The sequence below is a fragment of the Limnovirga soli genome (assembly GCF_013106755.1).
Taxonomy (GTDB): Bacteria; Bacteroidota; Bacteroidia; order Chitinophagales; family Chitinophagaceae; genus Limnovirga; species Limnovirga soli.
Genome location: NZ_WHPF01000001.1, coordinates 57,672 through 173,014, shown reverse-complemented (window position 1 = coordinate 173,014; position 115,343 = coordinate 57,672). Strand labels below are relative to the sequence as shown.

The window sequence follows — 115,343 nt, the reverse complement described above, 5'->3', positions numbered from 1 at the left end:
CTTTGGCTTCCTGCATATCGTTTACAATAACAGTAGGCGTATAGGAAGAGGCATGCGAGAAAGTAGCCCTTGTTTCTTCATGTTTTGGTTTGCCATGTACTATAATGCTATAGCCTTTTTGGGCAATTTGTTCGCTACGGTTCCATACTTTTTCTACAAAGGGGCAGGTGGTATTGTATTTGGCGGTGGCAATGCCCTTGCTGTTAAGCATGGCTTCAATTTCAAGGGTGGTGCCAAAAGCGGGAATAATTACCACATCATCGCCGGTAATGCTTTCAAATGGAATTACCTGTTTACCATAGGTATCTTGCAAAAATTGCACTCCACGGGCAATAAGATCGGCATTTACCTGTGGGTTATGTATCATTTCGCTTAACAGAAAAATGCGTTTGCCTGGGTTCTCGTCAATGGTATTAAAGGCAATTTCTATGGCATTTTCTACACCATAGCAAAAACCAAAATGGCGGGCCAGGTAAATATGCAGGGGGCCAAGATCTAGCAGGGTAGGGCTATAATCTTTTTTTAGTTTATCCTGTTGTTTGCGTTTATTTTTTATAGCGCTAATAAGGTTACTACGATATATATTGGGCACATTAAACTGCTTCATAACACTCAAATATTATTCAATCTGTATAATAACGGTTGCGAAGGTAAGAAAGTTGGGTAAGTAAGAATTTACTCAGGTGTTTATAAGGGAATTACAAGTGTAGCAGTTTTTGAAGATAGCCCTACCGTAGCAATTGCTCCACTATTAAACTGTAAAAAATCGGTTTCAATTCCATCGCTAAATATTACTCCATTGGCAGGCATCTGGGATTCTATCACAAGCTTGTTGCTATTATTTAAAAAACCCGCATTTATTGATATTTGTGATCTTTTGCTTTTAAAGGGCTCTCTTACAGCAAATAATAATTCATTTTCCTTCAAATCCGGCTGTTTAATTTTCTGCTTTTTATCGAAAATGCCGGCAATGCCATATGCCATATTAAATACAGAGCTTAGCCAGCCAGTACTTCCTGCTTTAGTAGAAATAATAATACCACTCGATGAATGTTCTTCTGTTTGCTTTTTAAATGTGATGCTGTACCTTGACGAAACATGGGTTGCCGAACCTATAAAAAGATCGTTAAATGCAAGCAACGTTTGTCCGTCTTGAAGTTTGACTTCTGCAAAAGCAACAGTTTTATATTTAAAATCTTTATTTATTACGCTTTGAACAGCAGCTTCAAAATTGTTTATATTATATGGTAGAAGTACCCCGTCATATCTTTTTTCATCTGGATTTACGGCTATTATTGGAATGCCATTAGCATATTTAGCAGTATTGGCTACAAGCCCATCTTGACCTATTACTATCACCACATTTTTCTCGGAGAAAATATATGACGGTATGAAATGTCTTTCAACCGTCTTGTGTTTTATAATTTTAGAAAGTTTAGTTTGCAAGTTTTGTAAGGCAAGGTGAAATGTCTCATGCTCTTCAAAATAATCATGATAATTTCCTCCAGACCGTTCAATATAAAACTTTGCCTGAGCCTTTGTATTAAAGCGTTCAATCAGAGATTCAAGCCTTGTTTTATTTTTTACAATAATGGCATATTCAATATTCATTTCTTGCTCTCTTTCTTATCATTTAATAAGGAATCCAAAAGTTCCGGGCTAATGTTTAGGTTGCCAATTTTATGTGCATTTTCTGACAGTTCTCTAAAAGCCAATGCAATATTGAATTTTGGATCTTGATTATTTTGTAAAGCGGTTAGGGTTTTCCAATCTAATTCTTTGTATGGTTTCAATGTTGTTTCTAAAACATATCCTTGTGTATCGGCTTCATTCTTATCGTTCTCATTTTTTTGCTCCATTAAAATTTTTCTTTGTTTCTCTATAGCAATATTCGTTTCAAGCTGCATTTCTTTTAGTTTTCTGTCGTTTTCCGCTTTTTGTACATCAGATTCCATTTTCTTCTCTGCAATTTGTTTTTGTTTTTCTTCAATTGCTATTTCGGTATTTAATTCTGATTCTTTTATTTTTCGCTCTTGTTCAACCGCAAAATTTCTCCGTTCATATATTGCCTGGTCTGCCTCTTGTTGTAATTTTTCTCTTGTTTCAGTTTCTAAAGCTCTTGACATTTCCGGTGTGGCTGTAATGGCCAGAATGTTTGAGCCCAAAATATCAATACCCAAAAGGTTAATTGCCTGAGAAGCTTTTAACCCTTCAGAAATTCTTTCTTCAATGGCTTTTGCAGATCGAATAGCATCTTTTAGTTTAATGTTATGTACATATGAAGAAATAGCAGTTTGCGCTTCGTTAATAATACGCTGATTTAATTTTTCAATATCGTTTTTCTTGTATTGTCCATTGTCTGCAACCGTAAAATCTAAAATATCAGCTAGCGTTTTAGGGTTGTTTATTTTATAACTTATTTGCCCTTGTATACTTACAGTTTGGTAGTCGTTCGTAGATTCGTTAAAAATAAATGGCAAATCGTTACTGCCCATTGGTATGGCTACAATAGAACTGTTAGGTGTAAAGTAGAAAAAAGACAGCCCCCTTCCTTCTCTTTTTATATTCCCATTTTTAAAGTGCAAAACATAGGTCATCGAATCGAACTTGATGTGTTTTATTCCAAACATGGTTTAGTGTTTATATAAGAAGTTAATGAATTGAAAATATGAAAAAGCCTGCAATTTGTATCCAATTAATGAGCTTATTTTAGTGTGACTCTAATTACATTAAATGCTGCTGTTGGTTATGCGGTACAAGAGTGCGACGCAAGTAAAGCTGCTTATTGTTTGCTGCCGGGTACATAAATAACCTGCTGTTAAACAGTTGCCTGTTTTGCAATAATAAAAGCAATCAGGTCGTCTAATACAATGCCGGCACGGGTACAGGCATCGGCAATATCTTCACGGGATACATTGGCGGCAAAAGTTTTTTCTTTCAACCTTTTTTTTACGCCTTTTACATCCATCGCTTCATAACGGTTGGGGCGCATAAGCGCATAAGCATGAATTAAACCGCTTAATTCATCAAAAGCATAGAGCATTTTATCCATCCGGGTTACAGGTTCTACGCCAAAGTATACATGTCCATGCGATGCAATGGCCCGTATAATTTCGGGGTCTATATTACGGCTTTCCAGTTCTTCAATAATTTTTCGGCAATGCTCGGTGGGCCATTGGTCCCAGTCGGCATCGTGTAATAAACCTGCCATTTCCCAGCGCCATTGGGCGGCATCATCCAGCATTTCGTGTTCGGCAGCCCAGCAGCGCATTAAATGGCCTACCTGTAACATGTGAAGCTGTAGTTTTGGGTTTAAAACCCAGCTATTAAATAATTGCATGGCTGCATCGCGGGTTAATACGTTGCCGGCATTGGCAGCATTGCCAAAACTTGTTCTGCCTAACTGTAAAGACATATTGAAATTTATTTTTAAAGAGGCATGAAATTAAACAATGCATCAAATATAAACTTGCCGGATGCAAAATTTAAAGACAGAATTATTGGCCGGGCAAATGGAGGGCTATTAGGCTTTACTTGCGTCGCACTCTTGTGCGACAGTAATTCTTTTCGGCATTCGGGTAAAGGCAATTATTGATTATTGTAAAAATGTTAATCAGGAAATTTTTCACCGGTAAGTTTTTGAATAATCCCTTCCAGTAATTCTTTTACTTTATCATTTTGGTTATCTTTTATTTGTACAATTAATTGTATACATTCCTGAATTTTTGTGTTAATCTGTTTTTTATCAGCAGCATCCAGGCATTTTGCTTTTTTGGCTGCTTTAAATTTAATTAGGGCATCATCCATTTTTTTACCAATTTCTGCAGCAGCATGATCGGTTGCAGGGCCACTGGTGGTAGCTCCGGTTATATCGGCCTTAATGGCATCCAGAATAGCTAGTAAATCTATAATTTTTGACCTGCAGTTAGCATCAAGAATAGAGGAAAGCAGTAAGCCGGCTAAAATGGCAATTATGGCTACCACTACCAGTATTTCAATCAGGGTAAAATACAGGTATTGCTTCCTTTTGCGTTGCCATTGTTGCCATATGGTTGAGCTTGCGAGCATATATAAATGTATTCATTTTGCGAATTACGCTCAATTAAATTAGGGTTTGTTTGCCACAAAAAGTCGAATTCCGATTCTAGGCCCTCAACTTATTGGGACAAACTGGGTATACAAAAACTGCCTTTTACGGTAAAGCCTGACCGATAAAATTTCTTATAACGAAACACCGGCAAGCGGGCCAATACATTGGTGCTCGCAGCTAAATAGTACCTTTGCCAAAATTTTTGTAATGAGCCGTAAAGGAAAAGTGATGGTGGCAATGAGTGGCGGAATAGACAGCACCGTGGTAGCCCTGATGTTGCATCATGAAGGATATGAAGTGGTAGGCATAACTATGAAAACCTGGGATTATGCCACTAGCGGCGGCGGACATAAAGAAACCGGTTGCTGTAATATTGATAGTTTTAATGATGCCCGGCAGGCGGCAGTGCATCATGGGTTCCCCCATTTTATACTGGATATTCGCGAAGAATTTGGCGATTTTGTAGTAGAAAATTTTGTGGAAGAGTATATGGCCGGCCGCACACCCAACCCCTGTGTTATGTGTAATACACATATTAAATGGCGTGCTTTGCTAAAAAGGGCCAATGCCCTGGATTGCGATTTTATTGCTACCGGGCATTATGCCAATGTATACCAGGCGGCCAATGGCAGGTATGTAATTAGCAAGGGTTTAGATGAAACCAAAGACCAAAGCTATGTGCTTTGGGGGCTAGATCAGGAATTGTTAAGCCGCACCATTATGCCATTGGGTAAATACCGTAAAACTGCCATAAGGCAAATGGCTATAGATTATGGCTACCCCGAGCTGGCAAAGAAAAGTGAGAGCTACGAAATTTGTTTTGTACCCGATAATGATTACCGTGGCTTTTTAAAACGCAGGGTGGAAGGGCTGGAAGAATCTGTTGCCGGAGGCTGGTTTGTAGATAAGGAAGGCAAAAAATTAGGCCAGCATAAGGGTTATCCTTTTTATACGGTAGGTCAGCGTAAGGGGCTGGATATCGCATTGGGTAAACCGGCGTATGTAACGGCCATTCATCCTGATACAAACACAGTAGTATTAGGAGATGAAACAGACCTGGAACAAAATGATATGACGGTTACCAGACTAAACTGGATTAAATATCCCGGCATTACCGATGGGATGGAAGTAACCACAAAAATTCGCTATAAAGACAAAGGTGCAATTAGCACGCTATACAATGATGCGAATGGCATTAGGGTAAAATTTTACGATCATGTAAAAAGTATTGCTCCAGGCCAAAGTGCTGTTTTTTATGAAGGCGATGAAGTAATAGGAGGCGGCATTATACAAAAAGGCTGGCTGCTATAATGGATATATTAGAAAAATCATGAATCCCGGTTTGTTTACCGGGATTTTTTTTGAAAAGAGATGAAGTAAAGCCAATCTCTTTAAACAATTTCATGAATGAATAGGGTGCTTTTTTGGGTGCATTATCGTAAAAAATCAGATCTATTATAAGTATGACCTCTACTTAAACAGTATTTGATTTTTCTTTTTTATAAAAACAAAAATCATTACCAGCAGAACTGCTGCCAGTGTGGCCAAAAAATACCATGCGGTGTTGTTGTTGTATAATGTTATTGCATCTGTATTTCCTATCAGCACCATATTGGCCCAAAAATAGGGCAGCGATTTTTCGTTATCTATATTAGCCATAAGAAAATCCAGCTTGGCTTTGTGAAGCGCTTCGTCCTTTTTTAAACCTGCAGCCAGGTATTTATGAAACTGCGCTGAAATGGTATAAATAGAAGTTTCTTCTGCCTGCCACAACGTAGCCGATACGGAGGGTATGCCGGCAGATGCAAAGCCCCGGGCCAAACTATAAATACCTTCTCCAGTTGCATTTTTGCCCACATTGGTTTGGCAGGCACTTAACACCACCAGACGTGTAGCGGGGTTATGTATCATTTGCAATTCAGATAAGTTAATGGTAGTATCCTGCATATACAACACAGGTTCTTTTCCTGATGTGTCGGCACTGGCATGGGAGAAAATATTTGCAACAGTATAATTACCCAGCTGCAATAAAAAATTCTTTTTACTGGCATCTGTATAGGTGTACAACAAGGTATTATTGTAATTGCCTGCAGAATTTTTTAAAGCAGTTGCAGAATTGGTAAGTGATTGCACCGCCAGTTGTTTATTAAAGTCTACAGGTGCAAAACCAATAAAATTACCTTTAGCGGTACCTGTTTTATTTTCCTTTAAAAGAAAAGTGGCTGAATAGGCATAGCTGAATATATAATCATATAACAGAAACCGGCTACCAAGGGTATCGCTGCAAAATGATTCAAAGGGTAATAAGAAGTTATCAGAGCAAATAACCACTTTTCCCTTTGGCAATTGTAGTGGCTCAAAAATGGTTTTATATAATTGGTTAGAGCGGCTGGCGAATTCACTAAAGGTATTGTTAAGTGCATTCTTATTGGCACATAAGCCCAGGTATTGGTTTACTATTTCTTTATTAAAGGTCTGTCCGTATAGCTTTGTTAAAACGGTATTTTTTGCCGTAATGGCAAGCATATAGGTTACCGTATCATTCATAAAATAATGCACAAAGCTTTGGCGGTTTAAGGCCAGCTGTTGTTGCAATGTTTGTAATGATGGCACCGCATCAGCATATTTATATTGGTAATAAGCTGGATATTTTACCTCGAGTGAATGAATAAATTTTTCGAATGCGGCATATTGTGTAAAATAGGCAGTTTGTAGCGCATTGTACCCTTTGTTTGTAACTGGCATATTAGCCATTTGCTGTTCAGCTAGTAAAATTGCCGACCTGAATTCCTGCTCCTTTTCTGCATCTTCGGCCGATAATTGTAATGAAGCATCCAGTTCATTGATATTATCATTCAATAATACCGATCTGCTTCTTTCCATAAAATAAAATGCGCTGCTGCTATTCTTACTCAGGTAGCTTGCTTCCAGGGCAAGCGTAAAAAAAGCCCGGGTGTAATCACGCCAGTAGAGTTTGCTTTTTTCACCAAATTGTTCATGCCTGGTTTGGGTAATAATTGAATCTGTAAGCATGCAGGTGCGTACACAGCAATTAATATATGCCTCGTTTTTAGTGGAAAGAAAAAGTTGTAATAATAGAGCTGCTTTACCAGTAAAAATAGTAATAGATAAATCCTTATTGCCAATATTGGCAACGCTTTTAAATAAAGGTGTTTGCAGGATACTTGTATCGATACTATTTAGACTGGAAATGGTTTTGTGATAAAATTGAATTGCTTCTGTTATTTTTTTTTGATGAAAATTTAATTCCATCAGGTTATTAAAAGCCCATAGCTTTTTGGTTAGGTTACTGTCTTTTTCAGCGTATAACAATGATTGTAAAAAGCAATTTTTTGCTTCCGTAAAATTGTGTAGTTTGTTCATGTAAAACTTACCATAATCACTATAGTCGCCGGCAATTTGGGCTATTTTCTGAGGATTGTTTGGATTAGATTTTATTCTTGCACTTAATGATTCTTTGAATATTTTTTTTGCCCCTTCCAGATCATTGTTCTTTTCATATATCATGGCTTTAATTTTTAGGGCACTTGCCAATGAATATTGGTCATTAATTTGGGTCGCAATTTTTATGCAATTCTCGGCCTCGGAGATTGCCTCCGGTATTTGATTTTGAAAATACAGGGATTGTATTTTTTGATTCAGCAAATCTAAGTATGCTGAATCAACCTTATTGGCAAGTTGCAAAGCAAGGGTACTCACCTGGTTACATTTTTGATAATCACCTGCTAAAAAGTATAAATAAGCTACGTGTGATTCGTTAAAAGCAATTTGCCAACGCATATCGGGGTATTTTTTGGCAATGGCAGATGATGAATCAAAATAAGCGATTGCTTTATCGTAACTCAACAGATCTTTATAATAGAAACCGATATTGGAATAACTCTTTGCCAGCAATTTTAGATTACTGCCTGTTTTTAACCTGGTATTTATTTCCACCGATTTTTTTGTGAATGCAATGGCGTTGGGATTATTATAATTTCCTTTGGCCTCATACAGCCCCAATTTATGGTAAAGCAAAGCCAGTGTGGTATCTGAGGAAAGAGCGTATTTTTCAGCCTTATTTTTTAACCGGTATAATTCCGTAAGAATTTCTTTAGGTTCCTGATCTGAACTGGCGGAGTTGTTTATTTCCTTATAGAGTAGGGCTGAGCTATATTTTTGTGCACGACTGATTGTACCATTTAACAAACATATCAAAATGGTAAAAAGGATGAGTATAAATTTTGTGCTTTTCATAAATGGAAAATGAATACTGAATATTTCCACAGGTGCTAAAAATGAGCAAGCACCCGTTTTAAATGGGTGCTTGAAATCAATATCAGTAATGCCCATATTTATTTGGCATTTCCTTTTCGTGTACTGCTATCTACTTTTTGTAGTTTTAATTTTGATGGTCCGCCACCAGGAGAACTGGTATCGCTTATTGCAGGTTTTATCCTTGATGGTCCTCCGCCGGGAGAACTTGTGTCGCTGGTGGTACTGGTGGTTGATTTTGTACCAGGATTAACAGGGCAACCAGTTAATACAATGGCGCCTATAACAGCTACCAGGGCAAAACCAAATTGAATAACTATCTTTTTCATCGGTAAATCATTAAATAGTTTTGTAAAGCATTAATCCCCCTGCCGGAAGTTTTTTTTTGACTATTTGCTTGGGCCGCCTTTTGGGGCACTACCATCGGTAGCGGCAGCGGCAATAACACCTGTGTCACCTTCAATTTTAGTGGTGCTTCTTAATATTTTTACCAATACACCTCCAATATAAATAAGTGTTATTAGTATGCCACCTTCAATAATGGTTTGTACTGTAACCTGTTCCATAGTTGTTTAGTTTTTATGATTGATGATACTTGAAAATAAGCATATATGTGCTTTGTTTTTATTAAAATTTTTCCAACAGCGCAGCTGCATCGCTATTACCTGCTTTTTTATCTGCTACAATGTTGCCAAGCAATTCTTTCGCTATGGCCCTGTCATCGCCTTTATTTCTTTGTATTAAACTAATGGCTTTTAAAATCGGGCCTTCATTTTTATACAATGGTAGGGCTGATAGAACATCAAAACAACTAATAGCACTATCGTAGTTCTTTAATTGCATATAGCACTGGCCTTCAAATTTTTTGGCATCGGTATTTACAATAGAATCCTTGTTGATGCTGACAAATATGGGCAGGGCTGCACTATATTCTTTGTTTTTAAATAAAGTAATGGCTGTTTGAATTTGATCGTGGCTGGCATCCATTGTATTGCCGCTGGTATATTTTTCCTGTACCTGATTGGCCAATGCCTCCAGGCTTTGGGCTGAGTTTAAAAAGGGAAATGCCACCGCTATCAACAAAGCTGCTGCTACAGCATATTTTATAAAACTATTCATCGCAATTACCGGCTTTTTTGTTACCGCAGGTATGGTTGCCTGCTTCCAGGCAGCTTGTTTTTGGGCAATTAATGCTTCCCGCAGGGCTTCCCGGGTAAGTGCATAAGCAGCTACTTCTTTGGCAAAATCGTTATCTGTAGTACAGCGTAACTCAAATACCTTTTTTTCTGTTTCATTAAGGTTATTGGTAAAATAATCCTCAATATATGCTATGGTTTCTATCATAATTGTAATTGTTTGTTTTTCAGGATGGATTGTATTGTTTGTTTTAAATAAATACTTTTTGCTTAACACCTTTCAAAAGGCAGTCGTTGTATTGCTTAAAACAAGTGGCTTACAGGTATTGCTAAAATCGTTGCATAATACTGCTCATTCTTTCCCGCATTTTTTCTAAACAGCGTAAACGGGTGGTTTTGGCCACGGCTGCACTGTTATACTGTAATTCTGCTGCAATTTCCCTGTCGCTAAGCCCATCTTCAAAAAGCAATAAAATTTCTTTGCATTTTTCTCCAATGGTTGCCAGTTGTTCTTTTACGGCTGATCTTTTTTGATCGTCAATCAATTTCTCAATCACATTTCTGGAAGCATCGGGTAATTGCCCTAATAACTCCGGAATAGTGGTGTTTTGATGTACGCTCTGTTTATTAGTCGTAGTTTTTCTAACAAGGTCAATACATTTATTAGAAAAAATTTGAAACAGATAGGTTTTAAATGCCGAACGACCGTCAAACTGGTTGTTTATTATGTTGTGAATAGCAGAAATAAGGGCATCGCTGTAGGCGCTAAAGCTGTCGTCGTAGTTAAGATTATATTTTCGGCAGCCTTCTTCAATAAAATAGCTGTATTGACCATACAATACTTTTTCCTGTACGGTTCTTTCTTTGTAGCCGGCTTTTAAGCCTGCCAATATAAATTGGTCTTGCTCGTTACTCATAAGTTGGGCCTACAAGTTAGGTAATTCAATAATTCATTGGTGGGTGCAGCAATAAGTTGTGTAATTAATTTTTGTTTTCCGTTGGCCAAATGCCTGCATATATTATTTTTAAGGTATTTATCCAAGGCGTTTTTTGGGGCAATGAACCTGTTGTAGCTGTATTGGCAAAAGTTGCGGCTATCCGTTACTACTCCGCCACACCCCCTAACCCCCTTAAAGGGGGAACCGCCAACGCACATAGTCTTCAGCGGGGTATCCACTGCTATCCGCCTGCCCTTCAGCGGTTATAACTTTTATCAGCTGTTGTATACCGGTTTTTAATAATTATTGGTATTGCTGCTGCATAGTATTACTGCAGTACAAGTGTGCGACGCAAGTAAAGCCGCCCCTTATTTTTAGATGGGCCCCAAAAAAATAATTTGCATAAAAAAAGCTACAATTAGGTTGTAGCTTTTTTGTGTGTATAACGCTTATTTGCTAAAACTTTCTTTGCCGCAGGTTAGCCATTCTAAATAAGTAGCAGCATCGGGCGTATAGCCAACGGGATGGTTAATCAATTGCTCTTTACTGTTTAGAATGGCATATAAAGGCTGGGTTACCTGATTAAAATTCTCGGCCTGAAATGTGGCCCACATATCTCCGGCCGTTTCTATTGGCTTTTGTGCACCGTCTTTGGTGGTATAGGTAAACCTTTGCTCAACAGGCAGCTTTGCCTTATCATCCACATACAACGATACGAGGATATAGTTGTTTTTGATGTATTCCAAAACGGCTGGCTGGCTCCAAACATTTTCTTCCATTTTGCGGCAGTTTACGCAGGCCCAGCCGGTAAAATCTATTAATATAGGTTTGTTTTGCTCTTTTGATAATTGCAGGGCTTTTTGATAATCATTTACCACATTGGCTTCCAGGCCCTTGCCTTTTACATTGTCTTTACCATAAATGCTATACGATAATGGCGGCGGAAAACCGCTAAGCAACTGTAAATTAGCATACTTGCCCGGCGTAACTCCCGGCAACAAATAAAGGGTAAAGCCTAGTGCTATAATGCCCGCCAATTTGCGGCCCCTGCCAATTTTCATGCCCTTATAATCGTGTGGTAAACGCAAAATGCCAAAAAGGTACAAGGTTAAACCGGCGCCGATTAATATCCATATGCCAATAAAAACTTCTCTTTTTAATAAGCCCCAGTGCATAACCAGATCGGCATTGGATAAAAATTTAAAAGCCAGTGCTAGCTCTGCAAAAGCCAATACTTTTTTTACGGTATCTAACCATCCGCCCGATTTTGGCAGCGATTTTAACCACTCAGGAAATATGGCAAATAAGGCAAATGGCAATGCCAGTGCCAAACCAAAACCTGCTAATCCGCTGGTTAGCGGCCAGGCTCCACCGCTAAGCGAGCCTACCAATAAAGAACCTAAAATGGGGCCGGTACAGGAGAATGATACTATGGCCAGCGTAAGGGCCATAAAAAAAATACCCCCTAAACTACCTAAACCACTTTTGGCATCGGCTTTGCCGGCAATACTGCTGGGCAGGCTTATTTCGAAAAAGCCAAAAAAGGAAATGGCAAAAAATATAAAAATGATAAAGAATACAATATTTAAAGTGGAATTGGTACTAATATTATTAAATATCTCCGGGTTTACATTGCCCAAAATATGAAATGGTATGCTGGCCAAAATATAAATTAGCCATATAAAAAAGCCATATAAAACGCCGTTTTTAATGGCCTGCTGCCGGTTTTGAGAACGTTTGGTAAAAAAGGAAACGGTAACAGGTATCATGGGGAATACGCAAGGCGTAAGCAAAGCAATTAGTCCGCCCAAAAAACCCAGAAAGAAAACGGAAAGCAAGCTGTTATTGCTAACAGGCGTATTGGTTGCGCCGCAATTATTTAAAGGTTTGGCAATATCGATGGTCGTAATCAGCAATTGGTTATTGGCTGTTGCTGCTGCTTTACCACCTTCCAGCGTTGCGTTGAAGTTAAATTCAGTAGTTTGAAACTCATCTTTTTTGCCCAGATTAGCGCTGACAGTGCCTTTTAATACTGCAGGTACAAACCCGTTTATGGTAATTTGCTGATCAATGGATAGGGCGCCGTTGTATACTAAAACAGATTTATTTTCCCAAATAGGGTCATTTATTTGGATGCTTTTACCTGTATATTTTGCCTGATTGCTATTGTGAATATTTTCCAAACCGTAGGTAAATACAACCGGTGTTAATCCGTCGATATTGGGATTGTCGCCATAGAGATTCCATCCTTCTGGAATGTTGGTAGTTGCGGTAAGCTGGTAGGTGCTATCGTTTATGCGTGTTGCTTGTACACTCCATTCTAATAAGTTACCAGATTGGGCAAATGAGTTAAGTACTGCTGCAAATACCAGCAATACCAGAATTAGTTTTTTCATGGTAGCAGGTATTATTGTAATGGCAGGTCAAAAGGAATTTTTTTAGGGGGCTGACATTCAGTATCGTCGCAAACCATGTATTCTATAGTGCCGCTGATATTTGTTTTTACCGGTGCTTTTAAAGTTACAGTTTGTGTAAATACCACTTTGCCATCAAAGTATTTTACATCTACGCCAAATACTTCTTCATGTTTATTTTTTAGTGTGCCGGTTTCTTTTGCCAAACCGGTAACGGTTGCCAATGGATTAGCTTTATAGGTAAATTTCGTGGGCACCGGTCCACCCTTTGGGGTGGTTTGTGAGTATAGATGCCAGGGTTTTTCTATTACAGCAGTATAGCTAAGTTCGTATACTTTGGCTGATTTTTTGGTAGCACTAAATGTCCATTTTACAGGGTCTTTAAACTGTGCCATGGCGCTGGTGGCCATTACCATTAAACAAACTATACTAATAATTTTTTTCATTGTTGCTATAGTTTTTGCCTTTTATGTGCTGCTGCACTGGTTATACAGTACAAGAGTGCGACGCAACCGGGCTACAGGTTTGTTTTACAGCCGGGCTCATAAAAAGTTCATTTATCTAAGTACGGTAATAAGTGCTGTTTACTTACCGGCAAAATGTTAATTCATTCCAAATAAGCGAAAAACCTCTACGCCATCCAGGTTGCCTAAATTGGGTGTGGTGGCTCTTTCGGGGTGTGGCATCATACCAAACACGGTTCTTTCTTTATTGCAAATACCGGCAATATTTCTTATTGCGCCATTGGGATTTGCTGATAAATCCAAATTGCCAAATTCATCTGTATACCTGAAAATAATTTGGTTATTGGCTTCCAGTTCGTTTAATACTTTATCATCGGCATAATACCTTCCATCGCCATGGGCAATAGGTATTTTTAGTGCTTTGGGCAAGCTGTCATTTTTAATATATACATTTTTGCAAACAAATTGCTGGTTACCATTTGGCAATAAAGTGCCAGGTAGCAGGCCACTTTCGCACAATACCTGAAAACCATTACAAACACCCAATACCTTGCCGCCTTTATTAGCAAATGCAATTACGCTTTGCATCATGGGGCTAAAGCGGGCAATGGCGCCGCAGCGCAGGTAATCTCCAAAAGAAAAACCACCGGGCAGTACAATATAGTCATCAGTAGTAAACATACTCAGGTCTTCATCTTTGTGCCAAAGCATAATTACTTCTTTGTTTAAATCGTTTTGCAGTGCATCCTGCATGTCTCTGTCGCAGTTAGAACCCGGAAAAACAACTATGCCAAATTTCATGTGAGCAGTATTTTTTGTGATGCAAAGGTAGCAGCTATGCACGTAAAAAGGGGCATATGAACGTATAAACCTTGATAAATTGTGTTTTTTGTGTGTACCCGGCTATAAGATTAATAATGAAGCATCCGTTGCGTCGCACACTGCGGCGGCTGCCTATGGACCGGCAAAAACCAGTACTAGAAGAGTATAGATAGCCAGTTATTATACGAAACCAGTAGCACCAATAACCAAAAAATAATGGCCGACCATATATTTCTTTTTGGTGCAATAAAAGTATTGCCTACAAATGCAGCGGCGGGCACAGTGGCCAGCATTAGCGCATTTGGCCATGCATTTTGTATAAAAAACACTTGTACACTTAATAATAAAAACAAAATAAACAGCACACTCCAGTTTTTGCGTACCTGAATAATCATGCGGTTGCTGTTTTTTTGCCATAGGTACACACCGGCAGCAATAATAAATCCTGAAATGCTAAAAGTGGCAATGGTGCCAGCCAAATTTGCTGGCCTGATAATATTAAGTGTGAAAATGGCTGATTGCTGTACCAAAAGGTGCAGGTTATTGTTTAAAAATAGGCCTGCGGCTAAAAAATACAATGGGGTAAATACCCCAAAAATCACAATCAGCCATTCATTTAATCTAAATGGCCTGAAAATGGCCACAGCAAATATTACCACCAGCACCATAACACAAGATGGATAGTATAATAATACAGTACTGCCGGTGATTAAGCCAATATTAAATAATAATGTTTTGGGTTGTTGAGTGGTGTATAGTTTTATAAGCCGGTACAATAACCAAATAATCATACTATTAATCACCAGGGCTGCGGTTATATTATTCCAGGCGGGTAATAATGCAGTAAGCACTACATAGGCCAGTGCAGTGGTAAAAGACTGCCTGTTAAACATCCGCACATCGTTTAATGCATAGTTTAAACGTAATGCCTGAATAATGATGATGATATTATATATAAATGGCACCACACCGGATGGCAGGCTTTGTAATGGTTGCAGTACATAATAAATTAGGCCATCAGTAGGATGTATATCTATAATTGCGGGGTGCTGCCAAAAAAATGCCCGTATAACTGTACTAACAATTACAAGCCCAAAAACGGCCGAAGTAGATTTTTCTTTAAAAAAGGAGACCACGTGTGTTGCTGTTAAAATTCAATTTTTGCAAAGCAAACGTAATTTCTGTATTGGCAGGGAATAATTATTTCCCGGGCACCAATTTGTTTGGCATAGCGGGGCATAAACTCATATTCTTTGCTCAGGTTTCTTAAAGTGGGGCTACGTTCTACTTTGCCATCGGCGGTAAGCACCTGTTCGTTTAACAGCTGGGTTCTTTTTTCCAGTTGGTTAAAAAGAAAATGGATATCGCCACCTGTATTCATGGTACCATAGCCAATAAAATTATCAGAGAAATCGTCGTATTGTGATTTGTGAATAATGGTGTTCCATTGCATGGTGCTGGTAGAATCGAATGACATGATAGAAATATTATCAGCATAATACCTGTTTACCTGATTATTATTGCCCCATCGGCCCCATGGATAGTAGTAACTGTTGAGGGGCGAACTCCAGTAATAGTCTGACATGGAATAGTAGGGAGAACCGTACATATAATCCCAGCGATTGTTATAAATACCCCTTGAGGAAGTATATACCGATTCTGAAACTATTACAAACCCGCCATCTTTTCTAATCAATATTTTTTGTAGATAGTAGTTGTTATAGGCGGTTTTATTGTTGCCGTCTCCACGTGCTTCATTGCGCATTTCCTCAGAGAAAATATTTTGTACGGTACTTATGGCTCTGCCACTAACTTTATCCCATTCCATACAATACAGCCCTTCAATATTGCCTCTTTTTGTGGTGGAAAAAAATGAGGTAAGCAGATAGCGCTTGTTAATATTATCTGCTTTTAATCTTACATCATCCAGATAAATTTTTGATACATCGATATTAATAAAGGCAACTGTATCGGCTGTTGGGGCCTTGGTTACCAGATCAAGCGAGGTAATATTATCGTTTTGCGAGGTGCCGGATGGTCTTGCAAATACCAATCCGCCTTCGTTGTCAAGGGTAAATTCATTTAAGAAATCGCTTCTGTCGGGCATTAGAATAGTTATCCTTGATTTGTGTATTAGCGATAAATCGGATGAAAATAGCGATGTAGTTAATACATTATTGTCCTGATTACGGTTATTAACTTTTAATACCATTATTTTTTTCTTATCGTCGCTATTAATTATGGTATACAGTTTATTGCTGGCAAAATAATTAATAGCAGTTGTATCTAATTCTACGGGTTCGCCGGATAGTTTTCCATTGCCATCAATTTTGGCAGCCATGCAATACACAATATTTCTGCGTTGGTATTGATAAAACAGGTAAAAGAAATCTTTATATGCCAGTACATCGGTATTTATCACTTTATCAGGGAAAAAGTCAAGATTTACCCTGTTGAGTTGCTTCATATCATTATCAAAAACGGTTATAGTGTTTTCGTTTCTGTTGTTTTTAAATACCAGATAGTTGGCGCCTACTTTACCAATGATGTCAAAGTTAAGAGACCGCTGGTCATCACGGTCGGGCTCGGAATAGGTGATTCTTTGTGCATTGGCTGCAACAAATAAAAAATGGCAAAAGAAACATATGGATAGTAGTCGCATTAACATATCTTACTCTATTTATTCTGGTCTAAAATAACAAACGATTAATTCAGTGCAATGTTTTTCTGGTTACGTTTTTAGCTTCAATTTATGAAACTGTTTGTATTGGGTATGAATATTGCCCAAAAAAGTTAAACAGTTGAAGGGTGCGACGCAACGATGTTTCATGCATAATCAGCAGCCGGAAACATAATGTAAATCTACTATCAAATGTTAGTAAAATTATACTTGGTGAAAATAATAAACTGTTAAGCAAAAAAACATGAATAGTGTGATATTGATTTTAACTATAACAAAAATTTTCATTATACATTTGTTCTTTATTCAGCATTTGAAATAAAATAAGTTCTCTTCATGCATATTAATAAGGTTACTAGGGCTGGTTTAATTATTGCTCTTGGTATTATCTACGGCGATATTGGTACGTCTCCGCTTTACGTATTTGATGAAATTATTAAGGATAAAACTGTAGATGAATTACTCATTATTGGCAGTTTATCCTGTATCATCTGGACACTTACCCTGCAAACAACATTGAAATATGTTATCCTTACTTTAAAGGCAGATAACAGGGGTGAGGGCGGCATATTCTCTTTATATACTTTGGTAAGGCGGCAAAAAAGGTGGCTGGTTATTCCTGCCATGATTGGAGGTGCCGCATTATTGGCCGATGGTATGATTACACCACCAATTTCTGTTACGGCTGCCATAGAAGGTTTGAGGCAAATGCCTGTACTACATAGCATTACACAAAACGATATCATCATAATAGTATTATGTATTTTATTGGTATTGTTTTTTTTACAGCAATTTGGTACGGCATTAATAGGTAAGTTTTTTGGCCCTATTATGTTTATCTGGTTTGCTATGCTGGCTGTACTTGGGGCGGTACATTTATCGGACGATCTGCTTATTTTCAGGGCATTAAGCCCACATTATGCTATTGAATTATTAACCAAATACCCGGCTGGTTTTTGGATTTTGGGCGCCGTGTTTCTGTGTACAACAGGGGCCGAAGCATTGTATTCTGATTTGGGGCATTGTGGCCGTGGCAATATCAGGGTATCATGGATTTTTGTAAAATTCTGTTTAATTCTAAACTATTTAGGCCAGGGTGCATTTTTATTGTCGCATTTTCAAGGTCAGGTTTTTGATACAGACACCTCTAAAGTATTGTTTAGCCTTATGCCCGATTGGTTTAGATTATTTGGAATTATTATAGCCACCTGCGCCGCTATTATTGCCAGTCAGGCCTTATTATCCGGCTCGTTTACGCTTATTGCAGAAGCTATGCGACTAAACCTATGGCCAAAAATGAAAATTAATTACCCTACAGAAGCCAGGGGGCAATTATATGTTGGTGGCATTAACCTACTTTTATTTTTGGGATGTTGTGGTATAGTTTTATATTTTAAAGATTCTACCAGTATGGCTGCTGCTTATGGTTTAGCCATTACCATGTGTATGATTAGTACATCCATACTATTTGCCAATTACCTTATTAGTAAACGCACACAACCTTTTTGGATATACCTCTATTTGCTAACTTATTTTACAATTGAGGTATCTTTTTTAATTGCCAATCTTGACAAATTCCCACATGGGGGCTTTGTTACTTTAATTGTGGGTGGTGCTTTATTTGCTATTATGTACATATGGTACCGCAGCCGTAAAATTAAAAACCGCTATGTGGAGTTTGTGCGGATGGAACATTATATACCCATGATTCAGGAGTTAAGTAACGATAAATCTGTTACCAAATATTCTACCCATCTGGTGTATATGACAAGTGCCAATAACCCAAAAGAAATTGAGCATAAGATTATTTATTCCATACTAAATAAAAAGCCAAAACGGGCTGATATTTATTGGTTTGTGCATGTAGATACAGTAGATGATCCTTATACCTGCGAGTATGTGGTAGACCATATTATACCCAACGATATTATCCGCGTAGAGTTCAGGCTTGGCTTTAGGGTACAGCAAAAAGTAAACCTTATGTTCCGTAAAGTGGTAGAAGACCTGGTAAATAACCGCGAGGTAAATATTACCAGCCGTTACGAAAGTTTGGAACGTAACAATGTGGTGGGCGATTTTCAGTTTATTGTAATGGAAAAATACCTGTCTAACGATAACGAATTACCCTTCTTTGAAAAAGTGGTAATGAACCTGCATTTCTGGATAAAAGAAATAAGCCTTAGCGAAGAGCGCGGTTTTGGTTTAGACCCCAGTTTTGTTACGGTAGAAAAATTCCCATTAATTGTTTCTCCAACACCGGCTATTCCCTTACGTAGGTTATTTCCAGAACCAGTAGAAGAGGATGATTAATGCAACAAATAAACTTACAGCAGTTACAGGAATTACTCAACAGCCACCAGCCGCCGCAGTTAATTGATGTGCGTGAGCCATTCGAGCACGAAGCATATAATATTGGCGGCACCTTAATTCCGCTGGCCGATATTATTAAAAGCGCCGCAGTAATTCCAACTGATAAGCCGGTGGTAATTTATTGCCGCAAAGGCATTCGCAGCCAAATAGCCATTCAGCGTCTCGAAGCTAAATTTGGGTATAATAATTTAATTAACCTGCAGGGCGGTGTAGAAAAATAAAGCATGGTGTTGGCCCGGCAGCAATGCAATGCTCAGGCTATTGTTGTAAAAGGAGGGTTTATTATTCCTACTTTTATAAGGGTGGCGTTTTAAAATAAATACGCTTAATAGCAAATACAAAATACATATTATTGAGCAGGCAATAGATCAAATATGAAGCTTTACTTGCCACGCTCGGTTCAGGGTTTCTCCTTTGTATCAGCAAATGCAGTTGTTCATTGGCACATATTCAGAGTATAATTCTAATTGCAAAAACCATAGATTATATTTCATTTGGAAGACAGCCTGGCTAGATTTATTTTTGTTGCAAAGGAAATGGTGTCTTCCTATTAAACCGTCTTCCACAAACAAAGACTAATGACGCCTGCAAACAGTAATAGTGTATTACCCAATCAATTATTTGCAGGATGAAAAAATCGAAATTTTATATTGAACATTTGTATATAGCCAAAGAGCTGTTGCATTGGGTATTGCTCATTTTCCCTGTTGCGGTGGTTGTTGGTTTACTCGTTGCATTTTTTCTTTGGTTATTAGATATGGTTACTGCTGCCCGCTGGCAACATCTTTGGATCATATTTTTATTACCCATTGCAGGGATATTTATTACCTGGTTATACAACCGCTTTAGTAAAAATGCGGCGGCGGGCAATAACCTTATTATAGATGAAATTCACAAGCCCGGTGGCGGAGTACCCGCCAGCATGACACCGCTTATTTTATTCACCACCATCATTACACATTTATTCGGCGGGTCTGCAGGCCGCGAAGGTACTGCCGTACAAATGGGCGGCAGTATTGCCGCACAGTTTGCCCGCTGGTTTAAACTGCACCACGATCGTAAGCGTATATTGCTTATGTGCGGTATGTCTGCAGGCTTCGGGGCTGTTTTTGGAACTCCTGTTGCAGGTGCTATTTTTGCCCTCGAAGTACTTACCATTGGCCGCATTAAATACGATGCCCTTATTCCCTGTTTACTGGCGGGTATGATTGCAGATATTACCTGCACTTCCTGCGGAATTCACCATACACAGTATACTATTGCCTTTACGGATGATGCGCCCAATCTGTTTCCCTATATTCAATTTGATATGGTGTTATTGGGTAAAGTAATAGTAGCAGGTATTTTGTTTGGATTAACCAGTTACCTGTTTACGCAATTATCGCATTTTATTAAGCAAACCAGTAATCGCTTTATCACCAGCAAATGGTTAATACCGGTAGTAGGTGCTGTATTAATTATAGCCATTAGTTATTTGCTGGGCAGTTTTGATTATTTGGGTTTGGGTGTAACCAATCCCAATCCAGGTGGTATAAGTATTGTTGCTGCTTTTAATGCTGGTGGAGCTACTTATACCAGTTGGTTTTGGAAATTGTTGTTAACGGCTATTACATTAGGAATGGGTTTTAAAGGTGGGGAAGTTACACCACTGTTTTTTATAGGCGCCACGCTGGGCAATACACTTGCAGTAATAAGCGGAGCTCCCATTGATTTGTTTGCCGGATTGGGTTTTATTGCGGTATTTGCCGGAGCCACTAATACGCCATTGGCCTGCACCATAATGGGCGTTGAGTTATTTGGCGGCACCAATATCATTTATTTTGCGGTAGCATGTTTTTTGGCCTATTATTTTAGCGGTCATACAGGTATTTATGGCTCGCAAGGGATTGCTGTATCTAAATTCCATACCTCGCACCACAACGAAACGCTTGCCGAAGTAAAAGAAAAACATAGGGCTATTCAACAAGGAAATTAATTATCATCCACTCAAACTTTTTGGCTGTATTGCTGCATAGTATATCTAACCGTACAAGAGTGCGACGCAAGTATGTATAATAGTAGTACTTCAGCCGGGTATATAACGCTAGAAAAAATACACCGGCCAGTCAATGGCCTAAAATGATACCCGGCACTTTTCGGGTGCTGGGCTTAAATAAATAAAACCATATGTAAATATTTTATGAGCCCGGCCAATACACCTGGCGCAGCTTTACTTGCGTCGCACACTTGTACTGTAGAATAATTGTGCAACTAAAACTATAGTAAAGTGTAGAGAATTTACTCATTGCTCAACATTCACCACTCACCCCTCACCACTCACTAATTAATAAACACTTCATCTGTAAAAAACCAGGCCTTATCGCCCTTACCCGGGTGCCATACCGGAAGTTTGGGCACAGACTGAACTTTTAACTTTATGTATTGTAAAGTGGCAGGCGTAAAGTTAATATCGTAGCCCTGCAAATAGCCGGGTGCAGACATCGTTGGTTGTTTTGGTGTTAACCGCCCCAATAATTTTAAACTGCCTTCCGTGTTGCCGCCCCAAACTTCTATACTAAGTGGCGGGAAAATATAACCACCAATATCAACCAGCGAACTGATAGTAATATTCTGTACCTGTACCGGTTTTTGAAAATGTAATAAGGTGTTCATTAAAGTGCCATGGTAGCCCAGCCATTTGCCATTTCTGAAATTATTATCGCTCTTAATATGGTCAATAATGGTTTTGGCGCCATCTCCTTTATACGAATCGTCTGCTGGTGTAACTAAAGTGGCAACGTCTGGGGTAAACGTATTTTTATAAAAATAAGCTTGTGTAACATCACTGCTAATCCAGCCTGGTTTAAAGGCTTTTGCTTTTAATATTCCATTTTGTTTTAAATACATTCCCTGCTTGTAAATGGGCGATTGCAGGCTGTCAGGGTCTTTCCCATCTAATGTATAGCGAATGGTTGTACCGTTTACATAATGTTTTAACTGTAAGGGTAATGAGTCCAGAATAACGGTTTCCTCATTTTGTAAAATGGGGGCATTCAATTTCATAATAACTGTATCGCCATTAAAACCAGTTTCAAAATGAATGGAACTATTGGCTTTAGCAATCAGTTTAAGGGCGTCATCTGTAATGCCCGTATTCCATAGAAATATTTTCTTCAACGATGCAGAAGTGGCCAGCACCTGCACATCTTTCGCATTAACTTTTGTACCTGCCAGTGAAAGCTCTTTTAACTTGGGTAGTTTACTTAATACAGCCAAATTCTTACCTGTTATAGGGGTAAAACTAATATTCAATTCCCTTAAATTGGCAAACTGACTTAACAGCGTAATATCATCATCCTGTACAGGCATTTTAGATAGATTGATATATACTATCTGTTCTTTTAATTCCTGCAATTCCTGTAAAGCTTTTTGGTTGTAAAAACCGCTATTATAAAAATCTACTGTGAGGGCAGGAGATCCTTCAGCAATAGGCGTTATTACGCGGTTATTATTGGTTAAGCCGGCAATGGTTTTATCACTGGCTGCAGCAAAATCATATACTTCAGCCACATCTGATGTAAACATGGTTGCAGCAATATTGCGCAGGCTATCATTGGCAGGTAATGTGGCCACTTTTGTAGTAAAACTGGCGCCTGATTGTATCCACAAATTCAATATCATTATTTCTTCATCGGTAAGTTGCGGTTTGCCTTTGGGTGGCATATGCTTTTCTTCTTCCAATGGCAGGTGTACCCGTTTTAGCAACAAACTAAGTGAAGGGTTACTGGTATTCCATAAAGCACCATCTTTACCGCCTTTTAGTAATTGGGCAGTGGTTTCCATCAATAATTCACCCTTGGCTTTTTTACTATTATGGCAGCCTACACATTTTTCTTTTAAAATAGGTTCAACCATATTGGTAAAAACAACGGCATCATCAAATGCCACCTGTTGTGCTTGTTGTTTTGGCAATACGGGAGCCAGCAAATAGTCTTCGCCCCGGGTAATGGCAGAGCCCAATTCGCCTGTTATAATTAAAGTAATACACACTGTAATAGCCAAAACAAGGGTAATTGCTTTGGAATGGGTAATGCGGTTACGCAGTAAATACCAGGCAAAGCTAACAAAAGCCAGTCCGCTGCCGGTCCATTTATGCCAGGCCAATGCATCTGCATCATAACCGCTTTCCTTAGATAGTAATACACCCATTAAAGCTGTAATAGCTGCGCTTGCTGCGGCTGCTAACAACAATAATTCACCTGTGCTTTTTGCCAGTTGTACATCTTCCAATTTGTTGTATATCCATATTTGCCATATTACATAAAGCAAAAGCAATACAATGGGAAAATGTATAATAAGTGGGTGCATACGCCCCAATACCTGTACCCATGCTGGTACTGCAATACTGTTATAAAATAAAAGCAGAAACAATAGCAGACAGTTAAAGCATAAAGCAGTATTGTATAAAATGGTTTTCCAGCGTTGCATGGTTTTAGTATACTTTAAGTTCATCAATAAATGTCCAGGCATGCTCCCCTTTGGCTGGGTGCCAGTCCGGAATTTTTTTAAGTGTGGTAATAAGTACCATTAGTTTTTGTGTACTTATTTTTTTGGAGAAACGCAAACTGGTAAAGACACAGTTGCTGCCTTTACCCGGTAAATTGGTAAATGGATACACCGTTTTTTTTAGCGCATACTCTTGCAATTTGTTGTTGAAAGCAAAAATCGAAATTTTGGTGGGTAAAAATATCCAGCTGCCTTCATCCTGTAAAAAGTTTAAGGCTACCTCGTGTATGGTTTGCTTGCTATCAAGATCTATATAAAACTGAATAGTATCGTTGGTATAACCCAGCCAATTGGTGTTAAGTTGGGCAAAACCACCTTTATTATCTGTAAGGCTGTTAAGTCCATTGGCTTTGTATTTTGCATCGGGTAAAGTGCCGGTAACAGCAGGTATTGCCAATCCCTTATTATAAAAACTGGTAACTAGCACATCCGAGGGTAAAAACTCGCTTCCAAACACGATGGCTTTAATGGTGCTGCTTTGCCCTTTAACCACAATTGGTTGGGTGTAAACAGCATCTTTTTCGGTAGGCGTTTTGCCATTGGTAGTAAAATGGATGGTGGTGCCTGGTTGTTCAAATTTTAAACTAACCATGGCGGTATCCGTAAAAAATACCGATTTATATTGTATAACGGGCATTGCATAATGCAGCTTGTATTGTGCAGTTGCCTGCAACAGCATTATCCAGCAAAAAAAGCCTACCAGCAATACTTTCATTATATAACCGGTTCTAATTTATAGGGGTATACCTGGCCAGAATTCCATTGTGCTACATACAGGTTGCCTTCATCATCAATGCATACATCATGCGGGTAATCAAATGCTTTTACGGTTTGATACATTTCCTGCAATTGATTTTCTTTATAAATTGGCTCGCTGCCTGCCAGGTTAGATACTACTTTAAAATCCTTATCCAGTATAGTAACAAAACCTGATTGTTTCCACAGGTTGGCATTGCTTTGTAATACTGCTGCATACAGGTAATCGCCATGTATAACCGGCCGGCATACCCAGGCACCGGGCATAGGTATGGTACTTATATATTTGCCATCCAGCGTAAAACGTTTAAAAGCATTTTGCTGGCGTGAGGTTACAATTAAAGTAGGCTGCTTTGGATTTCTATAATCCATACAAACACCATGTGCGTTTAGCAGGTGCTCATCTTTGTCGCCACGGCCACCAAAATAACCCAGGTAATTGCCTTTGTAATCGTAGCGAATAATAAAATCTTTGCCATAACCATCAGCTACATAAATATCACCATTGGCGGCAATAGCCGTTTCGGTGGGTATAAACTCTTCCTGTTTACTGTATTGCCCTGTTTCTTTAGGATAATTCAGCGTTAGTAACACCCTGCCATCCAGTGTGGTTTTAATTACCTGGTTGCGACTGTTATCGCAAATAAACAACACTTCAGTGCCGTTCTCGTTAAACAGGGTAAGTCCATGGCCGCCGGGGTATTCATGTCCCCAACTGTCCAATAATTTCCCCTTTCTGTCGTAAATAATAATATTGTTATGCGTTTCGTTGGTAAGCAAAAAAATGCGGCCCTTACTGTCCTGTATCATTTCATGACAATCTTTTACAGGATAATGGGTAAAATCAAGTTTACCCCAGTCTTTGTTTAATTTATAACGTTTGTTATTGTGGCCCAAAATGGCATCTTCGGCCATGCCAAAAGAAGATAATGTTGGTGCCATAGCCAATGCACCTGCGGCCAATGCGCTGTGTTTAATAAAGTTTCTGCGTTGCAATGCGGTAGAGTTTAAGTTTGGAAATTACTATTTATTCTGCTGATTAGCGTTAAACTGTATGGGTTATTTTTGTTCAATGCTTGCAGTAAACTACCATTTTTTGGGCCGGGCAGCACAACCGGCATGGGCTATACTTGCGTCGCACTCTTGTGCGTCCCGATACTGCATGCAGCTTACAATAAAATGGCTGGTAAAACAAGCCTTGCGGTTAATGATTGGCTAATGCTTTCCATTATTATTTTTCCCACTTAATGCCGCCACCTAATTCCGCCGTACAAGTGAGTGACACAAGTAAAGCTGCATAGCATTCCGCCGCCGGCACACATCAATGTATTTTTTTCGCTTTGTGCAAATGGGCATGCTATGTTTTACTGTGCTAAACACTAACTTACAGCCCAATTGCAATATGAAAGAAATAAGGGCAATAATAGAGGCATACAATAGTGCTATTCCGGGTGTGAAAGCTGCATTAGCAACGGTGGTTAGGGTAGAAGGTTCTTCTTATCGCAGAACCGGTGCCCGTATGCTGGTATGGGAGGATGGTAATTTCCTGGGCGGTATTAGCGGTGGCTGCCTGGAAGGTGATGCATTGCGGCGGGCACAAAAAGCCATTGCCATGCATAAACCCTCAGTTATTACCTACGATACTACCCAGGAAGATGCCTCTCAAATTGGTGTGGGACTTGGGTGTAATGGTATTATTGATGTGCTGTTTACGCCACTGCATAAGGAAGACGCCAATAACCCAATTGTGCTTTTGGCAAGTGTAGTAAATACCAGAACACCGCGGTGTATGGTTACCATTATGGCAACCACAACCGATGAACAAACCTACCTTGGTGAAGCATGGTTGTTTACTGATGATGCGGCATTTAAACAGATATTTCCATTTGCAACTGTTGTGGATGAATTGATTACCACCATTCATTTGGCGGTTGACAAGAAACAATCGCTGGTGTACACTGCCACCGGGCAAAATGCCGCACTTAAAATTTTTATTGAAATTATTGAGCCGGTAGTACAACTTTTTATTTTTGGGGCACAATACGATGTGTTACCACTGGTACAATGTGCAGCTGCGCTAGGCTGGCAGGCTACCGTTGTGGCCAATCCGGCTAAAATAGGTAAGGCTGTATTTGGTGCCGCTACCGCAGTATTGCATCCTGATGGCATTAATCATTTGCCTATTGATGGGTATAGTGCTATGGTATTAATGGCACATGATTATAAAACCGATTTGCGCCATTTGCGGTTTGCATTAACCACAAAGGCAAATTATATTGGATTGCTGGGCCCCAAAAAACGGAGCAATAAAATGTTTGATGAACTGGGTGCAACTATGGTGGTAACAGAAAATGATTATCAACGCATTTATGCACCCGCCGGATTAGATATAGGCGCCAATAACCCTGAGGAAATTGCTTTATCCATTATTGCAGAAATTCGCAGTTGTTTTGCAGGACGAAAAGGGATGTCGCTTAAATTAAGAGAAGGTTCAATTTATAGTAATTAAAAATTTACCATTGCTTACCGATAACCACGGCAGAAAAATAAATTATGTACGGCTGGCAGTTACAGACCGCTGTAATTTGCGCTGCTTTTATTGCATGCCCGAGCATGGTTTGGAATGGCTGGAACGTACAGCACTCTTGTCGTACGAGGAAATGTTGCGACTGTGCACTGTTCTCGTAAATATGGGTATCGAGAAAATTCGTATCACCGGTGGCGAACCTTTTGTGCGCAAGGATATTATGCAATTTCTGGAGGCTTTGTCTGCCATAAAAGGATTACAGCAAATAACTATTACCACTAATGGCGTATTAACAGCACCCTTTGTGCCACAGTTAAAACCCATGGGTATTCATTCGGTAAATCTAAGTCTGGATACCCTGGACAGAGAACGTTTTTTTGCCATCACCCGCCGCGATGAATTACCCAATGTATTAAAAACATTAGACGCATTATTGCAGCACCAGATACCTGTAAAATTAAATGCAGTAGTAATGGATGGCAGAAATACGCAGGACATTCTGCCTTTGGTGCAACTAACTAAATCCCTGCCCGTTGCTGTGCGTTTTATTGAGGAAATGCCCTTTAACGGAGGCGATAGCCATTATACCCAATTGCAATGGGATCATCTACGCATACTACATACCATACAACAAGCACATCCCGGTATAGAAAAATTGCCCGATCCACCATATTCAACGGCTTATAATTATCAAATATCGGGGCATGTGGGTACGGTAGGCATCATTGCTGCTTATACGCGATCTTTTTGTGGTACCTGCAACCGTATTAGAATAACCCCGCAGGGTGTATTAAAAACCTGTTTGTACGATGATGGTGTGCTCAATATCCGGGATTTGTTGCGCACACATCAATCCAATGATGCATTGCAGCAAGCCTTATTGCATGCCATAAATCACCGTGCAAAAGATGGCTGGCAGGCAGAAAAACTAAGAAAAGAAAAAGGACCTGTTCATGAATCTATGGCCACTATTGGTGGTTAATGCAATGTGTAGCCAGGCAGTAGTAGGCTAATATTGCTTTACTTGCGTCGCACTCTTGTACGGTTAGTCCATGCATCAGCAACTGAAATTGGTATTTACAACACACCCGGTGTTTCAATAGAAAATTCTTACACATACAAATAAAATATTGCGCATAACTTATGATACAGGTAGCAACAGCAGAACAAATCATACAATCCCAGGTAAGCCTTTTACCTGTTGAAACTGTATATTTTGAGCAGGCGTTGGGCCGCGTACTGGCAGAAGATATACTTGCTGATAGAGATATGCCGCCCTATAACCGGGTAACCATGGACGGTATTGCTATTTCCTTTAAGGCATATAGTGAAGGATTGCGTGCTTTCAATATAGTAACTACACAAGCTGCCGGCGATACGCCCATCACCAACATGCATCCTACAGATTGTGTGGAAATAATGACGGGTGCTGCTTTACCTGCCTGTGCAGATACCATTGTACGGTATGAGGATATTGACATAAACAATGGTATGGCTAACATTAAGCAGGATGCAGTTATTAAGCCGGGTCAAAACATTCATTACAAGGGTAAAGATAAAATGGCCGGGCAAATTGTTGCGACTGCCAATCAGTTGGTAACACCTGCGGTTATTAGCCTGGCGGCATCTGTTGGCAAATCTGCTCTGTTGGTAAGGCAAGTGCCAAAAGTAGTTATTATTTCCTCCGGCGATGAACTGGTTGGCGTTGAAACAGTGCCGGATACTTTTCAAATACGCACCTCCAATAGTTATACCATTAAAGCCATATTGCAACAATTCCATTTGGTGGCAGATATTGTGCATATACCAGATGATGCAGCCATTACAAAAAGCCAGATTGCCCGCTGTCTGGCAACTTATGATGTACTATTATTAACCGGTGGTATATCTATGGGTAAGTTTGATTTTATACCACAGGCATTGAAGGATTGTGGGGTAGAAAAGTTATTTCATAAAGTACAACAAAGGCCTGGCAAACCTTTTTGGTTTGGCAGGCACCCAAAGGGCAATTTGGTATTTGCTTTTCCCGGCAACCCGGTGTCAACATTTATGTGTGTATACCGTTATTTTTTGCCCTGGTTGCAGGCTTGTTTGGGAATAATCACCAAATCAGTATATGCGCAACTCAATAATGATTATAGTTTTACACCTGCCTTGCAATATTTCTTGCAGGTAAGGCTTAGTATTTCTGCCAGCGGCCAGCTATTGGCTGATCCTGTTACGGGTAATGGATCTGGTGATTTTGCCAATTTGCTGGATACAAATGCATTTATGGAACTTCCATTAGAACGGGATAATTTTACCAAAGGAGAACTATTTAGAGTATGGCCTTTTAATGCCATTTTAGGTTAAAATAATTAGGCAACTTTAATTTGCCGATACCTGACAGAACGCACAAGTGTGCGACGCAAATGGGTGTCATGCCTGTACAACAGTTTGGTCAAAAAATTAGAAAGTCAAAAAAAATGTATTAAAAAGCATGAGTGATTTTACGCATATTAATAAGGATGGAAAAGTAACCATGGTTGATGTAGGCGATAAAGCCATTACCAAAAGAAAGGCAGTTGCAAGGACAATTGTTGTTTTACCCCAACCCGTATTGGCGCAGTTAGCAAATGGAGATATTCAAACGAAGAAAGGTGGGGTATTTCAAACAGCAATTATTGCAGGTATTATGGCAGCCAAGAAAACCAGCGAGCTAATACCGCTTTGCCATCCGTTAAGCCTGGATAGCTGCAATATTACCATACTTTTAAATGAAAAACAACAACTGGAAATTGACTGTACTGCAACTATTACCGGTAAAACAGGTGTAGAGATGGAAGCCTTAACCGGCGCCAGTATTGCCGCACTTACTGTGTATGATATGTGTAAAGCACTTAGTCAGGATATTGTGATAAAAGAAACCCGATTAATGCAAAAAACCGGAGGCAAAACTGATGTTGGAAAAGCATGATAAACATAGTAAAATTGCCAAACCCGTTTTGGGTAATTTTGGCCGCCATGAGTGGGCCATACTGGGAACTAATTGCACCAATGTTCAGCAATTGGCCGATAAATTGATTGCGCATTTTTCGCCAATTTACCATTGCGCATATATTGATAGCTCGCATGCTCCAATTAGTTTTGAAGGAGTTATGCCACAGCTAAGTTTTACTGATCATATTCAGTACCGGGAAATACAGTATCAGCAGCCTTTTGATGCTTTTCAATTGCATCAGGTATTTAATGATATAGATATGGTTTTGGTAAATGGCAATCATCATACTGCTGCGCAACAGATTGTAGTGATTGACGCATCAAAAGAAACTTCTTTGCAAAAAAGGTTGTCGCAGTTAACCAATGTGCAATTATTTATTATAAAGGATGCAGCTGAAATATACGACTGGCTGAATGCATCTATACCGGCTATTGATCAAATTCCTGTGCTGCAATGGGAGGATACAGAAGGCATTCTTGCATGTATGCATAAACAAATGCAAGAACGGAAAGCCCCATTATATGGATTGGTGTTGGCTGGCGGTAAAAGTCAGCGTATGGGAACCGATAAGGGAGCTATAGAATGGCATGGCAAGGCCCAGCGTTATTTTATGACCGATATGCTTCAGTCGGTTTGTGAAAAAGTATTTATCTCCTGCAGGGAAGATCAGATCGAATTAATAGAAAACAACTATACTGCACTGGAAGATACGTTTACCAATCTGGGTCCTTACGGTGCAATTTTGTCGGCATTCAGGCAACAGCCGGATGCTGCCTGGCTGGTGGTTGCTTGTGATCTTCCTTTGCTGGAATCTGCTACAATAGATGCATTAATTGCCCAAAGAAATGTAGCAGCGTTGGCTACCACTTTTGAAAGCCCTTTTGATGGATTGCCGGAACCATTAATTACTATCTGGGAGCCCAAAGCTTATCCTGTTTTATTGTCTTTTCTGGCCCAGGGTTATTCTTGTCCGCGTAAAGTGCTGCGCAATAATCAGGTGCATATGATAAAAGCAAATTCACCTGAACAATTAATGAATGTAAATACAGTGGAAGAAATGGAAAAGGCGCAGCAATTAATACAATCAAAAAATAGTATTGGATGATACCGCAGGAAAATGCCCATTTAAGGTATGCCTGCCAATTGGTATTGCCAGGTTTTAATGTGGAGGCGCAACAAAAATTGGCCAACGCAAAAGTGTTGTTGGTGGGAGCAGGCGGACTAGGTTGCCCGGCAGCACAATACCTTGTAGCGGCGGGTATTGGAAGCATTACCATTGTTGATGACGATGTTATCAGTGCCGGAAACCTGCACCGGCAGATACTATATGCACAGCATGAAATAGGCAGATTTAAAGCAACCATCGCGGCAGAAAAATTACAACTGCAAAATCCATTTATTACCATAAATGCCGTAATAGAAAGGGTGGGGGCGGATAATGTAATGGAGCTGGTTCGCCATTGTGATATTGTGGTAGACGGCACCGATAATTTTGATACACGTTACCTGTTAAATGATGCCTGCTATTTATTAAAAAAGCCATTGGTTTACGGTGCCATTTACCAGTACGAAGGTCAGGTAGCTGTTTGGAATATCGCCACTACCGATGGTAAAAGAACGCCGCATTACAGGGATGTATTTCCTTCAGTTGACGCTACCATGGTGCCCAATTGTGCAGAAGGTGGTGTATTGCCTACAATTGCCGGAATTATTGGTTGTATGCAGGCCAACGAAGTAATAAAATATATCACCGGCATTGGCGAAATATTGGCCGCCAAACTATTAATGCTGGATGTACAAACCCTGCAAAGCCGTATTATTCAATTGCAGCCAGCATCGCATACGGTTGTAGAGGCTTTGCCTAAACCAATTATAGCACCTGAAATTAGTATTTCAACCTATAAGGCCAATATAGCGCAGTATTTTCTGGTAGACATCAGAACGTCGGCAGAGCGTGCCTTTGCCCATATGGGCGGTGTGCATTTGCCTATGGAAAATCTAAAAGACAACCCCCAACTATTAGACCAGGAAAAACCCGTGTTACTTTATTGTGCATCGGGTAAGCGCAGTTATGAGTTGGTAAAAATACTGCAACAGGTAACAGATACGCCGCTGTATTCCTTAAAAGGCGGCATGAAAGCCTGGCTGGAAGCCTAAACTGACCTACAATAAAATCAGGAAAATGATTGGCCCGGCATAAGGTAAAGAATGGGGCACCGCTTGCGTCGCACTCTTGTACGCCAACATAAAATGCAGCTATGAAGAATGAGATTTTAGCTATTAGTGTAAATGAAAATCAATCTGCAACAAAATCCTGTTTTAAAATTATTGTTAGCTACTAAGGATGTGCCGCCACCCAAACAGCTCCATCAGCAAAAAATTCTTTTTTCCAAATGGGTACGGTTTTTTTCAGGGTGTCTATCACATATCGGCAGGCTTCAAAAGCTGCAGATCGGTGTGCAGCTGCTACAGCAATAATTACCGGTATCTCACCTACAGCTAAAATGCCTGTTCTGTGATGGATGGAAATTTTTTCTACCGGCCATTGTTCCATTGCCTGCATGGCAATTTTTTCCATTTCTGCAATAGCCATGGGCAGGTATGCTTCAAATTCCAGTTTTTCAACCTGCTTGCCTTTTGTGGCATTGCGTACTGTACCAATAAATACATCAATGCCACCACAGGTGGGTGATTGTACCCAGGCCAGACAGTTAGCTAGTTCCAGCGGAGCAGATAAAATTTCTATGTTAATATTTGGATGCATGGTTTTATCCTCCGCTAACCGGTGGTATCAGGGCAATTTCATCAGTTGAAAGAATTGTTTGTGTATCGCTAGCATAATTATTGTTCACAGCAATCATATAAGAGGCCAGTTCTTTTAATGGTGGATAGTTGTGTTCCAATTGTTGTTTTAGTGCATGGATATTTGCAGGTTCATTCAAGGTGATGTTTACCCTGATGCCTCCCAAAATATCTTTTGCAATACCAAATGCTAAAATTGTTATTTCCATACATTTTTTTTAACCCAATCCAGCGGTCTGGTCGTTTCTAACAGGGTAATAATTCAAAATAATGTTTCAGAAATGCTATTTTGTTATAAGTCTTAATGCTATAACACCCAGTTCTTTCCAATTGTCTTTTGTTTTCAATAATTATCTGGTAAACCAATATTTGCCGATAAATTTTTTGCCAGTAGCAGTAATATGGCCAGGTAAAATACCCCTGGCTGCTAATGCAATAATTTTATGAAATGGGTACAAGTTAAGATTTCTTTTTTCTTTAAAAATAAGAGGGAGGATATTATTGTTATTTTTAAACATTGCTCATGGTAATTTACAATACAATATGGTAACTGCAATAGTATTGGCTGCGGGAAATTCTTTGCGCATGGGTACGCAAAACAAATTGTTATTACCATTTGCAGGCACCACTGTTATCGCCGCAGTTGTTGAGCAAATTGTAAAAGCCGGATTGCAGGAACTGATTGTGGTTACAGGAAATGAACCTGATTTGGTACACCAGGCCCTTATACATTTGCCGGTTAAGCTGGTACATAATGCCGGATACGGTACTGGTATGACGGGTTCTATACAAACAGGCATTCAAAGTGCCAAAGGCAATGGGTACATGATTTGTTTAGGCGATATGGTTTTAATCACGGCACAACAATATGAATCATTAAATACTACTTTTGAGAAGGCTTATCATCGGGATAAAACCTGTATTTGCCTGCCAAGATTTAATGGTGTAAAAGGAAATCCCGTTATTTTCTCATCTGCATATAAAAACGCTATTCTGCAACATGATGACCCGGAAGGATGCAAAGCCATCATTCAAGCCAATAACCCACATATTGTTTGGGTAGAAATGGATGATGATGCGGTGCTTAGAGATATGGATTACCCCGAAGACTATGCCGCATTAATCAATTTGTAAAGGCTGTTATATGCTGCCATGCATATCAATTGCACAAGAGTGCGACGCAACGGATGCCCGATGAATGTGTTATTGCCTGGCTAATAGATTGCATTCGTTTTTATACCCATTCAAAGCCTTCTTTCTTTATAGGCAAGGTTCTTGGCCTGCTGCCTGCTGCTGCCAGTGCATTACATAAAGCTGGTGCTACGGTAGGCAAGCCAACTTCTCCGATGCCGCCCGGATCTTCCTGACTTTCTACATAATGTATTTCCAGTGGGGGCATTTCGTTAAAGTGCATGATTTTATAATTAAAAAAGCTATCTTCTACCACCCGGTTATTTTCTACATTTATTTCGCTCATCAGGGCTTGCGACAGCGCAAATACAGTACCGCCTTCCATCTGGTTTTTTAAACCATCGGGGTTTATTACAATGCCGCAATCTACCGCCGCCACAATGCGTACAATCCTGAATTTTTTAGGGGCAATTAATTCAATTTCAATGGCATGGGCACCATAGGCTTTTGCAAATGTGAAATGATGGCCGGCAATACCCATAAAGTGGTTTGGTTTACGGGGCTCGCTCCATCCAATTTTTTCGGCAGCCAGCTTTAGCACATTGGCAATACGGTTGGGGTCCTGCCTGAATTTAGTAATTTCTGTTTCGTAGGCAGGCCTGTTTTCTAAAAGGGATAAACGAAATGCCAATGGTTCTTTTTGCTGTGCTGTAGCTATTTCATCTATCAGGCACTCTACGGGTAAAGTGTTTACACAAATTTCAACTGCACGTACCCAGCCTCTTTGTAAATTAAAATCAACATGCGAATAGCCGGTGTGTACATTGGGAACATCGTACCATAAATCAGATGAAGCACCGCCCAACATTTCAGGTACATTTTTGGCTTCGGGGCCATCTGTCATTATAGCAATGGAAGTAGCTACATGGTGGTGTTGCCAGGCCTGAAGTTTGCCATCTGCGTCCCATGCAGCTTGCATACGATGCAGATTAGCCGGACGGTAAGTATCGTTGCGTATATCATCCGTTCTGTCCCAAATTAATTTAACGGGTTTGTCAATTTGTTTGGCAATACGGGCAGCTTCTAATGCATAATCAAAATGCAGTCTGCGGCCAAAGCCACCACCCATTAGGGTAAGATTGGTTTTTACTTTTTCTTTTTTAATACCTAAATCTTCGGCAATGGTATTGGTGGCCCAATCTGGTAATTGTAAGCCGCCCCATAATTCGCAACTATCTTTTGTTACAGCTGCAATAAAGTTCATGGGCTCCATAGTGCCATGTGCTAAAAAAGGGGCTGTATAGGTAACATCAATTTTATTAGTAGCTGCTTTTTGGGCAGCAGGGGCATTGCCTTTTTTAAATACTTCATAAGTAGGTTTGCCGGTAGATTTTGCTGCAAACCGGGTAAAAAGAGCTTCGGTAGAGTCGGTGTTTTCAGTGCCTTCATCCCATTCTACTTTTAATACTTTGCGGGCTTGCAGGGCACTCCAGATATTGTTGGCAATTACCGCTACGCCGGCATGTAAATGCATGGGTGCGGCAGACGATGCAACGGTTACGCATTGTATAAAACCTCCCACTTGTTTACAGGCACTGTCATCAAATTTTACCAGTTTACCTTTTAATACAGGGCATCTTTCTATTACAGCATATACCATGCCCGGTACCTTAACATCAATACCATATATTGCTTTGCCGGTAAGAATATCTTTGATATTGGATTTTTTGGTGGCCTTTCCAATTAAGGTATAATTCTTTGGCGATTTAAGTGTTACATCCTTTGGAACTGCCAGTTTAGCCGCATCGCAAACAAGCTCGCTATAAGCAATGGTTTCTTTGCTGTTGCTATTGGTAACCATGCTTGCTTCAGTTGCGCAGGCGGTAGCTGTTGTTTTCCATTTTGCAGCGGCGGCATTTACCAACATTGCTTTTGCGGTGGCACCGGCTTTGCGTAGCTTTTCATAATCCAATAAAACACTTTGGCTGCCACCGGTATCATGATCGCCGGGTTGCATAGTGCCATAAGCTGCAATTTCAACGGCAATATTTTTCCAGTCGGCATCCAGTTCTTCGGCCACAATCATGGGGATAGAGGTGTTTACACCCTGTCCAATTTCCTGGCGGGCAACATACACGGTTATTTTGCCGGTATTATCAATTTTTAATATCGGATGTGGCTGAAAGCTACAGGTGGCAACGGCCTCAGGCTCTTTGCAGGCGGTGGGTAACAACATACCCAATATTAGGCTACCACCGGCAGCAGATGATATCTTTATAAAATTTCTACGGTCGAATCTTGTTTTCATTGTATTGCGTTTACAGGTGGCAGTGGTGGTATTACTTGTTTACTTCTTCTATAACGGAATGTATAGCTTCCCTTATACGGGTGTAGGTGCCACAACGGCAAAGGTTGCCGGCCATCATTTCGTTTATTTGTTCCTCGGTGGGTTGTTTATATTTCTTAAGTAAACCGGCAACATTCATTATTTGCCCGGCCTGACAATACCCACATTGTGGCACACTTACTTTTTCCCAGGCCTGTTGAATGGGGTGTGTACCATCTTCACTTAAGCCTTCAATGGTGGTAATTTTTGCACTGCCACAATTTTGTACCTGTAACTGACAAGAGCGAACAGGCACATCATCTACCAAAACAGTACAGGCGCCGCAGCTGGCTACGCCACAACCATATTTTGTGCCGGTTAAATCCAGCAAATCACGCAGTACCCACAATAGGGGCATTTCTGCATCTGCATTGGCGGTAAATTCTTTATTGTTAACAGTAAGTTTGTATTGTGGCATAGCAGGTTTACAATTTTTGATTGTGTAAAATACAAAATGTTTTAATACTTAACCCGCACTTGTTTAAGCAATACTATAAAATGTGGTTTTAAGGTTGTTGACCCTGCTGTTGAAGGTTAATGCAGCTTTACTTGCGTCGCACGCTTGTGCTGTAGCCAGGAATGCAGCAGGTTGTAATAGGTGTTTGCTATTGTAATATTTGTCTTTATTTTTTGCGTTAGGGATTGCAGCGGAAAGCCCGCAGCGCAGCGAGGACTTGCAGCGTAAAGCCCGGCCCGCAGGGCAGCGCCCCAATTGTTTTTTAGTTTTTGTACAGCAATGCCGCAAACATAGTATCAGCATGTTGGGTATAGCCGCTAAATACCTGTTGCTGAATTAACTGCAGGCCATATTGCTGCATGATATATGTTACCATGGCTTCGTTCTCCTGCTCAAAAACCGAGCAGGTAATATATAACAAATAACCCTTTACAGCCAGCTTGGGAACGATGTGCTGTACAATATTTTTTTGCAACTGGCTATAGTAATTAATGCGGTCTTCAGTAAAATAATAAAGTTGCTCTGGTGTGCGGCTCCAGGTGCCACTGCCCGAGCAGGGTGCATCGCAAATAATAAAAGGAAAAGAATGTTTTTGAATAAGGGTTAGCGGCTGTGTAAGGTCGGCCACAAAAGCAGTGTAGTGGTTTATGGCGGCTTGTTTAAACCGCGCTTTTAAATTATTAATAATAGCAGGGCGAAGATCGGAAGCCATTAGATCTATATTACCCAAAATATCTTTTGCCAATATAGATTTACCGCCGCTGGCCGCACAACAATCCCACACTTTCATTGGGTGGCTTGCCTTAGGTTGTGCATCTGCCACCATTTGCATAAGGCTGCCTATTTGTTGTGAGTTAAGGTCTTGCACTACAGCCTCTTTATTAAGGTTAATAATATTTTGCAGTTGGGTGGTATTGGATAGGGCAAAACAATTTTGTAGTAATGGGGTATATGGAATATTGTTTTGTGCCAGTTTTTCTGCCACAATTGCCTTGTATCCCGGCCGGCAGCGGATAAACAAATAAGGTTGTACCAGGTGAGATAAAGCAAAACTATTGGCATCTATGGTTTTGCTGAGTTGCGGTTTCCAGGGGAAAATATTTTCTGGCCTAAACGTAGTATATAACTCCTGTATAAACTGCATTTTTTTTGTGGGATCGGTATGCCAGTGTTCCAACCATTCTTCATTATATAATGGCTGCCATTCGCCCGGTGTTTCATTGCAGATGAACAGGGCAATTTGTAATTTTTCGGGAAGGCTGGTATTGGGTAAGCTATGTCCGGTGCGGTAATAGCTGTAGCAAAGATGGCTGATATATTTCCTGTCTTTAGAACCAAATTTTTTATGTTGCGCAAAATGTGCTTTTAAAAAATGTTGTAAAGGCTGTGTGCCGGTATAGGCTTGTATACAGGTTGCTGCAGAATTTATATAAGAATGCCAACGGCTCATGGTAAATGTTTCGCCGCAAATATCTGTTATTTAGCGGCAATCAAAACTACAACCTGAAGAAAGCATTGTTCCGGATATAAAAGAAAAATTGATTTGGCCATTCTTGCGCAGAAAAAAGATAAATTGCTAAGAAATATATAATCATGAATCCGCAATTCGCCGCTTTTGCAGCTCAAATGAAAAGTCCGCTAAAATTCAGGTTGTTTATGTTGAGTAAACTGCCCTCTGCTTTTTTTGCCGGTTTACGGGTGCATGATTTAACGCCACAGCAATCGGTGATACAGGTGCGGGAAAAATGGTTTAATAAAAACCCATTTCGCTCCATGTATTTTGCCATTTTATCTATGGCCGCCGAAGTGTGTACAGGGGCCTTATGCTGGGGCGCCATTTATAAAACAAACCCTGCCATAAGCATGCTGCTTGTTAAAATGGATGGCGAGTTTTATAAAAAAGCCAATGGTATCATTTTATTTACCTGTACTGATGGTAACGCCATACAAGATGCCGTTGCAACCGCATTGGCAACCAACGAAGGTGTGGTGGTAAACTGCCATGCTACCGGCACCAATCAGGCCGGCGAAATAGTGGCCGCCTTTAATTTTACCTGGAGCTTTAAAACACGCATAAAATAATAGCAAGGCTGCAGGTATTTTGCAATTATGTACCCGGCAATTGTTTACTAATGATGCTTTACTTGCGTCGCACACTTGTACTGCAGGATTACTGTGCAGCACCCGAATACACAACTACCTACATTAAACTAAAATCAGTTGTCGGCATTGGCGGCAATATGCAATGCAAATGCAGCCAGTGCAAGGTCTTTCAGCAGATTGATTAAAGAAATTTGCCGGTACTCATCACTACTGCCATTTAAATAATTGGGCAGGTGAATTGTAACCACAAAAATAAACAGCAATAATGCCAGCAGATAACCTGCCAGCCTTACCTGTTTGTTGGTAATAAAGGCAATGGCCGCCAGTATAAATGCGGCGCCTGGAATATATACCCATATATTTCCCGGAGGTAAAAAACCCGGTAAATAGGCAATAAGATTTTGCGGGTACATAAAATGATACAGACCAAAAATGAACATGACAATGGCCAGCAAAGAAATGGCAATGCGGGAAATGGTTTTTTGTTTCATGATGGCAAGTTTTATCCTTTTAAATTAAACATTTTTTATATAACTGCCGCATTTTATTTTTGGTGTGCTCATTGGTTTTATTTGGCAATTCAACTATTTAGTAAGTAATAGATGTTGTTTACAATCAACTGATTTTTTAAAGCTACCACAAAGGGTGAACCCAGAACCGAGCGTGGCAAGTAAAGCATCATTAGTAAACAATTGCCGGTAACATAAACTGCATTTATCAAATTGAGTTTAATGAGGTAGGCTAAAGATTTTTTTGGAATAAAATAACGATTGACTAAGGCTGTTTGCAAGTACCTTTAGGCATACTATAAATAAATTTTATGAAGATTGCTTTTCATGGTGCTGCACAATGTGTAACGGGATCGAAACACTTGCTAACAATGGCCAATGGTAAACAAATATTGTTGGATTGTGGCCTTTTTCAGGGCATGGGTAAACAAACTGATGAGCTGAATGCCAGTCTTGGTTTTGATGCCGCAGAAGTAGATTATTTATTATTGTCACATGCGCATATTGATCATTCGGGATTGATTCCAAAATTGGTTAAAGAAGGTTTTAGGGGCAAAATATTTTGTACGCCGGCCACAAAGGATTTGGCAGCCATTTTGCTGGAAGACTCAGCCGAAATACAAAGAGATGATACACGTTATATTAATAAAAAAAGGGCCAGGATGGGCTTGCCACCTTATACGCCTTTGTATACACCAGATGATGTAGTGCTGGCCCTGCCTTTGTTTGAGGAAGTGGCTTACGGCCATTGGTTTACTATTGAACCTGGTATTGAAGTAATGTATACCGATGCAGGGCATATTATTGGCAGTGCAGCAGTGCATTTACGCGTAAAAGAAAACGGAAAAACAAATCAAATAAGTTTTAGTGGCGATGTGGGCAGGTATGGAGATGTGATTTTGCGTTCTCCGGATGTTTTTCCGCAGGCTGATTATATTATTATTGAAAGTACTTATGGTAATAAACTGCATGATAAGGTAGTAGATACTGCCGACCAGTTATTTCAATGGATACAAAAAACTTGTATGCATAAAAAGGGTAAATTAATTATCCCTGCTTTTAGTGTAGGCCGCACGCAGGAGTTGCTCTATTTTATAAATCTGCTGAGTAATCAAAATAAGCTGGGTAATATTAGGGTATATGTGGATAGTCCGCTAAGTAAAGAAGCCACTGATGTAATAAGAAGCCACCCTGAAAACTTTAATGCCGGTATTAGAAAATTATTGAAAACAGATAATGATCCTTTTGATTTTAAGGAACTCACTTTTACCAAAACAGTAGAAGAAAGTAAGGCGTTGAATGAGATGACCCAACCTTGCATTATCATTTCTGCCAGTGGTATGGCTGATGCGGGCCGTATAAAGCATCATATCATGAATAATATTCTGGATGAGAATAATACCATTTTGATGGTGGGCTATTGTGAACCATACTCATTAGGAGGCAGACTTACCAGCGGCGCAAAGGAGGTAAGGATTTTTGGAGAAGCCTTTGAAGTTAAGGCCGAAGTAGGTGTGATGCATAGTATGAGTGCGCATGGTGATTATGATGATTTATGCCAGTTTTTGGCTTGCCAGAATTTGGCAGCGATTAAACAATTATTTGTGGTGCATGGAGAATATGAGGTGCAGCTTGCATTTCAGGAAAGGCTTTTACGTAAAGGAATAAAGGATGTTATTGTGCCTGCATTGCATGAGGAGATTGGTTTGAATGACTGGTAAAGCGTTAGTGAATAGAATGTATACTGTTTATGTGTTATTTTAAATTACACTAAAGTACATATGCAAATAATAGTTTATTCAATCATTTGATAATCAACAATTGCTAAGCATAAAACGGAATAAGGAGTTTTCAAAATTAAAAGAAATTTAAAATATTGTAGTTCTGGTTAAAATGCCTTTAATGCGTTGGAATAACATAAAGCGAAAGATATATTGCAGGTTATTCAGTATCCCAAATGAAAAACCTTACCGCATCTGCGCTGTTATTCCTGTTTTGTATACAGGCCGTTGCTCAAACGGCTTCATCTGCTGATACCAGTGGTACATGGCAGAGTTATGGATCGTTATTGGATAAGGCCAAATACCCCGAAATAAAAGGAAGGCTGTTTAATTATAACTGGAGGGACCTTGAAACATCTCCCAATGTTTGGAATTGGGTACAATTTGACAATGATCTTAATGCATGGGCTGCCGATAGTTTGCCTGTTATTCTATTAATATATACAAAAGAAGATGCGCCGGATTGGTTGTATAAAAATGGCGTACCAAAAGTAACAGAAAAAGATGAGCAGGGTAATAGCATAGGTTACTCTCCTTATTATGCAGATACTGACTATAAGAGATTTTTTAAAAGGATGATCACCAATGTGCATCAGCACCTGGAAACTTTACCCACTGGCACACGTAAACAAGTTATTGCTATACAAGCCTGCCTGGGAAATACCGGGGATTATATTGGATATAAAGGAATCGTTGATGCCAAATATGCTTTAACCGCCGATGAGTTTTTTGAATTGTATAAAGAGTTTAGTTTATACTATTATAATGAATATGCAAATACCAGCCCTAAAATTTATCATTTAAGCAATCCCAGCAATGATGGAGCAGATGAAACTAATTGGCTAATGGCTAATTGCCCAGGTAGTTGGTTAAAAACAGGGTCAATTGGTAAAGGCTATCAGCTTAATGATGAATTATCGAAATCCCGTTGGTTGTACGATATTATGAATAAGCCACAAAATGGTGTCTATATCAAAACCAGATCTGAAATTAGTGGCCCTTCTACAATGGCGGGTACCTGGTTGAAAGCACCCTATAAAAATATGTATGCACTTATGTGTTATGATATTTATTGGGGGTTGGATATTAATAATCAAAGCGGTTCGCAAATACAGGATTCTTTACAGGATGCTGCATTGTCTTTTTTTAATAAATATGCAGGTCAAAAAGATGGTTTAAAAAGTACCAATGCTTTATGTGCTTTACGTGATGGATTGGATTGTACAGATACGGTGCGGTTTCCCATAGCTGAATTTGGAGTACTAAATCGCAAGGATAGTACCCGTTATAAAAATATTGTAAATAGGTTCACAGCTTTTGGGGCAAGGCTTGATGATGCTACCGCTGCCACGCAAGACGAACTTTCTAATCTGGCAGCAGCAGGTATTAATGATGTGGGATGGGATATTTTTCGTGGTAACTATGAACGTCATCTGCACCAGCTGTTACCTAATGAAACCAGCATTGGTTACTGGAATGTAAATGCGCCTGCAGATTCTACTGCTATGTATGGCCGTTTTGCACGTGGCTTTGATATTGCCAATGGTAAAAAGGCCCTTTATTTTGATATTGACGATTCCTCTTTCTTAAACCGTGCACCTGTTAATGCTGCTTATCCCGTTTCAATTGATATTACTTACCGGGATAGCGGGTATGGTAGTTTCAGGTTATATTATGATGCAAAGGGGGGGATTGAAAAGCCATCTATTCAGGTTACTTGTACTAATTCGGGTTCATGGAAAAAAGCATCTGTTACTTTATACGATGGTTATTTTGGCAACCGATCTGCCAATAACAGTGATTTTTATATTAAAAGTACCAATTCTAAAAACGTAATATTTAGTACCATTGAACTTAGCAGGCCTAATCCAGATAAATCTGATATTGGTTTTGCCGCAACATCTTTAAGCAATTTCGACACTTTATGTGTTAATGCCACCAGCACAAAAAATATATTATTAAAAGCTGCTTTTTTAACCGGGACCAATGTTGTTGTAGGTCCATTAAAAGGTTATGTATTTTCTTTAACTGCCAATGGATTGTTTACAGATTCTCTGATAATTAATGATTATGGGACTACCATTAACAAAACAATTTATGTACAATTTAAGCCACTTGCCCCAGGTGTTTACAATGGCACTTTAATAATTAGTGGCGGCGGTGTTAGTGCTATTAATATACCCGTGTCTGGTGTTGCTATCAATAGTATACCCCAGATAAGCGCTCTTGTTTCTAATGTAACCTGTAATGGCAAAAAGAATGGGTTTATAAACCTTACTTTAACTGGCGGAAATGCACCATTTACCTATAGTTGGACAAGCGCAGATTTTAATACTTTCAAATCATCCAGTGAGGATATTGCAGATTTAAAACCTGCCAGCTATAGTGTAGATATAGTAGCAAAAGCAGGTTGTAAAATATCTAACACATATACCATTGCCGAGCCTGCCACACTTGAAGTGGCTATTATAAAGGATAGCGATATTTTATGTAAAGGGGGTACCACCACCATTACCGTTACTGCTTCAGGCGGTGTATTGCCCTACACAGGTGTTGGTGTTTTTACAGGTAATGCGGGTACCAATAATTTTACTGTTACCGATAGTAATGGTTGTACTGCCACCAATAAAATAGTATTAACAAATGGTACCGCAGTGGCGCCTTCAAAGCCACTTGAAATATTTAGCCCTGTTGCTGATGAGGCAGGCGTTTGTGGTGGTGGTAAATTTAGTTTTTATATTGATACGGTTCCCACCGCCACTTCGTATACATGGGTACCTCCTGCAGGTGCAATTATTACACAAACCAGTACTAATGGTACTGGTATAAATATTAAAGTGCCATCTACATTTGTTGCTGCACCCATTAGCGTAACAGCAAATAATGCATGCGGCAGTAGTTTTGCTGCAATAAAGGCGGTAAACCTTATACCAGCTGCACCTGCTGCTATTTCCGGCCCTGTTACCGTTGTTAAAAATACGGTTGGTTTGGTGTATACTGTTACGCCCATAATAAGCGGACTTACTTATACCTGGACGGCTAATAATGGGGTTAAAATTACAGCTGGACAAAATACTCCCTCCATTACAGTAACCTGGGGTAATTTGGCCGGGCGTTTAACAGTAAAGGCAAGTAATTCCTGCGGATTTTCGCCCATTACTACTTTAGACATTGGTATAACAGCCGCCTTTGCCGACACAGCAACTGCTGCCAACCTTTTTGCTGCAAGTACAATCATACAAAAGCCTGCTGTATTTTATGTTGCGCCCAACCCGGTTACAGATAAAGCAATGCTTTATTTTACCGCAAATAAAATGGCCCAATATTATATAAGTATTAGCGATTTAAATGGCCGCCAACAATTAAGAACCTCTTTTATTAGCACTAAGGGCCAAAATGCTGTACCGTTAGATGTGCAACATTTTGCAAAAGGCATTTACAACATTACCTTATTCGATGAAAAAGGTAACCGCCAATCTACCCACTTGTTAAAACTATAACCTATGCGCTAAACCAAAATGCCGGTTTAGCTGCCATAAAAGTGGAACCCCGAACCGAGCGTGGCAAGAGGCGATGCTATAAAAAACTACTGACCACCTCATACTGCAATTACAACTTAACCAATTAACTGGTACAGCCCTAGTAATAGAAAATGTAGACTTAATTCTACCCTGCAAATAGCTATTTGTGTACTATAAATAAACACCTATATCTATGTTTACTTTTTTTTGTGTGCACGTACTTTGCATATTGAAAGGCTTATAGCCAACATAACCCTAAACAAAGCATAGACCCTCGTTAGCTCAACTTAAGAAACCAATTTCGGCAATGTGTTGTCGTTAACTTCTACTGTAAATGCTAACTACCGTTCATCTGTTATTTGGTTTTAAAAGCAATAAGTCTTGCAGCTAAGCACCGTAAAAAAATAGTATTTGTTTTAATTGTTTTTTAAGAGCCGGGCAAAGGCAACAGAAATGTAGCTTTTCTTGCGTCGCACTCTTGTACTTCCGGTAATGCTTATCTGCAAAAAAAGTTCTTTAAAAGCGCATTAGGGTAGAGTAATGGAAAAGCATGTTAAGCAAAAGTAGAAAGAGAAAGCCATTGACTATCAGTTTGTTGATGATTAATTATTGGTGATTTTCGGCTGTTATAATATGTTATTGCACAAGATGTATTTATAGCAATGGCATATAAACGGTTAAAGAAAATTGCATACTTAAAAAAAGATATAAACCGGTTTCAATTTCTTGTGAATAAGGTTTGCTTACTATTTTTTCCATTATTTGGAACATATTTTGCTACTTAATTACTGCAAAAAAAACGATTCGTTTTTTGTTTCAATACCCTGATTAGCAAAGATTTTTTAATTCTTATAATCCGTATGTTATGAAAAACCTAATTCGTTTTATCATGTTATTATTATGCCTCTCAGGCATAATCACAGGTCAGGCACAGGGTACTTACCCGGTTAATTTTGGAACATGGAAAGCACATGGTTTACCTGGCGGAGAAAAATATCCTGAAGTAAATGGTAATATAGATAATATCAGCTGGAGAGAAATTGAAACAGCACCCGATGTTTGGAACTGGGCTGCTTTTGATAGTGATGTTACTGCACATGCCAACGATAGTTTACCTTTTGTATTTATGGTATTTACCAAAGAAGATGCACCGGATTGGTTGTTTACCAATGGCGTACCTAAAGTAATTGAAAAAGATGCTTTGGGAAATGTTACAGGTTATGCTCCCTATTATGCCGACCCAGAATATAAATTCTATTTTAAACGCATGATTACCAAAGTAAGGCAACATATTGAAACCTTGCCTACCTATGTACGCCAAAAAATTGTAGCCATGCAGGCCTGTTTTGGTAATACCGGTGATTATATTAGTTATAAGGGCGAAGTTGCAGCTCAGTATGCATTAACCGCAAAAGATTTTTATAATTTATTTACTGAGTTTAGCATGGCTTATTACAATGAATATAAAAATACCAACCCCAAAATTGTTATTTTAAGTAATCCTCAAAATTCTGGTAGTGATCAATTCAGGTTTCTGTTGGATTCATGCCCTGGCGGCTGGATAAAAGTAGGTACCATTGGTAAAGGTTTTCAGTTAAACGATGAAAAGGCCAAAAAATCATGGTTATATGATGAACTTAATTCAATTCAGGGTACCGATTATTTGAGAAGCCGTTCAGAAATAACTGGTGGGGCCACCAGTAGTGGTTGGTGGAATAATGCACCCTGCAAAAATATGTTTGCTTTAATGTGCTACGGCATTTACTGGGGCCTTGATATGAGTAACCAGGGTGATGGAGAATTATCCAATACTTTATACGATTCATCATTTTTGTTTTTTAATAAATACAATAAATCGCCCAATGCCAAAGACCCTGCAAAAAGTGTAAATGCCATGTGTGCCCTAAAAGATGTTTTAGATGCAGCAGATGGTGTTCGTTTTCCTGCAGCTACCTATGGCTCTGTTTCCAGAACAAATACACAGCGCTACAGAAATATTGCCAATGCCTATTTGGCTTATGGCGCCAAACTGGATGATATTGCTTCAGTATCAGCTACCGAAATGGATAATTTAGCCGCTAAAGGTATTAATGATGTTGGCTGGGATTTGCTGGACGGTAATTACGACCGTTATATGCACCAGATTAAAGCCAACGAAACCAGTGTTGGTTACTGGAATGTGCAATCAGCCGATGTAAATGCCATGTATGGCAAATTTGCCCGTGCCTTTGATATACCCACCAATAAAAAAGCCCTGTACTTTGATGTAGATAATGCCTTCTTAAACTATGCACCCCTTAATGGAAAATATGCTGTAAAAATTGATGTTACTTATCTGGACGATGCAGATGGTAGCTGGCAGTTATTCTACGATTCAAAAACGGTATTTGATAAAGCATCCATCATTGTAAACGGTACCAGCACCAATAAATGGAAAACAGTTTCTGTAACTATTAATGATGCCAATTTTGGCGACCGTGGACCTAATGCATCAGACTTTAGCATAAGAAGTGTAAATAATAAAAGGGTGATTTTTGCCATAGTAGAATTATCACGCCCTGCTGCTGATTTGTCTAATGTTGGTTTATTTGTTAGTACACCTCCGGTATTCGATACCATTTGCCTGGGCAGTACGCCACAGGTAAAAGATTTTACCTTAAACGGTTCATTTTTAAATGGCACCAATGTAGTGGTTGGTCCACTGGCTGGTTATACTTTTTCTACCAGTGCAACAGGTGTATTTAATAATACCCTTACCATTTCTGGTTATGGTACCTTTTTTAATCAGCAAATTTTTATCAAATTCAATCCGGCTGCTGCCGGGGTATATACTACTATAATACCGGTTAACGGGGGCGGAGCTAATGCCTTAAGTTTCCCTGTAAAAGGCGTATGCGTAAATTCTGCACCAATTTTAAATACAGTTGTATCTAATGTAACCTGTTATAATAGTGACAATGGCAATATTAATGTAACACCTGTAGGCGGTACCGGCCCTTTTACTTATAACTGGGTAAGCTCCTTACAACCTTCTTTCAAACCTGTTACAGAAGATATAAGTCTGCTAAAACCTGCAACTTATAGCGTTACCGTAACCGCATTATATGGTTGTAAAGCTACTGCTGCCTACGAAGTAACAGAGCCTGCAGTATTAGACCTGCTTATTAGTGCAGATAGTGCCATTGTTTGTAAAAATGGTAATACTACCGTATTTGTAAATGCTACCGGTGGCAATTTACCTTATACAGGTACCGGCCATATAGCGGTATCATCTGGTTCACGCAGCTATACTGTTACCGATGCAAAAGGCTGTACCAAAACCGAAAGTTTCTTTGTATCCAATGGTAATGATAATGGCCCCGCCAAACCCGGTACCATTACTGGTGCCGATGCAGATGCAAAAGGCGTTTGCGGAACAGGTAAGTTTACCTATTCTATTATGGCTGTGGCTGGTGCTACCAGCTATACCTGGAAAGCCCCAGTAAATACAACCATCAGTAGTGCAAATGGTACCAGTGTTACCATCACTGCAGCTACTGGTTTTAAAACAGGCTCATTAACTGTTACAGCCAATAATACCTGTGGTATAAGTGCTGCAGCCTCAAAATCGCTTACTTCTGTACCTGGCAAGCCAGGCAGCATTACCGGCCCAACAAGTGTAGCAAAAAATAAAACAGGTATTGTATACACTGTAACACCGGTTGTAGCTGGCTTAAGTTATAGCTGGACAGTTAACAACGGCGCCAAAATAACTGCCGGACAAAACACTACTTCAATTACCGTTACCTGGGGTACTACTGCCGGAAAGGTTACTGTAAAAGCAAGTAATAATTGTGGTTCTTCTGGCTTAACAACAAAAGATGTTACCATAGCTGCCGCGTTTGGAGCAGCAAATGCCACTGCTTTGGCAACCGAAAGTGTGCCATCTATCACATACGATGAAACAGCATTAAATATAATGCCAAACCCGGCAAAAGATATGGCTTACCTGATGTTTAACAGCAACAATACATTTAATTATACCCTTCAGGTAGTAGACATTACCGGCCGTACCATGGTTGTAAAAACAGTCAGCGCAAACATTGGCGAAAACAGGGTGGCTATCGATGTATCCCGCTATACCAGTGGTTTGTATATGGTAACTATGCTTAATGCCGATGGCCGCCGTAAAACAATTAAGCTCATAAAACAATAAACGAATTTAATTTTTTCTCATACTATAGGTAGTACTTTAAGTTAAACAGCCTGTTGTTTTTACAGCGGGCTTTTTTGTGCCCGGCAGTAAATAAGGCATTGGGCAGCCGTTGCGTCGCACTCTTCAGGGTTTATAACCCTATTGGGCTAATGGTAATTCCCTGTGTACCTGATTATAATCACCTGCTGCTAAAATATGCAGTACTAATTTTGACCACATTTTTACAAGGCAGGTAATGTTCGCCCTGAAAAAAATGGCACAACATGTATGCGGTTTTACAGGTTTGACGCCATAAAAGTGGAACCATGAACCGAGCGTGGCAAGCGCCGATGCCATAATAACCAACTGCTTACTGCATCATTATAAGGTAAGCCGGCAGCGTGTAACAAGTGCAGTAAAAACTAAGAGAATAAAGCGTATGAAGCATTTTCCCACAGATATTACTTGTATGGAATGTAATGCCAGAGCACATTCCGTGTTTAAAAAAATTGGTATAACCGAAGTAGAGGAGATAGATAGTATAAAGTCCTGCGGGCACTATAAAAAGGGGCAGTTTATTTTTTCGGAAAGGGGCAACCCCATGGGCTTGTATTGTATAAGCAGTGGCAAGGTTAAACTGGTTACCACCGGCGAGAATGGAAAAGAACAAATTTTGCGGCTGCTAAAGGATGGCGATGTGGTGGGATACCGCTCACTGATATCTAACGACAGGTATCATTGCAGTGCTGTTGCATTGGAAGATTCTACCATTTGCTTTATACCCAAACAATCGTTTTTTAATTTGCTAAAATCCAATGCCGGCGTAGGTTTTGAGATTATGCAATTGCTGTCGGAGAATCTTAAAACTGCTGAACAGCATATTGTTTCTATGGCACAAAAAAATGTACGGGAACGTATGGCTGAAGCCTTGTTATTTTTTAAGGCATCCTATGGTTTAGACCCGGAAGATCAATCATTAAACGTGGCATTTAGCCGGGAAGAAATTGCTGATTTTGTGGGTACTTCAACCGAAACTGCTATCAGGTTATTGTCTGAGTTTAATCAGGATGAAATTATTCAATTGCAGGGTAAAAAAATAAGTATTCTCAACTGCGATAAACTTATAAGAACTGCTAATTTGGATGTGTAAATTACCACCCAGGTTAAAACATGATGTAAATCATCTTTGCATTGCTTCTATATCATATTTCCTGCTGCCCTCAACGGGTAGTTTTGTTTATTAAATACACAACCCAATGTGTTTTACAACTGATAAGTACCAAACCACCATACAACGCCTGGAAACGGAAATATACCCGGCATTACACGAAGCTTTAAACGACTTTGATATTAATGAGGCCGAACCGTTAAGCGATTTGATAAAGATGTCAATTCCATCTTTACAAAAGGAGTTTCATTCCCTGGAAACATATGAAACCAAATTAATTTTCCCTGCCATACTTGCGCTGGTAAATGATAGTAATACCGATAAACATTTTTCGCCTGATATTAGTGGTATAATTAACCTTACCCAAAGCAAGGAAGACCGGCTAAATAATTATATAAACCAAATTGCCGCTATTTTAGACGAAGCTGCTTTTACCCGTGCCGATGATGCGGATACCAACCTGATTGCAGGTAAATTACAATACCTTACTGAGTATTTTTATAACCAGTTTTTACCTGCCAAACAAGTATGGAAACACCTGCTTAGCCGTTTAGAAGCTGGCAATGGCTGTAAAAACCGTACCGATGAAGGTGCCTGTAACTGCAAGCATAATTAAACATATTTCATTACTGGTTTAACCAATTATATATGCAAAAAGAAACTGTTTTAACAACCCAAACAACCTGTTTCCACTGCGGTGATGAGTGCGGCTCAAAACCGGTACTGGCGGCAGAAAAAATATTTTGTTGCGATGGTTGTAAAATGGTGTATGAAATATTAAACCAGAACGGACTTTGTAATTATTACGATATTAGCCAAAACCCCGGTATAAACCGCAAAATAAAAGTAAGGGAAAATAAATTTTCTTTTCTGGATGATGAGGGTATTGTACAGTCGCTTATATCCTTTAAAAACGATACCCAAACACATGTTACTTTATACCTGCCCCAAATGCATTGCAGCAGTTGCCTTTGGCTGTTGGAAAACCTGCACCGCCTGGATGCTGGTATTGTTAGCAGCAAAGTAAATTTTGTAAAAAAGGAAGCTGCCATTGTTTACCAGCATAAAGAAACCAGTTTAAAAAAAGTAGCTGAATTGCTTACCAGTATTGGTTACGAGCCATATATCAGCCTGCATAATTTATCTGAAAGAAAATCTTTTGTAGATAAATCCAAGATTTATAAACTGGGCGTAGCCGGTTTTTGTTTTGCCAATATTATGATGCTCAGCTTTCCCGAATACCTGGGACTAAGCAGTAATGAACACCAATTGCAGGTAGTGTTCAGGTGGATAAGCGTTATGCTAAGTTTGCCCGTGTTTTTTTACAGTGCTACAGAATTTTACATCAGTGCCTGGAAAAGTTTAAGGCATAATTTCTTAAATATTGATGCGCCAATTGTTTTGGCTATATGGGTAACTTTTGGGCGTAGCCTGTATGAAATATTTTCAGGTACCGGCAGCGGATATTTAGATAGTATGTCGGGTATTGTATTTTTTATGCTAATAGGCCGGGTATTGCAAAACAAAACCTACGAACAGTTAAGTTTTGAGCGGGATTATACCTCCTATTTCCCTATTGCCGTAACACGAATAAATAAACAAAATGGTGAGGAATCCGTAGCATTACCGTCAATTGCCTTAAACGATACCCTACTTATTCATAACGAGGAACTCATCCCCGCCGACGGTATTATTACCCGCGGTAAGCCTTTGATTGACTATAGTTTTGTAACAGGCGAAAGTGTACCCGTGCAAAAAGAAATTGGTGAAATAGTGTATGCTGGGGGCCGTCAGGTAGGTGGTAATATGGAAATTCTGGTAATTAAAGAAGTATCACAAAGCTATCTTACCGGGCTATGGAATAAAGAGGAATTGAAAAAAGATAAACCTTACGAGGAACAATCCTTTGTACACCTGCTAAGCCGTTATTTTACTGTCATCCTTTTTATTATTGCTTTCTCTGCAGCGGTATACTGGTATTTTGCTGATGCCGGTAAAATATGGAATACAGTTACTGCCGTTTTAATTGTGGCATGCCCTTGTGCGCTATTACTTAGTAACACCTTTACCAATGGTAATGTATTGCGCATTTTAGGTCGTAATAATTTTTATTTACGCAATGCCCAAACCATTGAGGAAATGGCTACTGCCGATGTAATTGTTTTTGATAAAACCGGCACGTTAACCTATAATAATTTTCAAAAAATCGTATACGAAGGCAAATTGCTAAGTGCCCACATGCAAAAGAAAATAGGGGCTTTGGCTGCACAATCTACACACCCCTTAAGTAAGGCCATTACACAATGGGCAGGTAAGGATGCTACTATTGAAATAGCCGGGTTTATAGAAACCCCGAGCATGGGTATAGCAGCCATTGTAGACGGCACTTCCATGGCATTGGGTTCTTTAGCATTTATTGATGCAAAAGAAACTCAGGGAAATAATACTGGCACTACTGTTTTTCTTTCCTGTGAGGGCGAGTTACTGGGTAAATTTACCTTGCAAAATACCTATCGCGAAAGTGTAGAAAGCTTAATGCCTTTATTGCAAAAACACCATCAGCTGGTAGTACTAAGCGGCGATAATGAGGCCGAACGCAATAACCTGTTGCAATTGCTGGGCCCCCAAGCCACTATCTTATTTAAGCAAATGCCCGAGGATAAATTAAACTATATACAAAGCCTGCAACAAAAGGGTAAAAAAGTAATTATGATTGGCGATGGCTTAAACGATGCAGGCGCCCTAAAACAGGCCAATGCAGGTATTGCCATTACTGAGAATACCAACAATTTTACCCCCGCCAGCGATGCTATTATGGAGGCAGCCATGTTGCCCAGCCTGTATAAGTTTATTCATTTATGCCGCGCCAATAAGCAAATTGTATATGCCGCTTTTGTTATTTCTATTCTTTATAATATCGTTGGTATTTCCTTTGCTGTAATGGGCTTGTTATCCCCCATGGTAGCAGCTATTTTAATGCCTTGCAGCAGCATTAGTATTGTGTTAATCACTTTTGGTTTTACCAATATTGCAGGCTGGCGTTTAAAGCTTAAATAGATTTTATACACCTTTTATTTTTATTGCCCCGGCTGCAAATTACCAATGTTGCTTTACTTGCGTCGCACTCTTGTACGGTAGTAAGTGCTGCGGCTGTACTGTGCGTGTTGCAGTAAACAAAACATATTAAAAATTTCTTAATTTTTTGAAGCCACAAGGGAGGAACCCTGAACCGAGCGTGGCAAGTAAAGCCTCCATAAGTTGTACAGTTTGCTCCCAAAAAATACTCTATTAAATTAATGGACTACTATTTAGCCAAAACGGGTACTAAAAATGATTAAAGTCATGTTTTGCTTTGAGTATTGTCATACACCTACTTTTTACCGCAGGGTACATTTGTTATAATTATTTTAAATATGAGTGTCTTAATCATCCTGCTGATAGCCAGTATTACCGTCGCATCCATTTTTCTTTTTGCTTTTTTGTGGAGTGTAAAACATGGTCAGTTTGATGATGAAATTAGTCCGCCATACCGTATGCTTTTTGATGATATGGTACCCGTAGAAGCTACAGAAAAGATAGCCATTGCAACAACAGTAGAAAAAACAGAAACCTCCAATCAATAGACCAATCCAATATCAGCGCAGGCTGATAGTACAAATTCCAAAATTCAATTGTATGCAGTTAGACAAATTTTATTACGACAACAAAATTGTGAAGATGTTTGCTTACGCTACCATCCTTTGGGGTGTAGTGGGTATGCTGGCAGGCTTGCTTGCTTCCATCCAGATTTTTTACCCGGCAGCCAACTTCAATTTTGCGCCAACAACATTTGGCCGGCTTAGACCAGTACACACCAATGCAGTAATATTTGCCTTTGTGGGTAATGGTATTTTTATGGGTGTTTATTACTCCTTACAACGCCTGTGTAAAGCCAGGATGTTTAGTGATGTATTAAGCAAAATACATTTCTGGGGCTGGCAGGCTATAATAGTATCTGCCGCAGTTACTTTGCTGGCTGGTTTTACCACCGGTAAAGAGTACGCAGAACTGGAATGGCCAATAGATATAGCCATTACATTGATTTGGGTAGTATTTGGTATTAACATGTTTGGCACTATTATTAAGCGCCGTGAAAGCCATTTATATGTGGCTATCTGGTTCTATATTGCCACATGGATTACCGTTGCCATGCTGCATATAGTTAACTCCTTTGAATTACCGTTTTCTCTCCTTAAAAGTTATAGCTGGTATGCCGGTGTACAAGATGCACTTGTACAATGGTGGTACGGCCATAATGCAGTTGCATTTTTCTTAACTACACCTTATCTGGGTGTTATGTATTACTTTTTGCCAAAAGCAGCTAACAGGCCGGTATATAGTTACCGCTTGTCTATCATTCACTTTTGGGCTTTAATATTCCTGTATATATGGGCTGGCCCGCACCACTTATTATACACAGCTTTGCCTGATTGGGCACAAAACCTGGGTGTGGTATTTAGTGTAATGCTTATTGCACCAAGCTGGGGTGGTATGCTTAATGGCTTGTTTACCTTACGTGGCGCATGGGATAAAGTAAGGGAAGATCCTATTCTTAAATTTATGGTAGTGGCAGTAACCTGTTACGGTATGTCAACCTTCGAAGGTCCAATGCTATCACTTAAAAACGTAAATGCTATTTCGCACTTTACTGACTGGACAGTAGCACACGTACACGTAGGCGCATTGGGCTGGAATGGTTTCTTAACCTTTGGTATTCTTTACTGGATTATACCACGCATTTTTAATACTACTTTATATTCTAAAAAACTGGCCACTACCCACTTCTGGATTGGTACCATTGGTATTGTTCTGTATGTGGTTCCAATGTACTGGGCTGGTTTTACTCAGGCAATGATGTGGAAGAGCTTTACCGATGAAGGTACCCTTACCTACTCGTTCCTGGAAACAGTTACCCATATAATACCCCTGTACATTACACGTAGTGTAGGAGGTACTTTATACCTGGTGGGTGTGTTTATCATGGTATACAATATTGTAAAAACTGTTACATCTGGCAGCCTGGTAGCCAACGAAGCCGCAGAAGCTGCACCATTACCAAAAGTAATACATGCCGAAAGCGAGAAATACTGGCACCGCTGGATTGAAAGAAGACCTGTACAAATGCTTGTATTTAGTCTTATAGCAGTTGCCATTGGTGGTTTGGTAGAGCTAATACCAACTTTCCTGGTACAAAGTAATGTGCCCACTATTGCATCAGTAAAACCATATACTCCGCTTGAATTACAGGGCCGCGATATTTATATAAGAGAAGGTTGTTATAACTGTCACTCACAAATGATTCGTCCATTCCGCGATGAGGTAGCCCGCTACGGTGAATACTCCAAAGCCGGTGAATTTGTATACGATCATCCGTTCCAGTGGGGTAGTAAAAGAACCGGTCCGGATTTAGCCCGTGAAGGTGGCAAATATCCCGATAGCTGGCACTATAATCATATGCTCGATCCGCGCAGTATGAGCCCCGGATCCATTATGCCAAGCTATTCGTGGTTGCTCGATAATCAATTGGATACCGCCATTACACCTGCTAAAATAAGGGCACAGCAAACACTGGGTGTACCTTATCCAGAGGGTTATGATAAAATAGCCAATGCAGATCTGGCAGCACAGGAAAAACAAATAAAAGAAAGTCTTAAAAAGGACAAAATTGAAACCAATAGTAATGCAGAAATAGTAGCCTTAATTGCTTACCTGCAAAGAATAGGTAAAGACATAAAAGGCGAGGCGCCAACAGTGCAAAACTAAAATAAATGTGTACCGGGCAGAAGCCCATTCATTGGGCTTCGCTTGCGTCGCACTCTTGTACTGCCGGTAATACTGTGCAGCAAAAAAGAAAAAATAAACAATCAAACGCCACAGGCGAAAACAGGAGCAATACAAATGAAATTTATCAACTACATACAAAGTATCATCAATGTAGATACGTATGGCTTAATTGGCTTGTTATTGTTTTTTATCATATTTATCGGCATCTCCTTTTGGGCGCTGAAAGCAGATAAAAAATTAATGGATAAAATAAACCGTATTCCCCTGGATAACTAATACTGCAACACTCAAAATAACGATCATGAACATTCATTTATTTAAAAAAGTATATGGCAAAGGCATTAAAACAGTAGGCCTGCTAATCGCATGTTTACTGCCGTTTTTAACTTTTGCACAAAACCCCAAAAAGGTTTCAGACGTATCCAATCCTTTTGCCATGGCAATGATTGCAATAGCTGTATTTCTGCTTGTGGCCATCTATATGGTATCCAGGCTATTGGTACAACAGGCACAATCAAGGGTAACAAGATTTAAAAAACAGCAAAAAGATAATGCTGCTAAAATTGTAGCTGCAGTTGTTATTATTTGCCTGTCTTTTGCTCATACAACAGGGTTTGCCCAGGATACAGCATCCGCAGCACCTGCCGCATCAGCATTGGTGCCCATATTATCAGATACTTCTTTCTATGGCCTTGTTTCTGTAATTGCTGCCGAGTTGATTATTTTGGTAGCTATGTTAATACAGTTAAAAGCCATGATGTCTGCCGAAGAACTGGAAGAAGCTACTATTGCAGCCGCTGCTGCCGGTATACCGGTAGAAGCAGTTAAAAAAGACTCATCATGGAAAAAAGTATGGGATAAAGCCAATAGCTTTAAACCATTACAGGAAGAATCTACCATCGATCTTGGTCACGATTATGATGGTATCCGCGAACTGGATAACCGTTTGCCACCATGGTGGATTTATGGATTTTTACTTTGTATCCTTTTTGCGTGTGTTTACCTCTGGCGTACCCAGGTATCGCATTCCGCGCCAACTGGAATAGAAGAATACCAGGCCTCAGTTGCAAAAGCTGCTGTAGAAAAAGAAGCCTATCTCGCAAAATCCAAAAGCAGTGTAGATGAAAATACGGTGAAAGTATTAACCGAATCTGCTGATTTGGAAGCTGGCAAGAAAATTTTTACTGCCGTTTGTGTAGCCTGTCATTTGGCTGATGGCGGTGGTGGTGTTGGCCCCAATCTTACCGATAATTACTGGATACATGGCGGTTCTATAAAAGATGTCTTTAAAACCTTAAAATATGGCTGGCCCGAAAAAGGGATGAAGAGCTGGAAAGATGATTATTCCGCATTACAATTAGCGCAAATTGCCAGTTATGTAAAAAGTTTACAAGGTACTAAACCTGCTACACCAAAAGATCCGCAAGGCGAGTTGTATAAAGAAGAAGGTGCTGCACCTGCTGTAGATTCAACCAAAACAGTAGACAGTACAAAGATCACGGCCTCTATAAAGTAAAATTTCAAGATAATGAGTAATCATGTTGAGCATATAAACGCACCATCCACTGAGGCTTTTAGGGATAGTTTGGCTACCATCAATAAAGAGGGTAAACGTAACTGGATATATGCTCAAAAACCAAAAGGAAAGTTTTATTCAATTAGAACACTATTAAGTGTGCTATATTTTATCATATTTTTTGGGTTGCCCTTTGTAAAATTACATGGGCACCCATTATTTATGTTTAATATTCCACAGGCTAAATTTATTGTATTTGGTAAAATTTTCTGGCCGCAGGATTTGTTCATTTTCGGCCTTACCATGATTACTTTTATTTTCTTTATCATCCTGTTTACTGCAGCTTTTGGCAGGTTGTTTTGTGGATGGGCATGCCCCCAAACCAATTTTATGGAAATGATGTTCCGTAAAGTTGAATATATTATCCTGGGCGATGCCAATGCACAAAAAGCACTCAAAAATGCACCATGGAGCAGTAAGAAAATATTTAAGGTAACACTTAAACACCTGGTTTTTTATGCCCTGGCATTTGTTATTGCCAACTTCTTCCTCGCCTATATTGTTGGAATGGATGAGCTGAAAAAAATTATAACAGAACCAGTAAGTGAACATACCGCAGGCTTTTTTGCTATCCTTGCTTTTAGTGGTGTTTTTTATGCAGTATACGCCTTTTTCCGCGAGCAGGCCTGTACCGTGGTTTGCCCCTATGGCAGATTGCAAAGTGTATTACTAGATAAAAACTCCATGATAGTTGCCTACGATTATAAACGTGGCGAACCAAGGGGTAATAAAAAGAAAAATACCGAAGAACAACCGTTGGGCGATTGTATAGATTGTCATCAATGTGTACGTGTATGCCCTACGGGTATCGATATCCGCAATGGTGTACAAATGGAATGTGTAGGCTGTACCGCCTGCATTGACGCCTGCGATACTATTATGGATAAAATTGGTAAGCCACATGGTCTTATACGCTATGCATCAGAAAATTCAATAGCCAATGGGGAACCATTGCATTATACTACCCGTATGAAACTCTATACAGGTTTATGTGCAGTAGTTTTAACTATATTAAGTGTTATTCTCTATAACCAAAAAGATATTGAAGTTACCATAATGCGTACACCAGGCATGTTGTATCAGGAACATGGCAAAGACAGTGTGTCTAATTTGTACAATATTAAAATGGTAAATAAAACTTTAGATGATATACCATTGACCGTTAAATTTGAAACCCTGCCGGGGAGTATTCAAATAATTGGTAATCCCTTTGTGCTGGTACACAAAGAAGGGCAGGGCGCCGGTTCGTTTTTTGCCATTTTGCCAAATAAATTAATTCACGAAAGAAAAACCGATATTAAATTGGGCGTTTATCAGGGCGATACAAAAATTGCAGATATAACCACCAGTTTTATGGGGCCTGTGTCAGAATAATATTTTATTTATTAAAACATGTATTATGAGTTGGGGAAATAAATTACTGGTGGTGTTTATTTTGTTTGCCGTGCTAATGGGTACGCTGGTATATAAAGCCGTTACTACAGAAACAGACCTTGTTAGCGAAACCTATTATCAGGACGAACTTAAATATCAGGATAGGATAGATGCCGGCCAAAATGCCGCCAAATTAAGTGCTGTACAGGTACAACAGCAAAATGGTACAGTTACCATTACCTTACCCAGTGAAATGCAGGGTAATAAAATTGACGGACAAGCCTATTTCTATAGCCAAAGCAATCCTAGGAATGATAGGCATTTGAACCTTTCAACAGATTCGCTTACTACTGCTTTTACCAAAGATCAATTGCCAACTGGTTTGCTTACCATTAAACTTAGCTGGAAATCGGGTAGCGAAAATTATTATGTAGAAAAAATGGTTAACCTCTAACATGCCATGGCAACTATTAATATCAGGTTTGCTGCTGGGTTTAATTAGCAGTGTACATTGCGCCGGCATGTGTGGCCCTGTTGCATTGGCTTTGCCCATACAACTATTGCCAAAAAAGCAAAAATCCATTGCCATTTTTTTGTACAATATAGGCCGCATTATTACCTATAGCTTACTTGGCTTAATTGCCGGTATGGCAGGCCGTTTTATTATGGTGGGGTCCTTTCAGCAAATATTTTCTGTAGTGTTTGGTATAGGTATTTTAGTAATTATTACGGCTTCTTATGTATTTAAAAAAAGCCTGCATATAACACCACTCAATAATTTGTATAACCGCCTTCAAATGTTTATGGGCAGGCAATTAAAACAACAGGGTTTGCCCGCTATTTTTATGTTGGGTATGGCCAATGGTTTACTGCCTTGCGGTATGGTTTATATGGCGGTAACAGGTGCTTTAACCTTGGGTTCGTTAAGTGGCGGAATGTTGTATATGTTTTTGTATGGTATGGGTACACTGCCAGCTATGTTGGCTATATCCTTTCTTGGTTCAATGCTGCATGTTTCAGTGCGTAATAAATTCAATAAAATCTCCCCATATATACTGGCTTCAGTAGCCGTATTATTAATTCTTCGCGGACTTAATCTTAATATTCCCTATATAAGTCCCTATTTCTATTCTAATGGCGGCGCAACCACCATTAGCTGTCACTAAATACATTTTTTTGTTGGCCCGGCAATTCATTCATCATGCATCTTTACTTGCGTCGCACACTTGTACTGTAGAATGTAAAGCAGCAAAGGGTGATGTGCGGATGAGGAAATGTGCAAATGTGTGAATGTGCGAAGGAGAGCATGTGCGGATGTGTGAATTTGCTGATGTGAGGATGAGGGAAAGTTAAGATGTGGGAATGATTGGGCGAGAGGTTGAATTAATTATTTAAGCCTGTTTAATTCTCCGTTGAATAGAAATTCAGGTGTATAAGTGTGCGACGCAAGTAAAGCCTGATGCTTGTGTTTCTGCTTGGCTCAACCCTTTGTATTTTATTTTTGTTGCAGACTTTAATTTATTGTGACCAGGAAATTACGCTACGGTAATTATATAATGTTTGGTATTAGTGTACAGCTTAAAAACCACGCTCTTTTTTCTGCTTTCTTTTTTTAGGAATAATATACAATTTATTGGCGGCTTCAAGTAAATTGAGAAACTCAGCTTCTGCATAGTTGTTGGGGTTTACCGCCGATTTTGCTATACGAAATACATCGCTCCAGTTGTAATGTTGCCATAGGTCGGATTGCTTTAACAGGCCACCAAACATAATTACAGCACTGGCCAGTTTATAACTACTATCTAACATAGTAAATGGGCGGTAGTTGTTTATGGCTGTAAATGGCAAAAGATTATCTGCATTGCTTACAGGCGAGTGATAATGCAGTAAAAGATCTGCAATATCATTGTTGCTTGAGTTGGCAGCAATGGTATCGTTAAAGTAGCCGGTGGTTTCAATTTCAAAAACGGCCCTGAATGCATGTCCGGTGCCTATTTCGCCACCTTCCAGTTCGCGGGTGGTATCGTTTACCAATTCTTTTTTATTGTCGAAACCAATAAGCCGGTATTTGCTTACATAATCCGGATTAAAATGTACGGTAACATAGGCATTGCTGGCAATAGTATAAATGGTTTTTGTAAACTCGGTTACCAGTGTTTTTTCTGCTTCATTGATATTATCTAAATAGGCAAAATTGCCATTGCCTTTTTTGGCCAGCGCTTCCAGTTTACTGTCTTTATAGTTACCCATGCCTACACCAAGACAGGTAAGTGCAATGCCGGATTGCCGGTGCTGAATAACAAGGTCTTCCAGTTCTTTATCACTGGTGATGCCAACATTAAAATCTCCGTCGGAAGCCAGGATAATGCGGTTGTTGGCTTCTTTATGATAAATAGATTCAGCCAGTTTATAAGCTGTTTTTAAAGCCGCTTCGCCGGGTGTTTCACCGCCAGCCTCCAGTTTTTCGATAGCTGTTTTTATACTGTCTTTGTATATACCTGAAGTAGGTGGTAAATAAGTACCCACAATGCCGCCATAAATTACAATGGCAACGGTATCCTGTTGCCGAAGATTGTTTACCAGCATTTTAAAGGCTTCTTTTAGTAATGGTAACCTATTGGGCTGATCCATGGATCCGGAAACATCTATTAAAAATACCAGGTTGCTGGGTGGTATACTGTCTAATGCCAATACCGGTGCCTGTAAGTTGATAAATAATAGCCGGTTTTGTACATTCCAGGGGGCTTGTGTTAATTGGGTTTGGCAGGTAAACCTGTTATTTGTGGGTGGTGTTTGACGATTAAAATTAAAGTAGTTCAGCATTTCTTCGATGCGTACCGCATCGGCGGGTACTTTCATATCCATATGTATAAACCTGCGGATATTACTATAGGATGCCCGGTTGATATTTAGCGCAAATCCGGTTTCGGGGTATTGATCGGCTTTGGTAAAATCATTCTCAATTAATGTGGTATAGGTTTCATTGCCGTTTTGATAAAGATTGGTACGCATGTCTTCATTTGCTGGAATTAATGAAGCCAGTTTCTTTTTGGTAATGGTAGTTGCACCTGCTGTAAATTTTAGGGTAAAAGTTTGATAACTGCTGGTGTAAGCAATGGTATGCAGGGTTTCGTAGCCATCGGCTTGCAATAAAATGCTATCGCTGGTATTGTTTAATGGAATGCCAAATGTACCTGAAGTGCCTGTGAAATAAGGGATAGTACCTTTTGAGTGTACCTGTATTTTTACATTATAAATGCCATTGCCATTTGCATCTACCACTGCACCACGCAAATAATATTGCGCAGTGGCGCCTGTAGCGGCCAGTAGCAGTAAACATATGATTAACCAGTGTTTCAAAAGAAATGCAGGTTTGTTTCAAAGTTACTGCGCTGCTATGATAATTGTATATTGTATTTCCTATTGCTGCCTCAAAGGAGGAACCTTGAACCGAGCGTGGCAAGCGGTGATGCCAATATAACCTATTGTTGACCAACAAATGGCTTTACTCCGGCTGCTGCAATTGATATATGGCATTGCTGTTGCGGCCAAATCCATTATAATCCAAGCCATAACCCACCACAAATTTGTTGGGAATAGAAAAGCAACAATAATCGATATGAATGGGATATACAGTAGCTTCTGGCTTGTGTAATAAGATGGCAATTTTTAAAGAAGCCGGTTGCATATTATGCAACTGTGGTAAGAAATGGGTGAGCGTTTTACCGGTATCGATAATGTCTTCTAGGATTACGATATGGCGGTTGGTGATATCTGTATCAAGGCCAATGGCAGTAATAACCTGCCCGCTTGATTTTGTGCCTTTGTACGAAGCAAGTTTAATAAAGCATATCTCGGCCTCGATGGTAAGCTGTTTAAAAAGATCGGAGGCAAAAATAAAAGAGCCATTGAGTATAGCTATAAACAAAGGTTTTTTATCCGCATAGTCCTTATCAATTTGCAGGGCCATTTCAGTAATTTTTTCCTGTATTGTTTCTGCAGATAAATAGGGAACAAAAATTTTATCCTGTACTTGTATGGTTGCCATGCCAATAATTTTATTGTTGTAAATGGTACTTATTATTTTGAATTTTGGTTTACCAGCTTGGGATAATAATGCAGTGTGGTGGGGCGTAAATAAACTTTTTCGCCCACTGCAGGTTGTAAGCCTTTTTGCATTTTGTTATACTCGTAAAGGCTTTCTAATTGCACACCTTCTATTTGTGCAATATACTCTATGGTTTCAGCTGGTACAACAATATGCCAATCACGGGTATTGCTTTTTTTAGGTTTTTTCTCCAGAAATATGAGCTGGTCCTGATCCAGTATATCTGTTTTATCCAGACTGTTAAATTCTAATAACCTTGGGTAAGAAACCTGATAAATATTGGCCAATGCAAACAAGGAAGTGCCCGCCGAAGCATAGACAACCTTTGTTTGATTAATGCTAAAAACGCCTTGCGGATATTTACCTTTTTCATACAGTGTTATTACTTGCTGAGGTTGGGGTTCCTGCACAATGGCTGCTACGGATGGTGGGCCTGGAATGGTATCCTGATTTGTGGTGGATGTTTCTTCCATACTGGCGGTGGCCTCCTCTTCTTTGGTGCCATTTTTAATATCTTCCAGTGCCAGTAGTGTAAATTGCTGCAGGTTATAATCTTCTATTACTTTTAAAAGTTTGGAAGCATAAATAGGATTGGTAGCATAGCCTGCTTTCTTTAAACCATGTGCCCATCCTTTATAATCGGTAGGGTCAATTAAAAAAAGCGAAGCATAATTGGGGCGGTTTTTAAGAAAGTCTGAATGGTCTATAAACGATTGCTCTGCCGATGGGTATTTTCTAAAGCATTCCTGTTTTCTGTCATCGTCATAATAATAGGTTTCGCCTGTCCAATCGGATTTGCATTTTATGCCAAAATGGTTATTGGATTCAACAGATAAGGGACTTAGTCCGCTTTGCGATTCTATGATGGCTTGTGCCAGGGTAATAGAAGCGGGTACGCCTGTACGTATTTCTTCATTAATGGCCAATTGTTTATACTTTTCTATATAGGCCCTTACCGTTATTTCATATTGCGCCCGGGTGGTGAAAAACAGGCAGCAACAGCATAGCAATGTTATTAAATTCTTTTTCATTAGTTTTTCTTTTTTATCAGCAGCAGCCCATCTCTAACGGTTAATAAAACCTGCTCTGTTCTTTCATCTTTAGCCACATGAGCATTAAATGCCTGAATGGCCAATGCATTTTTTCCTTTCACGGGTTCTTCCAGCACCTGGCCATGAAACAAAACATTGTCTGCAATAATTACACCATTATTACTTAGCCGTGGCAATACCATTTCGTAATAATTAATATATCCTGTTTTGTCTGCATCAATAAATACGATATCCCAGGTAAAAGGCAATGTAGGTATAATATCTACCGCATTACCAATGTGCAAATGTATTTGTGGATGACAGGCCGATTGGGCAATATTTTTTGCACAGGTATCCGCATCTTCGGGTCTTAATTCAATGGTATGTAATTCGCCATTAGGTTGTAAACCTTTGGCCAGGCAAATAGCACTATAGCCAGTAAAGCTGCCAATTTCCAGTATGTACATGGGGCGCATCATGCCACTTATAAACTCCAACAACTTACCTTGTACATGGCCGCTAAGCATATGTGCCCGGGGATGATGACTATAAGTGCTTTCGTTGATGCCGCGCAATACTTCATCTTCGGGCGTAGTAATGGCAGCGGCATAATTTTCGGCCAAAATATTATTCAGATCCATAAGTTACCTCCGTTGCAGTATGATTGGGTGGTGTAGAAATTGCCCACAGCCCCGCAAAAGTAATAAGACCATTAATTAGCAGCAACTCTATACCAATCTGATAGCCATTAAACCATGTGGCTGCTTCCTTATTTAAAAAATAGCAAAACAGGGGTGCTGCAATGCAAATAAAAGGGATGCCTATATTTTCGCCCAGCTTTCTTTTCGTAAAAATGCCAAAACTAAACAAAGCCAGTAAAGGCCCATAGGTATAGCCTGCCACTTTTAAAATAATATCAATTATCGATTTATCATCCAGCCATTTAAAAAATAACACACATAAAAAGAACACAATTGCAAAAGTAAAATGCACCGTTAATCTTGTTTTTTTGGTTTGCTTTTCAGTAGCTGTTGCATTACGTTGCAGTCCCAGAATATCTATGCAAAAGGAGGATGTTAATGCCGTTAAAGCACCATCTGCACTGGGGAAAAGTGCAGAGATTAACCCAATAATAAATATCACCCCCACAAAGCTGGGCAAATATTGCAATGCAACGGTAGGAAACAGGTCGTCACCTTTTATGTTAATACCATTGGCGCTAACATATAAATACAAAAGCCCTCCTAAAAATAAAAACAGGAGGTTCACCAATACCAATACAGAGCAAAAGGTGATCATGTTTTTTTGAGAATCCTTCAAAGTTTTTACACTAATGTTTTTCTGCATCATTTCCTGGTCAAGCCCTGTCATGCCAATGGTGATAAAAGCGCCGCCGATTATTTGTTTTAAGAAAAATCCACTGCTGTTAATATCCGTATTTAAAAATTTGGTATACCCTTTTTCATTTAAGGCGCTAATGCTGGAGCTGATGGATAAATCCATGGTATGCATAATATAAAATACGCAAACTATCAGGCCCAGCAACATAAAGGAAGTTTGCAGGGTATCAGTAAATACAATTGTTTTTACACCGCCTTCAAACGTATATAAAAGTATCATCAGCAGTATAACAAAAGTGGTTACAGGAAAGCTGATATCTAGTTTGTCTAAAATAAAAATCTGTATCACATTTATTACCAGATAAAGCCTGGCTGTAGCGCCCAATGTTCTTGAGATAATAAAAAACAATGCACCTGTTTTATAGGCAGTAATACCAAAGCGTTGTTGCAGGTAATTGTAAATAGAAGTAAGGTGCAGGCGGTAATACAATGGCAGCAATACATACGCTACTACAAAATAACCCAAAAAATAACCAAGCACCACCTGAAAATAGCCAAAGCCGGCACTGGCCACCGTGCCCGGCACACTTACAAAAGTTACCCCGCTCATCGATGTGCCAATCATACCAAAGCTCACCAGCATCCAATTGCTGTTGCGGTTGCCAATAAAAAAGCTTTCGTTATTGCTATTGCGGCTGGTATACCAGGCCACGCCCAGCAGTAACAAAAAATAGCCGATGATAAATGAAAACAAAAATGTTGCCGACATGTATATTTTTTTACAAAGTACTTTAGTAAATATTATTCGATATTTTTTTGCCGGTTATTATTAACCAGGCAAACACCCCACAATTAAACATCCGTTGCGTCGCACACTTGTACACCTGAACAAAGCTGTGCTGTATAAAGGCAGTGTTCTAATTGTTAATCATACATCCCCACATCCGCAAAACCGCACATCCTCCCATCCGCACGTCCACCCATCCCCACATTCGCTCATCTGCACATCCGCACATCTCCACATCTCCCCATCCGAAAATCTGCTCATTCCCATTCTGCCGTACAAGAGTGCGACGCAAGATAAGCTGCTACTGGTATCCTTAGCCCGGCTAATAAATTTTTTATAACAATTGCTGTAAAAAATAATGGCAATAGGCAGCTTGCGCTTACAATAGTATAACACACAAATATCTATTTTATAATGTAAAAATGCGGCACTACCGGTAATTTTACCAATAAATTGAAGCTGTATGTATAAGTCGGTAGCTGTATTTTGCGGGTCTAATAATGGCAACGATGCCATTTATATGCAACATGCCAAAGACCTGGGTAAACTGCTGGGCCAGCACAAAATACAATTGGTGTATGGTGGCGGTAATGCAGGACTGATGGGCGCTGTGGCCAATGGTGCCTTAGAGCATCAGGGCGAAGTTATAGGCATTATACCCGAAATGCTAAAGCTGCGGGAACGCCATCATACCGGTATTACACAACTTACCGTGGTGCCCGATATGCATACCCGTAAAAAAATGATGTACGAATTAAGCGATGCCGCTATTATTTTACCAGGCGGCAATGGTACGCTTGACGAAATGTTTGAAATGGCTACCTGGAATGCACTTACCATTCACAACAAAAAAATAATCCTGCTAAATACAGCAGGATTTTATAATAACCTGTTAGCCCATATAAATGCCATGCAGGTAAATGGTTTTTTACACGACGACTGGCGAACAATGTTATCGGTATACGATACGCCGGATGCTATTTTTTATGACTGGGTTTCAGGTAAAAATTAAAACCCGTACGTATAACCGGAATGGCCCTGTTGTTATAATCGCGGTAGGGGGAGTTTTTATCCTGCATTAAATCCAAACCAATTAAAGTATAAAAGCTGCCTTGTCCAACTACCCGTTGGCTATAACCAATACCCGCAATAAAACTGGTAGATTTGTATTTGTAAGTAGAGCTTTGATCGTAGGTCATATCTTTAAGACTGATATTGCTCCAGTTACCTTCTAATTGCCCCTGCAGAAAAAGCACATTTATAGGATAAATACGTACAAATGGCCCTACGCCATAACTAAAGTTTCGCTGACGTATATTGCCATTGTAGTAGGGGTCGGCCCTTTGAGAGGCATAGTTTACATTAAAGCCAAGGCCAAGATCAAGCCAGTTGGCTACACTGTAACCTATTTCGGGGCTGGCACCCAATGCAAAAGTGTTGCTGGCAAAACCCAGGTTAATGCCGCCACCAATAAAAATATTTTCTTTTTTAAAGCCGGTATTTTCTTCATCAGCAGTATAGGTGCTGGTTGGCGCATTGCGTTGGGCCAACAGGCAGGTACATATAAAAAAGGCCAATGCAGTTAATATACTTTTCCGTTGCATATTCAAATGTTTATGCGCAAACCTACAAGATTATGCTAAGTTCAAAGCGTTGGAGTCTATAAAATATTGTTAGTATGGCCGTAAGTTAATTTATCAGGCATATTTACCCGCCAAAAACTTACCTAAACCATTTTTTATTCTGCTCGATACAATAGCTATATTTTATAAAACAATTACAGGCTTTGCAATATTTTTACACAAATGAATACTATGTTGTATAAGAATAGCCTGGTTATTTTGTTTATGTGTTGTGCCAATATTGTTACGGCACAAACCAAATTGGTGTACAATCCTTTTATTGATGTGCAACATTATACTTTTAACCTGCAGGTAAACGATGCCAATGATTCTTTGTACGGCGAGGCTGCCATTACCGTAGTATTTACGCAGGCAACAAATGCTGTGGAGTTTGATTTAATTAATGCTAATGCAAAGGGTAAGGGCATGCAGGTGCAAGCAGTTGCCGAAAATGAAATAGCCGCCCAATACACCCATCAGAACGATAAACTGTCTATTCAGCTCAATCATCCTGCAGCGGCAGGGGAGCAGCGTACCTATACCATTCAGTACAGGGGGATACCGGCAGATGGCCTGTATTTTAGTAAAAACCAATTTGGCAAGCGCACCATTTTTGGCGATAACTATGCCAACCGTGCCCGCAACTGGCTGCCCTGTGTAGATCATTTATCTGATAAAGCCAGCGTTGATTTTATTGTAACTGCACCAGAGCATTACCAGGTAATATCGAATGGTATTCAAATTGAAAAAACCAGTTTGTCTAACCACCTTGCCCTTACCCATTGGCAGGAGACCGTTAACTTGCCCACTAAAGTAATGGTAATTGGACTGGCCGATTTTGCAGTTGGTTTTGCCGGCATGGTAGATTGTATTCCCGTACAAAGCTGGGTATTTCCACAACACAAGGAAGCCGGCTTTTACGATTATGCACAGGCCACAGAAATACTGCCTTTTTTTATTCAAAATGTAGGGCCATATGCTTTTAAAAAATTAGCCAATGTAGAAGCTATCACCATTTTTGGTGGTATGGAAAATGCCAGCGCTATTTTTTACAGCGAAAAAAGTATTACCGGCAAACGTGGATATTCAGAAGAATTAATAGCACACGAAATTGCCCACCAATGGTTTGGTGATGCCGCCACCGAAGCCGATTGGCCCCATGTTTGGTTAAGCGAAGGCTTTGCCACCGAAATGGCCAATCTGTACATGGAACATAAATACGGTGCCGATTCTTTGGCCAAACGTATGCAGACCGATAGGGATGAAGTAATCGATTTTTCCAAAGACCGTTTTACACCCATTGTGGATACCAGTGAAAAGAAAGATTTTCTTGAATTGCTAAATGCCAACTCTTACCAAAAAGGAGGCTGGGTATTACATATGCTGCGCCGCAAACTGGGCGATGCCCTTTTTTGGAAAGGCATACAACAATACTATGCCACTTATAACGGCAAAAACGCCAGTACCGATGATCTGCGGAAAGTAATGGAAGCCGCTTCCGGTATGGATTTAAAAGAATTTTTTACCCAATGGTTGTACACTCCCGGCCAGCCCGTGCTGGATATTGCCTGGCACTACGATGCTGCTAAATCACAGGTGAAAATTACCATTACCCAACAGCAACAAAACCTGTTTAATTTTCCTATAGAGTTGGCAATAAAAACGGCAACAGATACACATCGCGTAAAAATTTCTGCTATCAACAAAAAGGTTACAGATATACTGGTTACTGTAGATGCAAAACCACTCAACTTCATTGTGGATCCCAATACAAATCTTTTGTACGAGGGCAAGGTAAGAGAGCAAAAATAATTCCTTACATTCATACAAGGTAAACAACAGTTGTAGGTGCCCGGCACTAATGGTACTATTGGTCACCGCTTGCGTCGCACTCTTGTACTGCAGAATAGGAATGGGCAGATGCGTAAATATGCGTATGTGCAAATGCGGGGATGAGTGAATGTGCTGATGTGCGGTTGAGCATAGGTACAGGTTTGGGATGTTGATTGGGTAACCCTGGTTTACTTCAACTTTTTTAAAGCATTATATATAAAATAAATACCAAACTATTTTAGGCCCTGTACCAAATAAAATTGCCTTATGCTCGTAAAAACCTTTGGCAGCGCAGTTTATGGCGTAGAAGCCATCACCATTACCATTGAAGTAAATGTTAGCAATGGACAAAACTATTTTATTGTTGGTCTGCCCGATAGCGCCGTAAAAGAAAGCCTGCAACGTGTAGAAAGCGCCATCAAAACCAATGAATATTATATGCCCCGTACCAAGCTGGTGGTTAACCTTGCTCCGGCAGACATTAAAAAAACCGGCTCCGCATTCGATTTACCCATTGCCATTGGCGTGCTGGGTGCCAGCGAACAAATAGAAGAACCCGAACGCCTAAGCAACTATGTTATTATGGGCGAGCTAAGTTTAGATGGCAGCATACAACCCATTAAAGGTGCATTGCCCATTGCCATACAGGCCCGCAAAGAAGGGTTTAAAGGACTAATAGTACCCAAACAAAACGAACGCGAAGCGGGTATGGTAAACAATCTGGATGTGTATGGCGTAACGCATATAAACGAGGTGGTAGCATTTTTTAAAAACGAAAACAGCCTGCAACCGGTAATTGTAAATACCAGAGAAGAATTTTTTAGCAACCAATACGAATTTGAATTTGATTTTACCGATGTTAAAGGTCAGGAAAATATAAAACGGGCCATGGAAATTGCCGCCGCTGGTGGCCATAATGCTATATTAATTGGTCCGCCGGGTGCCGGTAAAACAATGCTGGCCAAAAGGTTGCCCACCATTTTGCCGCCACTAAGTTTACTGGAAGCACTGGAAACCACTAAAATACACAGTGTAGCCGGCAAAATGCCCGAGAATAGTTCCTTAGTAAGCAAGCGGCCCTTCCGATCGCCACACCATACTATTTCTGATGTGGCCTTGGTGGGTGGAGGTGGTATACCCCAGCCCGGCGAAATTTCGCTGGCGCATAATGGGGTATTGTTTTTAGATGAATTGCCCGAGTTTAAACGTACCGTGCTGGAAGTAATGCGCCAACCCATGGAGGAGCGTAGGGTTACCATTTCAAGGGCAAAAGTGGCTATTGATTTTCCGGCAAATTTTATGTTAATCGCCAGCATGAACCCCTGACGTTGCGTTGCCTTTTCCCATTTAGCAATCGCGTACCCTATACACCTAATATGTCTAAACTAATTGCACAGCCGCAATCTGTAGGAGAGAAAATAAGGAACAGGAGACTTGAATTGAGGTTAACCCAAAAAGAGTGTGCTCAAATTTTGGGTGTTTGTGAAGATTCAATTCATCTGTGGGAAAACAATCATCATGAGCCCGATATTCAGCAGATGCCTAAAATTATTTCCTTTGTAGGATATGTACCTGTGGAATGTGATACTGACAGTTTACAGGGCAAGTTGAAAATGTTCCGGTATCAGCAAGGATTAAGTCAGGAGAAATTGGCACAATTAGTTGGGGTAAATGAGTCTACAATTTATCACTTTGAATCTGGTAAGCACACCCCATTTCCAAAGACCCTTAAGAAAATTGAAAAACTCCTGTCGGAAAATATGTAGTTGTCGAGATTTTCAAAAAAAAATTGATAGGGGGAGAAATACATAAAAAAAGGAGGCAATATCGATAAAAGATACAGCCTCCTTTTTTGGTCATAAGAACGTGATGTGATTATGTTGAATAATGCAAATCTTGTAAGATTAGTACCCTTTGAGCGCCTTCAGTTCTTTTACCTGAGGTTTCATACTTAAGAATTCTTCAGCATTGATTTGCGCGGCAATCTTGTTCATTATACCTGCATACTGGAGACTGAGTGCTCTGCCAACTGCATTATAAACACCTGGGTCTTGGTACATTTCGTAATCTTGCAACATGTGATCGTACCTCTTTGAAGTTTGTATAATAATATTTTCAATATTAGGGATTGCCACAGACTTAGACCAAATTTTTTGATTGGTAAGAGGTTCAACTCCAGATAAATTGATTTTACCAATCAACGAGACTTTGCCTGAATACGTATAAGTCCAACCACCGCCATCAACCCAGGCACTTAATCTTGGCTTCCATTTTCCTTCCGCTGCACTAAATTGGGGATTAATCTCAATTTGAATAACGATATCAGATCGCTTCTTATCATCAAAAATCATATCATCAAATGAACTGAATGGCCCCTTCAAATTAAAACCCTTGGCGACAATCAGTTCTTCAATGTCACTTCCCAAAGCTTCTTTAAAAGTTTTGAATAATTCATTGTTGCTGGATTGAAATGAGGTAACATAATACGGCTGTACTTGACACAACAGCATATTTACAGAGCCGGAAGGGGCAGATTCTTTTGGAGAATAATCAAAGCTAAAAGTTTCCTTGCTCTGAGGTACTTGATGGGAAGCACTACAGCCTCCCAAAGTAATTACCAGTAAAATTAGAATTCTTTTCATATCTATGTAGTTTGGTTAAATATTCGAACCTTAAAGGTTTGAAAAGAAGCAGGAATATTCTATTCATTATGCGAATACTTTATTCTAAAAGCTCATATTTTATGCATTAAGATTGTACTTTTATGGAAACAAAACATATGTACGGGAGTAAGATTAAGGCTTTTCGAATGATGCGCGGATTTTCTCAGGAAGATATGGCTGGAAGGCTTGATATTACCCAGGCTACCTACTCTAAGATTGAAGGGAATAAACAACGTGCAAATGCAGATCAATTGGAGAAAATTGCCAAGGAATTAGGAGTGACCATAGCAGATATTACTAGTAATGAACCTATTGTTATATTAAATAACGCCTCCAATCATGGGGCCCAAGGCCACATTGAAAATTTTTATGCTGACCAGAAGGAATTATATGAAAAGCTCGTTGCTTCGAAAGATGATGAAATAAAATCTCTTAAAGAAATGATCCAGACCTTAAAGGATTTAGTTGGATCATTTGGTAAAAAAAATTAGAATAGTTTTAGCAATAGCCTTTATTACACTGGTTCAATTTGTAACTCCATCCGTTTTTGTAATCACAATGATATAGACCCTAAGAAAATTAGTTGCTGTTTACGGCAGTAAATTAAAGTGTTATTTTGGAAAGCCTTTTCCAATACTATTTTATTTGTAAAAATCAATTTTTATGTTATATTAAGAATAAAAACCCAGTTCATTAAACAAATTCACTTAATTTTGACCCCCGATAACAGTTTTCCACATAGTGTTGAAAACTTTTGTATGCTTAACATTGCTTACTTAGAGACCTTTACGTAGGTTAGTAAGTGATAATTTATCACACTATAAATCATGTGTATGCCGAAAGCAGTTAAAAGCTATGTCAATAAAAAAGGACTAGCTTACTATAGGAAGACCGGCCGCTACAATGAAACAACTGCTGAAGCTGTTAATGTGTTTAAAAATGGTGCACGTTCAGCTTTATCACAAAAAAATCTCGCACCAGCGGGAAATCAAAGTGCAGCAGCTAAAACATTGAAGAAAGTTCTAGAAGAACTTGCTTGGGAATAATTCCTATATTTATTATTATATTTAGCCTTCGTTTGTAAAAACGAAGGCTTTTTTTTACATTTTATATTATTTTATGAAATTACCCACTCTAAGCAAAAAAGCTAAAAAAAGACGATTAGAAGAATGGAATACTTGGTTGCATAATTTTGAACAACAAAACCTTGATGAAAAGGGAAATCCTAAATTTATTTATATCCCAAACGCAGCTTGGCTTTTAAATGATTTATATTGGAGATTAGTTGAGCAATATTTAAGACCACTACTTGCCACAGATAAAGAGGATGAAGAAGAACATAGGATTCATCCATCCAAAATAATTGCTGCCTCAGAAATTACAATAATGATGACACTCCCTATTCAATTTATTGGAGACGCATTGAAAGAGAAAAAAGTAAACGCTACATTAGCTTGGTTTGTTGCTACTCAAATTATGGAAGGTTGGAAAACTGGATGGGATATAGAGGTTACATCAGAGCAGATTACAACGGTCGCAATGTTTAAAGAACCAATTGACAAAACTATACGCTATCCTCAAAGTTTTGCTGCTGAGCACGTCAATTGGTTGGCATATTTGAATGTAACAATTGAAAAGCCTCTTTTGTTATTAGCTCAATGTTGGAGGCTCTTTTATATATCATGTCTTTCAATCGCTGAAGGAGGTAATTTGAAATAATATGAGAAAAACGAGTAGAAGCCCTCTTTTAGAAATTCCGTACATGTCTGCTTTTGATATACCTGTTATATTTAATGATAGTGTTAAGGTTTCGTATATCTATCAACTCAAGAAAAAATATGCGAGTATAAGATCCTTTTTAAAAGAATGTCCAGATGATTATTTTGCTCCTTCAATTAAAAAAAATGTAGAAGTTCAGGTTCGAAATGTTCAAGAATCAATGTTAAAAGTTATAGAGGAATATTTAAATGGCCACCCTTCAAATGCATATAAATTATTTGAAAAGTCAATTTTACAATATGACTTAGAGGAAGAGATGCAAACATTTCAGCAAATTCAAATTCCTTCAAATAGTGTTTCTTTTCGGATCAAGCCGGATTGGGATCCTAGTCCGGCTATGAAAAGGATTAAAAGTGGCATGTTTAAATATAAAAAGCCATTAGATTTATTTCACCCTCAATTTCAACATCGCCGATCTGTTGGAACAAACAGATTTAGTATTTCTGGTTACCCCAGTTTATATTTATCAAAAAGTATACATACGTCTTTTTCTGAATGTTTTCCCGATAGTGAATTTGGAGGATTTCATGTAATCGGGTTTAAAAACATAAGACCCTTGTACTTATTAGATCTTTCAAAGGATAATTTGATAGAAACCCCTTTATTGTTTAAACCTATTCTACCTTATATAAAAGCAACCACTTTTGCAATTGATAAAAGTGTTTCTGATATTACGCAATACTTAGGTGTTTATCAGCTAATAATCGCATGCCACACCAAAATAAATTACATCCCTTTATATAAAAATGAGAAATATTATTTTAAAGCAGAATATATAATACCTCAACTATTGCTTCAATGGGTGAAATTGAAAGGTTTAGTAATCGATGGAATTCGTTATAAATCCTGTACAGGTTTTTCAAAATTTCCATTAAATACAAATCATTATAATTATGTCCTTCCGGTAAAACAAAGCTTAGAAAAGGGGTTTTGTCCTTCCTTAGCCAGTATTTTTACTTCAACAGAGGTTTACAGTTGTATAAACTCAGAATCTATCTTAGATATAAATTTAGCTTTAGAAGAAATATCTTCAAAAATCATATCTTCTACATTTACACCACTGGTTGAAAGCTGATTTTTTCAGGTTTATCCAAATTTACCTAGAATATATTAAAGTGAAAATAATAGTAACAACTTATTTTGAGCTTTTGATAGGTGAAAAGCACTGACAATTATACTTGAACCAGTGTACTAAAATAAGCTTGGCACGGGATGCCAAGCTTATTTACATTTATTCAGGTTGTTCAACTTCGAATTCATCATTGGTGTCCTGAATAGTTTTGGATTCTTTTTGAAGTATGTATTCAACACCTCTTTGCGCCCTACCTGCGGCTTTTATCACAAATCGTTTATCACCTTTAAATACATCTAACCATCCTTTGATATAGGCTGCATTGTTACTTAAATCTGCATTGATAATTCCTGCATGAGATTTTAAGTAGCAGGCCCCCATCTCTGCAACTAATTCTTCCAATGAATAGGGTTCTGTACCAAAGTCTGCATTCTCACATACTTCTTTCCGGTTTAAGCGTTCCGCATGGCCAGTAGAATGCACTAATTCGTGAAATAAAGTGCCGTAATACGCTTCGCTGGTAATGAATGAGGTAATCTTTGGCATGTTGATATAGTCAAGGGAAGGTACGTAATACGCCTCTTGGGTATTATGCTCAATCCTTGGGCAATTTGGCATGTTTTCTACAATCAGTTCGCAGGTAAGCAACGGCTGGTTGTCATTAGTGCTAACTACAGGAAGAAAGGCAGTTGGGATATCAATACATTGTGCCACATTGAATACCTTATAATACCGGAGGAAAAACTTTCGTTTCCCGGTTTGCCCATCAGCCAAGTCCTTTTTCTCTTCAATCATTTTCTGAAATACCACAAATGTTCCTTTCTCACCTTTTTTAACTGAAGCTCCTATTGTCTTAATTTGCTTCCAGGTCAAAAAGAGGTTTTTGGAAAATCCCATCGCATTTAAGAGCATAAGGTTAATGCCCCGGTACGGACGTTTAGAGATCAAGTTTTGAGGCAGCCCTGCTTCTGTCCAGGGCTTTTGCCAGGGAATCGTACCGGTTTCAAGCAGATCAATGATTTTGTTAGTCACTAACGAATACACATCAATGGTGACTGAAGTTGTTTCTGTTTCCATACATGAATATTTAGTTGTTAAAGAATTAATTTATATTCAGTGTATAGAGCTTGCTTGACCTTTTTAAGGAGTACCATTTAGCTATTTATAGAAAACTTTGGGGATAACCCACCATCGCTACTCTTTCGTGATACTAAGTAATCCGGATGCTATTGCTTCAAATATTTTAGTGTAATAGTGGTATTTTAGGGACGATTCTTTGTGCTGCTCAAAATTCATCTCAGAAAATCGTTTTGAGATAAATTCCCGCAATTGTTTTTTATTTGAAACACCTGTTGCACAGCATCTTTTTAAGTCCTTAATAGAGTAGGCCGTAAGAATGATACCTTCTTGTACTGCAGTTTTTTCTAGCGCAACAAACAGTTCATTGAGATTCTTTGAACGTGTATAGGCAATTGGAACCTTCACGCCGATATCTTTTATCCCATACGTTCTGGTAAATTTCAAAATCGTTTCAATGATATGTTTGCATTTTGCAGCTGACCATTTGCCGGTAAAGCGTTTTATTTGGCAATAGTAAATGACAGTACTTTTCATAATTGCCATACCGACATATTTTGTTCCTAGGCTAATTCCAAGAACTACTTTTCGAGTTTCCATCATGCTGTGAGATGAGATAAGTGAATAATGCTCCACGAGTTCTCTTAATCTTGTGCTCTGGGATTGACATGACTTTTGTCAAAAGTTTCCGTAAAAATGCTTCGTGATATTTTCTCGTATACTGGAGGTGTAAAGCGAGTGCATCTCTATCATCTAAGGCAGTCGCTATTTCATTAGCGAGTCGTATTTCATGTTGATCATAGTTCATAGTTTCTGATAAGTGTATAACCCTGTTAATAACGAGTGTATTTATGGTATCGATTCGTAATCGATTTAATTAAATATCGTTTCGTTCGATTTATATGGCTATTCAGGCTTTTTCATTGCTATATCCTCTTTAAATTCAACCCAATGATCGTAGTACAGTTCATTAACAATTGTTCTATAAATGACACTGAGTTTAATGAGATTAATTGCACTTGGATAAGTCAGTCCTCGTTCCCATAAAGAGATACGAGCTGTGCTTCCCAGGTTTAATAAGATGGCTACATCTTTTTGAGTGTACCCACATAGCTTTCGATAGTGCCTAAGCCTATTTGGAATATGTCGACAATCATGTTCCATAATAATAACGATAGCAACAGAGTTTCGAGCATCACAGTAGGTCAAATTTTACGTAAATAGCAAGTCAGGCAAGTGCAGTATATACCTAATTATTTTTTTAATTCCATTACTATAAAATTTGCCCTCCTTTTATTGGATAGTATTTTTTTGGAAAATGAATCTCATAGTGCACTAATTCAAAAATGTACCTATATGAGACATGCCAAACAAAAAGTAAATGCTATTCAAGAATTAGAAGGACAAAATGAAGCTTTGAAAAAGCTTGGATTTTGCATATCCAAAGACCAATCAAATCAAGCTCCTTCTTTAGTCCTGGATAAGACTTCCGAAGATATAGCCCTTGACTATTTGGCCAGTATTTTGGTAGAAATATTTTATACAAAATCACATGCAATCACCAATAAAAAAACGGGCAGTTCTGTATTGCCGGGTATCAACAAAAGAACAAGTAGAGGAAGGGAATAGTCTTGCCTCACAAGAGAAAAACTGTCGGGAATATGCAATAAAAAATGGCTTTGAAGTTATTGCGACTTTTATTGAGCAAGGGGAAAGTGCTAAAACAGCCAACCGGACGGAGTTACAAAAACTCCTTACTTTTTGTGCTGTACGGAAAAATAATATTCACGCTGTTATTGCCTATAAAATTGACCGTATTTCACGAAATACGGATGACTATAGCCAAATCAGAATCTTATTAAAACGCTATGGGGTAGAGATTAAATCAACCTCTGAATTTTTTGAAAATACCCCCGCAGGGCGGTTCATGGAAAATATCATTGCAAATGTCGCCCAGTTTGATAATGATGTGCGAACAGAACGTAGTGTAGGAGGTATGAAAGATGCAATGCGAGAAGGGCGGTATGTTTGGCAGGCTCCTATTGGCTATAGTAATGTCCGAATTCATGGAAAGGCTACTATTACTCAGAATACTCTGGCTCCTGTAATTCGACAGTGCTTTGAAGAAATAGCAAAAAATACCAATACTGCTGAAGATGTAAGAGCTATGATGATCAAAAAGGGCTTAATTCAAGCAAATGGAAAGCCGCTGACAAAATCTCCCTTTTACAGAATGCTCAAGAATGTGGTGTATAAAGGGGTGATACAGAAGTTTGGTGAACAGCATAAAGGGCTCTTTGAGCCAATAGTTTCAGAAGAGCTTTTTGAGCAAGTACAACGTGTGTTGAGATATGGCAAGCGGAGAAATCTCCATTATCTTTCAGAAAACCCTGACTTTCCATTAAGACGGTTTATTCAACATCCAGACGGTATAAAGTTGACCGGTGGGTGGGCACAGGGCAAAACCAAAAAATACCCGTACTATCTTTTTCATAAGAAACCCAAAGTATTTAAAAAATCATACTTGGAAAATTGGTTTATGGAACTTCTAGATCAGCTCAAGTTCAATGATGACCATTTTATAAAACTAAAGAAGTATGTACATGAACACCTGGAACTAAAAAATATGGATAATAAGCTACAAGCTGAAAAACTTCGAAAGCATATTACAGGATTAAAGGAAAAGCAAAATATGCTGATTCAGAAGAACCTCAGTGGGATTATTAGTGATGCGGTGCTTAGTCAGCAACTGGATGATACAGAAAGGCACTTAATGCAAACAACTGCAGATCTGGCACAGATTACTCATCTGCCAGTCAACTTTGACCAGATATTTTTGGAGTCGAAAGATGTACTACAAAGTCCTGCAAAATTATGGGAAATGGCTCCATTCCAACTGAAGTTGAAACTGCAATGGTTTTACTTTCCAAAAGGTATCATCTTTGATGGTGTTGAAAGTAAAACACCTGAAATCTCCTTTATTTTCAAGGCTAAAAAGGCGATTTTAGATAACTTTTCCTCTGAGGTGACCCTTAGGCTTTCGACTTTGAACTCTGTACGCACACCAAACAATCAAAATACCTTTTTAGAACAATGTTTTTCTGAACATTTAGCTCTTGAATTTCTACAAATCGTTGCGTTAAAAAGAAGTAATACTGATACCTCTCTAGAAATATTTAAAGATGATGGGGGGTAAAAAAAATTCATACGGTATGTAGAGAATTTTCTACTTACATACAAATTGCCCTACTGTTACTCTCTTTATCAAATTTCTATCCTCAGTGCATATGAAAAATAATCATTTAAAATCAGTGCGCCTGCAATTAGGATTAACACAAAAACAAGTCGCCCAATTATTAGGAATGAAAATTGAAGATCGATTATCACACTGGGAAAAGGGAAGCGCCACATCGAGTGTTCAAAACCTCTATAAGTTAGCGCAGCTCTGCCAGGTGAAGATTGAAGACTTGTTATCTTAGACTAGTTTCTTTCGCTTTTTTTGAGCTTGTTTTCTTGCCTTGGCTTTTTCTGGATATGTTCCTATTGTATCGAGAGAATGGTTGCTGATTTCTAATTATCTTATTTCTTATTCTTGTTTTGATAATACAATTAGTATTTCCTTTCAACGAGTACCAATGACTGTTATCTCTATGTTATTTTCATTCTGTATGGCACTTTTTGGAGACTACATAGCTACTATAGAACCTGTTAGGGCCGTGCATATGATGAATGGCTGTAGTTTAAGAATAAATGTAATTCTGAAGAAGAAATTGAAATTAAGATTAAGAAATTATAGCAGATGTGAATCATACTATAAATCTTATGTACAAAGTTTGAACAGAATATATCATTAGAATATCCTGTTTTTATTATTTTTAGTGATGATGAATCCGATTAATTAAATTAAAAAATCTTAAATGTACAAATTACTATTTGGTGCTTGTTTTATTCCCACTCAATATCAAGAGGTTCTAATTTTGTTTGAGATGTCATCCTGTCTACAAAGAGAATACCATTGAGATGGTCTATTTCATGCATAAAAATCCGTGCAAGAAAACCTTCCACACCAATTTGTTTTCTTATTCCAAATCGATCTTGATATGTGATATGAATTTTATGTCTCCTTTCAACTTCACCTCTACACCCTGGGATAGAAAGACAGCTTTCTTTTTTAATATCTTTCTTACCACTCTCAGATTGAATTTCTGGGTTTACTATTACCAATGTATCTTGAGGCTTGGATTTGTCCATGTTAATTATGGCAATTCTTTTTTGAAGCCCTACTTGAGGCGCAGATAGTCCTACTGCAATTTTCCAACTATAAAATGTTTCTATTAGGTTGTCGACTTCTTTTTGAAAGTCGTCATCAAATAAAGTGACTACTGAGCTTGCTTGTCTCAAACTAGTTTCTTTGGTGTAAATGTTGTCGCCACTGAGTTGTATTACTTGTAATTTACTCATAATAATTGCCAGTTAATTTCGTAATGATATAGTAGTTTAGGATCTCTAATTGGCCAAGTATACTCCCCATCTGAATTTAGAGTTTTCTCGTCTGATAATATTGGGATTTTAGCTCCTTTATAGCTTTCAGTGTCACAATTTATTTTCGTAATGCCACTTTCAGGAAATAACATGACTGTCATAATAAGAAGGTCGGTCGGTTCTTCGATTGTGGTAGAAAAAAATGGCAGAGCTGGTCCCTTAGCTACCCACCTTGCTTCAACCTCAATTATACCACCTTTTTTTAGAGGAGTTGTAAATTTGAAGTCATAAACATTATAAAGGTTTTTTGTGTCTTCCAGTTTAATAACTTTATATTTATGATTTCCTCCAGATAGAGTATATTCAGAACCAGACCATTGAAATTTGTCAGTATAATTTGTCAAACCTCCTTTAAGCGCTTTGAGTTTGTAGCGTCTAATATGAGTATATGTATCTTTGTCTATCCACTTATGAACTTTTTCTTCTCGTAATATTCTAAAGTTACAATCTATTACATCAAATTTAGGTAGGCTCTTGTTGCTTCTTCTATAAATTGCATAGGAAGTAATTCCAATTAATAGTAAAACTATTATAACTATTAAAATTAAGTCTAGTGTTGTGAATTGGAGTTTTGTCGAGATTAAGAATGTAACAACTATTCCAATAATTGCAACTCCAATTGTCCAAATTGTTTGCACAATGATTTTATCACCAATGGACTTTAGATATTTTTTAATTGAATTTGTATCATTTGTCATATTATAAAATTTCGATATAGTTTTTAAAAGGTTATATCATTTTATTTTTTATTTCATCGAGTTACGTTATCGAAGAAAAGTCGAAAATGTAAATGCTTAAGCACTAGTGTCGACATTTGAAATAGTCTGAAGGAAACAATTGCTTAATGAAGATACAAAAGTTGGGGATATATTCTACAACAGGTTCAAAAATCCTAAAGTGGGAGTAAATAATTAGATTTTTTTAGTTGATTTTTAAAGAAATGGGTAATACCAAATTTATGCAAAGTGGTTATTATATGATGATTTTCAATACGTCTAACTACAAGAGTTTATTCTAAGGTTAATTTTGTCAATGCACTTTTCATGAGTAGTTGTAATGTATCAATTATTTTCAATCAGTACCTTTTTAAGGAATAGGCCTTTTCTTTAAAGCCTTTTAATGGCATGTGATACCAGTATCTTTTGTGTGGTATTGGTCTACTTAAAATATTCCTATTTAAATATATTATGAACATACGACTTCTATTTTAAAAGAGTAAGAGCCTAATTGTAAGATTATGTTTGACACAAATTCAAAGTAAAAAATGCTTCTTTATATTTTAATTATATCCTTAGTAATTTTTAGAAGTTAATTGATATTTTATTCCCACTTAATTCATATTCCGGGGCTCGCAATTCAGCCGTATATTCTTTATTGCCTTTGCCAATAATAAATGGAATCTTGTATCCATTATTATAATGAACAACTGGATGAGCTGGCCAAAACATATTTGTTGTTCTGTAAGCAATCCAAAGGACTACATGGGTACTTAATTCGAAAAGATGGGTACCTAAATAATGAGTTGGTTGGTTGTCTTCTGACCAGGGGATAAAGTCTTCGTGTAATGAAAAAGAAGCCTCAAAATCAAAATTTTGTTTCGGGATAGCAAAGAAAATAAGTATTGAGGGAACTACATGTGACGCTAATATTGAATAATCAGTTTTTCTATTTAGATAAGGAGAATTTGGCGGTATAAAACTTGGTTCAGGTAGCTGAATAGTAAATAGATGTCTGATTCCAAATGAGTTTTGATCAGAATTAACCAATTGATTTCCATGAAATAATATGGTTTTGTCGTATCTGCCTGTATGTTCTCTAAATCCTGCTTGACCTGATCCGTGCACCGTAAACTTGCCTTCTCCTGGAGATGTGGCCTCTATAGCAACAATTTCAGCCTGACTCTCTTTTATTAAAAACCATCTGGTATTTTCAAAATCTGGCCAACTGATATATATGCTACCATCTTTTTCTTGAGTAAATGTGAAAAGATGAAATCGCTTGTTTATGAAGACTCTTGTACTTGAAAATTTTGCCATAGGGTTGTTGTTATTGGAATAAATATACTAAAACAATGTAGATTATTTGAGTGCCACTAAATGTGTCCTAATTCCAAGGCAATCAAAAATTTCAATGAAAGAATATTACCATAATTTTCGAAAAGGGCCTGTGGTATGTATTTCTGTAGCTTTTTCTATTTAAATTAATTCCTTCCCCCTAGTTGGCCCATCTCCAGTAAGATACGATCTACTAAGTATGACTCAAAAGGAATATGAAAAACCTGTAATCACCCCTATTGGTATTACTGATTGGAGAGACATAAAACAACTATTTGGTATTAAAGATACTGATCGTTTTGGGCATATATACTCCATTGGTAAAACAGGAGTAGGAAAGTCTACTTTGTTGATGCAAATGGCTATTACAGATATTCTCAGGGGGAACGGGCTATGCATAATTGATCCTCATGGAGATATTACGAAATCAATATTAGACCATATCCCAGAGCATAGAATTAAGGATGTTATATATTTTAATACGACTGACAGTATACGCCCTATTGGTTTTAATCCACTTAGTGGCGTTCCCATCACAGAGCATCATTTAGTTGCTTCAGGATTGATTTCTACCTTTCGCAAAATTTGGATTGAGTCCTGGGGGCCGCGATTAGAGTATATCCTCCGCTATGTATTACTAACCCTATTAGAATATCCAAAAGCAACCCTTCTGGATATTGCACCACTCTTAACGGATTTCTACTTCAGAAATGCTGTATTAGCCTATGTTACAAATCAGCACGTTCGAGCATTCTGGAAAAATGAGTTTGAAAAATACAACCCGGCTTTAAAGGCCGAGGCGATTAGTCCAATACTTAATAAGACAGGAATTTTCTTGACAAGTATTCCACTTAGAAATATCGTAGGCCAAAAAGAATCTAGCTTTACTATTGAGCAGGTTTTAAATGAGCGCAAAATCCTTATAGTCAATTTGGCGAAAGGGGAGATAGGCGAAGATGCGTGTTCTATACTAGGCAGCATTTTGGTTTCAGCTATTCAATTGGCTGTTATGCATCGTTCAACACAAGAGGAGGAAGATAGAATCCCCTTTTTCCTCTATATTGATGAGATGCATTCTTTTGTATCATTATCATTTATCGATATTCTGGCAGAAGCAAGAAAGTATAAACTTTCCTTGTTTCTAACACATCAATATATTGATCAAATTAATGAAAAAATACGAGCTGCTATTTTTGGTAATGTTGGGACACTCATTTCTTTTAGAGTAGGTGCGGAAGATGCCAAGTATCTTTCAAAAGAATTTTCCCCAACATTTAAAGAAACTGATTTTGTTGCACTTCCTAAATATGCAATGTATCTAAAGCTCATGATCGATGGGGCAACTTCACAGCCGTTTAGTGCGCAAACTATTTCACTACAAATACATTCGGAGTCAAATCGCAATTTGGTGATAGATTTTTCTAGGGAAAAGTATGGGGCAAAGCCTATTGAGATTAAGCGGCAACAATCAGAAATTATAGATCAACAAACTCTATTCGGCTAGAAGCACTAATTCTAATGAGAATTTAGGTGAAGATTATTTTGGAAGGTAAAATGGGGTATATGAAATGTATTTCAATTTGGTAGCCTATTTAATATTTACTTTTATTGAAAGCATATATACCATTGCATTTAATTTTTTTTGCAGGGTACTCGTTAATTTTATTAATAGGTATGATATTTTTTACAGAGTTTGGTTTTTCTTTAAATTTATACTGTTATGAGGAATAATAAAAAAAGGATGCGTTACCCAGAAAGTTATTATTGGGAAAATCGAGCAAAGAATTTAATCATTGTTGGTGGACTGATAATTGCCGGTGCCCTTATCGTTTTAGGCTTCTTATGGTTATATAAGTATTTTTTCTAAATGTATTATTGAACCTGTAATTTTATTTGTAGCTTTTTAAAAATATGACTCTTTAATATAAAAAGCCTGAATAGAACTTCTATACAGGCTTTTTATTGATACAAAGAGCTTTATACTGATCATGAATTAACGTTACTCGTCTTCATATTTGTTTTTGTCGAATTCTGTAAAATGAACAGGTGATTCGGGTCCTTCCCATTTATTCCCATTTACTAAGTATACTTCGTAGTAATGAATCCACTCAATAGCCCAGGGAATTGTATATTTATATATTTCTGTCCATCCATTCCATTTCATATCTTTTAGATAATGTAAACAGAGAGAGTGGTCAGAATACATGTGGATTGTATTGCTTGGAATAATATCCTCAGGTGACAATATTTTTGTTGAGGGCTCATTCCATGCAGTACACCTTAGTTCTAATTTATATTGATTAATATAATCTGAAGACGAAATCTCACCAACACATATCAAGACATTTTTTTCAATTCTACACTTCAAAAATTGGTAATGATCTTCAATTAATTTTTTTTGATACGTAAGAATTGTTTCTTTTGCTGATTGTTGTATATGTGGTTTAAAAAATTTACTTCCCATAATGGAATCGGTGTTTTTCGTGATGGACTCCAGATTCATCATTTATTTTCCCGTTCTCATCTAAAAAAGCCCTTTGAGAATGTAAAAGAGCTGTGGTATTCCTTAGTCTCTCTATTCTTTCCTTTTCTCTAATTTCATTTTCAGTTACGATATGTAATTGCCCATCTGCAGACTCACTAATAAAGGGTAAGCTTTTCAAGTACTTAAACCAATCAAAGGAATATTGTGTGTAAAAGAATTTTTTTGCAGGGTTTTTAAATATATATCTATTCTCCTCGGAAATAATTGCATACCATTTTTCATCACCTTGTAGTAGCTCTTTTACATTGTTTCCAACTACAATTCCATTCCTTTTAGCAAAGGCTTGCATTTTGCTGGCGAGGCTAGTGTGGAGGCTTAAGGTCGTTAATTCACTTACATCCATCAATCCGAAATTAGCCCATAAAACATCTTCGTCATTTCCAAAATCAATTCCAATTCTTGTATTAATATTTTCTATATCATTATCAAGAAAAACATCTTTTAGATCATTTTGGACAAAATAACTGAACATGCTACATGCAGTAATAGCAAATTTAATGGCCTCCTTTTTCTCTATTGTTTTTCCACCAAAATATGCGAATACGCCATCACCTTGTAACCTTTGCACGTGTCCTCCTAAACTTACGATAGTATGAATAGCAGCGCTTTGGATAGTATTAGTGATACTATAAATATCTTCAAGATCATATTTTTTGAAAAGATTTGTTGAACCTTGTATGTCTATAAAAAGTGAAACAATATGGTGATTTTCAGTCTCATCCGAATTTTTTAGGTGCTTAAAATCAGGGTGCAAACCTAATTGAGCATTTGAAAGTAGATCAGTTTGCTTCATAAGCGTCAACGGCAAAGTATTGAGTTGTAATTTATTACTAAATGTTCTTTGTTCCCGAATCTGCTCAATTGTTTGCGTTTTAGATCTTCCAAAACTATTTAGTCCTGAAATGCCTTTCACAAGGTCTTGTCTTTTACTATTCGCTTTTACAATATCTTTTAAGTGGTTTGTATATTTATCGTAAATCATTGTGTAATGTTTTGTATTATGTACATGAAAAAAATTGTTATTAAAACAAACTGACTCAGTAAACAGAAGCCTGCAATTCGTAAGAAATTAAATTTTGTAGCAAGCCCTTTAGCTAAGGAATGAGCTTGCCTAGTCATATCTAATATTATTGAAGATTCGGTCTCTCCTTCATATTTCTCCATAAACCTACCTAGCTCATATTTAGCAATGCCTCCAAAATATATGAGAGATACTTTATCGTCATTTGCATGGTTGTCTTTCATAAAAGGAGTTATTGCTCTCAGCGTATAAATAATTGAAAGAATACAAAGAGAAAATATTGAAATTAGAAATAACCAAAAAATGCAGGTTTTTTCGATGTTATTAGATATACTTGTATATCCTATACTTATCCCGCTAAAAATGAATGTATTAAGTCCAATATAAAAAGCTCCTTTGTTGTTAACCGAATCAAAATAGTGATCAAATCTTTCAATCAGGAATTTTGTATGTTCATATTTTATTTCCATCAATATATTTATTAATCATTTGAAATTAATCCTAGAATGAGTAGTGCTATGATACCCAAATATGCAATATCAGCTTGCTTGCTTATCGCTTTGCCTATTATAATATCATTCGCAAAAGATTCGCAGTTATAGTTTAATAAGCTATAAGGTTTACCAGCTAATTTTAAAGCACGTTGAACAATAACTTTTCTTTCAGTATAAGTGCCTTTGAATTTTTCAATTCTATCAATCTTTTTTACTTTAAGAAAATAGTCAGATGCTTTAATAATGTGTACACCGTTGATTTTAGTGTTTTCAGCAATTAACTCAACTCCTTCTGGTGTAGATCCTAAATAAACTGCATGATGCTTTAGGATACCTGTTGAAAATAGCGGTTCTATAATACGGTCTCCAGATTGGAGACCGTACAGATTTGAATAAGTCATATTTTCTACTTTTCTTTTTTTACCCCCTTAAATTTTGTACCATCACTCTTTACATCCATAAACCGACCTGTTTCACTGTCTCGTTTTACGAATTTTTGATTTTGGGGATTAAAAACTTGGGTGCGCTCTTTTACTGCACCAATACGTCTGTTGTCTCCGGATTTTCCGTTGCTTGCCATTATTATGTTGTTTAAAGTTCTTGCCTAGTTTCAGAACTACTGCGGATAGGCAAATAAGCCGACAAGCTTAATGTGAAGGAGTGGTTTTGGCAGGGATAATATTTTTTGCCATATTGCCGCAAAATGGAGTGTTGTTTTTTGGTAAACAACACGTACATTCGCGCCAGAAAAGTAAAACCAACCGGAAAAGAGTAAGCTTGTTTAACTCATTTCCTCAAAGACCTTAGGTGGTGAGAAACCTAAGGTCTTTGCCTTCTTTTTCTTTTTTTTAACATTTCAATAATTAGGCCATTTTTATTTTTTTACATGCCTATGACAAAGTTACAGATTATCCTTCACTGATAATTAATTTAGTAAATAATTGCTAAAGTTTTGCACATTTTTAAAAAGTTTTCCTCACTTATTTTTATAATTTCAACATTCAATTTCCAAAATCGGCCTAAAATTCATACAACTTACTTTTCATGTTATTTCGTCATGACGATTATGTGGAATTTGCTATGTCATTAATTGCTAGCAAAATGTAAATTCGATTTTTTGAATATACATGCTCCATTTTTTTTAAATATCTTCAAGCTTATAAGGTGCCTCATTGAATGTTACAAATTCATCAGGTTGTCCCATTTGAGAAATGAATTTTTTCAAATCAGAATTTCTACTAACATAAAAATCTAAAAGAATTTTATCTACCATTGAATAAGTTGTTTATTCGTTTTTGGGTTACCTTAAAATTTTTCAATTATTTGAAAATTTAAAATAGAAATTTTAAATTAGGTGCTTAATCCTTTTCATAACCTCTAAAACTCTCACAATGGCTATTCCGATTACCCAAATGCTCTCCAACTGGGGCAACCTCTTTCCATTCTTCAATATGTCAACAGATAAATTTTACGCTAAACTTGAAGAAGTTATTAAATCACATCAAATACCCGATACTAAAATAGAGCGGGTGAACTTAAAAGAAGGAGGCTTTCTTTCTGCTTCCCGTGAATATTTGCGGGTCAAGTATCATAATCTTGTTTTTGATATTTGTGCAGCTCCATTCGGTAAAGACTTCTTTGTTTCCTGGTGGCTTTATGAAACTGAAAGTGCAATGAAAAGCTTGATGAAGCTCACTAAGGCCACCGAATTTTTAAGTGAACGAGCAGCACGGCAAACTTTTTTTGAAGCAGATCAAGAAAGTATGTTTCGTTCATGCGTTCATAAGTGTGTTTTAGAAGTAATTGATTCAATGCTTTCTGACACGGGTTCTCGATTAAGTGAAATGGAAAGACAAATTCATGTAAGTCGCGCGTAAGGTATTATAATGACTGCATCTGAATACTTTACCTATCAATTCTATTCCTGGGAATTTCGTGGGAGGGGATGGTATGTCTCTGACTCGCCGGTATGCCTAGAGCCGCCTTTTATTCCATTTTTTCGGCATGGATTTCAAGAGGAATATGTTGATGATGGGAAGCGGCACACCTTTATTAGTAAAGCAATTGAACTGGTTAAAGGGAAAAAGCCTGTAATAACAAATGATATCCCTGTTTTAGAATATGAAGATATTACACCCTTTGAAGATACCAATGCATCCGCTTTAAGAGCTTTGCAAATACAGTTTCCAAAAGAAAGGAAGATAACACCCGAAAGGATGAAAGCCATACTACTTATGCTTTCTTCTTGCGAGCATGTAATTTCCTTTGAAATAATTGGAAATGCGAAGGAGATTGTATTGCAATTTGTTTCCAGCGAAACAGATAGTTATATTATTGAAACTTATATAAAAGCTTATTTTCCTGAAGCAAGTACACTGTATACCTCGGTATATCTTGACCATATCGTTCAAGAATACGGATATGTGGCCATTGTAGATTTTGGGCTAAAGGAAGAATTCTTTCGTCCCTTGTATATAGCTAAGAATTTCAATATAGACCCTTTAACGGGTATTCTGGGCGTTTTAGAGCGATTTCAGGGTGAAGAGCAGGGTGGTGTTCAGGTTCTCTTTCAGGGAGCTGTAAATGCATGGAGAGATAGTATTGTTCGGAGCGTTACTCTATTTGATGGAAATTCTTTTTTTAACGATGATGCCCTTGCTCCAAAACGCGCACTTGAAAAAGTACAGAGTTCTTTATTTGGGGTAGCTATTCGTGTTTTCGGACAAGCATGTGAAAAATCCGAGGCACTGGCAGTTTCAGACCAAATTGGTACTGCGCTGTTACATTCTTCGGAAAGTGGAGCCAATCAATTAATTCCACTTGGAAATCAGGAGTATACATTTGAAATGCGATTGCACGATTTACGACTACGGAAATCACATAGACTTGGGATGCTTTTAAATGTAGATGAGCTATCCACATTTTTGCATTTTCCCGCTGATGCAATCGTCTCTAAGAAACTTTTTTTGGGAATAAGGAAGACAAGAGCTGTGCCGCTAATTGCTCAAAATAAGCAATATATTCTAGGTGAAAATTATCATCAAGGGGTTTCTCAATCGGTCTCATTAGGAGTAGAGGAACGTGTAAAACATACACATGTCATCGGTGCAACCGGTACAGGCAAATCTACCTTGATTGCAAATTTAATTTTACAAGATGTCGAGCATGGTAACGGTTTGGTTTTATTTGACCCACATGGTGACTTGGTAGATGATGTCATTGGATTGATTCCAGAAGAGAGAATATCCGATGTTATTTTGATAGACCCTTCAGATACAGAATTTCCAATTGGTCTAAATGTTTTGCAGGCTCATACTGATATTGAGCGGGAAATTCTATCTTCTGATTTGGTAGCGACCTTTAAGAAATATGCGACCTCATGGGGTGACCAAATGAGTGCAGTATTGGGAAATGCAATCCAAGCTATTTTAGAAAACCCACATGGGGGTACACTGACTGATCTGAGAAGATTTCTTATTGAAAAGGAGTATCGTCAGCTATTTTTAGAAAAGGTTACTGACCCTACAGTCTTGTACTATTGGCAAAAGGAGTTTCCGCTTTTAAAAACAAATTCAATTGGCCCAATACTCACCCGGCTAGATGGCTTTTTGCGCCCACGGAGTATTCGGAACATGGTTATTCAAAATAAGGGCATTGATTTTGAAAACGCATTGAATACCAATAAGATCATACTTTGTAAACTAGCACAGGGTTTAATTGGTATGGAAAATAGTTTTGTACTCGGGTCACTATTACTTTCAAAAATACACCAGGCACTTTTTCGAAGACAGCAGCTAACAAACAGAAAACCAATTTTTTTGTATCTAGATGAATTTCAAAATTTTATAACGCCTTCGATAAAGGAGCTTTTAAGTGGTATTCGGAAATATAATGTTGGCCTTACCCTTTCGCACCAGGATTTGCAGCAATTGCATCGTGAGGATGCTGAATTACTCAATAGTGTGCTTGGGAATACGAATAATAGGATTGTCTTTCGTGTAGGGGAACCAGATGCAAAAAATCTTCAAGATGGTTTTGGTCATTTTGAATATCCTGATTTGCAAAATTTAAGTACCGGGGAAGCTATTATCAGAATTGAACAGCCACAATTTGATTGTTCGCTTACTACCCTCCCCATACCACAGGTAAATGCATCGCAGCGAAGCACGCAACTTGAATCGGTAAGAACTTCTTCACGTCATAAGTATGCTTCAACAAAGCAAGAAGTAGAGCAGTTGCTCTATGCAATGCTTTCCGGAACTATTCCGAAGAATACACAAACTCTTGTAAACGCGCCAGTTGTAGCAAATGTGCCTGGTGATAAGGTGCCAAGTGATAAAGTAGTTCATATCGAAGAGAATACTCTGCAAGAGTTCCCAAGTGAATTTCCAGAGTTGAAATTGAATTCAAAGAAAATTTCTGCCCACAGGTACCTGCAGTCTTTAATAAAGCAAATGGCTGAATCAAAAGGGTATATAGCAATCATCGAAATGCAAATCCCTCATAGTCAGGACCATGTTGATCTCGTTTTAACAAAGGAAGGCAAACGTATCGGAGTTGAAATATGTAATACAACTGATCCGGAATGGGAGATGCATAACATCATGAAATGTATTGATGCAAATTTTGATCTGGTAGTTTCCCTTTGTGAAGATAAAGTGCAATTAGAGAAAATTCGGAAGAAGTGCAGGGCTGGTATAGCCGAATTTGAAAAGAAGCATGTGGAGTTTTTTACTCCAGACGCATTCTTTTCTTTTTTAGATACATATATAGTAGCACCAGTACCCAAAGAAGAGACAATTATGAAAGGCTACAGGGTTAATGTTACCTATGATGCAGTTACCAGAGAAGAGATGAACCGCAAGCGAGCCTCAGTAGCCAAAGTAGTACTTAGTACAATGAAAAAGCATAATCAAAAATAAGTTTAGTATTTGTATCCTTCGTATTCAATTTCCTATACTAATTGATTTTTCCCTGTATAACCCTGCCGTACTTGCGACAGTATCCTAAAAATTACCTTTTTTATTGTTGAGCCAAAAAATATTGATTCCACTTGATTCTTAATACCTTAATATTAAATAAGTGTTTAAATAACACTAATATTTTACTGTTTCAAAAAAACTTTCAAATTTTAAGGTAAAATACTTTTCTATTTAAAATATTTTTTCTTCCTTCACATCTCCTAAAGAAAACTGTTAGCTTATATATATCCCACTTTAAAAAAATTATTAACAACCAAACCTGATTTCCGTATGCTAGTAAAAAATTGCACTTAGTGCATCAACCCAAAATGCAAAAAAATAAATGTTATAAAAAAGGTTAACACCGATATTGTAGCGAAGCTCTCACACCTTGTTTTATTCTGTTTTACATTTTGCTAAACATATAAAATTTACTTGCCGTTTATTCCATGTGATGCGTGCATGCTGTAATTGTATTGCCCAGTTTAGAGGTGATTATATTGCTGTAATAGCCTATGGCATTGTATTTCGTGAAATAAATCGTTGAGTATTTATGACGGTATTGTCATTGTGTAAACTACTTTGAAAAGTGGGTAGGGGGATTTTATGCGTCAAAACGTTCTCTTGTTGCATCTGCAATTTGATAAAATGATTAATAAATTATTGTTATCAAGTTATGATTTTATATGACTGTCATTTCTACCATTTTGTTTTTGAATAGTTTGAAATGCACAATAATTGTTTTGAGTTTATATACTTATTTAGAAATGCTTGTACAAAATATAATAAGGTTATCCACATGAAAATAAATCTACTCCTAATATTACTTATTCTTGCTAGAAGTGTATCAGGGCAAGGATTTGAAAAGGATCTTTCTGGCAAACCTGTAGTAGATTCTATGCAGCAAGCTATAAATGCTATTTCTTCAAAATCTATTGATGAAATAAATAAAAAATATAAAAAACTTGGCAATAGTATACAAAATAAAAGTTTGCAACTATTGCAAAACATGCAAAATGAAGAATTGAAAATTAAAAAGAAGTTAGTAGGAACTGATAGCAACACGCTGAATATTCTTTTTGAAGGAAGTAAAGAAAAGTACCAATCTATTCAGAGTAAAATGGAAGGAATAGTCAATGGAAAAAAAATAAAACTGAAAGAATATATTCCTGGTTTAGATAGTGTTGGAACAGCATTTGGGTTTCTAAAAATGAGCAGTTTGCAAATGCCAAGTCTTGAGAAAGATAAGATACAGCAGATAACTGATGCATCGGCTCAAATAAAGAATTTGCAAGATAAATTACAACAGGCAAATGAGTTGCAAACATTTATAGTTGAGCGGCAGCAGGCATTGAAATCAGCTTTAGCAAATTCAGGAATATCTAAAAATTTGATCAATCTCAACAAGCAGGTTTATTACTATCAACAACAAATTGTTGCCTATAAAAATATGTTGCATGAACCTGAGAAAATGGAGCGAAAAGCATTAGAAATTTTAAATAAAATTCCTGCTTTTCAAAAATTTATGCAAAAAAACAGCATGATTGCTAGTCTTCTACGACTTCCAACTGACTATGGTTCTGTTGGTTCATTAGAAGGTATGCAAACCAGGGCACAAGTAGAAGCAATGATCAGTGAACGATTTGCAGGAGTAGGTGCAAATTCCCAGCAATTTTTTGAACAGAACGTACAGACTGCACAATCAGCATTAACTAATTTAAAAGACAAAGTACGCAGCTCAGGGGGAAGTAGCAGTGAAATGACCATGCCAGATTTTAAGCCAAACTCCCAAAAAATAAAACCTTTTTTAAAGCGGTTGGAAACTGGATTTAATTTACAAAGCCAAAAAAGCTCAGGGTATTTCCCATCGTCTACTGACCTGGCACTTTCTATCGGATATAAATTAACAGAAGCACGAATAATTGGAATTGCATTAAGTTATAAAATAGGACTGGGTAAAGGTTTCAACGACATTCATTTTACAAGTGAAGGATTAGGTCTCCGAAGTTTTGTTGATATAAGAGCAAAGGGAACTTTTTGGATTACCGGAGGTTGGGAATATAACTATTTGCAAAGGATAAAGGATATTACTGTATTGAAGGACTCAAAGACCTGGCAAAAAAGTGCTTTGATTGGTGTTAGTAAAAAATATAAAATATCTAGTAAATATGGAGGGTCGGTGCAATTGCTCTATGACTTTTATGCCAATAGACAATTGCCAACTACTTCTCCTATTAAATTTAGAATAGGATACACATTGTAAAATGAAATATGGGATTAATGAACCTGAATTTGGAAAAATTTAAAATTGAAAAAATGCTAACTCGTTCTCGTGGATTTTGCAAATTATTTTTTTTGAAAAGCAGTATGAATCGAATTTTCATGTCACTTTTCTTCTTCCTAGGTCATACTTTTTTTTACATTAATAATACTTTTGCGCAAACTGATCTGCCTCGTATTATAAAGCCTGCACCGGAAGCTTCTTCATTATTTCGATTTCAGGATTATCCCATGGACTATTCCACTGGCTTACCACAAATTAGTATTCCGATTTATGAAATACAAAGTGGTAGTTTAAGTTTGCCAATTAGTATTAGCTACCATGCATCTGGAAGGAAAGTATACGATCAGGATGGCCCGATCGGTTTGGGTTGGAGCTTAAATGCTGGTGGTATGATCACTAGAACAATTTATGGATCTCCTGATTTCGGCACCTTTACAATCGGTACGTATAAATTCCCTTATCCATTTAAAAATCAAAGTGATTTGAGTACAAATAATTTGGATAATTTACAATATCTGGAAAAAATTATGCATTATGCTAATTCAGAAGGAGATATTTCTGTTGGTGAGTGGTCAGATAGTGAATATGATATTTTTTCGTATTCATGCAACGGTTTAAATGGCAAATTTATTTTCAAAGATGTCAATAATATAAAAACCCCTATTTTACTTCCTTTTAAACCATATCAAATAACTCCAAATTTTAATGATAATGGCATCAATTCAATTGAAATTACGGATGAGAAAGGTGTTTCCTATAAATTTATACCAGGGGATACATATGGCTCCGGTTCTAATAGTGCTACCTCAAGTTGGGTGATATCAAAAATTATAGCTGCGAATAATATAGATTCGATTTCTTTTAAATATATAGCATTAAGTCAGGAAAGGCGTACAATCAGCCAGCAAGGGATTTTAATAGATAGTTGGGATATGAAAGATGAAGAATTTCCTGTGAACTATTTGGAGTATCCTGAACCTACAACTACAGAAAATTATAGTAGTAGTCGCTTAGTTGAAATTGACTTTAATCAAGGGAAAATAGTTTTTAATATAGAAAATAATTCTATAAATGATAAGCCGATTAATAATATACAAATTGTAAACAATGAAAATGAAGTTCAGAAAACAATTCAATTTTCAAGATCTATTTGTTATAGTCAATCTGAATTAGGCCTTGCTAAAAATAAATTAGATGCGATCCTTTTTAAGGATAAGAGCAATGCTACAGTCGAAACATACAACTTTGAATATTATCCCTTTATTAATCCTGATAATAATAACCAGTTAAATGTGAGGTATTGTGATTGGTGGGGTTATTATAATGCATCAGGCCAACACGACTTTGTACCAAGATATAATAATGTTCCATTTAAAGGATCAGGTGGTGCCACTTCAAATATAACTGTCGGCAATCCTGCCGCGAATAGGGAGCCTAATCTCGAAGCATTAAAAAGTTGTGTCCTAAAAAAGATAACATTTCCAACAGGTGGGGCTGCAGAGTTTGTTTATGAGAATAATAAGGCAACATTATACGGAGCAAATGGTACGCCAGTTGATGGACCAGGTTTAAGGCTCTATCAACTCAAGACATCTGACAACAACGGACATGTTTTTTATAAAACATATAAATATGGTATTGGTGAAAATGGATATGGTTCCATTGATCTTTTGCCAGAAATGAATACTATGGCAAAAGAGGACATTTATACTTTTTTGGGAGCTTACCCTTTTGGACCTGGCCCGTATGACCCAAATAGAGGAGGGACATATCATCAAAGAACTTTTTATAGTGGCTTTATACCCGAGCTAAGTGAAATTGCGGAACGGCCTGTAATATATACTCAAGTGACAGAATATTTGGGTACTGAAATGAGTAATTCTGGTAAATCTATTTTTAAATATGATAATTCTGGTTGGGCAGCTTCCCAAATGCAAATGTTTAAAACCCTAAGGATTCCGAGGATGCATATTTATAATCAAAATTATTGGGATAATCCTGTTCTAATTAGTAAAGAGGATTATAAGATGTTTAACAATGCTGGTGTTATTTCTTATCAAAAAGTAAAGGAAAGTCAAAATGTTTATTCTTCAACAATAAATGGGTATATAAATGGTCTACATGTGCAGGTGGTATCTGTATATCCTCAAAAAGGAAGGGATATGAATACCCATTATTATGCAGAAAAATTTGGGGAAGAAATTATAGTTTTTCCAAATTCGGTTACCGACAGAATACATACGTTTAATGATTACCAAATTCCAACAGGCTTTAAAAACCTATCTTCTTCAACAGATATAACATACACTGATAACGATCCCATATCCTCAACCACTAACTATACCTATAATCCCTTGTATCAATTGCCAAGTGGTAAATCAACAATAAATAGTAAAGGTGAAACTATTTCCTCTGAAATTTTTTACCCTTTTCAAAACTCAGATGCAGTTAGCCAACAAATGACAGCCCTAAATATGTTGAATTATCCGATTGAACAAAAGGAATATATTAATTCAATTTTTACAAAAGGGGTAAAAACGACTTATAAGGATTGGGGGAATAAAATTCTTGCTCCAGAAAAAATTTATACCAGTCAACGTGGTTTAGCATATGAATTAAGGTTGACTAATTTTGCATATGATCATAAGGGTAATTTATTAAGTGTTGGAAAAGAAAATGATCTACGTAAAAGTTATATGTATGGATATGATAGGCAGCTGCCTATTGCAGAGGTGACTAATGCAAAAAATGATCAAATAACCTCATTCCCCTCTACCGAAAGCGTTAACGAAATTTTTTTTGACCCAAACCACACTATTCCTTATAATATTACTATAACATTTACCACCCAGGCTATAGGGCCAATTACCTTGAAGATTCCTAATGGTGCATGGTTAGGATCAAATCAACAAGCTGGGGCATCTTGTAGCATTGGTTATACCTTAACTAATACCAATGGAACTCAATCACAAGTTGGCAATTTATGTATGGCATCAAACTATACGGTTTGCAGTCCTACATCAAATACTATTACGTTTAACAATATGAGTGCAGGAGATTATACACTTACTATAAGTGTTACCAATAACACTTCATCGGCTCAGGTTCCGTTTGATTATTCATACCAGGTTACCCCCATGGTTATAACCGGATTAAAGGAGTTTTATTATGAAAACTTTGAAGAAAGTTCAGGTGCCAATATTGCAACTAGTAGCCCATTTCTAGGAAAAAAATATTATGCGGGAGATTATACAGTACCTTATCAAATTCCCAATAATAGGCAATATAAAATAGATTACCATTATTTGAGTACAGGGAATACTTGGGTATCAATTTCGAAATCCTTTCAGAATAATATGGTGCTTTCAGAAGGTTCAGCTATAGATGAAGTAAGGGTATACCCTTCAGATGCATTTATGACCACATATAACTATGAATTATTAACTGGTGTAAAAGGAATTTGCGATATAAATAATAAGGTAACTTATTATAATTATGACAATTACTCAAGGCTTAGAAGTATTCTTGATAATGAAAAGAATATCATCAAATTAATTGATTATAGTTACTATAATAATCAAAGCTCCCCGCCAGCTGCATGTAATACTGCAAATTGTATTGGCCCCTCCAAAAAGTGCATAAATGGTTTTTGTATTGCAGGGAAAAGGGTTAATACCAGTACTGTAAAAAAACCAAATGGCACATGGAAATGTACATATTACTATGTATGGGGTGGTACAGTCCCTAATGAAGGGCCATTCACCGAAGTAAACTCAGTGCCTTGTGATATTGATCCATATTAAATAATTTATTATGAAACATTTTATAGTAGGACTTATTCTTACCTACATCTCTGTACATAGCTTGGTTAACTTGAATAGCGCATATGATTATTCACTTCCCGGGGCCTCAGATTCAAGTGAAATTCATTTAAGCAGTTGCACAGGGAAAAAGGTGTTAATTGTTTCCATTGCTACAGGAAGTGATCATGTAAGTCAGCTTAGTGCGTTAGAACAATTGCAACAACAATATGCAGATAGTTTAATAGTTATCGCTGCTCCAAGTAATAGTTTTGGCAATGAACAGCTTACAGATAGCGCAATTGTCGCATTTGTTTCAGAAAATTATAATGCCACGTATTTAATTTCAGGGAAAGTCCAAATTGCTGGAAATGAAATTCATCCTCTTTTTCAATGGCTATCCCAAAAAACTTTAAATGGTGTTTTGAACAACCCGATTGTTGAGGATTTTCAAAAATTCCTTATCGATGAAAACGGCAATCTTATTGGTATTTTTTCTGCATCCGTTGAACCATTAAGTAATGAAATACAGGATGCGATAAAGGGTATATAAATTTTTAACAATACGAATTATTTTTATGAAATTAATTTCAATTGTTTTTGGACTATTTTTTATTTTTCAAAATACATATTGTCCAGCTCAAACTAATAAACCTACAGCACAAAATGCTGTACCGAATTCTCCTAAAATACCAGTAGCTCAAACTGAGGTTTACAATATAGTTAATAGTATTACTGTTTGGGAACCCCAAATAGCATTTAATACAACTCCTAATCTCTCGTTAACAGATCAGGAGGCGGAGGTAAGAAGTTATGGGCGAACAACTGAGGAAGTTAGGAAAAGTACCCAATATTTGGATGGACTTGGTAGGCCAATGCAAAAGGTAGGCTGGCAACAAAGTGGAAATAAAAAGGATCTGGTTAATCCCGTTTATTATGATGAGTTTGGAAAAGTTCAATACAATTATTTACCCTTTGAATCAAGTGAGGCTAATGGGAGTTTAAAATTAAATGCCTACTCGCAACAGCAATCTTTTTGTGCAACCCTGTATCCGGGAGAAACCTTTTTTTATGGTCATACGGTCTATGAAGCTTCTCCTTTGAACAGAGTTCTGAAAACTTATTCACCTGGGAATGTATGGGCAGGTACTGAAGGTATAAATGGGTATAATACAGGTCAATCAATAAGCTATTTTACCAATAAACTTAGTACAGATCAGGTACGGGTATGGAATATTACTAATGATGCATTTACCTTTTCTGCAACAGATGATGGTAAAAATATACCTACTACTAGTATTGGTTATTCAAATGGAAAACTTATAAAAGTTCAAACTACTGATGAAAATGGACATTCTGTCGTAGAATATAAAGATTTTGAGGGGAAAGTAATTTTAAAGAAGGTTCAGGTTGAGAATAGCACTAATGACCCATATTCAGATTGGTTGAATACATATTATGTTTATGATGAATTAGGATTATTAAGGTTTGTAATACCACCAAAGGCAGTGTCCAATATGTCTAATGCAAATTCATGGATCCTTTCTCAGGCGATGGTGAATGAATTATGTTTTAGATATGAGTATGATAATAAGCAAAGAATGATAGCGAAAAAAGTTCCAGGGTCAGCTTGGGTTTACATGGTTTATGATAAAAGAGACAGGCTTGTTTATACTCAGGATGGCTTGATGAGAAGTAAAACTCCAATGCAGTGGATGGTTTCCTTTTATGATATCCTTAACCGACCAGTAATGTCTGGCATTATGACAAAATCTATTTCATATTCTGCATTGAACGATTTATTAAATTCCCTTGATTATGCCAGTACAACAATTTATGAAGATATTAGTATAAATACAAATCCACTTCCTGGTTTTAGTAATGGTGGGGAAGGTTTTGTAGCACTTTCAAAAACCGATTATGATGATTATACAGATGCAAACAATGTAGCTTTCGCTGAAACTTATTCTAACTTCTTTAATAATTTATTATTACCCATAAATCAAAATGCACTTGGCATCGAACTAAATCCATCTGCACCGTCAAGTTTAACTCTTGGACAAGTTACAAGAACTAGGGTACGTGTATTATCTGATTTAAACAATTTGGCTAATAATGTATGGTTACCTACACATAATTTTTATAATGACAAGGGTAGGCTTATACAAAAAATAAGTAAAAATTATGCTAATCAAACAGTGGATAGTTATAATGCTGGTAACGACATCATTACTATACTATACGATTTTTCTGGCAAGATTTTAAGTTCTTATGATGCCAATAGGTTTAAACCTGTAAGCGAAACCGCCAAGGAAAAGGGTATCGCAACCGATTTTGAATACAATCATATGGGTAAACCCATAAAAATCCGTAAAAGAATTTTTAATGCATTGGCAAATACCACTCCAAGCCAGTCAGTGACGATTGTTAGGAATTCATTTGATGCATTAGGACAATTATTAACTAAAAATTTAGGTCAAAAAAGGGATGAAACTGGGGTTTATACCATAACACCAATTGAAACACTTGATTATGAATACAATATTCGTGGCTGGCTAAAAAGCATTAATAAGAATTATGCAAAGGCTTCAAGTACGGCAGACAACCGATGGTTTGGAATGATTTTAAGCTATGAATGGGGTTTTGAAAAAAATCAATACAATGGAAACATCAGCGGAATTACATGGCGTAGTAATGGGGATGATGAAAAAAGGTCTTTTGGCTATGGCTATGATAATGCAAATCGGCTATTATATGCTGATTTTAAACAATTAACAAATGGGACCTGGAATAATGATGCCACTATCGATTTCACAGTTTTAATGGGCGATGGGATAAATTATTATAGTGCATATGATCCTAACGGGAATATATTGGAAATGAAACAAAAAGGTATTTACTTAAATACCACAGGGATTACGAATAGTTATATTGATGAACTTAGTTATGCATATTTTGATAATAGTAATAAATTGAAAAGTGTTGATGATACCCAAGTTGATAGAAAATTGGGTGACTTTGTAAATGGAAATATCGGAGATGATTATGGGTATGATTTAAATGGTAATATGCTTAGTGATAAAAATAAGCGGTTAGATGGTTTAACCGGAATTGATAAGACCACTGGCGCTATTGAATATAATTATTTAAATCTGCCTTCTAAATTAAATATAGCAACAGATGATAATAGCAACGGAAATTTTGTAAAGGGTGTAGTTACTTATATTTATGATGCAGCCGGCAACAAACTTGCTAAGAAAGTTATTGAAAATCCTAAATTATATAATAGTCAAACAACAAGAACGGTTATTACAAATTATAGTGGATTTTCTGTTTTCGAAAAGGTAGATATATTGCAAGGAGCCAATCAAACCAATGGAGAAACAAAACTTCAATTTTTAAATTTTGAAGAGGGAAGAATTAGAGAAGGAGCTATAAATAGTGAAAATGTATTGCAACATAATTTTGATTATTTCATTAAAGACCATTTAGGAAATATCCGAATGGTTTTAACTGATGAACAAAAATCAACTCTCTATCACGCCGGAATGGAGGATGCCAATAGAACGTTTGAAGTTAGTCTCTTTGGTGATAAGATTAATTCCACCTATTCAGGTAAGCCTTCTGGATTTGATGCTGATGTAAACAATCTTAATGTTTCGAAAGTAAACGGAACATTGGCAGAAAATCGAGTGGGCCCAGGGATTATTTTAAAGGTGATGACAGGTGATAAGTTTACTGCAAATACTCAAGCATGGTACTTGCCAACAGGTATGGATAATACAGTTGACAATACGCTGCAAAATATAGCTATAAATATTGCTAATCAGTTATCATCAAATGTATCAGCTTTGGGAAAAGGTACAATAGCAAGTAATGTAAATTCTAATATTGTCCAGCCTGGTGTTCAGGATTTATTAAATACTCAAATTCCACAATCTGGTAGCCCTAAAGCATATTTAAACTGGGTATTGTTGGATGAAAAAACATTTAAAGCAGTTGCAAGTGGGTTTAGATCGGTCCCTCAAATCGTAGGGGCTACTCAAAAGCAATTATTACAATTAAACAATGGAAATGATATTGAAATTACAAAAAACGGGTATCTTTATGTCTATGTAAGTAACGAGAGTAAGGGGAATGTATATTTTGATGATATTAATATTCAATATAATGCGGGCCCTCTGTTAGAGGAAACACATTATTATCCCTTCGGACTCACCATGAGTGGTATCACTTCTTCTTCTTTAAATTTTGGAAATGCATCTAATAAAAAATTATACAATGGAAAAGAATTTCAGAACAAAGAGTTTACAGACAATGGTGGCTTAGAACTTTACGATTTTGGTAAACGCATGCAAGACCCTCAATTGGGAAGATGGTGTGTATTAGATCCTAAAGCTGATTTATTAGAAATTTCATCTCCTTATGTTTATTGTTATAATAATCCAATAACCTATACCGATCCTGATGGGGAACTGGCAATTTTTATAAATGGTAGAGCATCAGGAGGAACAAATCCAATAAATTATGAACAGAGCCTAAGTCATCCATATTGGTCACAAGCTATTTTAGATGCTGTTTCACATTCAGGAATTCCGTATGGGTCTAATCAAATGTTTGTTGACGGTGATCGATATTATTATGAAGCCGGCCCATATAGTAAGACTTACGGCGCAAGCGAAGACGTTATCCATTACGGTAGCTGGATTACAGGTCATAGCGCTTCAAGCAGAAATCAAGCTGGTTACATTATTGGCAAACAAGATTTTCAATACATTCTTTCAAGACTTCATAGAGACCCTGAAACTAATAAGATAATTGAGAAGATAGAGATTTACACACATAGTCGTGGAGCAGCATTCGGAGCTGGATACGTAGATGCGTTATTAGAGATGATTAAACAGAATGCCGACCAATTTGCTGACGCTGACAATGAAATTGATTTAGTTTATAACGCTGCACCAAATGAAGCTGGCAGAGATGGTACAAAAGAACCTTTAGGAGTAGGCTTAGCCGTATCGCACCATCATAGCGGAGATAAATTTTCAGATACCGATCAACAAGGAACTAATGCAAATATGTCTAGTGATGAAACAGCAGGTGGACCAGTTGGTCGCCACTTAATTGACTCTTTTGTGAAAGATATAACTGCATTTTCACAAGCTTTTGCAAGTAGTATAAATAAAAAGGACACAAAAAAGATACTTACAAACTTTATTAACACCATGCAACAGCAGTATGGTATAACAGTAACCGTTGAACAATGAGTAAAATTTTAAAGATAATCTTGATTAATATTGGGCTATTTGCAATTCTTGAACCTTTAAGTATATTAAGCGCTTTTCTTGCGGGTTATGCCGCAAGTGGTCAGGAGCCATCTGCTTGGACATTATTTCTAGGGTTTATTATTTTTCATTTAGGCATAAACTTATTCATATTGAAAAGATTGAATGCATTATCTATTATATATATAATAATAAGTAACCTTGAAATATTTATTCTTTATGGAATTGTAGCTTGGACATTCAGATGACAATGAAGCCTTCCCATTTTTACAACATAGGTAATAAGGTCTCTCTTCGGCTTTGTCGGCAAGGAGTACGCCAAACTAATGCAGTAAAAAGCATTTTCCTTTTAAAACCTTTTAAGGAATGCTTTTACCTGCATTATCCTACGGATGCTTTGCAGTTTGTCATACTCCTTGCTACTCCTACAGCCTACGTTCGGACAACTCTTATGACCTTCACCCAACTTCGTTCATTTCTTCCTTCGTGAGCTTCATTACACCATGCTCGCTTCCAAGCACTAAACACAAGGAGATGAAACACTTTGTTGATTTGTATATGATTCTTTTAAGTGTCCATCTCCTTGTGCCTTTACCTATACACAGCTCACTTGGTTCCAATTGCTCACTATGTCATCCATTCTCTTCAGTAAGGTTCAGTTCACCCGTTGTCCATAATTTTGCTCGCCTTGCGTGCCTGCTATGGCTGCGGGTTTGTCATGCTTTTTGTAATAAAAGAAATAAGGAGGTACTAGTCACCAAAAAGACCCGCCAAACCCTTGCGTAAACGTAGCTGTCCACCGCATTTTCATGCTTCTTGTCCAGCACCATATCAGGCGCTCGCAGTCACATCCAGTCGTACCTCCTTCCTGTGCCTTTCACGGCTCGCTTCGCTCCTGTGCCCCGGCACCGGTTACTCCCCGGTGCGGCTCTGCTTTTTTTGGCCGCAGGCGCTTTTCCCTTTTATAAGTTCATACATTTTTTTGAGCCACATAAATCAATTTCAATAAAAAATAAGGCAATATTCAAAGTTCTTTTTTCAGGCATGATTTAATACTATAAAGCAGAATACTATTTCCTCTTTTTGTTCAATTATTTTTATACAGTCTTGTTGGTTCTGTAATTTATTTTAATCAAAAAAAATGTGCTTTAATCCTTTTAAATATATAAAATTTTCTGTAGTTTTCTGTAGTTTTTAAGGGTTTAGGGTTGGAAAAAAGGGGAATGTTTTTAGGTACCCCTTTTTTGTATTGATGTTAAAAACTAGTGTCATGGATACTTTTTTAATTTAGTAGATTTTTACTCAATTATTATTCAAGGCCCCTGCCGCAAAGATATTGTCAGTCTCTGGTGTTCGAAAGTATGCGCTCCATATTCACTTCGCTTTCCTCCGGTTGGAACAAAAAAATCTCCACGCTCATTTTGGTATTTTATTTTTCCGTGAGGTTGTATTTTTTTGCTCCAAACTATTCTTCCACCGCCGCCTGACTAATGGCTGGTCGCTACAGGTATATGAATGAGGCACTCTGCCGAATTTCTTTAATTCCACAATTATTTTTATGACACACACAACTTTATTATCACGGCTTATGATGCTTTCATGGGAGATACAGCGCAAGAAGCGAAAGTCACGATCAAAAGCATTACAGGATGCCTTGGCAATTACGCTCAATGAAGATATTACCGTGTACTATCTTGTTAAGAAACATAGTCATCAGCACTATCCTAACAAAGTACAGTCAGGGCAGGTATCATTGTTCTGTGCCCACTAACTTCTTTATCTGTACTCATTTTAAAACTATATAATTATGCAACAGTTAATCGGAAGGCTCACACAAAATGCCAAAGTGTGCGAACTTAAAGATGGCAGGAAAGTAACCAATTTCAGCATTGCGCTTAATGACTCTTATAAGCAAAAGGGAAGTGGTGAAGTCAAGAAAATTGTAACCTATGTTGATTGTGCCTATTGGATCAATGAGAAGGTTGCTGCATACCTAATCAAAGGTTCAATAGTGGAAGTTAATGGGCGTATTGGTGTACGTGCGTACCTGAATCTACAGAATGAAGCAAAGGGTGTTCTTACTTGTCTTGTATAGGAGATTAAGATACATAGTTATGCGAAGGCAATCACACATATTTCTACTCTTAGTCCGACACAAGGTGTTTCAACTTAGCCAGCAGATGATTTACCTTTTTAGGTAGTAATTAAGGAATCGACTTTCTTTAAGGTCGATATTATGACCTTTTAATCGTAAAAAGCGAGCCGCCCACTATGGGCGGCTCGCTGTGTTGAAGAACATAATTTTATCTCTTAAATATTATATATACAGAAAACAAGGGACATGGCTGCTGGTAATAGAACTGAGGTAATTAAAATAAGATGATCACATTCTCGTATATAATTATTCCTTTATTACAAATCCATTTTTACTCAATTCTATTGTATAGCTTCCTTTAGGGTGTTGTATGGCCTTTGCATCATCAATTGCTCTCAGATGTACTACTATTTTTTCATATCTCATACCACCATTTAAACCTCTTAAAATCTCAGCAATAACTAAGGCACCAGAACAAGCACCAACAAACGATGCTGAAACAGCTTTACCTGCAATTGATAATGGTACAATGCCACAGATATCGTTTTCTATTTTTTTTAATATTTCAAGCACAGAAAGATTTATTTCCATTTTTGATTCGTCTATATCGCCCCAAACATCTTTTGGTGTTTTTGATGATTCCGGGAAAGTATGTAAAATGATGTTATCAAAGGTGGCAAGATTGCTCCCCAAGGCTGATTCTACTATTACGTCAAACCCTGCACTTTCAAGATGTATTCGTGACGATGCAGAATCAAATCCGCATAAAGCAATAAAGGGTTCCTCATTTATTCTTTTTGTATGCTCATCAAATTTCCTTTCCGTTATTACTGTATTAAAGCCTCTTGATTCTAACCATGAATTGCACTTTCTTGTTTTATAAATCCCTGTATCATTCTTTTCACATAATAAGCCTGCGCTAAGATTTGCCTCTACTATTCTGTCATAATCTTGAAGTATAAAAGTGATTTCATTCGGTGCTTTAAATGGCAGTAGCCCAATATTCCAAATATAAGCTTGCCCAAGATGCCCAAGGCCCAAAAACCAAATTTTTTTTGGAAGTAATAAAACCTGCGGACCAACAGCATTATCATCAAGCCAATGTAAATCTGGTCGCCATAGGGAAATTCCCATTGATTTATCACATGAAGAAATATTGATTTTGGATAGTTTTAAAAAAGAAAGGCAAATTGCTAAACCTCCCGAAAATACCCCAGCTGTTGGAATATTTCCAGTTTCAGTAAAAGGGACTTCTATATTTTCAGCAAGTACTCCTGCTTGCCAATCATTGCATACCACTTGCAAAGAATTATCATCATCTACTGGTAGTCCAAACATTATTTTAAAGCAATCATGAGGATTTTTCTCGGTTATCATTGCTCCAGCCTCTAATAAAATTTCATTAAAAACTTTGGCTTCTGGCCAGGGTAAAAGACAAGGAGTGTCATGAGGCATTAGAATATATACACCTCCAAGAAAAGCTCTTTTACCTGTATTGACTGCTGTAATTAATGCTGCCTGTAGAGGTAACGAAGATTTTATTTTATCGCCACAAACAAGATAGATACTCAGCGATTTTAGTTTTTGCATCGCATCTTCAGGCGAACAGTTTTGCTTTTCAATAATGCCAAGCGATAAACGGTTGAATGTATCTTCAGACAATTTCATTTTCTATTATTTATCTGTTATCTTAAATTTTTCTGAGCTTATGTCCCATGTCTTCCATTTTTTATCTCCGAGATATTCGTGGATACCTACATTTCTTAATAGCTGACCTCTTTTGGTTGCTAAATTTGGTACTATCAATGCAAGATGCCCGGCCTGGGCAATCATTGGGTGTTTTTTGTCGGCTCCACTTTGCCCTGTCCAATTACCAGGATGAGTATGGACATCTGCCATCACCTGCAATTCCTTTTCCCTGCATATTTTCCATAATGGTAAATAGCCGTCTCCTTCAAAAACTATGATTCCTGATTCTAAAGAATGTGGGTCCAGTTCATCATAACATATAAATTCAGTTATCTTTCTTTCTGTAGAATTGGCAAGAAGAAAAGCACCGCTTTCACGAATACCTTTTCCTCTCAATTTTAATTCTTTGATTAGCTTTTTCCACAGAGTTTTACTAATAGACAAATCAGTAGTTAGCATAGTCGGCTGAATTTAATAAACGGTGTAAAAAATGTAGGTAAGCTTGAATCTTAAAAGTAGGCTTCCACCAAAGCTCAGGAAACACGGCTTGCCACCCCTCATGTCCTGGCATAGCAAGCCTGTCGCAAGGCGCATAAAGTGCATTGGGATTCCATGCCGGATTAAAAGTGTTAGAAACAAACTTGCTTCCTTTTGGCCATTTTTCATTTGGTAACCTTCCCTGTAGTTCAACATCCCAAGGGCAGGCAGTAGGAGCCTGTGAAGGATAGCCTGATAGGTCAAACCTAAAGTGATACTTATCCGGGTGATTATCCTTTGGTGCTGCCTGTACGCAAATAATTACTAAAGGCCAGTTGGGATATTCTGGATCTTCGTCCACAATACCCCACATATCACTGTCAACACCAGTTTGAAAGCCGGCCTCTGAAACATGCTGTTTAAACTGAAGCAAATCTGGTTTCATCCCTGTATTTGTTTATTAGCTGTTAAAAATAGATTGATATTACATTCGGGAAATGCAACAAAAGAACCAATGTGGTCACTAGGTTGTAAAACAGTACCATCGCCAAGTTTTAAAAGAAGATCGGCTGCATCAACTTCACTAATGTTAAATTTTTTTGCAGCTTGTTTTAAAATCTTTTTGGCTGTGGTGGATGGTGGAACATACTGGGTAATTGTTTGACCGTTGTATTCAACCGACACACTCACCTTTTTGCAGCGATGGCAGTGAATGTGAACTTTTTTCTTAATTCCACCTTTTTCGCCAATTTCCTCCTTCGGCCTTTGTTCTTCTTCATCTTCGACAAAGAACTCTACATCCTCTGGGTTACCAGAATTGGGAAATTCATGTTGATACTTGTTAATTACATCTTTTACTGAGGCTTCTTCTGAAACCTCAACTAATTTGGGCTCACGGTTATTTTCCCCGTGTACGTAAATTTGAATTGTTTTCATTATTAAATTGTTTATACTTGTGTATGCTCCAAAAATACTCTTTTTCGTCAATGGCTAAAAATGGTACATATGGAGCATAGTATTATAAACCGCATATTATTTTTCTGATGGCAGTAATTGACCCACAAACTTTTGAGCAGCTAAAACTGATTTCTGAAAAGGAATGGGGAATTATTTTCAAAGAATTGGTTATCTACTGTGAATTACGGTTAACAAAGATTGGATTTGTACCGAGAACTGAGAAGGATGTGAAAAATGGCGAAGATTTTGCGAATGATGCTATTGAAAAACTATTTAATGGCGACAGAGCCTGGGATTTTATTCGATTCCCTGATGTACTAATTCATTTAAAGGGTGTGGCAAAAAGCCTGATTTGGAGTCATATTAAATCATCGTTAAGGTCAACCGTCAAAAAAGAACTTACTTCTATAGTCTTTGACGACTCTGAAGACTTTGAATCCTTTAGCGATATTGCAACCACAGAAGACCCAGAAACTATTATTATTTCTGATGAAAATTGGAAAGATATTGAAAATCACTTCGGAGGGGATTCAGATGGCTTTATTATGTTCTGTGATTGGATTGATGAAGTTCCGGCAAGAGATATTGCTAAAAAATATAACGTAGATGTAGCTGCTGTTTATAATACAATTAAGAAAGGTAAAAGGATTATTACAAAAATATTTACCATCTAAAAACCGTTCATGCCGTCCAAAAAAATAAATATTGACCATCTAATTGATTCTTATCTGGATGCTGCGTCAAAGAATCCTGGCTCTTTGGATGATATGCTAAAGGAACATGGTTATGACCCTCAAAAAGTTGAAAAACGAGGTGTTAATAATATTAAGAAACTGATGTTTCAAAAACAAGTAGCCATCAATAAAGACAAGTTATTGGGCTTATATTCTAAAGCATTATTAATGGTACAGGTTGCAACAACAGATACTAGGCAAGCCATTTTTACTTTGCTTAAACAAAAATCGCCCAGTCTTCAGTTTAGAAATCTTGAAAACCTTGATGAAGAAAATCTACGTCAAATTTTAACTGAAACAGAAATTCTTGATTTTATTGAAAAATTAGAAAATGGAGAAGCTAAATGATTTCTGAAGCCGTTTTAAAAGCAAGAGAGGTATTTGATTACTGCGGTATCGAAGATCCTGCCGATATTTCTTTGACAGATTTAATTATTTATCATGAAGGTATAGTGAACGAAACCCCATTGAATAATTGTGATGGAAGAATGGTAATGAAAAATGGGAAATCAATAGTTTCTTTGAATTCCAATATTGAATTTCCAAAAAAGAAGCGATTCGTACTTGCTCATGAATTAGGACATATGTTGCTACATAGTAATAACGAAGCAACATTTTCAGATGACTATTCTACATTGGAAGCATATAAACATGGTGCACAAGAAAAAGAAGCAAACGATTTTGCAACTGAACTTTTAATGCCAGAATTACTTTTTAAAGATGCTTGCTTTAAACAAAAATTCTCTCCTGATTTATTGAGGCAGCTATCAGACAAATTTAATACAAGTCTTACGTCCACTATTTATAGATTTATTGATTTTGGCAACCACCCAATTTGCGTATTTTTTAGTAAGGATGGCAAAATAGAATATTATAAGAAATCAGCACAACTTAATTACAGAATACCAGAGAGGAATAAACTTAGTATACCCTCTGATTCAGTTGCTAATGAATATTTTTCCCAAAATAGAATTTATAGAAATGAGGATTCTGCACAGCAAATTTCTAAATCAACATGGTTTGAGCTTGGCTATTATGATAATGACACAGTAATGTTTGAATTTTGCGTAATAGCTCCAAGGTATAATACTGTTGTTAGTGTTATTTGGGAAAAATAGATTTCGCTATGAATAATAAAGATATTCCGATTATATTTTGTTGCTATTGTGGTATCAGAGAGGCTACAACAAAGGATCATGTGCCACCGAAATCAATCTTTAACAAACCACGGCCAGATGATTTAATTACTGTGCCTTGTTGTTTGATGTGCAATAATGATGCTTCAAAATCTGATGAAAAATTTAAGGTCTACCTAGGTATGCACATAGCAAGGCAGGGTGGTGAATCTGAAAGGCTTTTTAAGGAAGGTGTTTTGCCATCCGCAAAACATAATTATAAATTAAGAAAGAATATTTTCAATTCAATGTATCCAGTGAATATTGCAACGGATTCAGGAATTATAACAGGAAAAGGAATGGCTGTGCCATGGGATAATGAAGCCCATTGTAGGACAATAGAAAGGCTAATTAGGGGTTTGTTTTTCCATCATTACGGTAAAATAATTAGTAATAATGCAAGTATTAGCACTTTTTGGTTTAAAGAGCCCCAAAGTATTTTCAATGTTAAGTTATATGAGAATTCAATTGCAAATGGGTATTTCAAATATCAATATAACAAAGTGGAAGAAAGTGATTTTGATTCAATTTGGCATTTCAATTTTTATAATGGGCATTATGCCGGAGGAATGGTTTTAACTTCCCAATTGTAATTTATTTAAATTATTGGCAAAAGTATAGGTATTGGGACAAAACAAATATTAGGATTCACCCAGATTCCTAAATCCGCCTTCCACCTTGTGAATAAGGATTAAATCAGAAATGTCAAACCATTCCTGTTTCGTGGTTTGGTCTGGATCAGTATCAAAAAACTCGCATAAGGCTTTAGTGCCTTCGACTTCTAATACATTAAACGCCAACCCACCACTTATCAATATTCTTGTTTTATGCCTAACAGTATCACCAACTTGTATATTTTCCATATTATTTCTTTCTAGGTTCTTATTTCTTAGTCCTTGCATCAGTAGCAGATATGGCTATCATTTCCTCAAAAGTAACTTTAAACGTTACCTTTCGCTCGTATTGCTCCGCTCTTGGTTTTATCGTTTTACTGCTTTTGCAATAACACCACTAAATTACAAATTATTCGTACTTTTACAAAATGGTAAATCCCTGCAATGAAATCACCTAATTAGAGTTATTCAATGCGAGCTTCACAGCACATAAATTGATAGTGTTCTTTCTGTTCAAGATTATTTACCGTTAGAAATGGCGGTTTTTAATTTATAATTATTCTCATCTTTTTTGGCCCAATTCCCTACTGTTGTGGTTTTACTCATAATCCAGAACACTCACGTGAAAAATGTTCTGCCCTGCATAGTCTGACGGTGATTTTATTTTCATTAATTCAAAATTCCTGAGTCATTGAAGATTGAAATTTGGAAATAGTAGAATAGGGCTTTTTGTTGAAGTAGTGGTTCTTTCTTGATTAAATTATTTCTTTACGATTTATTTTGAAATCAGCAATAGCAGGATAAAATAAGCAAAAAAACTTTTCGTCTTTTGAAATATTCGATAAATAGAAGTGGCATTATTATCCTTGGTTTTTAAGAATAATAGGTGCATAAAATCATCGAATATAGGCGCAAAGCTCTGTATTTTTTCTAATCATTTTGTATCTTTAAGCAAAGGTAATTTCTCATGGAAGCAAAGAAAAATGTGGGTATATGGATTCGCGTTTCAACTGACATGCAGGTTCAAGGTGATAGTCCAGAGCACCATGAGCGGAGGGCAAGAATGTATGCAGAAGCAAAGGGCTGGAATGTGATAACCGTATATCAGTTAGATGCTCTTTCTGGGAAATCAATAATGCAATATTCTGAAACAAAAAGAATGTTGCATGATCTTGCAGAAGGTAACATCACCGGGCTTATTTTTTCTAAGCTTGCACGATTAGCAAGGAACACAAAAGAATTACTTGAAATATCAGAAATATTTAGAGGATATAATGCTGACCTTATCTCCCTGGCTGAATCTATCGATACTTCCTCTCCAGCAGGTCGGTTATTCTATACAATGATAGCAGCAATGGCACAATGGGAACGAGAAGAGATTGCAGAACGGGTGGCTGCATCTGTCCCCATTCGAGCAAAAATGGGGAAACCGCTTGGTGGTCAGGCCTCTTTTGGATATAAATGGGAAGGGAAGGAGTTGGTCATTGATGCAAATGAAGCACCGATTCGGAAAGTGATGTACGAGCTTTTTCTCAAAACTAAGCGTAAAAAAGCAACTGCATCTGAACTCAATAGAATGGGATATAGAACCCGAAACGGGTCATTATTTAGTGATACAACTATTTTGAGGTTGTTACAAGACCCAACTGCAAAGGGGATTCGCCGGGCAAACTATACAAGAAGTACTGGGGAAGGAAAGAAATGGGTTATAAAGCCGGAAGCTGAATGGGTTGAAATACCTTGTCCTGCAATTATATCAGCTGAGCTTTGGGATGAGTGTAATGCATTAATTGAAATGCAGACCAAGAGAAAATCAGCGATAGGCCCTAAAGTAGCATATTTACTCTCAGGATTTGTGCATTGCAGTTGTGGCGCAAAAATGTATGTTTATAATGAAAACCCGGTTTATAAATGCACCGGATGCAAACGGAAGATTGCTGTAGAAGACATGGATGAGATATTTCATGAGCAATTGAAAACCTTTTTATTGGTAGATGGGGATGTTGAATCAATTGCGGCAAGAACTGGCCAAGTGATTCAAGAAAAGCAAATTTTAGCTACTGCCATCGCCACAGATATACAAAAACTCAGAAAGCGGCTTGAAATCCAATGGAACCTACGAGTAGCAGGAGAAATTGAAAAGGAGGATTTTCAGAGCTTTTATGCTCCATTGAAGGAGCAATTGAAGCAGCTTGAAGATCAATTACCAGAACTGGAAGCCGAAATTGATTTCTTGAAAATTCAACAGCTTTCCTCTGAAACCGTCATAGAGGAAGCAAAGGATTTATATGCGAATTGGGTTAACCTGTCATTTGATGAAAAAAGATCCATTATTGAGACTATTACAGACCATATTGAAGTTGGGGAAGGTCAGATTAATATCGCTCTGGCATATCTGCCCGCTTCGCAACCCCTTTCAGAAATGGCGAGAAAAGGCAACGCAGGAGTGCCCCTGTGGTTACTATAATCATCCTGAAAAGGAGTGCACCTGCCCGCCGGGTGCCGTGCAAAAATACCTCAATAAAATATCTGGTCCATTGCTCGACAGGATTGACCTGCATGTAGAAGTTACCCCCGTACCTTTTAGCGAGCTAAGCAATAAAAACAACGTAGGCGAAGACTCTGCCAGCATCAGACAGCGGGTTATACAGGCAAGGGAAATACAAACAGAGCGCTATAAAGATACGCCCGGCATGTATGCCAATGCGCAAATGAGCAGCAAGCAACTACGGCATATTTGCGCCATTAACCAGGCTGGTGAAGCCTTGCTTAAAAAAGCCATGGAACGCCTAAATTTAAGTGCCCGTGCCTACGACCGTATTTTAAAGGTAAGCCGCACCATTGCTGATTTAGCGGCCAGTACCGATATTAAAGCCGAGCACCTTGCCGAAGCCATACAGTACCGCAGTTTAGACAGGGAAGGCTGGGCCGGATAATTGACAGATTATTAGCCCGGCATTTACTATAAATGTAGCTTTACTTGCGTCGCACACTTGTGCGGTTGAATGTGGGGCCGCAGCAAAGGGTAAATAAAGCTGTGAATGGGCTGGGAACTTATTTGAGGTTTTGAAAGAAGGAATTTTACATATTAATAAATGGTGGTTGCCAGCATTTACATACAGGTTTATATACAATAAGCTATGAAAAAGAACAAGATTGGCAGACAAAATTCGACCCCATATGATAAATATGTTTATGTGATTACATTGTGTGTGCTATTTATCGCTTTTTTAGTATTGTACTCTAGGTATAAGATGGAGAATGAAACTCAAATTTCTGGTGATAATGTAAGAGTACCTATTAAAGATATAGTTTGCAGCGTATATGATGGAGGCAAAAGGAATTTTATTGTAATTCTTCATAACAGAGCTAATCATATCGTAAATGTAGGAAGCCAAGCCTGCATAAATTATAAAATTGGGGATAGTGTAACTTTACTTCACAATATAAAGCATGACTTATATTATACCAACCCGGTTGATTCTTCAAATTCAAAATGGGGTGCTATACTTTTTGGAATATCTTTTTGCATCATCTTTTTGAACATGCTTTTCCCAAACATTGTTAGATTTCCTGCAGAAAAATATTAAGAACTGCCGCTGGTATTATCTAATATCGGTTTTGTGTTTTACATAACATAAGCTTGTTGCCTATTACAATGTTTTTTGTATTCAGAAATTATTTTAACCAGAAGCTTTTTACAGCCATTCTCTACATATTCCCCCATTTACACATAATTCTTTGCTGCCATTTTGATGGTGTACAAGTGAGTGACACAACGATGTTGCCTGATGCACCCATGCCCACCCAGTAGCTTTAGCCTTAACTGGCTGAATAATAACGATTAATACCTGCTTTGATCCGGCCAAACATTAACATCTCTGGCTATATATGAGTTTTGTGTAGAATAATTTCTACGAAAAAAACAGTACACGGGTAAGGTTTATAGGCATCGTATACTACACCGCTCCGGCCCTGGGTGTATGACCTTTGTGATGGATTCAAGAAGATAGAAAGCGAAAGCAACACCCTATATACCTTAAACTGTGAAAAATGAAAAAGTTATTTTCTATCCTGGCTTTCAGCACGCTTTGCATGATGTTTACCAGTACCCAAGCTCAAACTACCGATACATTAAAAGAGGCTTTTGGAATTTGGCAAAGCCACAGCGATGCACTCGATAAAGACAAATATCCCGAAATACATGGCCGTTTATTTAGTATTGCCTGGCAGGTAATTGAAACAGCCCCCAATGTATGGGACTGGCGCTATTTTGATAGCTGTTTGGAAGCCCGCAGTCAGGATGATTTGCCGGTTGTTTTGATGATTTTTACCAAAGAGGACGCACCACAATGGTTATATAGTAATGGTGTACCCAAAGTAATGGAAACTGATAATATGGGTAATACCGTTGGATGGTCTCCTTACTATATGGATGCTGATTATAAATTATTCTTTAAAAGAATGATCAGCACTGTACACCAACATGTTGAATCATTACC

General features: G+C 37.8%; 101 protein-coding genes and 1 riboswitch (2 of these 102 cut by a window edge). Of the genes, 53 read left to right on the top strand and 48 right to left on the bottom strand.

Annotation, left to right across the window (positions count from 1 at the left end; translation table 11 throughout):
• From GD597_RS00645 to GD597_RS00625, 5 genes are all read right to left on the bottom strand, one after another.
• Nucleotides 1-607, bottom strand: partial view of a 4-hydroxy-3-methylbut-2-enyl diphosphate reductase gene (locus GD597_RS00645; protein ID WP_171605858.1) — the start only. The gene continues 629 nt to the left of window position 1, outside the view; 607 of the gene's 1,236 nt are visible here — the first part of the coding sequence; its start codon is at nt 605-607; its stop codon lies off the left edge, out of view.
• Nucleotides 608-687: 80 nt separating this feature from the next.
• Nucleotides 688-1,611, bottom strand: a complete 924-nt coding sequence (locus GD597_RS00640) for a diacylglycerol kinase catalytic domain-containing protein (protein ID WP_171605857.1) — start codon at nt 1,609-1,611, stop codon at nt 688-690.
• Nucleotides 1,608-2,630, bottom strand: coding sequence for an SPFH domain-containing protein (locus GD597_RS00635; protein ID WP_171605856.1), 1,023 nt, complete (start codon nt 2,628-2,630; stop codon nt 1,608-1,610). The genes GD597_RS00640 and GD597_RS00635 overlap by 4 nt, the downstream gene beginning before the upstream one ends.
• A gap of 188 nt (nt 2,631-2,818) precedes the next feature.
• Nucleotides 2,819-3,415 (bottom strand): HD domain-containing protein, encoded by a 597-nt coding sequence (locus GD597_RS00630; protein ID WP_171605855.1) that lies wholly within the window; start codon nt 3,413-3,415, stop codon nt 2,819-2,821.
• 194 nt (nt 3,416-3,609) lie between these two features.
• Nucleotides 3,610-4,068, bottom strand: coding sequence for a type IV pilin protein (locus GD597_RS00625; protein ID WP_171605854.1), 459 nt, complete (start codon nt 4,066-4,068; stop codon nt 3,610-3,612).
• Nucleotides 4,069-4,297: 229 nt separating this feature from the next.
• Between GD597_RS00625 and mnmA the strand changes: the two genes are divergently transcribed.
• Nucleotides 4,298-5,401: a tRNA 2-thiouridine(34) synthase MnmA gene (mnmA, locus tag GD597_RS00620; protein ID WP_171605853.1), complete on the top strand. Its 1,104-nt coding sequence runs from the start codon at nt 4,298-4,300 to the stop codon at nt 5,399-5,401.
• 159 nt (nt 5,402-5,560) lie between these two features.
• On the opposite strand, the gene GD597_RS00615 is transcribed toward mnmA, so the two are convergent.
• The 10 genes from GD597_RS00615 to GD597_RS00570 all read right to left on the bottom strand — a co-directional run bounded on the left by GD597_RS00615 (nt 5,561) and on the right by GD597_RS00570 (nt 16,807).
• On the bottom strand, nt 5,561-8,347 hold the full coding sequence (locus GD597_RS00615; RefSeq protein ID WP_171605852.1) for a CHAT domain-containing protein: 2,787 nt from the start codon (nt 8,345-8,347) through the stop codon (nt 5,561-5,563).
• A gap of 98 nt (nt 8,348-8,445) precedes the next feature.
• Nucleotides 8,446-8,694, bottom strand: coding sequence for a hypothetical protein (locus GD597_RS00610; protein ID WP_171605851.1), 249 nt, complete (start codon nt 8,692-8,694; stop codon nt 8,446-8,448).
• A gap of 60 nt (nt 8,695-8,754) precedes the next feature.
• Nucleotides 8,755-8,931, bottom strand: a complete 177-nt coding sequence (locus GD597_RS00605; protein ID WP_171605850.1) for a hypothetical protein — start codon at nt 8,929-8,931, stop codon at nt 8,755-8,757.
• 61 nt (nt 8,932-8,992) lie between these two features.
• Complete coding sequence (locus GD597_RS00600) at nt 8,993-9,709, bottom strand: hypothetical protein (RefSeq protein ID WP_171605849.1); 717 nt, start codon at nt 9,707-9,709, stop codon at nt 8,993-8,995.
• 121 nt (nt 9,710-9,830) lie between these two features.
• Nucleotides 9,831-10,418, bottom strand: a complete 588-nt coding sequence (locus GD597_RS00595) for an RNA polymerase sigma factor (RefSeq protein ID WP_171605848.1) — start codon at nt 10,416-10,418, stop codon at nt 9,831-9,833.
• Nucleotides 10,419-10,888: 470 nt separating this feature from the next.
• Nucleotides 10,889-12,835: a protein-disulfide reductase DsbD family protein gene (locus GD597_RS00590; RefSeq protein ID WP_171605847.1), complete on the bottom strand. Its 1,947-nt coding sequence runs from the start codon at nt 12,833-12,835 to the stop codon at nt 10,889-10,891.
• Between the two features lie 11 nt (nt 12,836-12,846).
• Complete coding sequence (locus GD597_RS00585; protein WP_171605846.1) at nt 12,847-13,299, bottom strand: protein-disulfide reductase DsbD domain-containing protein; 453 nt, start codon at nt 13,297-13,299, stop codon at nt 12,847-12,849.
• Nucleotides 13,300-13,455: 156 nt separating this feature from the next.
• Nucleotides 13,456-14,118 carry a phosphoribosylformylglycinamidine synthase subunit PurQ gene (gene purQ / locus GD597_RS00580; RefSeq protein ID WP_171605845.1) on the bottom strand — a complete coding sequence of 221 codons (663 nt, stop codon included), beginning with the start codon at nt 14,116-14,118 and terminating at the stop codon, nt 13,456-13,458.
• A 176-nt stretch (nt 14,119-14,294) separates the two neighbouring features.
• Nucleotides 14,295-15,275 (bottom strand): hypothetical protein, encoded by a 981-nt coding sequence (locus GD597_RS00575; RefSeq protein ID WP_171605844.1) that lies wholly within the window; start codon nt 15,273-15,275, stop codon nt 14,295-14,297.
• Nucleotides 15,276-15,286: 11 nt separating this feature from the next.
• Entirely contained in the window at nt 15,287-16,807 is a 1,521-nt protein-coding gene (locus GD597_RS00570; RefSeq protein ID WP_171605843.1) for a hypothetical protein, read from the bottom strand.
• A 348-nt stretch (nt 16,808-17,155) separates the two neighbouring features.
• On the opposite strand from GD597_RS00570, the gene GD597_RS00565 reads away from it, so the two are divergent.
• The 3 genes from GD597_RS00565 (at nt 17,156) to GD597_RS00555 (ending at nt 21,164) form a co-directional block, all read left to right on the top strand.
• Nucleotides 17,156-19,129: a KUP/HAK/KT family potassium transporter gene (locus tag GD597_RS00565; RefSeq protein ID WP_171605842.1), complete on the top strand. Its 1,974-nt coding sequence runs from the start codon at nt 17,156-17,158 to the stop codon at nt 19,127-19,129.
• The gene (locus GD597_RS00560; protein ID WP_171605841.1) at nt 19,129-19,410 is read left to right on the top strand and encodes a rhodanese-like domain-containing protein; all 282 of its coding nucleotides are present in this window, start codon (nt 19,129-19,131) and stop codon (nt 19,408-19,410) included. The genes GD597_RS00565 and GD597_RS00560 overlap by 1 nt, the downstream gene beginning before the upstream one ends.
• A 302-nt stretch (nt 19,411-19,712) precedes the next feature.
• A riboswitch (Fluoride riboswitch) is annotated at nt 19,713-19,784 on the top strand.
• A gap of 33 nt (nt 19,785-19,817) precedes the next feature.
• Complete coding sequence (locus GD597_RS00555; RefSeq protein ID WP_171605840.1) at nt 19,818-21,164, top strand: voltage-gated chloride channel family protein; 1,347 nt, start codon at nt 19,818-19,820, stop codon at nt 21,162-21,164.
• 344 nt (nt 21,165-21,508) lie between these two features.
• Here GD597_RS00555 and GD597_RS00550 read toward each other — a convergent pair whose 3' ends face one another.
• From GD597_RS00550 to GD597_RS00540, 3 genes are read right to left on the bottom strand one after another with little or no spacing between them, the layout of a single operon-like run.
• The gene (locus GD597_RS00550) at nt 21,509-23,656 is read right to left on the bottom strand and encodes an FN3 associated domain-containing protein (RefSeq protein ID WP_171605839.1); all 2,148 of its coding nucleotides are present in this window, start codon (nt 23,654-23,656) and stop codon (nt 21,509-21,511) included.
• Nucleotides 23,657-23,660: 4 nt separating this feature from the next.
• Nucleotides 23,661-24,449, bottom strand: coding sequence for an FN3 associated domain-containing protein (locus GD597_RS00545; RefSeq protein WP_171605838.1), 789 nt, complete (start codon nt 24,447-24,449; stop codon nt 23,661-23,663).
• On the bottom strand, nt 24,449-25,486 hold the full coding sequence (locus GD597_RS00540) for a twin-arginine translocation signal domain-containing protein (protein ID WP_171605837.1): 1,038 nt from the start codon (nt 25,484-25,486) through the stop codon (nt 24,449-24,451). Before GD597_RS00540 ends, GD597_RS00545 begins: the two co-directional genes overlap by 1 nt.
• A 406-nt stretch (nt 25,487-25,892) precedes the next feature.
• Here GD597_RS00540 and GD597_RS00535 point away from each other — a divergent pair, with 406 nt between their 5' ends.
• From GD597_RS00535 to GD597_RS00510, 6 genes are all read left to right on the top strand, one after another.
• Entirely contained in the window at nt 25,893-26,999 is a 1,107-nt protein-coding gene (locus GD597_RS00535) for an XdhC family protein (RefSeq protein ID WP_171605836.1), read from the top strand.
• Between the two features lie 10 nt (nt 27,000-27,009).
• Entirely contained in the window at nt 27,010-27,999 is a 990-nt protein-coding gene (gene moaA, locus GD597_RS00530) for a GTP 3',8-cyclase MoaA (RefSeq protein WP_171605835.1), read from the top strand.
• A gap of 161 nt (nt 28,000-28,160) precedes the next feature.
• Nucleotides 28,161-29,369, top strand: a complete 1,209-nt coding sequence (locus GD597_RS00525; protein ID WP_171605834.1) for a molybdopterin molybdotransferase MoeA — start codon at nt 28,161-28,163, stop codon at nt 29,367-29,369.
• Between the two features lie 127 nt (nt 29,370-29,496).
• Nucleotides 29,497-29,973: a cyclic pyranopterin monophosphate synthase MoaC gene (gene moaC, locus GD597_RS00520; RefSeq protein WP_171605833.1), complete on the top strand. Its 477-nt coding sequence runs from the start codon at nt 29,497-29,499 to the stop codon at nt 29,971-29,973.
• Nucleotides 29,957-31,102, top strand: a complete 1,146-nt coding sequence (locus GD597_RS00515; protein ID WP_171605832.1) for an NTP transferase domain-containing protein — start codon at nt 29,957-29,959, stop codon at nt 31,100-31,102. The genes moaC and GD597_RS00515 overlap by 17 nt, the downstream gene beginning before the upstream one ends.
• Nucleotides 31,099-32,154 (top strand): HesA/MoeB/ThiF family protein, encoded by a 1,056-nt coding sequence (locus GD597_RS00510; protein WP_171605831.1) that lies wholly within the window; start codon nt 31,099-31,101, stop codon nt 32,152-32,154. The genes GD597_RS00515 and GD597_RS00510 overlap by 4 nt, the downstream gene beginning before the upstream one ends.
• Before the next feature lie 181 nt (nt 32,155-32,335).
• Here the strand turns inward: GD597_RS00510 and GD597_RS00505 are convergent, their stop codons facing one another.
• A complete protein-coding gene (locus GD597_RS00505; protein WP_171605830.1) occupies nt 32,336-32,761 on the bottom strand; it encodes a molybdenum cofactor biosynthesis protein MoaE in 426 nt (141 codons plus the stop codon).
• Between the two features lie 4 nt (nt 32,762-32,765).
• Nucleotides 32,766-33,008, bottom strand: coding sequence for a MoaD/ThiS family protein (locus GD597_RS00500; protein WP_171605829.1), 243 nt, complete (start codon nt 33,006-33,008; stop codon nt 32,766-32,768).
• A 334-nt stretch (nt 33,009-33,342) separates the two neighbouring features.
• On the opposite strand from GD597_RS00500, the gene GD597_RS00495 reads away from it, so the two are divergent.
• Nucleotides 33,343-33,933 carry a nucleotidyltransferase family protein gene (locus tag GD597_RS00495; RefSeq protein ID WP_171605828.1) on the top strand — a complete coding sequence of 197 codons (591 nt, stop codon included), beginning with the start codon at nt 33,343-33,345 and terminating at the stop codon, nt 33,931-33,933.
• 100 nt (nt 33,934-34,033) lie between these two features.
• Here the strand turns inward: GD597_RS00495 and GD597_RS00490 are convergent, their stop codons facing one another.
• The 3 genes from GD597_RS00490 to GD597_RS00480 all read right to left on the bottom strand — a co-directional run bounded on the left by GD597_RS00490 (nt 34,034) and on the right by GD597_RS00480 (nt 38,223).
• The gene (locus GD597_RS00490; protein ID WP_171605827.1) at nt 34,034-36,238 is read right to left on the bottom strand and encodes a xanthine dehydrogenase family protein molybdopterin-binding subunit; all 2,205 of its coding nucleotides are present in this window, start codon (nt 36,236-36,238) and stop codon (nt 34,034-34,036) included.
• Nucleotides 36,239-36,269: 31 nt separating this feature from the next.
• Nucleotides 36,270-36,734 carry a (2Fe-2S)-binding protein gene (locus GD597_RS00485; protein WP_171605826.1) on the bottom strand — a complete coding sequence of 155 codons (465 nt, stop codon included), beginning with the start codon at nt 36,732-36,734 and terminating at the stop codon, nt 36,270-36,272.
• A gap of 301 nt (nt 36,735-37,035) precedes the next feature.
• Entirely contained in the window at nt 37,036-38,223 is a 1,188-nt protein-coding gene (locus tag GD597_RS00480) for an RsmB/NOP family class I SAM-dependent RNA methyltransferase (protein WP_171605825.1), read from the bottom strand.
• A gap of 143 nt (nt 38,224-38,366) precedes the next feature.
• Between GD597_RS00480 and GD597_RS00475 the strand changes: the two genes are divergently transcribed.
• On the top strand, nt 38,367-38,855 hold the full coding sequence (locus GD597_RS00475; protein WP_216368482.1) for a DUF4442 domain-containing protein: 489 nt from the start codon (nt 38,367-38,369) through the stop codon (nt 38,853-38,855).
• 134 nt (nt 38,856-38,989) lie between these two features.
• Here the strand turns inward: GD597_RS00475 and GD597_RS00470 are convergent, their stop codons facing one another.
• Nucleotides 38,990-39,367 (bottom strand): DoxX family protein, encoded by a 378-nt coding sequence (locus GD597_RS00470; RefSeq protein ID WP_171605824.1) that lies wholly within the window; start codon nt 39,365-39,367, stop codon nt 38,990-38,992.
• A 329-nt stretch (nt 39,368-39,696) separates the two neighbouring features.
• Here GD597_RS00470 and GD597_RS00465 point away from each other — a divergent pair, with 329 nt between their 5' ends.
• The 13 genes from GD597_RS00465 to GD597_RS00405 all read left to right on the top strand — a co-directional run bounded on the left by GD597_RS00465 (nt 39,697) and on the right by GD597_RS00405 (nt 59,968).
• A complete protein-coding gene (locus tag GD597_RS00465; RefSeq protein WP_171605823.1) occupies nt 39,697-41,106 on the top strand; it encodes an MBL fold metallo-hydrolase RNA specificity domain-containing protein in 1,410 nt (469 codons plus the stop codon).
• 236 nt (nt 41,107-41,342) lie between these two features.
• Nucleotides 41,343-44,666 carry a T9SS type A sorting domain-containing protein gene (locus GD597_RS00460; protein ID WP_171605822.1) on the top strand — a complete coding sequence of 1,108 codons (3,324 nt, stop codon included), beginning with the start codon at nt 41,343-41,345 and terminating at the stop codon, nt 44,664-44,666.
• Between the two features lie 886 nt (nt 44,667-45,552).
• Nucleotides 45,553-48,882 carry a T9SS type A sorting domain-containing protein gene (locus GD597_RS00455; RefSeq protein WP_171605821.1) on the top strand — a complete coding sequence of 1,110 codons (3,330 nt, stop codon included), beginning with the start codon at nt 45,553-45,555 and terminating at the stop codon, nt 48,880-48,882.
• 418 nt (nt 48,883-49,300) lie between these two features.
• Complete coding sequence (locus GD597_RS00450) at nt 49,301-50,011, top strand: Crp/Fnr family transcriptional regulator (RefSeq protein ID WP_235954136.1); 711 nt, start codon at nt 49,301-49,303, stop codon at nt 50,009-50,011.
• 106 nt (nt 50,012-50,117) lie between these two features.
• Complete coding sequence (locus tag GD597_RS00445) at nt 50,118-50,645, top strand: hypothetical protein (RefSeq protein ID WP_171605820.1); 528 nt, start codon at nt 50,118-50,120, stop codon at nt 50,643-50,645.
• Nucleotides 50,646-50,677: 32 nt separating this feature from the next.
• Complete coding sequence (locus GD597_RS00440; protein WP_171605819.1) at nt 50,678-53,086, top strand: heavy metal translocating P-type ATPase; 2,409 nt, start codon at nt 50,678-50,680, stop codon at nt 53,084-53,086.
• 356 nt (nt 53,087-53,442) lie between these two features.
• Complete coding sequence (ccoS, locus tag GD597_RS00435; protein ID WP_171605818.1) at nt 53,443-53,652, top strand: cbb3-type cytochrome oxidase assembly protein CcoS; 210 nt, start codon at nt 53,443-53,445, stop codon at nt 53,650-53,652.
• 52 nt (nt 53,653-53,704) lie between these two features.
• Nucleotides 53,705-55,831, top strand: coding sequence for a cytochrome-c oxidase, cbb3-type subunit I (gene ccoN / locus GD597_RS00430; RefSeq protein WP_171605817.1), 2,127 nt, complete (start codon nt 53,705-53,707; stop codon nt 55,829-55,831).
• Between the two features lie 135 nt (nt 55,832-55,966).
• Nucleotides 55,967-56,128 carry a CcoQ/FixQ family Cbb3-type cytochrome c oxidase assembly chaperone gene (locus GD597_RS00425; protein ID WP_171605816.1) on the top strand — a complete coding sequence of 54 codons (162 nt, stop codon included), beginning with the start codon at nt 55,967-55,969 and terminating at the stop codon, nt 56,126-56,128.
• Between the two features lie 25 nt (nt 56,129-56,153).
• Nucleotides 56,154-57,368: a cbb3-type cytochrome c oxidase N-terminal domain-containing protein gene (locus GD597_RS00420; protein ID WP_171605815.1), complete on the top strand. Its 1,215-nt coding sequence runs from the start codon at nt 56,154-56,156 to the stop codon at nt 57,366-57,368.
• Nucleotides 57,369-57,380: 12 nt separating this feature from the next.
• Nucleotides 57,381-58,802: a cytochrome c oxidase accessory protein CcoG gene (ccoG, locus tag GD597_RS00415; RefSeq protein WP_171605814.1), complete on the top strand. Its 1,422-nt coding sequence runs from the start codon at nt 57,381-57,383 to the stop codon at nt 58,800-58,802.
• A gap of 25 nt (nt 58,803-58,827) precedes the next feature.
• Complete coding sequence (locus tag GD597_RS00410) at nt 58,828-59,256, top strand: FixH family protein (RefSeq protein WP_171605813.1); 429 nt, start codon at nt 58,828-58,830, stop codon at nt 59,254-59,256.
• Nucleotide 59,257: 1 nt separating this feature from the next.
• A complete protein-coding gene (locus GD597_RS00405) occupies nt 59,258-59,968 on the top strand; it encodes a sulfite exporter TauE/SafE family protein (protein ID WP_171605812.1) in 711 nt (236 codons plus the stop codon).
• 412 nt (nt 59,969-60,380) lie between these two features.
• On the opposite strand, the gene GD597_RS00400 is transcribed toward GD597_RS00405, so the two are convergent.
• The 5 genes from GD597_RS00400 to GD597_RS00380 all read right to left on the bottom strand — a co-directional run bounded on the left by GD597_RS00400 (nt 60,381) and on the right by GD597_RS00380 (nt 66,050).
• On the bottom strand, nt 60,381-62,162 hold the full coding sequence (locus tag GD597_RS00400; protein ID WP_171605811.1) for a YfbK domain-containing protein: 1,782 nt from the start codon (nt 62,160-62,162) through the stop codon (nt 60,381-60,383).
• Between the two features lie 145 nt (nt 62,163-62,307).
• On the bottom strand, nt 62,308-62,850 hold the full coding sequence (gene hpt / locus GD597_RS00395; protein WP_171605810.1) for a hypoxanthine phosphoribosyltransferase: 543 nt from the start codon (nt 62,848-62,850) through the stop codon (nt 62,308-62,310).
• 32 nt (nt 62,851-62,882) lie between these two features.
• A complete protein-coding gene (locus tag GD597_RS00390) occupies nt 62,883-63,941 on the bottom strand; it encodes a glycoside hydrolase family 73 protein (RefSeq protein ID WP_171605809.1) in 1,059 nt (352 codons plus the stop codon).
• Nucleotides 63,941-64,582 carry an O-methyltransferase gene (locus GD597_RS00385; protein WP_171605808.1) on the bottom strand — a complete coding sequence of 214 codons (642 nt, stop codon included), beginning with the start codon at nt 64,580-64,582 and terminating at the stop codon, nt 63,941-63,943. Before GD597_RS00385 ends, GD597_RS00390 begins: the two co-directional genes overlap by 1 nt.
• On the bottom strand, nt 64,569-66,050 hold the full coding sequence (locus GD597_RS00380) for a sodium:solute symporter (protein ID WP_171605807.1): 1,482 nt from the start codon (nt 66,048-66,050) through the stop codon (nt 64,569-64,571). The genes GD597_RS00385 and GD597_RS00380 overlap by 14 nt, the downstream gene beginning before the upstream one ends.
• A 481-nt stretch (nt 66,051-66,531) precedes the next feature.
• On the opposite strand from GD597_RS00380, the gene GD597_RS00375 reads away from it, so the two are divergent.
• Nucleotides 66,532-67,080, top strand: a complete 549-nt coding sequence (locus tag GD597_RS00375) for an LOG family protein (protein WP_171605806.1) — start codon at nt 66,532-66,534, stop codon at nt 67,078-67,080.
• On the opposite strand, the gene GD597_RS00370 is transcribed toward GD597_RS00375, so the two are convergent.
• On the bottom strand, nt 67,046-67,672 hold the full coding sequence (locus GD597_RS00370; RefSeq protein ID WP_171605805.1) for a hypothetical protein: 627 nt from the start codon (nt 67,670-67,672) through the stop codon (nt 67,046-67,048). The genes GD597_RS00375 and GD597_RS00370 overlap by 35 nt on opposite strands.
• A 210-nt stretch (nt 67,673-67,882) precedes the next feature.
• Here GD597_RS00370 and GD597_RS00365 point away from each other — a divergent pair, with 210 nt between their 5' ends.
• The 3 genes from GD597_RS00365 to GD597_RS00355 all read left to right on the top strand — a co-directional run bounded on the left by GD597_RS00365 (nt 67,883) and on the right by GD597_RS00355 (nt 71,289).
• Nucleotides 67,883-69,502, top strand: coding sequence for a M1 family metallopeptidase (locus GD597_RS00365; RefSeq protein ID WP_171605804.1), 1,620 nt, complete (start codon nt 67,883-67,885; stop codon nt 69,500-69,502).
• A 288-nt stretch (nt 69,503-69,790) separates the two neighbouring features.
• Nucleotides 69,791-70,849, top strand: a complete 1,059-nt coding sequence (locus GD597_RS00360; RefSeq protein WP_235954135.1) for a YifB family Mg chelatase-like AAA ATPase — start codon at nt 69,791-69,793, stop codon at nt 70,847-70,849.
• Between the two features lie 50 nt (nt 70,850-70,899).
• Nucleotides 70,900-71,289 carry a helix-turn-helix domain-containing protein gene (locus GD597_RS00355; RefSeq protein ID WP_171605803.1) on the top strand — a complete coding sequence of 130 codons (390 nt, stop codon included), beginning with the start codon at nt 70,900-70,902 and terminating at the stop codon, nt 71,287-71,289.
• Between the two features lie 138 nt (nt 71,290-71,427).
• On the opposite strand, the gene GD597_RS00350 is transcribed toward GD597_RS00355, so the two are convergent.
• A complete protein-coding gene (locus tag GD597_RS00350) occupies nt 71,428-72,165 on the bottom strand; it encodes a hypothetical protein (protein ID WP_171605802.1) in 738 nt (245 codons plus the stop codon).
• A 122-nt stretch (nt 72,166-72,287) separates the two neighbouring features.
• Between GD597_RS00350 and GD597_RS00345 the strand changes: the two genes are divergently transcribed.
• The 4 genes from GD597_RS00345 to GD597_RS00330 all read left to right on the top strand — a co-directional run bounded on the left by GD597_RS00345 (nt 72,288) and on the right by GD597_RS00330 (nt 75,040).
• On the top strand, nt 72,288-72,677 hold the full coding sequence (locus GD597_RS00345; protein WP_171605801.1) for a helix-turn-helix domain-containing protein: 390 nt from the start codon (nt 72,288-72,290) through the stop codon (nt 72,675-72,677).
• Nucleotides 72,678-73,019: 342 nt separating this feature from the next.
• On the top strand, nt 73,020-73,232 hold the full coding sequence (locus tag GD597_RS00340; RefSeq protein WP_171605800.1) for a hypothetical protein: 213 nt from the start codon (nt 73,020-73,022) through the stop codon (nt 73,230-73,232).
• A 73-nt stretch (nt 73,233-73,305) separates the two neighbouring features.
• Entirely contained in the window at nt 73,306-73,905 is a 600-nt protein-coding gene (locus tag GD597_RS00335; RefSeq protein WP_171605799.1) for a hypothetical protein, read from the top strand.
• A 1-nt stretch (nt 73,906) separates the two neighbouring features.
• The gene (locus GD597_RS00330) at nt 73,907-75,040 is read left to right on the top strand and encodes a hypothetical protein (RefSeq protein ID WP_171605798.1); all 1,134 of its coding nucleotides are present in this window, start codon (nt 73,907-73,909) and stop codon (nt 75,038-75,040) included.
• Between the two features lie 156 nt (nt 75,041-75,196).
• Here GD597_RS00330 and GD597_RS00325 read toward each other — a convergent pair whose 3' ends face one another.
• From GD597_RS00325 to GD597_RS22175, 3 genes are all read right to left on the bottom strand, one after another.
• Nucleotides 75,197-76,114, bottom strand: coding sequence for an ArdC family protein (locus GD597_RS00325; RefSeq protein WP_171605797.1), 918 nt, complete (start codon nt 76,112-76,114; stop codon nt 75,197-75,199).
• A gap of 117 nt (nt 76,115-76,231) precedes the next feature.
• On the bottom strand, nt 76,232-76,717 hold the full coding sequence (locus tag GD597_RS00320; RefSeq protein ID WP_171605796.1) for a hypothetical protein: 486 nt from the start codon (nt 76,715-76,717) through the stop codon (nt 76,232-76,234).
• A gap of 303 nt (nt 76,718-77,020) precedes the next feature.
• Entirely contained in the window at nt 77,021-77,278 is a 258-nt protein-coding gene (locus GD597_RS22175) for a helix-turn-helix domain-containing protein (protein WP_171605795.1), read from the bottom strand.
• Nucleotides 77,279-77,470: 192 nt separating this feature from the next.
• Here GD597_RS22175 and GD597_RS00310 point away from each other — a divergent pair, with 192 nt between their 5' ends.
• The 3 genes from GD597_RS00310 (at nt 77,471) to GD597_RS00300 (ending at nt 79,593) form a co-directional block, all read left to right on the top strand.
• Nucleotides 77,471-77,743 (top strand): hypothetical protein, encoded by a 273-nt coding sequence (locus tag GD597_RS00310; protein ID WP_171605794.1) that lies wholly within the window; start codon nt 77,471-77,473, stop codon nt 77,741-77,743.
• Nucleotides 77,667-79,310: a recombinase family protein gene (locus tag GD597_RS00305; RefSeq protein WP_171605793.1), complete on the top strand. Its 1,644-nt coding sequence runs from the start codon at nt 77,667-77,669 to the stop codon at nt 79,308-79,310. The genes GD597_RS00310 and GD597_RS00305 overlap by 77 nt, the downstream gene beginning before the upstream one ends.
• 91 nt (nt 79,311-79,401) lie before the next feature.
• Nucleotides 79,402-79,593, top strand: coding sequence for a helix-turn-helix transcriptional regulator (locus GD597_RS00300; RefSeq protein WP_171605792.1), 192 nt, complete (start codon nt 79,402-79,404; stop codon nt 79,591-79,593).
• 466 nt (nt 79,594-80,059) lie between these two features.
• Here the strand turns inward: GD597_RS00300 and def are convergent, their stop codons facing one another.
• From def to GD597_RS00285, 3 genes are all read right to left on the bottom strand, one after another.
• Nucleotides 80,060-80,575, bottom strand: coding sequence for a peptide deformylase (gene def / locus GD597_RS00295; RefSeq protein ID WP_171605791.1), 516 nt, complete (start codon nt 80,573-80,575; stop codon nt 80,060-80,062).
• The gene (locus GD597_RS00290; protein ID WP_171605790.1) at nt 80,572-81,354 is read right to left on the bottom strand and encodes a hypothetical protein; all 783 of its coding nucleotides are present in this window, start codon (nt 81,352-81,354) and stop codon (nt 80,572-80,574) included. The genes def and GD597_RS00290 overlap by 4 nt, the downstream gene beginning before the upstream one ends.
• 603 nt (nt 81,355-81,957) lie before the next feature.
• The gene (locus GD597_RS00285; protein ID WP_171605789.1) at nt 81,958-82,692 is read right to left on the bottom strand and encodes a hypothetical protein; all 735 of its coding nucleotides are present in this window, start codon (nt 82,690-82,692) and stop codon (nt 81,958-81,960) included.
• Nucleotides 82,693-82,909: 217 nt separating this feature from the next.
• Here GD597_RS00285 and GD597_RS00280 point away from each other — a divergent pair, with 217 nt between their 5' ends.
• Nucleotides 82,910-84,214, top strand: a complete 1,305-nt coding sequence (locus GD597_RS00280; RefSeq protein WP_171605788.1) for a type IV secretory system conjugative DNA transfer family protein — start codon at nt 82,910-82,912, stop codon at nt 84,212-84,214.
• Nucleotides 84,215-84,709: 495 nt separating this feature from the next.
• On the opposite strand, the gene GD597_RS00275 is transcribed toward GD597_RS00280, so the two are convergent.
• The 6 genes from GD597_RS00275 to GD597_RS22045 all read right to left on the bottom strand — a co-directional run bounded on the left by GD597_RS00275 (nt 84,710) and on the right by GD597_RS22045 (nt 88,043).
• Nucleotides 84,710-84,916 (bottom strand): hypothetical protein, encoded by a 207-nt coding sequence (locus GD597_RS00275; protein ID WP_171605787.1) that lies wholly within the window; start codon nt 84,914-84,916, stop codon nt 84,710-84,712.
• 247 nt (nt 84,917-85,163) lie between these two features.
• Nucleotides 85,164-86,237 (bottom strand): adenylate/guanylate cyclase domain-containing protein, encoded by a 1,074-nt coding sequence (locus GD597_RS00270; RefSeq protein WP_171605786.1) that lies wholly within the window; start codon nt 86,235-86,237, stop codon nt 85,164-85,166.
• The gene (locus tag GD597_RS00265; protein ID WP_171605785.1) at nt 86,234-86,746 is read right to left on the bottom strand and encodes a Pycsar system effector family protein; all 513 of its coding nucleotides are present in this window, start codon (nt 86,744-86,746) and stop codon (nt 86,234-86,236) included. The genes GD597_RS00270 and GD597_RS00265 overlap by 4 nt, the downstream gene beginning before the upstream one ends.
• A gap of 11 nt (nt 86,747-86,757) precedes the next feature.
• Entirely contained in the window at nt 86,758-87,171 is a 414-nt protein-coding gene (locus GD597_RS00260) for a lecithin retinol acyltransferase family protein (protein ID WP_171605784.1), read from the bottom strand.
• Between the two features lie 5 nt (nt 87,172-87,176).
• On the bottom strand, nt 87,177-87,350 hold the full coding sequence (locus GD597_RS00255) for a hypothetical protein (protein WP_171605783.1): 174 nt from the start codon (nt 87,348-87,350) through the stop codon (nt 87,177-87,179).
• A gap of 561 nt (nt 87,351-87,911) precedes the next feature.
• On the bottom strand, nt 87,912-88,043 hold the full coding sequence (locus GD597_RS22045; RefSeq protein WP_262888821.1) for a hypothetical protein: 132 nt from the start codon (nt 88,041-88,043) through the stop codon (nt 87,912-87,914).
• 118 nt (nt 88,044-88,161) lie between these two features.
• Here GD597_RS22045 and GD597_RS00250 point away from each other — a divergent pair, with 118 nt between their 5' ends.
• The 8 genes from GD597_RS00250 to GD597_RS00215 all read left to right on the top strand — a co-directional run bounded on the left by GD597_RS00250 (nt 88,162) and on the right by GD597_RS00215 (nt 105,195).
• Nucleotides 88,162-88,647, top strand: coding sequence for a hypothetical protein (locus GD597_RS00250; protein WP_171605782.1), 486 nt, complete (start codon nt 88,162-88,164; stop codon nt 88,645-88,647).
• A gap of 9 nt (nt 88,648-88,656) precedes the next feature.
• Nucleotides 88,657-91,692 (top strand): type IV secretory system conjugative DNA transfer family protein, encoded by a 3,036-nt coding sequence (locus GD597_RS00245; RefSeq protein ID WP_171605781.1) that lies wholly within the window; start codon nt 88,657-88,659, stop codon nt 91,690-91,692.
• 838 nt (nt 91,693-92,530) lie between these two features.
• Nucleotides 92,531-93,994, top strand: coding sequence for a ring-infected erythrocyte surface antigen domain-containing protein (locus tag GD597_RS00240; RefSeq protein ID WP_171605780.1), 1,464 nt, complete (start codon nt 92,531-92,533; stop codon nt 93,992-93,994).
• 8 nt (nt 93,995-94,002) lie between these two features.
• The gene (locus GD597_RS00235) at nt 94,003-97,818 is read left to right on the top strand and encodes a hypothetical protein (protein ID WP_171605779.1); all 3,816 of its coding nucleotides are present in this window, start codon (nt 94,003-94,005) and stop codon (nt 97,816-97,818) included.
• 10 nt (nt 97,819-97,828) lie between these two features.
• Entirely contained in the window at nt 97,829-98,368 is a 540-nt protein-coding gene (locus tag GD597_RS00230) for a glutathione peroxidase (protein WP_171605778.1), read from the top strand.
• Between the two features lie 25 nt (nt 98,369-98,393).
• The gene (locus GD597_RS00225) at nt 98,394-103,082 is read left to right on the top strand and encodes a DUF6443 domain-containing protein (RefSeq protein ID WP_171605777.1); all 4,689 of its coding nucleotides are present in this window, start codon (nt 98,394-98,396) and stop codon (nt 103,080-103,082) included.
• Nucleotides 103,079-103,348: a hypothetical protein gene (locus tag GD597_RS00220; RefSeq protein WP_171605776.1), complete on the top strand. Its 270-nt coding sequence runs from the start codon at nt 103,079-103,081 to the stop codon at nt 103,346-103,348. The genes GD597_RS00225 and GD597_RS00220 overlap by 4 nt, the downstream gene beginning before the upstream one ends.
• A 1,559-nt stretch (nt 103,349-104,907) precedes the next feature.
• Complete coding sequence (locus tag GD597_RS00215) at nt 104,908-105,195, top strand: single-stranded DNA-binding protein (RefSeq protein ID WP_171605775.1); 288 nt, start codon at nt 104,908-104,910, stop codon at nt 105,193-105,195.
• A 306-nt stretch (nt 105,196-105,501) separates the two neighbouring features.
• Here GD597_RS00215 and GD597_RS00210 read toward each other — a convergent pair whose 3' ends face one another.
• The 4 genes from GD597_RS00210 to GD597_RS00195 are packed head-to-tail and all read right to left on the bottom strand — an operon-like array spanning nt 105,502 to nt 108,297.
• Nucleotides 105,502-106,863, bottom strand: a complete 1,362-nt coding sequence (locus tag GD597_RS00210; protein WP_171605774.1) for a hypothetical protein — start codon at nt 106,861-106,863, stop codon at nt 105,502-105,504.
• A gap of 6 nt (nt 106,864-106,869) precedes the next feature.
• Nucleotides 106,870-107,343 (bottom strand): hypothetical protein, encoded by a 474-nt coding sequence (locus tag GD597_RS00205; protein WP_171605773.1) that lies wholly within the window; start codon nt 107,341-107,343, stop codon nt 106,870-106,872.
• The gene (locus GD597_RS00200; RefSeq protein WP_171605772.1) at nt 107,330-107,806 is read right to left on the bottom strand and encodes a DUF7665 family protein; all 477 of its coding nucleotides are present in this window, start codon (nt 107,804-107,806) and stop codon (nt 107,330-107,332) included. Before GD597_RS00200 ends, GD597_RS00205 begins: the two co-directional genes overlap by 14 nt.
• Entirely contained in the window at nt 107,803-108,297 is a 495-nt protein-coding gene (locus GD597_RS00195) for a hypothetical protein (RefSeq protein WP_171605771.1), read from the bottom strand. The genes GD597_RS00200 and GD597_RS00195 overlap by 4 nt, the downstream gene beginning before the upstream one ends.
• 107 nt (nt 108,298-108,404) lie before the next feature.
• Here GD597_RS00195 and GD597_RS00190 point away from each other — a divergent pair, with 107 nt between their 5' ends.
• From GD597_RS00190 to GD597_RS00175, 4 genes are read left to right on the top strand one after another with little or no spacing between them, the layout of a single operon-like run.
• A complete protein-coding gene (locus GD597_RS00190; protein ID WP_171605770.1) occupies nt 108,405-108,992 on the top strand; it encodes a hypothetical protein in 588 nt (195 codons plus the stop codon).
• A 9-nt stretch (nt 108,993-109,001) separates the two neighbouring features.
• A complete protein-coding gene (locus tag GD597_RS00185) occupies nt 109,002-109,400 on the top strand; it encodes a hypothetical protein (protein WP_171605769.1) in 399 nt (132 codons plus the stop codon).
• Nucleotides 109,397-110,170 carry an ImmA/IrrE family metallo-endopeptidase gene (locus GD597_RS00180; RefSeq protein ID WP_171605768.1) on the top strand — a complete coding sequence of 258 codons (774 nt, stop codon included), beginning with the start codon at nt 109,397-109,399 and terminating at the stop codon, nt 110,168-110,170. Before GD597_RS00185 ends, GD597_RS00180 begins: the two co-directional genes overlap by 4 nt.
• Nucleotides 110,171-110,178: 8 nt before the next feature.
• On the top strand, nt 110,179-110,820 hold the full coding sequence (locus GD597_RS00175) for a hypothetical protein (protein ID WP_171605767.1): 642 nt from the start codon (nt 110,179-110,181) through the stop codon (nt 110,818-110,820).
• Nucleotides 110,821-110,868: 48 nt separating this feature from the next.
• On the opposite strand, the gene GD597_RS00170 is transcribed toward GD597_RS00175, so the two are convergent.
• Nucleotides 110,869-111,090 carry a hypothetical protein gene (locus GD597_RS00170; protein ID WP_171605766.1) on the bottom strand — a complete coding sequence of 74 codons (222 nt, stop codon included), beginning with the start codon at nt 111,088-111,090 and terminating at the stop codon, nt 110,869-110,871.
• Nucleotides 111,091-111,808: 718 nt separating this feature from the next.
• Between GD597_RS00170 and GD597_RS00165 the strand changes: the two genes are divergently transcribed.
• The 4 genes from GD597_RS00165 to GD597_RS00150 all read left to right on the top strand — a co-directional run.
• Nucleotides 111,809-113,308 carry a recombinase family protein gene (locus tag GD597_RS00165; RefSeq protein ID WP_171605765.1) on the top strand — a complete coding sequence of 500 codons (1,500 nt, stop codon included), beginning with the start codon at nt 111,809-111,811 and terminating at the stop codon, nt 113,306-113,308.
• Nucleotides 113,196-113,777 (top strand): magnesium chelatase subunit ChlI family protein, encoded by a 582-nt coding sequence (locus GD597_RS00160; RefSeq protein WP_235954134.1) that lies wholly within the window; start codon nt 113,196-113,198, stop codon nt 113,775-113,777. Before GD597_RS00165 ends, GD597_RS00160 begins: the two co-directional genes overlap by 113 nt.
• A 204-nt stretch (nt 113,778-113,981) precedes the next feature.
• Nucleotides 113,982-114,431 (top strand): hypothetical protein, encoded by a 450-nt coding sequence (locus GD597_RS00155; protein WP_171605764.1) that lies wholly within the window; start codon nt 113,982-113,984, stop codon nt 114,429-114,431.
• Nucleotides 114,432-114,894: 463 nt separating this feature from the next.
• Nucleotides 114,895-115,343, top strand: the beginning of a protein-coding gene (locus tag GD597_RS00150) for a T9SS type A sorting domain-containing protein (protein WP_171605763.1). The gene runs 6,649 nt beyond the window's last position; only the first 449 of its 7,098 coding nucleotides appear in the window; it begins with the start codon at nt 114,895-114,897; its stop codon lies off the right edge, out of view.

Excerpts from the sequence above, each read along its gene's own strand:
- GD597_RS00640 (WP_171605857.1), bottom strand. The coding sequence starts at position 1,611 with ATGAATATTGAATATGCCATTATTGTAAAAAATAAAACAAGGCTTGAA.
- GD597_RS00635 (WP_171605856.1), bottom strand. The coding sequence starts at position 2,630 with ATGTTTGGAATAAAACACATCAAGTTCGATTCGATGACCTATGTTTTG.
- GD597_RS00630 (WP_171605855.1), bottom strand. The coding sequence starts at position 3,415 with ATGTCTTTACAGTTAGGCAGAACAAGTTTTGGCAATGCTGCCAATGCC.
- GD597_RS00625 (WP_171605854.1), bottom strand. The coding sequence starts at position 4,068 with ATGCTCGCAAGCTCAACCATATGGCAACAATGGCAACGCAAAAGGAAG.
- mnmA (WP_171605853.1), top strand. The coding sequence starts at position 4,298 with ATGAGCCGTAAAGGAAAAGTGATGGTGGCAATGAGTGGCGGAATAGAC.
- GD597_RS00615 (WP_171605852.1), bottom strand. The coding sequence starts at position 8,347 with ATGAAAAGCACAAAATTTATACTCATCCTTTTTACCATTTTGATATGT.
- GD597_RS00610 (WP_171605851.1), bottom strand. The coding sequence starts at position 8,694 with ATGAAAAAGATAGTTATTCAATTTGGTTTTGCCCTGGTAGCTGTTATA.
- GD597_RS00605 (WP_171605850.1), bottom strand. The coding sequence starts at position 8,931 with ATGGAACAGGTTACAGTACAAACCATTATTGAAGGTGGCATACTAATA.
- GD597_RS00600 (WP_171605849.1), bottom strand. The coding sequence starts at position 9,709 with ATGATAGAAACCATAGCATATATTGAGGATTATTTTACCAATAACCTT.
- GD597_RS00595 (WP_171605848.1), bottom strand. The coding sequence starts at position 10,418 with ATGAGTAACGAGCAAGACCAATTTATATTGGCAGGCTTAAAAGCCGGC.
- GD597_RS00590 (WP_171605847.1), bottom strand. The coding sequence starts at position 12,835 with ATGAAAAAACTAATTCTGGTATTGCTGGTATTTGCAGCAGTACTTAAC.
- GD597_RS00585 (WP_171605846.1), bottom strand. The coding sequence starts at position 13,299 with ATGAAAAAAATTATTAGTATAGTTTGTTTAATGGTAATGGCCACCAGC.
- purQ (WP_171605845.1), bottom strand. The coding sequence starts at position 14,118 with ATGAAATTTGGCATAGTTGTTTTTCCGGGTTCTAACTGCGACAGAGAC.
- GD597_RS00570 (WP_171605843.1), bottom strand. The coding sequence starts at position 16,807 with ATGTTAATGCGACTACTATCCATATGTTTCTTTTGCCATTTTTTATTT.
- GD597_RS00565 (WP_171605842.1), top strand. The coding sequence starts at position 17,156 with ATGCATATTAATAAGGTTACTAGGGCTGGTTTAATTATTGCTCTTGGT.
- GD597_RS00560 (WP_171605841.1), top strand. The coding sequence starts at position 19,129 with ATGCAACAAATAAACTTACAGCAGTTACAGGAATTACTCAACAGCCAC.
- GD597_RS00555 (WP_171605840.1), top strand. The coding sequence starts at position 19,818 with ATGAAAAAATCGAAATTTTATATTGAACATTTGTATATAGCCAAAGAG.
- GD597_RS00550 (WP_171605839.1), bottom strand. The coding sequence starts at position 23,656 with ATGCAACGCTGGAAAACCATTTTATACAATACTGCTTTATGCTTTAAC.
- GD597_RS00545 (WP_171605838.1), bottom strand. The coding sequence starts at position 24,449 with ATGAAAGTATTGCTGGTAGGCTTTTTTTGCTGGATAATGCTGTTGCAG.
- GD597_RS00535 (WP_171605836.1), top strand. The coding sequence starts at position 25,893 with ATGAAAGAAATAAGGGCAATAATAGAGGCATACAATAGTGCTATTCCG.
- GD597_RS00525 (WP_171605834.1), top strand. The coding sequence starts at position 28,161 with ATGATACAGGTAGCAACAGCAGAACAAATCATACAATCCCAGGTAAGC.
- moaC (WP_171605833.1), top strand. The coding sequence starts at position 29,497 with ATGAGTGATTTTACGCATATTAATAAGGATGGAAAAGTAACCATGGTT.
- GD597_RS00515 (WP_171605832.1), top strand. The coding sequence starts at position 29,957 with ATGTTGGAAAAGCATGATAAACATAGTAAAATTGCCAAACCCGTTTTG.
- GD597_RS00510 (WP_171605831.1), top strand. The coding sequence starts at position 31,099 with ATGATACCGCAGGAAAATGCCCATTTAAGGTATGCCTGCCAATTGGTA.
- GD597_RS00505 (WP_171605830.1), bottom strand. The coding sequence starts at position 32,761 with ATGCATCCAAATATTAACATAGAAATTTTATCTGCTCCGCTGGAACTA.
- GD597_RS00500 (WP_171605829.1), bottom strand. The coding sequence starts at position 33,008 with ATGGAAATAACAATTTTAGCATTTGGTATTGCAAAAGATATTTTGGGA.
- GD597_RS00495 (WP_171605828.1), top strand. The coding sequence starts at position 33,343 with ATGGTAACTGCAATAGTATTGGCTGCGGGAAATTCTTTGCGCATGGGT.
- GD597_RS00490 (WP_171605827.1), bottom strand. The coding sequence starts at position 36,238 with ATGAAAACAAGATTCGACCGTAGAAATTTTATAAAGATATCATCTGCT.
- GD597_RS00485 (WP_171605826.1), bottom strand. The coding sequence starts at position 36,734 with ATGCCACAATACAAACTTACTGTTAACAATAAAGAATTTACCGCCAAT.
- GD597_RS00480 (WP_171605825.1), bottom strand. The coding sequence starts at position 38,223 with ATGAGCCGTTGGCATTCTTATATAAATTCTGCAGCAACCTGTATACAA.
- GD597_RS00475 (WP_216368482.1), top strand. The coding sequence starts at position 38,367 with ATGAATCCGCAATTCGCCGCTTTTGCAGCTCAAATGAAAAGTCCGCTA.
- GD597_RS00470 (WP_171605824.1), bottom strand. The coding sequence starts at position 39,367 with ATGAAACAAAAAACCATTTCCCGCATTGCCATTTCTTTGCTGGCCATT.
- GD597_RS00465 (WP_171605823.1), top strand. The coding sequence starts at position 39,697 with ATGAAGATTGCTTTTCATGGTGCTGCACAATGTGTAACGGGATCGAAA.
- GD597_RS00460 (WP_171605822.1), top strand. The coding sequence starts at position 41,343 with ATGAAAAACCTTACCGCATCTGCGCTGTTATTCCTGTTTTGTATACAG.
- GD597_RS00455 (WP_171605821.1), top strand. The coding sequence starts at position 45,553 with ATGAAAAACCTAATTCGTTTTATCATGTTATTATTATGCCTCTCAGGC.
- GD597_RS00450 (WP_235954136.1), top strand. The coding sequence starts at position 49,301 with ATGAAGCATTTTCCCACAGATATTACTTGTATGGAATGTAATGCCAGA.
- GD597_RS00445 (WP_171605820.1), top strand. The coding sequence starts at position 50,118 with ATGTGTTTTACAACTGATAAGTACCAAACCACCATACAACGCCTGGAA.
- GD597_RS00440 (WP_171605819.1), top strand. The coding sequence starts at position 50,678 with ATGCAAAAAGAAACTGTTTTAACAACCCAAACAACCTGTTTCCACTGC.
- ccoS (WP_171605818.1), top strand. The coding sequence starts at position 53,443 with ATGAGTGTCTTAATCATCCTGCTGATAGCCAGTATTACCGTCGCATCC.
- ccoN (WP_171605817.1), top strand. The coding sequence starts at position 53,705 with ATGCAGTTAGACAAATTTTATTACGACAACAAAATTGTGAAGATGTTT.
- GD597_RS00425 (WP_171605816.1), top strand. The coding sequence starts at position 55,967 with ATGAAATTTATCAACTACATACAAAGTATCATCAATGTAGATACGTAT.
- GD597_RS00420 (WP_171605815.1), top strand. The coding sequence starts at position 56,154 with ATGAACATTCATTTATTTAAAAAAGTATATGGCAAAGGCATTAAAACA.
- ccoG (WP_171605814.1), top strand. The coding sequence starts at position 57,381 with ATGAGTAATCATGTTGAGCATATAAACGCACCATCCACTGAGGCTTTT.
- GD597_RS00410 (WP_171605813.1), top strand. The coding sequence starts at position 58,828 with ATGAGTTGGGGAAATAAATTACTGGTGGTGTTTATTTTGTTTGCCGTG.
- GD597_RS00405 (WP_171605812.1), top strand. The coding sequence starts at position 59,258 with ATGCCATGGCAACTATTAATATCAGGTTTGCTGCTGGGTTTAATTAGC.
- hpt (WP_171605810.1), bottom strand. The coding sequence starts at position 62,850 with ATGGCAACCATACAAGTACAGGATAAAATTTTTGTTCCCTATTTATCT.
- GD597_RS00390 (WP_171605809.1), bottom strand. The coding sequence starts at position 63,941 with ATGAAAAAGAATTTAATAACATTGCTATGCTGTTGCTGCCTGTTTTTC.
- GD597_RS00385 (WP_171605808.1), bottom strand. The coding sequence starts at position 64,582 with ATGGATCTGAATAATATTTTGGCCGAAAATTATGCCGCTGCCATTACT.
- GD597_RS00380 (WP_171605807.1), bottom strand. The coding sequence starts at position 66,050 with ATGTCGGCAACATTTTTGTTTTCATTTATCATCGGCTATTTTTTGTTA.
- GD597_RS00375 (WP_171605806.1), top strand. The coding sequence starts at position 66,532 with ATGTATAAGTCGGTAGCTGTATTTTGCGGGTCTAATAATGGCAACGAT.
- GD597_RS00370 (WP_171605805.1), bottom strand. The coding sequence starts at position 67,672 with ATGCAACGGAAAAGTATATTAACTGCATTGGCCTTTTTTATATGTACC.
- GD597_RS00365 (WP_171605804.1), top strand. The coding sequence starts at position 67,883 with ATGTTGTATAAGAATAGCCTGGTTATTTTGTTTATGTGTTGTGCCAAT.
- GD597_RS00360 (WP_235954135.1), top strand. The coding sequence starts at position 69,791 with ATGCTCGTAAAAACCTTTGGCAGCGCAGTTTATGGCGTAGAAGCCATC.
- GD597_RS00355 (WP_171605803.1), top strand. The coding sequence starts at position 70,900 with ATGTCTAAACTAATTGCACAGCCGCAATCTGTAGGAGAGAAAATAAGG.
- GD597_RS00350 (WP_171605802.1), bottom strand. The coding sequence starts at position 72,165 with ATGAAAAGAATTCTAATTTTACTGGTAATTACTTTGGGAGGCTGTAGT.
- GD597_RS00345 (WP_171605801.1), top strand. The coding sequence starts at position 72,288 with ATGGAAACAAAACATATGTACGGGAGTAAGATTAAGGCTTTTCGAATG.
- GD597_RS00340 (WP_171605800.1), top strand. The coding sequence starts at position 73,020 with ATGCCGAAAGCAGTTAAAAGCTATGTCAATAAAAAAGGACTAGCTTAC.
- GD597_RS00335 (WP_171605799.1), top strand. The coding sequence starts at position 73,306 with ATGAAATTACCCACTCTAAGCAAAAAAGCTAAAAAAAGACGATTAGAA.
- GD597_RS00330 (WP_171605798.1), top strand. The coding sequence starts at position 73,907 with ATGAGAAAAACGAGTAGAAGCCCTCTTTTAGAAATTCCGTACATGTCT.
- GD597_RS00325 (WP_171605797.1), bottom strand. The coding sequence starts at position 76,114 with ATGGAAACAGAAACAACTTCAGTCACCATTGATGTGTATTCGTTAGTG.
- GD597_RS00320 (WP_171605796.1), bottom strand. The coding sequence starts at position 76,717 with ATGATGGAAACTCGAAAAGTAGTTCTTGGAATTAGCCTAGGAACAAAA.
- GD597_RS22175 (WP_171605795.1), bottom strand. The coding sequence starts at position 77,278 with ATGGAACATGATTGTCGACATATTCCAAATAGGCTTAGGCACTATCGA.
- GD597_RS00310 (WP_171605794.1), top strand. The coding sequence starts at position 77,471 with ATGAGACATGCCAAACAAAAAGTAAATGCTATTCAAGAATTAGAAGGA.
- GD597_RS00305 (WP_171605793.1), top strand. The coding sequence starts at position 77,667 with ATGCAATCACCAATAAAAAAACGGGCAGTTCTGTATTGCCGGGTATCA.
- GD597_RS00300 (WP_171605792.1), top strand. The coding sequence starts at position 79,402 with ATGAAAAATAATCATTTAAAATCAGTGCGCCTGCAATTAGGATTAACA.
- def (WP_171605791.1), bottom strand. The coding sequence starts at position 80,575 with ATGAGTAAATTACAAGTAATACAACTCAGTGGCGACAACATTTACACC.
- GD597_RS00290 (WP_171605790.1), bottom strand. The coding sequence starts at position 81,354 with ATGACAAATGATACAAATTCAATTAAAAAATATCTAAAGTCCATTGGT.
- GD597_RS00285 (WP_171605789.1), bottom strand. The coding sequence starts at position 82,692 with ATGGCAAAATTTTCAAGTACAAGAGTCTTCATAAACAAGCGATTTCAT.
- GD597_RS00280 (WP_171605788.1), top strand. The coding sequence starts at position 82,910 with ATGACTCAAAAGGAATATGAAAAACCTGTAATCACCCCTATTGGTATT.
- GD597_RS00275 (WP_171605787.1), bottom strand. The coding sequence starts at position 84,916 with ATGTATTCTGACCACTCTCTCTGTTTACATTATCTAAAAGATATGAAA.
- GD597_RS00270 (WP_171605786.1), bottom strand. The coding sequence starts at position 86,237 with ATGATTTACGATAAATATACAAACCACTTAAAAGATATTGTAAAAGCG.
- GD597_RS00265 (WP_171605785.1), bottom strand. The coding sequence starts at position 86,746 with ATGGAAATAAAATATGAACATACAAAATTCCTGATTGAAAGATTTGAT.
- GD597_RS00260 (WP_171605784.1), bottom strand. The coding sequence starts at position 87,171 with ATGACTTATTCAAATCTGTACGGTCTCCAATCTGGAGACCGTATTATA.
- GD597_RS00255 (WP_171605783.1), bottom strand. The coding sequence starts at position 87,350 with ATGGCAAGCAACGGAAAATCCGGAGACAACAGACGTATTGGTGCAGTA.
- GD597_RS22045 (WP_262888821.1), bottom strand. The coding sequence starts at position 88,043 with ATGGTAGATAAAATTCTTTTAGATTTTTATGTTAGTAGAAATTCTGAT.
- GD597_RS00250 (WP_171605782.1), top strand. The coding sequence starts at position 88,162 with ATGGCTATTCCGATTACCCAAATGCTCTCCAACTGGGGCAACCTCTTT.
- GD597_RS00245 (WP_171605781.1), top strand. The coding sequence starts at position 88,657 with ATGACTGCATCTGAATACTTTACCTATCAATTCTATTCCTGGGAATTT.
- GD597_RS00240 (WP_171605780.1), top strand. The coding sequence starts at position 92,531 with ATGAAAATAAATCTACTCCTAATATTACTTATTCTTGCTAGAAGTGTA.
- GD597_RS00235 (WP_171605779.1), top strand. The coding sequence starts at position 94,003 with ATGGGATTAATGAACCTGAATTTGGAAAAATTTAAAATTGAAAAAATG.
- GD597_RS00230 (WP_171605778.1), top strand. The coding sequence starts at position 97,829 with ATGAAACATTTTATAGTAGGACTTATTCTTACCTACATCTCTGTACAT.
- GD597_RS00225 (WP_171605777.1), top strand. The coding sequence starts at position 98,394 with ATGAAATTAATTTCAATTGTTTTTGGACTATTTTTTATTTTTCAAAAT.
- GD597_RS00220 (WP_171605776.1), top strand. The coding sequence starts at position 103,079 with ATGAGTAAAATTTTAAAGATAATCTTGATTAATATTGGGCTATTTGCA.
- GD597_RS00215 (WP_171605775.1), top strand. The coding sequence starts at position 104,908 with ATGCAACAGTTAATCGGAAGGCTCACACAAAATGCCAAAGTGTGCGAA.
- GD597_RS00210 (WP_171605774.1), bottom strand. The coding sequence starts at position 106,863 with ATGAAATTGTCTGAAGATACATTCAACCGTTTATCGCTTGGCATTATT.
- GD597_RS00205 (WP_171605773.1), bottom strand. The coding sequence starts at position 107,343 with ATGCTAACTACTGATTTGTCTATTAGTAAAACTCTGTGGAAAAAGCTA.
- GD597_RS00200 (WP_171605772.1), bottom strand. The coding sequence starts at position 107,806 with ATGAAACCAGATTTGCTTCAGTTTAAACAGCATGTTTCAGAGGCCGGC.
- GD597_RS00195 (WP_171605771.1), bottom strand. The coding sequence starts at position 108,297 with ATGAAAACAATTCAAATTTACGTACACGGGGAAAATAACCGTGAGCCC.
- GD597_RS00190 (WP_171605770.1), top strand. The coding sequence starts at position 108,405 with ATGGCAGTAATTGACCCACAAACTTTTGAGCAGCTAAAACTGATTTCT.
- GD597_RS00185 (WP_171605769.1), top strand. The coding sequence starts at position 109,002 with ATGCCGTCCAAAAAAATAAATATTGACCATCTAATTGATTCTTATCTG.
- GD597_RS00180 (WP_171605768.1), top strand. The coding sequence starts at position 109,397 with ATGATTTCTGAAGCCGTTTTAAAAGCAAGAGAGGTATTTGATTACTGC.
- GD597_RS00175 (WP_171605767.1), top strand. The coding sequence starts at position 110,179 with ATGAATAATAAAGATATTCCGATTATATTTTGTTGCTATTGTGGTATC.
- GD597_RS00170 (WP_171605766.1), bottom strand. The coding sequence starts at position 111,090 with ATGGAAAATATACAAGTTGGTGATACTGTTAGGCATAAAACAAGAATA.
- GD597_RS00165 (WP_171605765.1), top strand. The coding sequence starts at position 111,809 with ATGGAAGCAAAGAAAAATGTGGGTATATGGATTCGCGTTTCAACTGAC.
- GD597_RS00155 (WP_171605764.1), top strand. The coding sequence starts at position 113,982 with ATGAAAAAGAACAAGATTGGCAGACAAAATTCGACCCCATATGATAAA.